Annotated in this window: 85 protein-coding genes and 5 pseudogenes (1 of these 90 cut by a window edge); 58 read left to right on the forward strand and 32 right to left on the reverse strand. The window is 41.7% G+C overall.

Annotation, left to right across the window (positions count from 1 at the left end):
- Nucleotides 1-121 precede the first annotated feature (121 nt).
- The 4 genes from C9J47_RS00745 to C9J47_RS00760 all read left to right on the forward strand — a co-directional run bounded on the left by C9J47_RS00745 (nt 122) and on the right by C9J47_RS00760 (nt 3,951).
- Entirely contained in the window at nt 122-859 is a 738-nt protein-coding gene (locus C9J47_RS00745) for an IS6 family transposase (RefSeq protein WP_107251801.1), read from the forward strand.
- Nucleotides 860-1,178: 319 nt separating this feature from the next.
- Nucleotides 1,179-2,366: a putative manganese transporter gene (locus C9J47_RS00750; protein WP_107251802.1), complete on the forward strand. Its 1,188-nt coding sequence runs from the start codon at nt 1,179-1,181 to the stop codon at nt 2,364-2,366.
- 503 nt (nt 2,367-2,869) lie between these two features.
- Complete coding sequence (locus tag C9J47_RS00755; protein WP_107251803.1) at nt 2,870-3,580, forward strand: helix-turn-helix transcriptional regulator; 711 nt, start codon at nt 2,870-2,872, stop codon at nt 3,578-3,580.
- A 203-nt stretch (nt 3,581-3,783) separates the two neighbouring features.
- Complete coding sequence (locus C9J47_RS00760; RefSeq protein ID WP_107251804.1) at nt 3,784-3,951, forward strand: addiction module component; 168 nt, start codon at nt 3,784-3,786, stop codon at nt 3,949-3,951.
- 102 nt (nt 3,952-4,053) lie between these two features.
- Here the strand turns inward: C9J47_RS00760 and pdxH are convergent, their stop codons facing one another.
- A complete protein-coding gene (gene pdxH, locus C9J47_RS00765) occupies nt 4,054-4,689 on the reverse strand; it encodes a pyridoxamine 5'-phosphate oxidase (protein WP_107251805.1) in 636 nt (211 codons plus the stop codon).
- 214 nt (nt 4,690-4,903) lie between these two features.
- Here pdxH and C9J47_RS00770 point away from each other — a divergent pair, with 214 nt between their 5' ends.
- The 3 genes from C9J47_RS00770 to C9J47_RS00780 all read left to right on the forward strand — a co-directional run bounded on the left by C9J47_RS00770 (nt 4,904) and on the right by C9J47_RS00780 (nt 10,420).
- On the forward strand, nt 4,904-6,724 hold the full coding sequence (locus C9J47_RS00770; protein WP_245903228.1) for a sensor histidine kinase: 1,821 nt from the start codon (nt 4,904-4,906) through the stop codon (nt 6,722-6,724).
- Nucleotides 6,721-8,073, forward strand: a complete 1,353-nt coding sequence (locus tag C9J47_RS00775; protein WP_107251806.1) for a sigma-54-dependent transcriptional regulator — start codon at nt 6,721-6,723, stop codon at nt 8,071-8,073. The genes C9J47_RS00770 and C9J47_RS00775 overlap by 4 nt, the downstream gene beginning before the upstream one ends.
- Before the next feature lie 352 nt (nt 8,074-8,425).
- Entirely contained in the window at nt 8,426-10,420 is a 1,995-nt protein-coding gene (locus C9J47_RS00780; protein ID WP_245903231.1) for a bifunctional diguanylate cyclase/phosphodiesterase, read from the forward strand.
- 65 nt (nt 10,421-10,485) lie between these two features.
- On the opposite strand, the gene C9J47_RS00785 is transcribed toward C9J47_RS00780, so the two are convergent.
- The 6 genes from C9J47_RS00785 to C9J47_RS00810 form a co-directional block, all read right to left on the reverse strand.
- Nucleotides 10,486-12,147: a flagellar assembly protein A gene (locus C9J47_RS00785; RefSeq protein ID WP_107251807.1), complete on the reverse strand. Its 1,662-nt coding sequence runs from the start codon at nt 12,145-12,147 to the stop codon at nt 10,486-10,488.
- A 430-nt stretch (nt 12,148-12,577) separates the two neighbouring features.
- Nucleotides 12,578-12,973, reverse strand: coding sequence for a hypothetical protein (locus tag C9J47_RS00790; RefSeq protein ID WP_107251808.1), 396 nt, complete (start codon nt 12,971-12,973; stop codon nt 12,578-12,580).
- 265 nt (nt 12,974-13,238) lie between these two features.
- Nucleotides 13,239-13,979 (reverse strand): phosphatase, encoded by a 741-nt coding sequence (locus C9J47_RS00795; RefSeq protein WP_107251809.1) that lies wholly within the window; start codon nt 13,977-13,979, stop codon nt 13,239-13,241.
- Nucleotides 13,980-13,991: 12 nt separating this feature from the next.
- Complete coding sequence (locus C9J47_RS00800; protein WP_107251810.1) at nt 13,992-16,112, reverse strand: tRNA(Met) cytidine acetyltransferase TmcA; 2,121 nt, start codon at nt 16,110-16,112, stop codon at nt 13,992-13,994.
- 142 nt (nt 16,113-16,254) lie between these two features.
- Nucleotides 16,255-17,229, reverse strand: a complete 975-nt coding sequence (locus tag C9J47_RS00805; protein ID WP_006228676.1) for a ParB/RepB/Spo0J family partition protein — start codon at nt 17,227-17,229, stop codon at nt 16,255-16,257.
- 8 nt (nt 17,230-17,237) lie between these two features.
- Nucleotides 17,238-18,452, reverse strand: a complete 1,215-nt coding sequence (locus C9J47_RS00810; RefSeq protein ID WP_006228677.1) for an AAA family ATPase — start codon at nt 18,450-18,452, stop codon at nt 17,238-17,240.
- A 1,316-nt stretch (nt 18,453-19,768) separates the two neighbouring features.
- Between C9J47_RS00810 and C9J47_RS00815 the strand changes: the two genes are divergently transcribed.
- Complete coding sequence (locus C9J47_RS00815; RefSeq protein WP_107251811.1) at nt 19,769-21,769, forward strand: replication initiator protein RctB domain-containing protein; 2,001 nt, start codon at nt 19,769-19,771, stop codon at nt 21,767-21,769.
- Between the two features lie 437 nt (nt 21,770-22,206).
- Nucleotides 22,207-24,471: a patatin-like phospholipase family protein gene (locus tag C9J47_RS00820; protein WP_107251812.1), complete on the forward strand. Its 2,265-nt coding sequence runs from the start codon at nt 22,207-22,209 to the stop codon at nt 24,469-24,471.
- 258 nt (nt 24,472-24,729) lie between these two features.
- On the opposite strand, the gene C9J47_RS00825 is transcribed toward C9J47_RS00820, so the two are convergent.
- The 3 genes from C9J47_RS00825 to dsrO are packed head-to-tail and all read right to left on the reverse strand — an operon-like array spanning nt 24,730 to nt 29,755.
- Nucleotides 24,730-27,819: a tetrathionate reductase subunit A gene (locus C9J47_RS00825; protein ID WP_107251813.1), complete on the reverse strand. Its 3,090-nt coding sequence runs from the start codon at nt 27,817-27,819 to the stop codon at nt 24,730-24,732.
- Nucleotides 27,820-27,830: 11 nt separating this feature from the next.
- Nucleotides 27,831-28,967, reverse strand: a complete 1,137-nt coding sequence (nrfD, locus tag C9J47_RS00830; protein WP_107251814.1) for an NrfD/PsrC family molybdoenzyme membrane anchor subunit — start codon at nt 28,965-28,967, stop codon at nt 27,831-27,833.
- Nucleotides 28,967-29,755, reverse strand: a complete 789-nt coding sequence (gene dsrO / locus C9J47_RS00835; RefSeq protein ID WP_107251815.1) for a sulfate reduction electron transfer complex DsrMKJOP subunit DsrO — start codon at nt 29,753-29,755, stop codon at nt 28,967-28,969. The genes nrfD and dsrO overlap by 1 nt, the downstream gene beginning before the upstream one ends.
- Before the next feature lie 221 nt (nt 29,756-29,976).
- On the opposite strand from dsrO, the gene C9J47_RS00845 reads away from it, so the two are divergent.
- The 3 genes from C9J47_RS00845 to C9J47_RS00855 all read left to right on the forward strand — a co-directional run bounded on the left by C9J47_RS00845 (nt 29,977) and on the right by C9J47_RS00855 (nt 33,341).
- Entirely contained in the window at nt 29,977-31,914 is a 1,938-nt protein-coding gene (locus C9J47_RS00845; RefSeq protein ID WP_245903233.1) for a sensor histidine kinase, read from the forward strand.
- Nucleotides 31,915-31,929: 15 nt separating this feature from the next.
- Nucleotides 31,930-32,520, forward strand: a complete 591-nt coding sequence (locus tag C9J47_RS00850) for a response regulator transcription factor (protein ID WP_107251818.1) — start codon at nt 31,930-31,932, stop codon at nt 32,518-32,520.
- Nucleotides 32,521-32,756: 236 nt separating this feature from the next.
- On the forward strand, nt 32,757-33,341 hold the full coding sequence (locus tag C9J47_RS00855) for a sugar O-acetyltransferase (protein WP_211321675.1): 585 nt from the start codon (nt 32,757-32,759) through the stop codon (nt 33,339-33,341).
- Between the two features lie 163 nt (nt 33,342-33,504).
- On the opposite strand, the gene C9J47_RS00860 is transcribed toward C9J47_RS00855, so the two are convergent.
- Both C9J47_RS00860 and C9J47_RS00865 read right to left on the reverse strand, forming a co-directional pair.
- The gene (locus tag C9J47_RS00860; RefSeq protein ID WP_107251820.1) at nt 33,505-34,041 is read right to left on the reverse strand and encodes a toxin-antitoxin system YwqK family antitoxin; all 537 of its coding nucleotides are present in this window, start codon (nt 34,039-34,041) and stop codon (nt 33,505-33,507) included.
- A gap of 427 nt (nt 34,042-34,468) precedes the next feature.
- Nucleotides 34,469-35,260 carry an AraC family transcriptional regulator gene (locus C9J47_RS00865; protein WP_107251821.1) on the reverse strand — a complete coding sequence of 264 codons (792 nt, stop codon included), beginning with the start codon at nt 35,258-35,260 and terminating at the stop codon, nt 34,469-34,471.
- Nucleotides 35,261-35,607: 347 nt separating this feature from the next.
- On the opposite strand from C9J47_RS00865, the gene C9J47_RS00870 reads away from it, so the two are divergent.
- Both C9J47_RS00870 and C9J47_RS26950 read left to right on the forward strand, forming a co-directional pair.
- A complete protein-coding gene (locus C9J47_RS00870) occupies nt 35,608-36,684 on the forward strand; it encodes a DUF3179 domain-containing (seleno)protein (RefSeq protein WP_107251822.1) in 1,077 nt (358 codons plus the stop codon).
- Nucleotides 36,681-36,848 carry a hypothetical protein gene (locus C9J47_RS26950; protein WP_170107405.1) on the forward strand — a complete coding sequence of 56 codons (168 nt, stop codon included), beginning with the start codon at nt 36,681-36,683 and terminating at the stop codon, nt 36,846-36,848. Before C9J47_RS00870 ends, C9J47_RS26950 begins: the two co-directional genes overlap by 4 nt.
- Nucleotides 36,849-37,048: 200 nt before the next feature.
- Here the strand turns inward: C9J47_RS26950 and C9J47_RS00875 are convergent, their stop codons facing one another.
- The gene (locus tag C9J47_RS00875) at nt 37,049-38,884 is read right to left on the reverse strand and encodes a leukocidin family pore-forming toxin (RefSeq protein ID WP_107252683.1); all 1,836 of its coding nucleotides are present in this window, start codon (nt 38,882-38,884) and stop codon (nt 37,049-37,051) included.
- 655 nt (nt 38,885-39,539) lie between these two features.
- On the opposite strand from C9J47_RS00875, the gene C9J47_RS00880 reads away from it, so the two are divergent.
- Together C9J47_RS00880 and C9J47_RS00885 are read left to right on the forward strand one after the other, a co-directional pair.
- Nucleotides 39,540-40,391 (forward strand): LysR family transcriptional regulator, encoded by an 852-nt coding sequence (locus C9J47_RS00880; protein ID WP_107251823.1) that lies wholly within the window; start codon nt 39,540-39,542, stop codon nt 40,389-40,391.
- An 87-nt stretch (nt 40,392-40,478) separates the two neighbouring features.
- Nucleotides 40,479-41,039 carry a 3'-5' exonuclease gene (locus tag C9J47_RS00885; RefSeq protein ID WP_107251824.1) on the forward strand — a complete coding sequence of 187 codons (561 nt, stop codon included), beginning with the start codon at nt 40,479-40,481 and terminating at the stop codon, nt 41,037-41,039.
- Between the two features lie 76 nt (nt 41,040-41,115).
- Here the strand turns inward: C9J47_RS00885 and C9J47_RS00890 are convergent, their stop codons facing one another.
- A complete protein-coding gene (locus C9J47_RS00890; protein ID WP_107251825.1) occupies nt 41,116-41,571 on the reverse strand; it encodes a hotdog fold domain-containing protein in 456 nt (151 codons plus the stop codon).
- Nucleotides 41,572-41,925: 354 nt separating this feature from the next.
- Between C9J47_RS00890 and C9J47_RS00895 the strand changes: the two genes are divergently transcribed.
- Nucleotides 41,926-42,813: a DMT family transporter gene (locus C9J47_RS00895; protein ID WP_107251826.1), complete on the forward strand. Its 888-nt coding sequence runs from the start codon at nt 41,926-41,928 to the stop codon at nt 42,811-42,813.
- 57 nt (nt 42,814-42,870) lie between these two features.
- Here the strand turns inward: C9J47_RS00895 and C9J47_RS00900 are convergent, their stop codons facing one another.
- Complete coding sequence (locus tag C9J47_RS00900) at nt 42,871-44,466, reverse strand: N-acyl-D-amino-acid deacylase family protein (protein WP_107251827.1); 1,596 nt, start codon at nt 44,464-44,466, stop codon at nt 42,871-42,873.
- A gap of 172 nt (nt 44,467-44,638) precedes the next feature.
- On the opposite strand from C9J47_RS00900, the pseudogene C9J47_RS27250 reads away from it, so the two are divergent.
- The 8 genes and pseudogenes from C9J47_RS27250 to C9J47_RS00945 all read left to right on the forward strand — a co-directional run.
- Nucleotides 44,639-45,227 (forward strand): annotated as a pseudogene (locus C9J47_RS27250) (transposase); the annotation flags it as partial.
- Nucleotides 45,207-45,287, forward strand: a pseudogene (locus C9J47_RS27550) (IS6 family transposase); the annotation flags it as partial. The pseudogenes C9J47_RS27250 and C9J47_RS27550, both read left to right, overlap by 21 nt.
- Before the next feature lie 130 nt (nt 45,288-45,417).
- Nucleotides 45,418-48,255, forward strand: coding sequence for an AMP-binding protein (locus C9J47_RS00920; RefSeq protein WP_107251830.1), 2,838 nt, complete (start codon nt 45,418-45,420; stop codon nt 48,253-48,255).
- Between the two features lie 121 nt (nt 48,256-48,376).
- Nucleotides 48,377-48,508, forward strand: a pseudogene (locus tag C9J47_RS27255) (IS6 family transposase); the annotation flags it as partial.
- A 527-nt stretch (nt 48,509-49,035) separates the two neighbouring features.
- Nucleotides 49,036-49,767 carry a two-component system response regulator TorR gene (torR, locus tag C9J47_RS00930; protein ID WP_107251831.1) on the forward strand — a complete coding sequence of 244 codons (732 nt, stop codon included), beginning with the start codon at nt 49,036-49,038 and terminating at the stop codon, nt 49,765-49,767.
- An 88-nt stretch (nt 49,768-49,855) separates the two neighbouring features.
- Nucleotides 49,856-52,879: a cache domain-containing protein gene (locus C9J47_RS00935; protein WP_245903235.1), complete on the forward strand. Its 3,024-nt coding sequence runs from the start codon at nt 49,856-49,858 to the stop codon at nt 52,877-52,879.
- A 371-nt stretch (nt 52,880-53,250) separates the two neighbouring features.
- Nucleotides 53,251-53,832 carry a PadR family transcriptional regulator gene (locus tag C9J47_RS00940; protein ID WP_107242600.1) on the forward strand — a complete coding sequence of 194 codons (582 nt, stop codon included), beginning with the start codon at nt 53,251-53,253 and terminating at the stop codon, nt 53,830-53,832.
- Nucleotides 53,833-54,000: 168 nt separating this feature from the next.
- Nucleotides 54,001-56,076, forward strand: coding sequence for a methyl-accepting chemotaxis protein (locus tag C9J47_RS00945; RefSeq protein ID WP_107251833.1), 2,076 nt, complete (start codon nt 54,001-54,003; stop codon nt 56,074-56,076).
- A gap of 105 nt (nt 56,077-56,181) precedes the next feature.
- Here the strand turns inward: C9J47_RS00945 and C9J47_RS00950 are convergent, their stop codons facing one another.
- Complete coding sequence (locus C9J47_RS00950) at nt 56,182-56,364, reverse strand: hypothetical protein (protein ID WP_107251834.1); 183 nt, start codon at nt 56,362-56,364, stop codon at nt 56,182-56,184.
- Between the two features lie 33 nt (nt 56,365-56,397).
- Nucleotides 56,398-56,556 (reverse strand): annotated as a pseudogene (locus C9J47_RS00955) (glutathionylspermidine synthase family protein); the annotation flags it as partial.
- 163 nt (nt 56,557-56,719) lie between these two features.
- Between C9J47_RS00955 and C9J47_RS26960 the strand changes: the two are divergent.
- Nucleotides 56,720-56,878 (forward strand): hypothetical protein, encoded by a 159-nt coding sequence (locus C9J47_RS26960; RefSeq protein ID WP_170107407.1) that lies wholly within the window; start codon nt 56,720-56,722, stop codon nt 56,876-56,878.
- 148 nt (nt 56,879-57,026) lie between these two features.
- On the opposite strand, the gene melA is transcribed toward C9J47_RS26960, so the two are convergent.
- From melA to C9J47_RS00975, 4 genes are read right to left on the reverse strand one after another with little or no spacing between them, the layout of a single operon-like run.
- A complete protein-coding gene (gene melA / locus C9J47_RS00960) occupies nt 57,027-58,409 on the reverse strand; it encodes an alpha-glucosidase/alpha-galactosidase (RefSeq protein WP_107251835.1) in 1,383 nt (460 codons plus the stop codon).
- 2 nt (nt 58,410-58,411) lie between these two features.
- The gene (locus tag C9J47_RS00965) at nt 58,412-59,404 is read right to left on the reverse strand and encodes an ABC transporter permease (protein WP_107251836.1); all 993 of its coding nucleotides are present in this window, start codon (nt 59,402-59,404) and stop codon (nt 58,412-58,414) included.
- Nucleotides 59,404-60,159 (reverse strand): ATP-binding cassette domain-containing protein, encoded by a 756-nt coding sequence (locus tag C9J47_RS00970; protein WP_107251837.1) that lies wholly within the window; start codon nt 60,157-60,159, stop codon nt 59,404-59,406. The genes C9J47_RS00965 and C9J47_RS00970 overlap by 1 nt, the downstream gene beginning before the upstream one ends.
- Nucleotides 60,159-61,172 (reverse strand): sugar ABC transporter substrate-binding protein, encoded by a 1,014-nt coding sequence (locus C9J47_RS00975; protein ID WP_107251838.1) that lies wholly within the window; start codon nt 61,170-61,172, stop codon nt 60,159-60,161. The genes C9J47_RS00970 and C9J47_RS00975 overlap by 1 nt, the downstream gene beginning before the upstream one ends.
- A gap of 573 nt (nt 61,173-61,745) precedes the next feature.
- Between C9J47_RS00975 and C9J47_RS00980 the strand changes: the two genes are divergently transcribed.
- Both C9J47_RS00980 and C9J47_RS00985 read left to right on the forward strand, forming a co-directional pair.
- Nucleotides 61,746-62,720, forward strand: coding sequence for an ornithine cyclodeaminase family protein (locus tag C9J47_RS00980; RefSeq protein ID WP_107251839.1), 975 nt, complete (start codon nt 61,746-61,748; stop codon nt 62,718-62,720).
- 47 nt (nt 62,721-62,767) lie between these two features.
- Complete coding sequence (locus tag C9J47_RS00985; RefSeq protein WP_107251840.1) at nt 62,768-63,892, forward strand: aminotransferase; 1,125 nt, start codon at nt 62,768-62,770, stop codon at nt 63,890-63,892.
- 42 nt (nt 63,893-63,934) lie between these two features.
- Here C9J47_RS00985 and C9J47_RS00990 read toward each other — a convergent pair whose 3' ends face one another.
- Together C9J47_RS00990 and C9J47_RS00995 are read right to left on the reverse strand one after the other, a co-directional pair.
- Nucleotides 63,935-64,582, reverse strand: a complete 648-nt coding sequence (locus C9J47_RS00990) for a helix-turn-helix transcriptional regulator (protein WP_107251841.1) — start codon at nt 64,580-64,582, stop codon at nt 63,935-63,937.
- A gap of 88 nt (nt 64,583-64,670) precedes the next feature.
- A complete protein-coding gene (locus tag C9J47_RS00995; RefSeq protein ID WP_107251842.1) occupies nt 64,671-65,645 on the reverse strand; it encodes a DHH family phosphoesterase in 975 nt (324 codons plus the stop codon).
- Nucleotides 65,646-65,967: 322 nt separating this feature from the next.
- Here C9J47_RS00995 and C9J47_RS01000 point away from each other — a divergent pair, with 322 nt between their 5' ends.
- The 8 genes from C9J47_RS01000 to C9J47_RS01035 all read left to right on the forward strand — a co-directional run bounded on the left by C9J47_RS01000 (nt 65,968) and on the right by C9J47_RS01035 (nt 75,002).
- Nucleotides 65,968-67,776, forward strand: coding sequence for a caspase family protein (locus C9J47_RS01000; protein WP_107251843.1), 1,809 nt, complete (start codon nt 65,968-65,970; stop codon nt 67,774-67,776).
- A gap of 67 nt (nt 67,777-67,843) precedes the next feature.
- Complete coding sequence (locus C9J47_RS01005; protein ID WP_107251844.1) at nt 67,844-68,485, forward strand: hypothetical protein; 642 nt, start codon at nt 67,844-67,846, stop codon at nt 68,483-68,485.
- On the forward strand, nt 68,485-69,456 hold the full coding sequence (locus C9J47_RS01010) for an LPP20 family lipoprotein (RefSeq protein ID WP_107251845.1): 972 nt from the start codon (nt 68,485-68,487) through the stop codon (nt 69,454-69,456). The genes C9J47_RS01005 and C9J47_RS01010 overlap by 1 nt, the downstream gene beginning before the upstream one ends.
- A 30-nt stretch (nt 69,457-69,486) precedes the next feature.
- Nucleotides 69,487-70,713: a murein transglycosylase domain-containing protein gene (locus tag C9J47_RS01015; protein WP_107251846.1), complete on the forward strand. Its 1,227-nt coding sequence runs from the start codon at nt 69,487-69,489 to the stop codon at nt 70,711-70,713.
- A gap of 9 nt (nt 70,714-70,722) precedes the next feature.
- Nucleotides 70,723-71,175, forward strand: coding sequence for a hypothetical protein (locus C9J47_RS01020; RefSeq protein WP_107251847.1), 453 nt, complete (start codon nt 70,723-70,725; stop codon nt 71,173-71,175).
- A 9-nt stretch (nt 71,176-71,184) separates the two neighbouring features.
- Nucleotides 71,185-71,961 carry an ETEC_3214 domain-containing protein gene (locus tag C9J47_RS01025; protein WP_107251848.1) on the forward strand — a complete coding sequence of 259 codons (777 nt, stop codon included), beginning with the start codon at nt 71,185-71,187 and terminating at the stop codon, nt 71,959-71,961.
- A 42-nt stretch (nt 71,962-72,003) separates the two neighbouring features.
- A complete protein-coding gene (locus tag C9J47_RS01030; RefSeq protein ID WP_107251849.1) occupies nt 72,004-73,497 on the forward strand; it encodes an ankyrin repeat domain-containing protein in 1,494 nt (497 codons plus the stop codon).
- Nucleotides 73,494-75,002, forward strand: coding sequence for an ankyrin repeat domain-containing protein (locus C9J47_RS01035; RefSeq protein WP_107251850.1), 1,509 nt, complete (start codon nt 73,494-73,496; stop codon nt 75,000-75,002). Before C9J47_RS01030 ends, C9J47_RS01035 begins: the two co-directional genes overlap by 4 nt.
- A 155-nt stretch (nt 75,003-75,157) precedes the next feature.
- On the opposite strand, the gene C9J47_RS01040 is transcribed toward C9J47_RS01035, so the two are convergent.
- Nucleotides 75,158-76,672, reverse strand: coding sequence for a hypothetical protein (locus tag C9J47_RS01040; RefSeq protein ID WP_107251851.1), 1,515 nt, complete (start codon nt 76,670-76,672; stop codon nt 75,158-75,160).
- A 328-nt stretch (nt 76,673-77,000) separates the two neighbouring features.
- Here C9J47_RS01040 and C9J47_RS01045 point away from each other — a divergent pair, with 328 nt between their 5' ends.
- Nucleotides 77,001-77,888, forward strand: a complete 888-nt coding sequence (locus C9J47_RS01045) for a radical SAM protein (protein ID WP_107251852.1) — start codon at nt 77,001-77,003, stop codon at nt 77,886-77,888.
- 61 nt (nt 77,889-77,949) lie between these two features.
- Here C9J47_RS01045 and C9J47_RS01050 read toward each other — a convergent pair.
- From C9J47_RS01050 to C9J47_RS01080, 7 genes and pseudogenes are all read right to left on the reverse strand, one after another.
- Nucleotides 77,950-78,048, reverse strand: a pseudogene (locus C9J47_RS01050) (catalase); the annotation flags it as partial.
- Nucleotides 78,049-78,154: 106 nt separating this feature from the next.
- Complete coding sequence (locus C9J47_RS01055; RefSeq protein ID WP_107251853.1) at nt 78,155-81,259, reverse strand: beta-galactosidase; 3,105 nt, start codon at nt 81,257-81,259, stop codon at nt 78,155-78,157.
- 471 nt (nt 81,260-81,730) lie between these two features.
- The gene (locus C9J47_RS01060; protein ID WP_107251854.1) at nt 81,731-81,940 is read right to left on the reverse strand and encodes a hypothetical protein; all 210 of its coding nucleotides are present in this window, start codon (nt 81,938-81,940) and stop codon (nt 81,731-81,733) included.
- Nucleotides 81,941-82,275: 335 nt separating this feature from the next.
- Nucleotides 82,276-82,488, reverse strand: a complete 213-nt coding sequence (gene cspE, locus C9J47_RS01065; RefSeq protein WP_107251855.1) for a transcription antiterminator/RNA stability regulator CspE — start codon at nt 82,486-82,488, stop codon at nt 82,276-82,278.
- Nucleotides 82,489-82,948: 460 nt separating this feature from the next.
- Nucleotides 82,949-83,245, reverse strand: coding sequence for a PAAR domain-containing protein (locus C9J47_RS01070; RefSeq protein WP_107242672.1), 297 nt, complete (start codon nt 83,243-83,245; stop codon nt 82,949-82,951).
- A complete protein-coding gene (locus C9J47_RS01075) occupies nt 83,246-83,818 on the reverse strand; it encodes a DUF6931 family protein (RefSeq protein WP_107251856.1) in 573 nt (190 codons plus the stop codon).
- The gene (locus C9J47_RS01080) at nt 83,818-85,809 is read right to left on the reverse strand and encodes a type VI secretion system Vgr family protein (RefSeq protein WP_107251857.1); all 1,992 of its coding nucleotides are present in this window, start codon (nt 85,807-85,809) and stop codon (nt 83,818-83,820) included. Before C9J47_RS01080 ends, C9J47_RS01075 begins: the two co-directional genes overlap by 1 nt.
- Before the next feature lie 684 nt (nt 85,810-86,493).
- Here C9J47_RS01080 and C9J47_RS01085 point away from each other — a divergent pair.
- The 21 genes from C9J47_RS01085 to C9J47_RS01185 all read left to right on the forward strand — a co-directional run bounded on the left by C9J47_RS01085 (nt 86,494) and on the right by C9J47_RS01185 (nt 113,656).
- Entirely contained in the window at nt 86,494-87,897 is a 1,404-nt protein-coding gene (locus tag C9J47_RS01085) for a type VI secretion system protein TssA (protein ID WP_107251858.1), read from the forward strand.
- Nucleotides 87,898-87,926: 29 nt separating this feature from the next.
- Nucleotides 87,927-88,460, forward strand: coding sequence for an Hcp family type VI secretion system effector (locus tag C9J47_RS01090; RefSeq protein ID WP_107242675.1), 534 nt, complete (start codon nt 87,927-87,929; stop codon nt 88,458-88,460).
- A 74-nt stretch (nt 88,461-88,534) separates the two neighbouring features.
- Complete coding sequence (gene tssB, locus C9J47_RS01095; RefSeq protein ID WP_107242676.1) at nt 88,535-89,044, forward strand: type VI secretion system contractile sheath small subunit; 510 nt, start codon at nt 88,535-88,537, stop codon at nt 89,042-89,044.
- The gene (tssC, locus tag C9J47_RS01100; RefSeq protein WP_107251859.1) at nt 89,044-90,522 is read left to right on the forward strand and encodes a type VI secretion system contractile sheath large subunit; all 1,479 of its coding nucleotides are present in this window, start codon (nt 89,044-89,046) and stop codon (nt 90,520-90,522) included. Before tssB ends, tssC begins: the two co-directional genes overlap by 1 nt.
- 48 nt (nt 90,523-90,570) lie before the next feature.
- Complete coding sequence (locus C9J47_RS01105; protein WP_107251860.1) at nt 90,571-91,932, forward strand: type VI secretion system contractile sheath domain-containing protein; 1,362 nt, start codon at nt 90,571-90,573, stop codon at nt 91,930-91,932.
- Complete coding sequence (gene tssE / locus C9J47_RS01110; protein ID WP_107251861.1) at nt 91,929-92,354, forward strand: type VI secretion system baseplate subunit TssE; 426 nt, start codon at nt 91,929-91,931, stop codon at nt 92,352-92,354. The genes C9J47_RS01105 and tssE overlap by 4 nt, the downstream gene beginning before the upstream one ends.
- Complete coding sequence (gene tssF, locus C9J47_RS01115; RefSeq protein ID WP_107251862.1) at nt 92,347-94,125, forward strand: type VI secretion system baseplate subunit TssF; 1,779 nt, start codon at nt 92,347-92,349, stop codon at nt 94,123-94,125. Before tssE ends, tssF begins: the two co-directional genes overlap by 8 nt.
- On the forward strand, nt 94,107-95,090 hold the full coding sequence (locus tag C9J47_RS01120) for a type VI secretion system baseplate subunit TssG (RefSeq protein ID WP_107251863.1): 984 nt from the start codon (nt 94,107-94,109) through the stop codon (nt 95,088-95,090). Before tssF ends, C9J47_RS01120 begins: the two co-directional genes overlap by 19 nt.
- A gap of 8 nt (nt 95,091-95,098) precedes the next feature.
- Nucleotides 95,099-97,711 carry a type VI secretion system ATPase TssH gene (gene tssH / locus C9J47_RS01125; RefSeq protein ID WP_107251864.1) on the forward strand — a complete coding sequence of 871 codons (2,613 nt, stop codon included), beginning with the start codon at nt 95,099-95,101 and terminating at the stop codon, nt 97,709-97,711.
- A 155-nt stretch (nt 97,712-97,866) separates the two neighbouring features.
- A complete protein-coding gene (locus tag C9J47_RS01130) occupies nt 97,867-99,021 on the forward strand; it encodes a D-alanine--D-alanine ligase family protein (protein ID WP_107251865.1) in 1,155 nt (384 codons plus the stop codon).
- An 8-nt stretch (nt 99,022-99,029) separates the two neighbouring features.
- Nucleotides 99,030-101,228, forward strand: coding sequence for an MFS transporter (locus C9J47_RS01135; RefSeq protein WP_107252684.1), 2,199 nt, complete (start codon nt 99,030-99,032; stop codon nt 101,226-101,228).
- Nucleotides 101,225-102,373 carry an ABC transporter substrate binding protein gene (locus C9J47_RS01140; protein WP_107251866.1) on the forward strand — a complete coding sequence of 383 codons (1,149 nt, stop codon included), beginning with the start codon at nt 101,225-101,227 and terminating at the stop codon, nt 102,371-102,373. Before C9J47_RS01135 ends, C9J47_RS01140 begins: the two co-directional genes overlap by 4 nt.
- Nucleotides 102,370-103,137, forward strand: coding sequence for a substrate-binding periplasmic protein (locus tag C9J47_RS01145; protein WP_107251867.1), 768 nt, complete (start codon nt 102,370-102,372; stop codon nt 103,135-103,137). Before C9J47_RS01140 ends, C9J47_RS01145 begins: the two co-directional genes overlap by 4 nt.
- 1 nt (nt 103,138) lies before the next feature.
- Nucleotides 103,139-104,119, forward strand: a complete 981-nt coding sequence (locus tag C9J47_RS01150; protein ID WP_107251868.1) for a type VI secretion system-associated FHA domain protein — start codon at nt 103,139-103,141, stop codon at nt 104,117-104,119.
- The gene (gene tssJ, locus C9J47_RS01155; protein ID WP_107251869.1) at nt 104,116-104,580 is read left to right on the forward strand and encodes a type VI secretion system lipoprotein TssJ; all 465 of its coding nucleotides are present in this window, start codon (nt 104,116-104,118) and stop codon (nt 104,578-104,580) included. The genes C9J47_RS01150 and tssJ overlap by 4 nt, the downstream gene beginning before the upstream one ends.
- Nucleotides 104,581-104,582: 2 nt before the next feature.
- Complete coding sequence (gene tssK / locus C9J47_RS01160; RefSeq protein WP_107251870.1) at nt 104,583-105,899, forward strand: type VI secretion system baseplate subunit TssK; 1,317 nt, start codon at nt 104,583-104,585, stop codon at nt 105,897-105,899.
- A gap of 7 nt (nt 105,900-105,906) precedes the next feature.
- A complete protein-coding gene (icmH, locus tag C9J47_RS01165; protein WP_107251871.1) occupies nt 105,907-107,049 on the forward strand; it encodes a type IVB secretion system protein IcmH/DotU in 1,143 nt (380 codons plus the stop codon).
- Between the two features lies 1 nt (nt 107,050).
- Nucleotides 107,051-110,506: a type VI secretion system membrane subunit TssM gene (gene tssM, locus C9J47_RS01170; RefSeq protein WP_107251872.1), complete on the forward strand. Its 3,456-nt coding sequence runs from the start codon at nt 107,051-107,053 to the stop codon at nt 110,504-110,506.
- A gap of 12 nt (nt 110,507-110,518) precedes the next feature.
- Nucleotides 110,519-111,142, forward strand: a complete 624-nt coding sequence (locus tag C9J47_RS01175; protein WP_107251873.1) for a protein kinase domain-containing protein — start codon at nt 110,519-110,521, stop codon at nt 111,140-111,142.
- A 52-nt stretch (nt 111,143-111,194) separates the two neighbouring features.
- Complete coding sequence (locus C9J47_RS01180; protein WP_107251874.1) at nt 111,195-112,529, forward strand: hypothetical protein; 1,335 nt, start codon at nt 111,195-111,197, stop codon at nt 112,527-112,529.
- Nucleotides 112,530-112,717: 188 nt separating this feature from the next.
- On the forward strand, nt 112,718-113,656 hold the full coding sequence (locus C9J47_RS01185; protein ID WP_107251875.1) for a hypothetical protein: 939 nt from the start codon (nt 112,718-112,720) through the stop codon (nt 113,654-113,656).
- Nucleotides 113,657-113,750: 94 nt separating this feature from the next.
- On the opposite strand, the gene C9J47_RS01190 is transcribed toward C9J47_RS01185, so the two are convergent.
- Nucleotides 113,751-115,343, reverse strand: partial view of a methyl-accepting chemotaxis protein gene (locus C9J47_RS01190; protein ID WP_107251876.1) — the 3' portion only. 444 nt of this gene lie beyond the right edge of the window; the window shows 1,593 of its 2,037 coding nt (coding positions 445-2,037); its start codon lies beyond the right edge, outside the window; the stop codon is at nt 113,751-113,753.

Consider the following 115,343-nt stretch of genomic DNA (forward strand, 5'->3'; position numbering starts at 1 on the left):
CTTCACGATAAGGCGAGTGTTGTACTTCACTGAGAGGGCTCTGTTGCAAATAATTGGGTCTGTTGCAAAAAATTCAGCCAAGGCTCAGAATTCCGTCTTTCCCATCTAACCTAGCGACTCAATGACCAACCACGAATTTAAATGGAAACACTTTGCCCCTGAGATCATCCTTTGGAGTCTTCGTTGGTATGGTTCGACCCCAATGAGCTACGCGAACCTCAGCGACATGCTGGCAGAGCGAGGGATTTCGGTGAATCGTTCGACCATTTATCGTTGGTTCATTGAATATTCCCCTAAATTACGTAAGAAGTTACGTCGCCATCAATTCATCCGGACTGACTCATCGTGGCAGCTTGATGAAACCTACGTCAAAGTGAAGGGGAAATGGCACTACCTTTACCGTGCCATCAATAAGCAAGGCGAAACGCTGGATTTCTATTTTTCCCACAAACGCAATAAAGAGGCTGTTTATCAGTTCCTTAAACGGTGCCTGAGATATTACGACGTAGATAATCAGCCTAAAACGTTAAACACCGACAAGCATTCCTCATACGCCAATGCGATTGCCCGTTTGAAGAAGGAAGGACGACTGCGAGCGGATGTCGAGCAGCGGCAAGTTAAGTGCCTCAATAATGGTATTGAGTCCGATCACGCCCCCATCAAGAAGCTCGTTGTAGCCACCGGCGGTTTCAAAATACGAAAGCGAGCCTGGTCAACCATCCAGGGATTCGAATCATTACGGATGTTGAACAAAGGCCAGTTTGATTTTTGGCTTCGTCATGATGAACGTAAAACTCTTGTGCGGGAGAGATCCGCCTTCATGAATCGTCTCTTCAATGTTGAGGTTGTTTACCAGTAATCATTGAGCCCATCACTGGGGTCGCTCTGCCTTACCTGATTAGTTGCAACAGACCCATCGATTTAATGTTAACTAAAAACAGGATGAAGACGCTGCAGCTCTAGAGACATTGAATTAACAGATTTGGTTTTCTGGCATAATCGATGGATTTATTAAGGGGGCTGAATCTAATATTGAGTTATGGCAGATGAAGTAGAACAAGGAAAGTTAATACAAAGATCAAACAACATACGAAATCTATTGATAATGGTTATCATTTGCATTTAAATATACCGATACTCTTCTTTTTCGCGATTGAACATTTCGGAGCTATTTATTTATGGCATCACAGATCAAGCAACCAAGCCAGCTACAAGAGCATACAATATGGCGCTTAACGAATAAACGCCTCATCCTTCCTATTGTCTTGCTTGCTCTACTCGTGGTGACGAATACCAGAGAGATCACTATTTCTGTTTTATCTGATGCTTTTTGGCAAGTCGCAACTTATGTTGCAGCAACCCTTGCTATCTACCATGCGATTTCATCACGATTAAGTAATACCAATAAGCTTACTGGGCTACTCAATAGAAGTGCTTATTTCCAGGTTTTATTTTCTGCCTCTATGGGGGCTTTACCAGGGTGCGGGGGGGCGATTGTTGTTATTACGCAATATGTAAAAGGTCGGCTCAGTTTTGGTTCCGTTGTTGCCGTACTCACCGCAACCATGGGAGATGCAGCCTTTTTATTGCTTGCAGCCCAACCTAAAACTGGCTTATTGGTTATCAGCATAGGATTTGTTGTAGGTTTGCTCTCTGGTTGGATTGTCGATGCTATTCACGGTGAGCATTTCATGCGACCTGCCATTAAAGACACACCTATCCCATCTTGTGCTAATAAAAAGGAAGCACATCAACCCCCACTAAAGTTACAAGGTCACTTTTGGAAATGGATGTTATTACCAGCCTCGGTTATTGCCATTATGGGGTCATTGCAAATTAACATTGATCACTTTTTTCATCTTGAAAACGGTACGATCAACGTTATTGGTGCAGCTGCGGCCATTGTTTCTATTATTTTGTGGGCGATAAGCCGAGACATTACAGATTATGAATCTGCGGTATCAGAAGATCCCAAAGAGCAAACCAATACACTTTTTCAACGAGTCGCTCAAGATACCAATTTTGTAACAAGCTGGGTAATTTGTGCTTTCTTATTATTTGAATTAACGATGTATTGGACCGGAATCAATTTAGCATCAGCATTTACAGAATGGTCTGCTTACATTCCCCTTATGGGGGTTGTTATTGGTTTACTGCCAGGCTGTGGTCCTCAAATATTAGTCACCAGCCTCTATATCAGTGGTGCAGTGCCACTGTCTGCACAGTTGGGCAATTCAATCAGCAATGACGGCGATGCTTTGTTTCCAGCAATTGTACTTGCACCTAAAGCAGCCCTGATGGCAACGATATATTCGTCGATCCCAGCAGTGATTGTTGCTTACGGCTATTACTACCTTTTCGAATAAGAAATCACTAAATATGAATTTTTCACGTATTTTGCATGGTAAGTTAATCAATTATCCGTCAATAAATACGTATATTCAGGCAATAAAATAGCAAAAATTAAAGATATAAACACGACAAACAAATATTAGCCGAGGTGTCAATAGGTGATTTCCCCCCTTCTTTGTTGGTCCTCTCTCGGTTATAGTTTCTTTCGTAGACAGGGAGCATACTTCACTGCTATCTGCCTGCAGTATCCAACTTTGGATACATGCCAATAGAGTTTACTTTTATATATACCCTCATATTTTAGATATGAACTTTATTGGATACCTCTTCTACACGTCGTACAGGATTGTGCTCTTCGGAGTCAAGCTCTTGTCTTTGCCGGTCTTATGACCGGCTTTTTTTTACCTTTATTTACGATTTTGTTTAATAAACACTCCGCTTCTGGTTGTAACATTTCTGCTATCTATTAGACTAACTCTCATTCTCAATTTAATCCTGATACTGCTAGGCTAAACGAGTGAAAGACAACATTGATCCATCCTTGCTCCATATTTTTAATCAACTTCCTGGTTGCTGGGGGTGTAAAGATGAAGATTCTGTCTTTGTTTACGCTAATTCAGAATACGGGAAAATAATAGGTGTTGATCATCATTTAGATTGTATTGGTCGCACTGATTTTGATATGCCAAGCCCAACCATTGAATGTGCTCCCTCATTCCAAGAGCAGGATGTGCAAGTAATGACTTCAGGCCAGCGCATGCGAGTGCTTGATATACACCCTTATTCAGACGGAAGTTGGCGTGCACACTTATTCACAAAAACACCGTGGAAGAATGAAGAGAATAAAACGGTTGGTACTATTTTTTCAGGTGTAGAACTAACAGATACCGCGATTCTAGAAGTCGGACATTGGATTTGCCGAGCCGCAGGTATTAGTAAAAATGATCAGGCTTCATTTAGCTTAGATTTACATAATCAAAAGGTAGCCATTAATACTCGTGAATCTGAAGTGCTTTTTTTATTACTTTACGGAAAAAAGCCTCAGTACATTGCAAAGGTACTTAATGTCTCAGTAAAAACAGTAGAAAACTATGTGTTGCGGTTACGTGAAAAATTTAACGCCAACTCCAAAGCAGAATTAATCGATTTAGCATTAGATTTAGGTTTTGGATCGCATATTCCAGAAAGCATGTTAAAACGCCAACTATCTGTAATACTTAAAGAATAATTAAAAAACACAGTTCTTTCATATAATCCATGAATCTAAGTTTACGGTAATGAGGCTATTCCTTTAAATAATCAATTTTCAGATCAAATTTGACTCAGCTTAATAAAGCTAAAATACGTCCCATGAACCGCCATACAAGATGGCAATAAAAGCTGAAACGATACAATAAGTGCATCAGACTATTGATTATCATTGGGAATAATATGAAACCGTTTACAATTACTTACGTTATACATCCGCATTTTAATATACCGTTTAAATTTAACATTTTAGCGAACTCTGAAATTGATTCGATCAAAAATGCGGAAGAAGCCTTAAATACACGTCACCCTGAAGGGGTTAGTATCGTGACCTCAAATGAGCAATATTGATTAATAATACTTTTGATAAATAGAAAGCTCAGTATATTCAGATCAAACAAATAGAAGCGTAGCTATTTCACTACACTTCTATTTGATAACATTTAGTTACATTTAAGGTGCTAGACGATCAATATTCCAATGTGATGATTCATGTGAATATATAAAACGATCGTGCAAACGGTTTTCTCCACCTTGCCAAAACTCAATCGAGTTAATTTTCACACGATACCCCCCCCAAAAAGTAGGTACAGGCACTTCACCTTGGGCAAATTTTTGTTTCAGTTCTAAATATTTGCCTTCTAACGCTTGTCGTGCAGAAATTCGATTACTTTGCTTACTTGCCCAAGCCGCTATTTGGCTTTCTTTAGGGCGAGAGGTGAAATATTTCATAACCTCTAACGAAGACAGTTTTTCGACCTCGCCTGTAATATGAACTTGGCGTTCAATAGCATGCCATGGAAAATGCAGACTTATCTTTGGATTATGGCTTAAATGAAGTGCTTTACGACTACCCAAGTTGGTATAAAAAATAAAGCCATCACGATCAAAATGTTTCAGTAAAACGATACGTTGAAAAGGTTGACCTGATTCATCGACAGTAGCAACAGTCATCGCCGTTGGATCAGCAATTTTGGCATCTATCGCCTGCTGCAACCACTTCTTAAATAAAGGTAGTGGTTCATCTGGTAAATCATTACGACGTAGTCCACCTCGCGTATACTCACGACGAATATCAGACAAATCCATTGTTATCTCCGTTTATTGGCTCAAGCCTATATGCAATGATAGAAATTGTGCGCTTTGCTAATACGAAAAACAAGTACCAGCCTAACCTTAGCTTCTTTTCTTCAATAATTTATCCCTGATATATACTATGATGTTAGATCTCTGCAAGCGACTTCTTGTTTTCCAGACCTAAAATTTGTTAGCGTTTCATTCTAAATAAAAGCTAGGTGCTAACGTGCAAAAGAAAAAATACCTCACTTTACTCATCATTATTGGGCTGCTGCTAAGTGGACTAATAGCCAATGTGACTTATCAGCAAGCAAAAACACACCTTTCCGATAAAATTATCAATGATGTAAACCAACTTGGCGAAAAGTTAGATGCCCAGCTATCGCGTTATAGTCAATTACCCGAGGTGCTATCTAACGACCCACGACTATTAGCGCCACTCATTACAGACAAAACATCGACGACTCCTATTGCACAGCAATATCAAACAACCAGCCTTCTATTAGAAACATGGGCTGAAAATATTAACGCCGATACCATTTATCTCATAAACCAAGCTGGCAATACAATTGCGGCAAGTAACTGGCAAAGTGACAAAAGCTTTGTTGCTCAGAACTACAGCTACCGGCCTTATTTCAAAGAGGCGATAGCTGGAAATCTTGGTCAATATTTTGCTCTAGGCATCAGCTCGCAAAAACGCGGTTATTATTTTTCAGCCCCCGTTTATGAGCAAGATAACATTATTGGCGTATTGGTGATCAAAGTCGATTTGTCTTTAATAGAAGATATTTGGCAATACGATCAGATTGAGTATGCTATTACCGATAAGCAAGGCGTCATATTTTATAGCTCTGAAGATAACTGGTTATATCGTTCACTGACTATTTTAGATGATCAACAACGAGAACAAGTTGTTGCTTCACGCCAGTATGGTAAAACAGAGCTCAGTGCACTCAGTGAATACCAAGATTTAGCAACCTTTGAGCGCCAAGAAATCAGCAGTATAAAAACACCAGATAATGGAAAAAAGAACGCCTATCTTATCGCGCACCACAGCATGGATAAAGCAGGTTGGAATATTTATGGATTTAGCCCAATCAGTACTGCCTATCTATATGTTATGCAAGCTATTGTCATATTTACTGCTTTTTACATGTTGCTATGTTTTGCCCTTATGTCTTGGTTACAAACCATACTGACTAAAAAAGAGTTAGCACAACTCAATGATAAATTAGAACAGTTAGTCGTAGAACGAACACATAACTTATTAGAAACCAACCAACAGCTACGCGATACCATTGAGCAATACGAGCGTAGCCAAGCAGAATTAAGACAAACTCAAAATGAATTAGTACAAGCCGCAAAATTAGCAATGCTCGGCGAGCTTTCTGCCAGTATAAACCACGAAATCAATCAGCCATTAGCAGCAATGCGCACCTATGCGGAAAATAGCCGCAAGCTTTTGGTAAAAGAGCGCTATGATTCTGTCGCTAACAACATCGATGAGATAATTAAGCTCAATATAATGGTGTCTGAAATCATTGCGCGATTTAAAATTTTTGCTCGTAAAACATCAATAGAAACCAATAGCTGTACTGTTGCTGCTGACTCTATACGCTCATCTGTCAGCTTATTACGAAATAAACTAATCAAAAGTGGGGTGATTTTACGCTTAGGCGAACTACCTGATCACTTACGCGTTAGCGCAGATGCCGTTCAATTAGAACAGGTGCTTATCAACCTATTGCATAATGCCATTCAGGCACTAGAACATACCTACTCACCTCAAATCGGCGTACAGTTAACTGACAAAGGTGACAATGTCGAAATTCGTGTATGGGATAACGGCCCGGGTCTCGATGAATCTCAGAAACAACGTATTTTTACCCCTTTCTTTACCACAAAAAAAGATGGATTAGGCTTGGGACTCACTATTTCGAAAAGGATCATCGATTCTTTTTCTGGCAGCCTGATCATTCAAGATCATAGTGAAGGTGGTGCAGAATTTATCATCAACCTGCCTTGCATTACTAAGGATGTACAATGAACAAACATGTTATTTTCATTGATGATGAGAAGCCAATTCGTGATGCACTAGGGCAAACATTAGAACTTGAAGATTACGACGTAAGCTTATTTTCAAGTGCAAAACCAGCATTAGATATTATCGATAATCATTATACAGGCGTGATCATATCAGATATCAATATGCCTGGTATCGATGGGTTAACCTTCTTAAAGCGCGCCTTAGCCATAGATCCGGAACTATCTATCATTCTTTTAACCGGCCATGGCGATATAACCATGGCCGTAGATGCCATGCGGATCGGTGCATATGATTTTCTAGAAAAACCTTTTTCAACGGAAACATTACTCGACGTAGTGAAACGAGCGGGCGATAAGCGCGAGCTTATTTTAGAAAATAGAGAACTGCGCCGTGAATTAGAGGCGCAAAGTGGTCCTGGCCCCCGGATCCTAGGCAGTAACCCACAAATAAAGCAGCTTCGCCGAATTCTAAGTCATATAAAAGATACCGCTGCCGATGTAATCATTCAAGGTGAAAATGGAACTGGAAAAGAGCTTGTAGCCCGCTTCCTACATGATCATAGTGCCCGACAAAATAAACCTTTTATCACAATAAACTGTAACGCTATACCGCAAACGATGATCGAAAGTGAATTATTTGGTTTTGAATCCAGCACATTTTCGAGTGGACAAAAAAAACGTTCAGGAAAGCTTGCGCATGCAAACGGAGGAACACTTTTCTTAAATGAAATTGAATCGATGCCTGCGCCTCTTCAAGAAAAACTGTTACGCGTTTTGGAAAATAGAAATGTTGAACCTTCAGCCATCAATCAAATGATGGATCTTGATATTCGCTTTGTTAGTGCAACTAAGAAAGACTTAAAAGTGATGAGTGAACGAGGTGAATTCAATCAAGACCTTTATTATCTCCTAAATGTTGTGAGTGTGAACCTTCCCCCTTTACGCGACAGAAAAGATGACCTATTGATCTTATTTCAAAATTTCACACGTACGGCATCAACACGCTATGGTATTGAGCACCCAGTCATTAGCCCAGAACAACAAACTAAACTGCTCGAATATGACTGGCCGGGAAATGTGCGTGAATTACGGAACCTTGCTGAACGCCTAGTTTTAATGGGAGACACGGTAAGCCTGAGTAATGAGGGGGAGATAAGTGATGAGCAATTTAATTTAACCCTGAGCGATCGCGTGAACCGGTTTGAATTCACATTACTTTGCGATGCGTTAAGACGCCATAATGGGTGTTTGAAAGAGGCGCAAGAAGAACTCGGCCTAGCAAGAAAAACGCTATACGACAAAATGAAGAAACACGGTATTGATAAATACGATTTTAAAGTAACGCATTAAATTATACTGCCGTTAGCCGTTACTTCACTCGCAATGGGTAATACTGTTCGCTCGGTAGTATTACCAATATCCTTAATGGCTCATTAAAGCCCTGTACCCAAGTTACCTCAAGAACCCTAAAATACCCCCATAAATTGCATGTAACTGCCTCTTCTTACATTTTGTATTCGACTCATATATCGAAAATGACGTCATTAGAAAAAACTGTGTGAATGATTGGAAGTAGATTTGCTAAATTATATTTATCTCGTACTTCCTTCAATTCAATCAGTTACTCTCAATTTTAGCATGAGAAAAACGATTCAAAACTAGGTCCGCTAAAAATAGTCTTAATCACGATGGTTGAAATAGCATGACTTTATACAAACAACTTACTTTAGGTGCAATCGCTTGTAGCTTTACGGTTTGCTTAGTTTTATTTATGGTTCTGTGTTTCTCAAATACTACAGTATTAAAGAACCAACAAGAAAACTATATAGAACAAATACTATCGTCAAATATCACAGTATTAACATCAATAATAAACCGTGATATTCCCCAAAAAGAAAAAACACAACTCGTTGAATCAGTCTTAAATAGCCTCCTAGATCAACCTATGATCAGTAGCGCGAGTTTCCAAGTAAATACAAATTCTTTTGATAAAAATTTAACGAATAGCAAACAATACAACACTAGTGCTAGCATGCCAGCGTGGTTCAAATTCACCTTTCCTATTAACTCATTAACGGTATCTAAGCAGCGAATAGACCCTTTCGTAACACTAACGATTGCCACCAACTCGGCATATTCTTACCAGCAACTGTGGTCAAAGACATTACACAGTGGATTCATAGCATTCGTGCTTTTTTTCATTAGCCTTTTCTTGACCATACCTTTACTTACTTATCGTTTACGCGCCTTAAAAAAAATTACGGCATATTCTGTTCGACTACAAAGCGGAAAACCTTACCAATCAATCTCATTACCACCGCAGCAAGATTTACGAACAATTGTCAAAATGATGAATCAGATGCACGCCCATCTAGAAGTTAACTTCAAAGAGCAAGCTCACGAAGCCGTCAAATTACGAGAGCGCGCGTACCGTGACGAAGTTTCAGGGCTTGGCAATCGTACTTTTTTTATTAACGAATTAAATTCTTGGCTTAAAAAATCACATAACGGTGGGTTGGCAATAATAAAGACGACCCTTATTGATGATAATTATCACAGCTTTGGTTATGAATCTGGCGACAACCTAGTTAAACAACTCGCATCTAAACTTAATGAATCCATTATTTATTCTGACTTAATTCTTGCTCGTTTATCCACGGATGAATTTGCTATTTTAGTACCTAATATTACCGTCGAAAAATTAAAATTAATGGGTGAAACAATATTAAGTGTTGTCGAAAAGGTACAATTTGATTCATCTATTCAAGACGAGCAATCAACCCGTGTTGGATTGCTACTAAACGATATACCCACCACAGCAGGAACTTTGCTCACTCAGCTCGACAATGCATTATCAAAAGCAGCACAGGATCCTCAGCAGCCAGCGGTGTTAGTTAAAGGGTCTCAAACTGAAACAGCACTGGGGAAACAGCAATGGAAATCTCTCTTGTTAGAATCCATTGCCAATAATTACTTTGTATTTCATTTTCAGCCCGTCATATTTAAAGAAGCAGATATTTACCATTTTGAAGTGTTAACATCGATAAAAAAGGGAAAAGAAGAATTCAGCGCTGGACAGTTTTTGGGGGCACTTGAAGATCTTGGGATTGGAAGCTTATTTGATCGACACGTTATACAAGACATTATTAAAAAATTAAATCACAACAGAAAGCTAGGTCCCCTTGCTGTAAACCTGACTTATAGCAGTATAAGTGATCCAACCTTCATCAGATGGCTAGGCAGCCTACTTCAAAATAACAAAGCACTTGCTGGGCGATTATATTTCGAAATACCAGAATCCAGTTTTATCAGACAACCCGATGCGACCGGTTTATTATGCTCAGCTATGCAGTTTAACGAGGTTGGGTTTGGCGTCGATAACTACGGACGTCATTTCAAATCACTAGATTACCTTAATGAATTCCGCCCTAATTACGTCAAAATAGATTTTGCTTATACGCATCAATTAAATGATCAAACGAAGTCGGATTTGTTAGCTTCTATTTCACGCACAGCTCACCGATTAAATATAAAAACAATTGCCACAAGAGTTGAGACAGAAACACAGCTAGAAAGGCTTTCCGAATTATTTGTTAATGGATTTCAAGGCTATATTATCGAAAAAAGAAATGAAGGATTGGTTAAAAAAGATATGATTGGTAGTTTATCAGCCCCTAATAGTATTAAGATGCTATAAGTAGACTTCAATTTACAGTGTAAAGCAAAAGAATCAAAAGCGAATTTACAGTGTAAACTAGACAACTAAAGTGGGATGATTTCTAGTTTATTAGCGGAGTACATAATACGACAGGGGCCGTGTTCTTCGTTAACATTCATTGTTAATCTTTCTAAACGGCAACTTACACCAGAAAATAAGTGATTAAGCGCAGCAATAGACACAGCACCACGCACCTCTTCATATTCACTTTGAAGGCTTCGGTAATGTTCTTTTAACAAGGACATTTTTTTTACGTGCTTATCCTTCGTCTCCATCACCTTCATTACAAGCTCAATTGGCCTTTTGGTACTCGGTATTTGCAGCAGTTTAAATTCAACCTCACGGATTTTATTCATTTGAATTTGTTCGTCTTCAAGCAACCTAAAAGTATCATTTAACTGATTACGCAAATCATAGTATTTACTAAAGGCTGAGATTTCTGTCGGTGTACCAGCCAAGGCACCAATATTAAGTGCTTTAACACTGTAAGCCGCCTCGGTAATCCCACCACTCAATGTTCCATGCCGTTTGAACTGATCGAGTACAATAACTTCACCTTGAGAACGGATATGGCAATGTAGTGCATGGAGTGATAACTCCACATTGCTTCCAGCATCAATATCAACATATTGGGCAAATTTGCTGGTTACCTTACCCTTTGCTTTAATATAACAGGCTAGATGCCCATCACTACTATGCTGCGGCTTCCCAATAACACCATTAATAACGACGACATCACCGCCAGCATTTAATTCAGCAAGTTCAACAAAGCCACTCACTGAAATATTACCCGTCGCTGTCACTTTCATTCCGGACGTAACATCGCCCTGTACAACAACACTACCATCAAAATTAATGTGTCCAGTTGTGGCATTCACACCTTTAACAATTAATGCATCATCAACTTGCATCCCGTTCTTTGTAATTAAAGGGATACCTGATTTCGTTGCAACTAGTAAATTTTCGTTGTTTTCACTAATAGCGGTACCATCACCGACCGTAAATTCCACTTCTTGCCCTGCAACACAATCGATATCGTTACCAATAACATTGAAACCCACGATACCGGCTGTTGCGGGAATACGGCGCATTATTGCTTGGCTTGTTGTTACACTCACCATCTCACCAAGATTTAGCATATCAACGGTACCATCAGCCTTATGCTGCGGCCGTAATACACGCTGACTAATATCCTCAACTAAAGGCTTAAATTGGCTATCAGTCCCATTTTCTGCAGGTTTACCAAAGGCCACGATCAAAGTCAGCTTCTCTCCAGAGACAAGTGACTGCCCTTTTGTTAGTAACTCTTGCAGCTGTACTTTGCGAATACCTTTAATAATATGATTATCTTTCAGTGCCGAAAGTAGCTCTTTCGCAGTCACCCGATTGCCACCGTAAGCACCAACTATGGTCATTGAAGCTGTCATTAGGTCTGGCGATGTTTTTACAATTAGCGTCGCAGAGCGTTTTTCTGCAATAATAATGGTTTTAGGTTCGACTGAAATATTCGATGCAGAGTCACTGTTGAGAACTTCAAGTGCAGAATCAATAGCATTTTCAAAGATAAAAAATTGATTCGCATTAATATTTGAAAGTGCAGCGTATACATCCCCTCTCGACACCTCCATTTCAGCATCATTCAACGGCTCTACACGTAAAGAGACAGTATGACCTTGCTGAGACAGCTGGAGAGGCTGTTGTGACATAGCGGGATCCTTCACTCTAAATTATATCCATTCATTTAAAAGCCATAAATCGTGATGTTCAGTCAAACTTCAACTATTACATATTAACCTAACCATCAGTATAACAGGAGTAGACGAGTCACAATTCGGGATGAGAGACAATGGAGAATATCATAGAAGGCTCTCTATCGTCGTAACTCAAGCCACTGTTCTGTAGGGAAGCTAAGAATATAAAATATAAACATTAATAATTGCAATATTAAGTAGAGGGGGCATCTGAAATAACTATATATAGGCGTATTAGATACAAATAAAAGGGTTTAAAATACCACTAAATAAATTGGCAAATGCATGTAAAGCAGAGATAAAAAGGGATGTGATGCGTATTAACAATGTTTATCACCCTGAGTATTCAGGGCGTCTTAGCAAACATTATAGCCGCATAATTAAATTAGAGCAGATCAGCAATCAGCAAACTCAGTTCTTGATCTGTTAATCTATCATTTTGATGGAATTCGTACGTATAAGAATCAGCACTATCACTAGCCATTTCTTGCATTGTAATATAGCCGTTCATTTGATGAATGCCTTGCAAACTCAGTTCGTAAGATCCCAATACATCTAACTCACGGTCAGTGATTATTATCATACTATTTCGGCATAGACGAACAATCGATACTTTAAGCCCCACATCATATGCATGTGAATTTGTGAACATCACATGTTTATATAAACGCGCAGCCACACCACCATTGCTTAATGTATAAGAAACGTTTGCTCTGGTTATCGAATGAATAGGGTCCGATAGTTGCTTAAGTACTTTACTTTGAATTTTGACTAAACTCATGACACTCTCCTAAATACAATGATTCCTTTTGTATCTCGAAATCCCTTGTAAGCATGAAGCATGATTTAAAAAAGGTTCTGTTTCTCGCAAAAAATAACGCGAGTCAAAACAACCCTCAAGATCTTAACTGTAGACGATAAATTGACGATAAAGTATTTTTTTGTAGTTAATACATTTGGTTGTATTAAAAATAAGAGAGGTTGATTTACAGTGTAAATAGATTCTCAAGGTGAAAAACAAAATTTACACTGTAAATAGAAACACGCTAGAGGTGAGCTAACTCTGAAATCGTACTTTTACCTCTCTCCTCAAGGAAGTTCAGAAAAGATCGAGGATGACGAGTTATAATACTCTCGGTTGGAAAGTTAACTTTTTTCAATAACGGTTCAACACTTTCAAAGTTACCCACATCAGCAGCGAAGTGAGCATCAGATCCAGTTGTAATTCGACCACCAATTTCTTTTATATACATTGCTATGTCTTCACAACGGATTTCGCTACCAACACGTGAACCACTTAATGATGAGTTATTTATTTCCATCACAACGTTGTGCTTAGCTGCTTCCTTAAAAACAGATTCAAAGTCAAAATCGTAATTGGGATTCCCAGGATGCCCAATCGCATCAACGCGGCCAGAACGAATAACATTTAGCAAAGCTTGGGTATGATCTGCTTTATTGGTGTATCTAAACACAGGCTCATGAAAACTCGCCATAACCCAATCTAATTGATTGATAATGCGTTCTTCTAAATCAATCTCTCCCTCAATATTTAAAATATTCGCTTCAACGCCACGTATAACAGCAACCCCATGAAGAATACGTGGAATAACTCGTTGGTTTGCGAAATGCCAAAAATGCGGAGCACCAGGCATCGTCGGGGCATGATCTGTCACACAGAACATTTCCAACCCTCTTTGCGAGGCAGCCGCGGCATTTTCCAATACAGTGCTATAAGCATGGCCGCTAGAAATTGTGTGCGTATGTGTATCAACAAGAAACTGCATAATGTCCTTTTCCTACAATGAAGATTGATAATGCTGGGTAATGTAAGAACGTAAAGCATGTTCTGCATGTTTTCGACTTGGTAATGAAAACTGCGCAACAACCGTATCCCAACTCTGTTTCTGAAGCACTTTAACCACCGCCAAAGCCGCAGTAGGATCATGGATAAAATCGTCTGAACTGACCCATTCAGATAACCAAGATTCAATACTCGCGATAGCTAAATCATACCCTAACCCTCCTTGACAATAACAACTTAATTGAAGGTCACGAAACGATAATGGCAGCGGCATGTACGTCGCAATATCTAACTGCGCAGAAGAATATTGAAAAAGGGAAATGAATAACTCATTCTCAAGCTCATTAAATTGTTCAACTCGTTGGCTTAAGAAGTTTGCTGAAAATAGCGAAACAGCACATTGCTGCCAAGATTGTGCCGCGTCAGATATTGGTTGAACTGTTAATAAAGAATGGGTACCACTAGAAGCATCTTTGGTTACGCCTAAACGAATAGGTAAGAAACCTGCTTTGCGCCAAAAAGACACCAACTCAGGGGCAGCGGCAAAACTGGTTCCGATATAATCTAACTGTTGTTGACCAGCCCACTCTTGAGTAAAATCCAATAATGATGAACCAATGCCTTGTTGTTGTAAAAAGGGATGCACAGCGATACGAAGTATACGTGCACAATGCTGAGTTGCCCCTTGTGGGATTCCGATATGAGCCGCTACAGATTGCGCTAATAAATGTCCCTTTACTCTCCGCTTGCCTAACATAATTTGCTGCGCTAAATCGGTGTCGAAACCACCTTCAAGAGAGACTAAACAACAACCAACAATGCTACTATCACCCTCGTCACTCTTCAACTCTGCCACTAATAACTGCATATTAGCGTCATCAAGCAGTTGGCTAATATCATTAGGCGAAGTTTGATAATGCGCGTTAATTAAAAGCCCAAACAACGAAGATAACAAAGCTTCATCAACAATAAGTTCTTTTGTTGGCACCGTGCGATACGTAATTTCTAAGCTCGCTCTTGTTGATAAGCGATGACTTGGGATAACATCAGTATCGAGTAATAAAGCGCGAAATACCCAATTCTCTAAGGGGTCGTTAATCGCCCAGCGAATAGGTTGAGTAATCGATAACTGACGCCATTGTGGTGTTTGCAGCTCAAGTTGTTGACGAAACTTGATAGCAAAACCTCGCCCAGTCCCTTCATAACCATGAATCGTACTGGCGAAAGCCACGCGGTTATACTGGCTCAACATCTGCGAAAGTAAAGGTGCTGGAATGGCAGCTGCTTCATCAACAATCAGGAAATCTATGTCGGGCAGTGTTGTCAGTAATGTATCTGGGGCGAAAAAAACCATGTCACTCGATTCGAACGATAGACTTTTTTGTTGATTATAATCGATACCTAATGCGTTTGCGGCTCTTGTAAATAAAGTATTCACATTCGCAAAACTTGGCGATGTCACCGCAATACGAATTCTACGTTCCGTCATTAAACTTGCTGCAGCGATACCTAACGCAGACGATTTCCCTCGGCCTCGATCAGCAGTTAAAACAAGAGGACGTTTTCTATGTCCAGTCACCACTTTTTTAATCGCTTCAACAGCTAACGTTTGCTCTTGAGTTAAACAATTGAAGCGTAAATCTTGGTAATCATTTCTAGCGAAATCAGAAGGAGGAAGATCTGGAAGGCAAGTCTCTGACTGCTGAATCAGCAAAACATCAGGTTGAGATAACAATCGAACTAAGCGCTGAATAAAAGGCAATTGTGTTTGCGTATCATCAAACCAGCCACTCGGAACTAATAGCAGTAATAAGCCCCCACCAATAACAGTGCCAGAAAGTGCGCCAAATGCATCAGCGTCAAAGCCGTTATGCGCATTAAATACTAAACAATGCGTTTCTTGTCCTAAGAGCTTTTTTGCTTTTTTAATCGATAATGAGTCGGCGTTTTCAGGCGCATTCTCCCCAGCCCAAAAATAGCTTGGATAACCAGAAGTAAAGGAATTAGCAAATTCAGTTCCCCACGCTAGGTCACCCGCTAATACCACTAAATGACGGCAATTAGCGTTCTTTGCTTGAGCTATTAATTGGGATGAAAAAGGTAATAAATCAGACATAGTGATACTCATAAAACAACAACCTACTGATCATAGCACCCGATGATATACCCAAGCTAGACCGCTATCTGATCTAGTTAAATACCAGATATAAAAAAGCCACGTCGACTGACGTGGCCTTTAAATAAAAAATCAAAAAAACTTATTTTAAATAATCGTTTAAATAAGCCAAAATATCTTCGACTTGGCGATCACTCATTTTTTTTAGTTTAAGCTGAAGCTTGTCACCATCTCGAGTAAAAGTCACTTTTCCTTTAACCAATTCTTGCGCTTTGGCCTTTTCAACTAAAAGCTTGGGCTGCAGTGAGTCCCCCATTTGCTCAAGTTGAATCGTGACTTCTCGCGTAATTCTAGTAATGCCCTGCGCATCAATTCGCTTCCACATCGCACTGTCAGCTGACGTTAATTGTTCAATTAACTGCTGCTGCTGTTGCCCTGCAAGGCCAAAGTAAATACGATGTAATTTAACAATTGTTGGTCGACCTAATTCACCAACACTTGGATATGCCATTAGCAATTCCATTGGTAAACTTGCCGCTTTCAATGCACCACTGACTAATGCTTCACTGCACTGACAATATTTGGCGAGCTCTTTTTGATCCGTAACTTTGCCACTATCAAGCAGGGCTTGCATCTCTTTGCCACGTTCAAATAATGACAAGGGTTTATGTGCATTTGCGACATCAGATAGAAATTTAGCATGTTCTGTATTAATGCCTTTTGCGACATAAATCAGAAAGTCTTTATCAGCTAAAATACATGACATACGACGACGGCTACCGTCGAGTACTTCAATTTTGCCATCTTCTAGCCAACGACCAACAGCAGGATACTGCTGACCACGATCTTTTAATGTGGTAAGAATGTCGGCTAGAGCATGCTCAGTTAAAAACGCTTGTTCACGTGCATTTTGTGAAAAAACCTGGGTTTTCGTTTTTACTTCTGCGGCATTAATTTTAATCAGCTCAAAAGCAACCGTTTCTTCACCTGCAATTGCAAGTTCAATAACAGCGGCTTTATCTTTTGCTGCTGTTTGTGCTTCTGTCACATTGGTTGCACGGCGTTTATCCGCTTTACCAAACAGACGAGCATTAAGATCTTTGGTTTTAATCGCCATCTGTTATGTTACTCCTGGTTTAAATTTGCCCAGTGACTATGCATCACTCGCTCTAATTCCAGACCAACACGCTGAATTGCATCTTGTGCTGTTGAAAGAGTTTTCTTACCCCCTTCAAACTCAGCAGCTGTTAGATCAAAAACAGTACTATACGTATCAGCACATGTTTCAAAAGCACGGCTACGAGGAACTGTCGCCATCATTACTTGCTCTTGTAGCAGGTAATTCATCTCGGTTAATACCGATACTTGCTTTTTATTATCATCTTCAAACATTGTTGGCATAAGTCGAATAAACTCAAGGCCATGCCATTCTTCCGGAAACATTTCATATACAGTCGGTAAATGCTGGAAAAAGTTAACGGTTGAAGCCCAATCAAGACGTTTAGCCGCACACGGAATAATCAGCGCATTTGATGCATACATCGCATTCCAAACAAGTGGATCAATGTGTGGGCCAGTATCAATCATGATGATATCGAATTCGTCAGCAATAGGATCGAGCATGCGCTCTTTTAACAAACGAACGATATCTAAGTCTTGATTTACCGCCAGATCTTGCCATGCATCCGCATTAAACATCGCATCTTCTGGGAAGGCTGCAATCGTCTTTAAGTTAGGATATTGAGTAGGCAAAACCACGTTATCCATCAAGAAATCTCTATCCATTTCTTGACCTTCTGGCACATTTCCAAGCATTACATCGACGGCAGAATAAATGGTATCTTGCTTGCCAACACTGATTAATGGGTTCAGAAATAGACGTAATGATCCCTGTGGATCGAGGTCAATTAAACAAATACGGTAACGCTTATCAAGGTCAAGTGCCAAACAAGCCGCAATATGAACGGCAGTCATTGATTTACCAGTACCGCCTTTTTGGTTTTGGACGTTAACAACCCAAGGCTTTCTTCCCGCACCTTCACGTTCATGAAAAGCAGGTTTTTTAGCTGCCTTCATTAACTTATGCGCTTCATCTAGCGTAATTGAATAATGATTAGCATTATTTTTTGTAAATTGATGCCCCGTCGCTTCCATACGAGAAATTGCATCATCAAGCTTTCTGCGCGTTAATCCAGAACGTGTTTCCATCAATGCTTTTGACATTGGAGGGAAGTGTTCATCACGGCGTTCTTCTAATACGATCTCAATTCGATCAGCTTGAACCTGTTTTGTTTGCTCAGCAATATTGAGCAAATTCTGTATCGTTTTTTCCCTATTCATTTTTATTATTCGCCATTACTGTTGACTGCAATCCATTGTACAGCAAAGCAAAACTAGAACAATAAAAAGCTGAACATATGGATGTGATGTTAATCTCAAGTAAAAAACTCCGTTAATGCAATAAAGCTAAATTTTAAGATAAATAATTGCTTGATGTTTACTGATAATCACACAGTAAACATCAAATATTAAAACTGTTACAGCGTCACCTTTTTACATTGTAAATCATTCTTGAAGAAGAAAAAGAGAATATAAAACTTGCTACCGGAAGCGTGATAAATTACGCCTAAACTACGGCTAGTGTAATTTCAATAATTTCAGCCTCATTTTAAATATGAAATCAGATAAAAACATACAACTTAGCTAATCTTGGTTCTAAACCGACGAAATACAGAAGGTAGGGGACTAAGTCAGTATTGCAGTACTTTAAGAAGACATACGATTGAATTGGCAATGACTTGATCATCGTTCTGGTTAAAAGCGCGCTATATCGAAACAATGATCAAGAGCGAGAAGATGAAATATACAATGTAAATTCAATAACTATGATACGAATAAGATCGGAAGTATGATCAAGGGCGATAAACAATAGCTATCAAACTTAGGGATCCCGCCGGAAGCATGTATCTCAGGTGATAATTTACGGTGAACGTAGGTTATAAAAGGGGTTTGTTGTTAACACAGACGCTAACAAAGCAAAAAAATTACGCTAAAATGGCAATAAATCGAAATTCAAACGCAAACAATAGCACTTGATCATTAATCCATAGTCGGACACATATAAAATCAGTAACATCTTACGGTTGGTGTAATTTCAATTTAAGCATAATAGAGCGCTAAAACCATTGAAAAGACACTACGAGTGATAAAAGTAGGTTGAAAAGCGTTTCCATGATCATCTTTCTGTGCCAAAAAATGGGGCTTTTCATCAAAAAAGTTTAAATTAGCCGAAAGCCTGTGGATAACCTTGGGGGTAAGCTGTAAATATATCTTGATCATCGTTACGAATCGCTAGTGATCATGGTTTCATGATTATAATGATCATACTTCCAGAACTTTAATGATCATGCTTTCAATGCTTTGTTGATCACTGTTCCATAAGATCCATGATCATACTTCCAAAGTGTTAACTTTTTAATTTGCTTATAATCAATGTGTTACGTGTAAATTTTCAACCTGATCATTAGATCAGTTAATCATATAGATCACTTTAAACATAAAGATCAGTATTTAAATCTTTAAATAAAAAGAACTTTCTTTCTGGATCTTTTTAGATTATTCTTTCGGAAAGATGATGCTTCTACGGCTAATGACAAATGAAACCGGCTCCAAATAACGATAAAAAAGTAATTGAGAAAATCCTGATCCTCGATCCGCGATCTCACAAAGATGGACATTTATTTTCAATTCCGCCGGCTTTGGTTGATTGGTTACCGCAGTATCAACATTTCAAGGGTGTGACCAAAAGCATCATTGAATTATTAAACTTGATCTCATTACGAGGCCTATCGACGAAAGACGGATTGGTTTCAACCACTGAACTTGTAGAAGCAACAGAAGGTCAATTAACGCGTGCAGCCATTCAACAAAGGCTCAGAGCTGCTGTAAATGTTGGTTTATTTAATCAAGAACCTGTTCGATTTGAACAAGGCCTTGCTGGTAAAACCATGCTTCATCATTTCATTAATCCAGCTTTACTGATATCTCAGCTTGGCACTGGCAGCTTGTTATCAGAACAAAGTAAAGAAAAAGATAAGCAAAAGCGCTCAAAAGCATTAGCGCAAAATCATGTTAATCGACGTTTGTTAAATGAATATGGGTTAGGTACTCCACCATCAATGCCTGATGAAGCGGATCAAATCGTTGTTTCACCCACCAGCTGGGCTGGGATCATTGATCAAGCGTTAGCCCCACCTCGTACTAAAAAAAGCTATCAAAAGTCAATGGTTGCGATCAGTGGTACCAAAGCAATCATTGAAACACGATCTTCAAAGTCGATCATGACTGTTGATGATCTGATGACGTTATTCGCGTTATTTACGCTAACGGTTCAATATCATGATCATCACTTATCTGATTATGAGATCCAATCTCGCACCTTGGGCAATAAAACGCCAGTCTATATTACCGATATTCTTGCCCTTCGTGGTAAAAAAGACAGTGGTCCAGCCCGTGATTCGATTCGTGAAAGTATTGATCGCATAGAATTTACAGACTTTCAACTGCATGAACTCACAGGCCGTTGGTTAAGTGACAACATGCCAGAAGGCTTTAAAAGTGATCGCTTCCGTTTTATTGCGCGAACAATCACAGCATCAGAAGAAGCACCACAAGAAGGCGATGATGGCGAGATCCGTATTAAGCCAAATCTTTATATTTTGGTGTGGGAACCGTCATTTTTCGATGAGTTGTTAACGCGTGATTATTTCTTCTTGTTTCCACCTGAAATCTTACGTCAGCATACTTTAGTCTTTCAGCTATACACCTTCTTCCGTAGTCGTATGTCACGTCGTGCCAATGATTCAATGATGCTCAGTGAGTTAAATCAGAAACTGGCACGTAATATTGAATGGCGCCGTTTCTCGTCTGATTTAATTCGTGAATTACGCAAACTTGCTGAAGGTACGGTGACTGCTGATGTCTTTGCGGTTAATTTGTTTGGTTATCACTTAACCATCAAACCTGAAGATGTGACTAAACGTTATTGTGATTATCAAATCGATATTAAGTGTGATGCTGATGAAGTGATCCGTTATTCTCGAGCTAAAACCACCAATGAAGGGAAGCGGAACATGGCACCAACAATGCCAAACCCGCTTCGTAACGAGATCATGCCTAAAAAGCAGCTTGATCAGTTATCCGAGATCATTGATGGTGAATTTGAACCTATTCAACGAAAAGAAGGCAGACCGAAGGGGCGTTTAGGGCGCCGCGTGAAGCTAAGAAAACACTTAGTTGAAATTAATGCTGATGAATTAACAATAGTTTTATCCAAATATACGTCATCAGAGGCGCTACAACGCAGTATAACGGCATTATCTGCAATGACTGGTCATTCAGCGACAACTGTCACAGAAGAGTGTCAGGCGTTCTTACAGAAGCTTGAGTGGTTATATGTGGGTACTGAAGTCGTTAGCTATGAAACACTGAGTAAGACGGTTGAGTTATACAATAATCAAGAAGGTGAACGACACTTATCCATTGAGCGTCTTATTTCTGGTCTTGCAGTACGCCGTAAGGTTTGTAAGCTTGTTCATGAAGGTCATGTCAATGAACAAGTATTGGCAGCATTAGATGATGTGGCTCGTGGCGTCTAAATGATAATAAAGTAATTATCATTAAGCTATTTACACTGTAAATATTTTGAACAATTTGCTTTAAAGCTACTCAGGAAAAATGTGTAAATATACCAATGGGAGACATCACTAAGATGTCTCCCATTTTTATTGGTTAGCCTTTCTCTTTTAATCATACAATCGCTAAACACATATTTTTTAACGTTTACTTTTAGCTGAATCCCCGTAAATTAGTAGTTGAATAGTAATACCAATCTAGACAAGTATTTGAGCATTCTTGCTAGTTAAAATTACTTATAGCATCGTTAGAAATTTCATCATTAGAGCCACTCGTTATTTCAATTTCTGCCTTGTTATTATCAATTTTTCCTGCGCAATTATTTGACCATTTACTTATCTAGAATGATATTGCACTTTTTACTGATGTATAAGGACGTATTTTGTTTAAGCAATATCGAATGCTAGGAAGTATTTTTTGCCTTATGGCGTTTAATCAAATGGCATTTGCCCAAGTGACCACTGATGTTGAGCCTAACCATGATAGGAAAAAAATAGGGTTAGTGCTCAGTGGTGGTGGCGCGAAAGGTGCTGCGCATATTGGGGTGATTGAAGTACTTGAGGCTAATCGAATTCCGGTCGATATTGTGACTGGTACTAGCATGGGCGCGTATGTTGGCGGCATGTATGCCATGGGATTAGATGCAACAGAAGTTAAAAACCGTACCTTTGGAGCCGATTGGGAGGGGGGATATAAAGAGCGAGTAGGGCGCAATGATTTAGTACTGCGCCGTAAACAACAAAATGATGATTACCAACTGCATACTGATCTCGGTATTTCCCTTGAGGGCGAGTTTAAATCCAAGCCGGGGGCATTTCAAGGGCAGGGTATGGCGGTGTTACTACGCTCATTAACCCACAATCTACCGACATTAAAAAGCTTTGATGATCTGGCTATTCCTTATCGTAGTGTTGCGACAGATATTGCTAAAGTTCAACCTGTTGTACTTGATTCTGGGCATCTTGCGACGACCATGCAAGCGTCTATGACAGTACCTGGTGCGTTAAAGCCTGTTATTTGGAATAACAAACAATTAGTTGATGGCGGGGTAGTGAATAACATGCCCGTGGATGTGGCTAAAAGCCTTGGCGCTGATGTTATTATTGCAGTTGATTTACGCGACCCTCTATTACCTGAAAGTGATCTTAATAGTGCGCTAAATATTATTTCTCAGCTAACCACTTTCATGACAAATTCAAATACAGATCATCAAATCAGCTTAATGAAAGAAGGTGATGTGTATTTACAGCCAGATGTGGCGTTTATGACCGCACCTGATTTCGATAAGATGGAATTAGCTTATCAAGCGGGTAAAAATGTTGCGCGAGCCTCTTTACCACAATTGCTGCCATATCAGTTATCTGAAGAAGATTACATTGCTTATATCAAAGCAAAACAAGATCGTCGTAGCCGTTTATCAAGTCGACCTGCATATTATATTGATAACATTGTGTTGGATAATCATACTTTGTTGTCGGATCAGGCATTGTTGGCCTTATTGGATCTTCCTGTTGATCGGGTTATTTCGACCGAAGAACTTGAGAAAGCGGTAGAGCGTTTGCATGCGCAAGATAACTTTTCTCGAATCACGTATTTTATTGATCAAAAAGGTGACGAGAACGTTCTGAATCTTGATGTGACAGAAAAGTCGTGGGGACCTGGCTACCTTAATTTTAAATTTTCATTTGAAGATGACTTTACCAATCGTTCCGATTTTTCGTTTGGCGCCCAGTACATTTATACCGATTTAACCGATCGTGGTGGTGAATGGAAACTGGAATGGGAAATAGGAAGCTGGAAAAAAGTAAATACTGAGTTTTACTTTCCTATTGATTACAAACAAGAGTATTTCACTGCTTTTGGTCTGGGATGGAATAACGAAATACGTAAATTTACCGCAGGGAACGACTCATTTTCAACGCTGGAACCAGGGCTGTTCAATTTCGAGACTCAATATGAGGATGTGAATACATTTGCTGAGATTGGCTGGAATATACGCCCGTGGAGCGCACTCAAGGTGGGTTATCAAGGGCAACGTGGTGATGTCACATTAATAGACAGTGATGGCACAAAAGAAAAATACACGGCTTACGGTCCTTATATTGCCGCGACTCACGATACGCTTGATAGTTATTACTTCCCATCAGCTGGTTTACTGGTTGATGCTCGATTCGGACATAGTCAAACCAGCAGTCAAGTCGGTAGTAACGAAGCAGATGATAAGACATTTTATTACGATATTAATCTGATGAAACCTTTCTCGTACGATAGGCATACAGTATCGGCTCTAGTGAAAACGGGTGGTTCAGATTCGAATGAATTACTGCCGATATATGTTCAAGACCTTGGTGGATTGTTCAATCTATCAGGATATCATCGCTACGAATTAAATGGCCGTTACCGTGCTTTTGGTGCGCTTATTTATCGTTACCGTTGGATCGATAATGACTTTGGCATCTTCTCTACCCCGATTTATCTTGGCGGATCATTAGAGCAAGGTGGTGTGTGGAATGATAAGTCAGACATTAGTTGGAATAGTGCGATTACTGCGGGCAGTGTTTACATCGGGATTGATTCTCCGATAGGGCCTGTTTATTTAGGCTATGGTCTAGCGGATGGCAAAGAGAGTTCGGTCTATTTCTCTTTGGGGGGCTCCTTCAAATAATGAAAGCGATTGATTAACAACGTGAATATTTTGACATTAGGCTGACATTTTACCGAAGAGAAAGGGCAAACTGGTTAGCGATATAACCTTTGTCCCTTTCAATAAGAGCTGCGGGATGTTGAATAGTCTGTCATGGATGGTAGATATTGAATGTTCTTCTCTGTTGAAATGTAAATTATGAGTTTTTGCGAGCCATGTATATGGCTCGCTTTTTTTTGCCAGGGTGTTATCGAATCAAAATAGTACCAAAGATACTTTTTAGATTTTTGCTATTTTAGCTGGAAGAGCCTGCCTTGCTGCTGCACCGACTACCCAATCAAGTAATACCCCTTTCCCCTCTCGTGTTGGATCGGTTAAGCCTATATCGTTAATATTTACGCCATCAGCGTTATATTTATTAATTGGCTGAACCTTATCACCAATGGTGTGCGATCTTGCTCCTAGCTCTTTGTGGCCAAAGCCATGCTCTATGCCGAGAGTGCCTTGTTGTACCCCTTCGACAATCATCGCAATGGCTACTGTCGAATTACTTGGGGTGGTAATCGTGAATTGATCCCCTGTATTTAACTCCCACTTCAGTGCATCTTGCGGGTGTATATACACTGGGTTTACCCCCTTAATCGAATTTAAACGCGGTGATAAATTTGAAACTGCACTGTGAATATTGGATTTGAAGTTCGTTAAAGTAAATGGCCATTCTTGTCCGGGATATTGTTCACGAAGGGGCGTGCCATCAGCCAGTTTTTGTGGATACCATGTTGGGCAACCAGAATAAAACTGGCCCGATAGCGTATTTCGTGACGTACCCAATTTTTCATTCCAAATTGCTAACGGCTTTTTCCACTGATACTTCATGAATTTACCGTTATAACTTTCAGAGGCATCTTCAAATCGCCCACCACGAGAAAGAATAAAGGCGACTTTACCCAGTTCTTCTTCTGTCAGAATCCGTTGCATGTCGGGCAATAAACGTTCTAATCCTGATAGGTATATATCTTCCGCACTGGCGGCGGGCACGCCTTTCGCTACATACGCTAAATTAGCCGCCGATCGTAGGTAAAAATCTTCCGCATTATGAATAGCGTGCCAATTACCTTGTGCATCTTTAATTGCATTGTCACCAAAGCCTCCTAAAGATAAACGCTTGGCAATATCGATGAAAAAGTTTTCTAAGTTAATGGCGCGCCCATCGGCCGTTTTTTCTGTAAGAGGCTTCACGATTGGCCAACGTGCTGTTACAGCTTTGGTCGGAACACCATGCCATGGGCTGGTCATTCCCCAGCTTTCATAGGTGACTGTATCTGGCACGATATAATCAGAAAGGGCGGTTGTTTCATTAATGAATGAATCGACAGAGATAATTAATGGCAGCTCTTTCGGATCTTTGAGCTTTTCACCAATAAGATCTTGTAAGCCTGGTACACCATATAAAGGGTTAGCCATATGATTGATCCACGCTTTTAAACGGTAAGGATAACCATCGATTGCGGCTGATAAATGTTCCGTTAATAACGGGGCAGAGATTGGATACCAAGGCGCACGAGTAGGGTAAGGCGATGTGCCTGCCGCGATTTTTCGTTTGTATTCGCTGGTTTTTTCGTAAGGGAATTTACTACGTGATAAAAACACGCCTTTAGGCCCGACTTTACCCGGGAAGGTGGTGAAATCATAACGCGCCCCGTTGGCGGATGTTGGGTAGCCACCAGCCTTGGCCATTACACCGCCTTTTAGATTGATATTACCGATCATCGCGTTCAGCATCAGAATGGTATAGGCGTTGTAGAAACCGTTGCTGTGCATATTGCCGCCATGGGTATCGACAACGGCTTTAGTGCCGTGTGATGTAAAGCGCTGAGCAATGCTTACTATCTGGTCTTCTGAGATCCCACATTGTTCGCTGTAGTATGCGATGTCGTATTTAAAGGCTTGTTCTTTTAAATGCTGAAAGGATGATTTTACCCGTACCCTGCCTTGTGTCGTTTCCATTTCTGTATCAACAAATAATTGAGCAGGTTTTTCTTGGGTATTGATACTCAGGGTATTGGTTTTTGCATCCATTATTAAATAAGCATCTGTTTCTGAACGCACTTCACCCTCATAAGGCATACCCATGTCGGAAGCACGCAAGAAAGAACCAAAGCGGGGATGACTTTCATCACTGATCACCAAGTGTGTCGCGTTACACCAGTGCGCCGTACCAGCTGCATGCATGGCTTGAGCGCTTGGTTGTGATAAAAAAGTGCGGTTGTAACGCTCGTTGGCAATGATCCACTGAATCATTCCCATCACAAGGGCGGAGTCGGTACCGGGTTTGATCGGTAGCCAGTTATTGTTTAACCCTGCGGCTAAACTTGATGATGCAGGCAGGGCGGGGGCAACCACGACATATTCAAAACTGCCATTGGTGCGGGCATTGGCGAGCTGCCTTGCTTGGCGTTTAAAGGGGTTGCCTGCTTGTGCTGGCGACATCCCAATAAACAATGCAAATTTAGTATTATCCAGATCGGGCTTTACGTGTGAGAACTTATCTAAGTCATTCATCAATGCGCCAGAACCGGCACGGAAGGCATAACCACAGTACGAACCGTGATGACCAAAATTACGCGTACCAAAGCTGTTAAAGGCAAAGCGTTTTAGAATATCATCCCGACCTTCATTGCCCGCATTGGTCACTAATAATTGATTGGCTTTAGGGCCGTATTCAGGGTTATTGGGGTCGACTGGGGTGGTTAAGTCGCGAATGGCTTTTAATCCATCAACATGGCCTTCATTAAAGAGATCGCCCCCTTCAGTCACTTCTGTGAGTAATTGCTCATAGCTAATCGGAACCCATTTCCCTTCACCACGCTTGCCAACGCGCTTTAATGGTTGGGTAATACGATATGGGCTGTTACGTATTTCCAACATGCCATTGCCACGCGCGCAGGCAGTCGAACGCCCGGCTAAACCGGCTTCACCTGTTAGTGATAGATACGCCTGTTTGACTGGGGTGTTAAAGGGAATTTGTTGATCATTTGATAACGGGTGATAGGGATTACCTGAGATCCGTAAAATTTCATCCGTTTTATTATCAACACGAACTCTTACACCACATAGCGTCCAACAACCAAAACACATCGAAGGAGCAACACGCTGATTAGGGTTTGAAATTAAATTACCGTTCTCATTAACTTTGTATTCAGGCTCCAGTGAATTACCAAAGTGAGCATCTTTAGTCGGTACACCTGATGTACCTGTTACCAAGCCTTCAGCCATATGCTGGGCTGTTGAAGAATACCCTGCAGCAAATGCAGATACACCACCGACAGCCAGACCAGATTTGATGAATTGACGACGTTTCTTATCCATAATATTGCCCTCTACAGTACGTGGTGCGCAGACGGCGCAACAGATGAAGATAAAAGAGTTCGGGAAGTTTTAGCTTGATGCACGACTTCGCTTAATACCGCGGCGAGTGCAATCCACAAACCTGCCATGGCGACAATGCCCAATAGCCCTGCTGGTCCCATTGGCAACTCATAAGGATAAGTGCCAGCATCGTAACGGGGGATGGTTTGTACATCCATAATGGTGACCCAGCGAAGATACCAACAACTGATTAACGTGATGGTACTGGTAATGACTAAGCCTATTTTTCTGGTGGAAAAACACTGTGCCGTAAAACGAATGGCAAGGGCAATACAGCAAATAAATAAAATAGTGAGCACGGTTAAACGAGTAACCCATTGCGGATCGTTAAGTAACGCTAAGCTATTACTGTTCACTACCCATAGAGGCAATAAAATCAAGGCTAAAACGGCACTTAATAATATGGTGCGCTTAAGCAGAATACTATCACCGTTAGTGAGGGCTGGTTTTGCTGTGAGGCTCGGCTCGGTTGTGAGCAGCAACATAATGCTGGTTAAGCTAATCGCTCCTAGAAAAGCGGTGACAAACCACAGTAATGGTGAAGCTAACTGATGCCATAACGGACGGCTTTGAACTACCGCAATTTCAGCGCCGGTATACAGCGCAATGGTTAAACCAGATAGTGCGGTCAATACGGTTAATGCGATAAAAGCGTTTGATGGTACCGTCCAATTTCCAAGGGTTAACTTACTGGCGAGTTTAACGATGCGGTAGGGGCTGTTTTCGAGTTGTTGAATATCAGGACGCAAATACAGCCATGCCACTATTACCGCTAAAGCAGAAAAAATCGGTAAGAATAATGATCCGTTCGACATCCACGACCATGAGGTTAAATGGGTAAAGAAGTGCCAAGCCCGTCCCGGTTGATGAAGATCGGCAGTTAACGCTAACGGACCGACAACCGCTGAAATAGCTAACACAAGTGCGAGGGCGGCACGTAATGCATGGCTCGTGTGGCGTTTAAATACACATGCGATACAAAATAAAATGGCGGCGGCGTAAGCTGATCCAATATAGAAAAAGTACTGTACTGCCCAGGGCAACCAAGCGATGTCCTGTGGAGGAACAAGAATTTCAGTGATGTTCATTACTTCTCTCCTTGGGGATCATAAATCGCCGCTTTACCGTCAATGTACGAGCTAAATTCAGTGTTCAAGCCGATATAGAACACATGCGGTTTAGTGTTCTCTTCTGGTTTCAATACTTTTATTTCGTCTTTATGTTCAACGAGCAGTCGGTTTATTTCGCTACTTGGGTTATTTAAATCCCCAATGATCCGCGCACCACCTACACACGTTTCCACACAAGCGGGCAGTAAACCTTGCTCTAAACGATGGGCGCAAAAGGTACATTTATCGGCTGTAAGGGTTTCTTCATTGATGAAGCGAGCATCGTAAGGACAAGCCTGTACACAATAGGCACAGGCGACACAGCGCTTGTTATCAACCATGACAATGCCGTCTTCACGTTGGTAAGTGGCCTGTACTGGGCAGACTTTGACGCAGGGTGGGTTATCACAATGGTTACACAGACGAGGCAGCATAAAAGACTTCACCTGTTTCGTGCCTGTACTACCATCATCAAGGGTAACTTCATATTGCTTTACGGTGGTGCGGAATTGGCCAATAGGCGCTTGGTTTTCAATACTACAGCCGACTGTACAAGCTTGGCAGCCGACACACCTACGCAAATCGACCACCATGGCATAGCGTTTTCCTTTCATGCCTTTGCGGTCAGGTTGATCGTTGTTTTTAAATTTATTGCCCACCACAATGTGGCCTGTTGAGGCGTTGCTTGCTTGTACGACAGGAATTAATGCGGCACCCGCGGTTATTGCGCCAATGCCTGATAACAATCGTCTTTTACTTGGATCCATACTGCATACCTTGCTCATTAGTAGAGAGACAAGGTGATTGTCGTAAATCGACGGTTCTTCGCCTATTGTGGTTTTCCACATACCCTATTTAGGATTGATCTAAGACAAGATAAAACAGTGTTATTCCTCACGCTTCGCATCATCCTTGGTGAGGTTAGTGTCATAATGAATCAAGAAAGAGCCCGTATCGGCAATTATGATCAAGTGGATAAATGAACAAAATGAAGTGTTGGATAGTGCCTAGCCTTAAAAGAGACTCACAAAAAAAGAAGCCCCAAAAGAAGCCCCAAAAGAAGCAAAGATCATGCGTTGCTGGTGGATATTGGCTTAACGTGATCGGCTATTCTGTGGTGACTCTTGCTGCTATCGCTTTTCCTCACACTATTTTCGCGAAAGATCTCCAGTCTGCCGATAGTGCCATTAATCAAAAAGTTGATGTCGGTATTTTAGCTACTAGAGGTAATTTAGAAGCTTTAAACCGTTGGCAGCCAACCATGGATTGGTTAGAACGTAAAATTCCCCGTACTGAATTTGTATTACACCCCTATACGCTTGAACAAATGACAGATGCGGTAAAAACTCAGACGGTCGATTTTGTGATCACCAACCCTGGGCAGTCTGTTCGATTAGGGCGTCAATATCCCCTTTCTTGGTTGGCAACGTTAAGAAGTCAGCAACAAGGTGGCACGACATTGGCAATAGGTTCTGCTTTGGTAGTGCGTAACGACTCCCCATATTTCACGCTTACTGATTTAGATAACCAGCCAGTGGCTGCGGTATCTGATAGTGCATTTGGCGGCTATTTAACCTTACGCCGAAATATGCAGCAACTGAGCTTAGATCCGAATCGTTTTTTCTCGACAGTTGATTTTATTGGTTTTCCACTCGATGCCATTTTGTACAAATTACGTGATAAACACGTAGAAGCGGCGGTACTACCTGTTTGCCAACTAGAAACAATGGGAAAGGAAGGGTTAATCGATTTTAGTCAGTACCGAGTTTTAGATAACCAAGCGCCAGTGGGTTTTGGCTGCCAAGTATCAACTGCGTTATACCCTAATTGGTCTTTTGCCAAAACAGGTAAAGCATCTGAAACCTTAGCCAAGAAAATTGCACGCGCATTGTTGGATCTTCCAGAGCGAGATCCTGCGGCAATCGCTGCGAATTCATTAGGTTGGTCGGCACCGATCAGTCAATTAAAAATTGATAAGTTGTATCAAGATCTTGATCTTCACCCGTTACAAAAGCCATGGTGGCAAGAAGCATTAACTTGGCTGAAGAGTAATCAGCAATGGGGTTGGACGTTTCTACTCTTTGTTGTTGTTCTCAATTTGTATCACTTTTTACTGGAGTACCGTTTTAGCCGCAATCAACGGCTATTAATTGCGACTCAAAATCGATTAAAAGAAAAGAATGCCATGCTAGAACATGCCCAAAGAGTGGCAATTGTCGGCGAGTTAGGCGGCAGTATTGCCCATGAAATCAACCAGCCGTTATCTGCTATTCGTAACTATAGCCAAGGTGGTTTAGTGCGAATAAACAAAGGATCATCAGCTGATGATCTTAAAGTGGTATTAGAAAAAATCCAACAACAAGTTATTAGGGCGGATGATATTGTTCAGCGGTTACGATCCTTGATAAAAAAACGGCCAATCAACAAGCAATACAGCAATGTGCAGGCATTGATCACCGATGCCGTCATGTTGCTAGATCATGACTTAATTAAGCATCAAATTACGTTATCGATGACAGAAAGCGGACAAGCTGTGCCTGTCTATCTTGACCCTATTGGCTTCCAGCAATTACTGTTGAACCTAGTCAAAAATGCGATGGATGCTTGTGTGCTGAATGATCAAAAGCAGAGCCTTCAGAAGCAGCATACTCAAGAAAAGTATCAAATAGTGATTGATACAGAATACCTACCAGTAGAAAAACAAATGAAGCTGGTGGTTACGGATAATGGTATTGGATTGGAAGCAGATGCTGCGTTATTGCAGAGTGCTTTCTTTACCACAAAAGAAGAGGGGTTAGGTTTGGGTTTAGCTATTTGCCGTGATGTGGTTGAAGATCATCACGGTACATTGGCGATGACCGCTAATAATCCTCATGGCTGTCGTATTGAAGTGCGTTTGCCTTATATCGCTAATACCGAAAATTAAAGAAGGAAACTACACGTGCCATTACCAGTCTTTGTTGTTGATGATGATGAATCAGTACGTGATTCATTAGCCTTCATGCTTGAGGGGTATGATTTTAGCGTTGAAAGTTACGCTGATGGTGTAACGTTTCTTGATCAAGCGAATATTGAACAAGCCGGTTGCGTGGTGTTAGACATTCGAATGCCAATCATGATGGGACAGCAAGTTCATCGGCTATTAAAAGATAAAAACAGCCCCCTCGTGGTTATTTTTTTGACTGGTCATGGTGATGTGCCTATGGCTGTTGAAGCACTTAAACATGGTGCGATTGATTTCTTCCAAAAGCCGGTTGATGGTGAAAAACTAGTGGCTGCGATTCATCATGCTGAAAAAAAATCCTTACACAATCAAAGCCAACTGTTATTACACAAAGCGTTTGAAACATTAACGACTCGCGAGCAAGACCTTTTACGTTTATTAGTCAAAGGTTATAAAAACCAACAAATATCCGATGAATTATGTATTGCTGTACGTACGGTTGAAGTGCACCGTTCTAGTTTGATGAAGAAACTCCATGCAAAAACTATCGCAGAATTAGTGATGTTCTATTCGCAAATTAAAACGTAATTTTAGCCAGTGTTTGTTGTGTTGCGTGGTGATACAAGTGTTAATTAAATCGAGGGGAAATTTGCGCTGAGTATATTAATACTGAAGACCATTTCTTTGGGTGATTCATCACTCCTACCAAGTGTGATCATGGCTGAAAAACTGATTTTACCTTTTATCTCGTGAATGACTTTTTATTAGTTACTCCATACAATTTCGCATAATATCGACTATAAAGATTGCTTAATGGAATGGTAATGACAGAAAAAGAAAAGATGTTATCTGGTTTAATATATCAAGCGTGGGATGAAGAGCTAACCGCCGAACGCCATAGCGCCAAAGGGTTATGTTTTAAGATCAATCAAACCTGTCCGACTCAGAAAGATGTTCGACAGGGTTTGATTAATGAGCTACTTGGCTATAACAGTGACGCATGGATTGAATCCCCCTTTAACTGTGATTATGGTTACAACATTAAAGTCGGTAGCGGTTTTTATATCAATCATGGTTGTACCATTCTTGATGCTGCACCTATTACGATTGGTGATAACTGTTTACTAGCCCCTGGCGTGGTTATTTCAACGGCAGGTCATCCGCTTGATCCTGTTGAAAGGGCGAGGGGGGATGAGTTTGCTCAAGCGATTACGATTGGTAATGATGTATGGTTTGGTGCCAATGTTACCGTGTGCCCCGGCGTGAGCATTGGCGATAATGTTGTTGTGGGGGCTGGTAGTGTCGTGGTGAAAGATCTGCCTTCAAACAGTGTCTGTGTCGGATCTCCCGCGAAGCCTATTCGTTACCTTCAAGAAGACGAAAGTAACCCTAGAGGTGAATGTAAATAACCCCAAGGAAACAGCCAACCTGATAAAGAGGTTGGCTATGATAGCTGACGTTATGGAAATGGAATTATTGAGCATTATCAGAGTGCTTCAATAAAGCCATGTTTAGGCTGCATCAACAGTCCAATACTGGCGTGATACTTCTTGACCATCTTTGAATGTAACTTCAAGGGGCCTTCTTACCGTTTTCGTACCAGCCAGTCATAACACCGTCACTGTTCTTACCATTGGTGAAGTTTGCCACTTCACGTTTCTGGCCGTTCACGTACCATTCAGTGGATACGCCATTTTCTTTGCCTTTTTTAAACGTCGCTTCTTCAGACTTCTGACCATTACGGTACCATTCTGTTGTTACGCCGTTTTTCATATCATTTTTGTAGGTCGTCTCAAACGATTTCTGACCATTCTCATACCACTTAGTCATCAAACCGTTTGTTTTGCCGTCAAGATAATGCGCTTCACCACGCTTTTCACCACTGGCATACCACTCAGTAGCCACACCGTTTTCTTTCCCATCTTTGAAGGTTACGTCAATGGCTTTTTGACCGTTTTCGTATTTTTGTACATATGTGCCAGAGAAAGGTTTCTCCTGATTTACTTGATAGGCAACACCGTTACGTGACTGAAGGTAATCAACGGTAGCAGCTTGTGATAGTCCCGCAAATGAAAGTAAAAACAGCGCTAGAGGAATCGTTTTTTTCATGTCATCACCAAAAGAAATAAATTCTATTTATAGAGAGTCAACGTTGCTTCAAATTACTCACAAGCAAGATGAAGTACCGTTTGTAAGACATAGCGATTTCAAGCAAGTTCACATCACAAAAACGAAGAGTATGATTACTATCAATAATAGAGCGTAATCTAACTGTTCCGCACAATCATGTTAAGACTAAAATTCCACCATATATATTGATTTGTTTGACTTTTATCCGATTGGTCGAATTCTATTTCCTGCATTTTTGAAAACTTATATTTCACCTAAAACTACATTGTTGAAGTATTTTTTGTACACGATGCTCTGCCAATATCTTTTTAATTTTACTCTTGATCATGCTTCCGTTAATGCCCTATTCGTTCAGCAAGAATAGAGTATCGGACAACGGTTACCTGCGAATCAATGTAACAGGGGATTATGCCTGATTAATGCCTAATCGCTGGCGATATTGTTCTGGCGTACAGTTGGCGTGTTTCTTAAATAGAGTAATAAAGGGTGACGCTTGGTGATAGCCGAGTGTTAAGGCTATTTCTTTTATGGATAACCCTTTACGCAGTAAATGTAATGAATAAACATACTTACGGCGTTGTCGCCATTCTGTAAAACTCATCCCGAGTTTATCTTGGCAGTGTCTTGCCAAGGTGCGTTCTGTTGTGTGAATGGTTTCTGCCCATTCTGCGAGCGTTTTATTATTGGTTGGATTTTTCTCTAGTTCTATCAGAATAGGTTTGAGTAACCTGTCGTCACTGGTTGGTAGGAATTGCTGATGTTCTTTAGCATTGATTACTTGATCCAATAATACGCGAACTAAACGATGGTCTTCGGGGGTTTTAGGAACAGCGACACGGCGCTCACGCAGGCTATTAATTATCGCACTGACGATTGGATCTACTTCTAATAGGCAGGCGTAGTTAGGTAATCGAATCGCAAGTGGCTGTATAATATTCATCGAGCAATAGTTCATGCTACGACGCATATGGCTTTCGTGTTCAATACCAGCTGGTACCCAAACCGCATACTCTGAAGGCGATAAAAAATGTTTACCTTCAGCGTGTAGCTCTAATATTCCGCCATTAATTAGTTGCAACTGCCCCCAAGAGTGCCTGTGTTTTTGCGTTGTCGTATTAGGCAGAAAAACTTCATGACCAAAAAAAATATCGCCAGGTGGATTATCATCATCAAACAATGGTCGATAAATTTTAGACATCAAACATCGCCTTATTAATAAAAGAGGTATATGGATTTCAACTAACATAATCCTCTTAAGCATTCATAGCAACTTAAAGGGGAATGAATAGATGATGGAAAATTTTTACTTGGGTTGGCTGCTGAAGTGAAGGTTAAAGAACATGATCTAATTAGTGTTGTGAAACATAACTACGGTTTATATATCAACCATTGATAGCCTTATGTATTCCGCTGCCACCCAGTGTTTTAATACAAACAACAAAGACGCCCACCACCTACCGTACTGAAAAATCGTAGTGAGCTACTCACTCTTCAGTGCCTGTTTAACACTAACGGGTTACAAGTAGGCACACTTAGGATATTTGTATGAAAACTATATTTAATTTGTATGCATTAACACTCGCGGTATTTGCTATTTCTTGTGTTGTCTTGATGACAGAACCTGGCCAAGTTATTGGTGTGCCAAGAGACTGGTTATTGGGCTACTTCCGCTATATGCCTTTATTTTGGGCCGGACAAATTGTTGCATTAATTATTCTTTGGATTGCGAACATTCGTGGAAAGTTCTGGAATTCACTATGGATGTGTTTAGCATCTATTGGTATCGGCGTGACTTTTTGGGCACAGTCTTATGCTATGCCTACCGCATTCCCGACAGAGCAATTAAACGCTAAATACTATTCTGTGGAGGATGCGAACATGTTCATCCCCGAGGAAGATTCGCGAGTATATGTAACCGAGATTAATGGTGAAATTCGTATCTTTCCTCGTTACCACCTTCAAGTGCCTCACGTAGCAGGTTGGGAATCGGAAGGAACAGGCTATGCAATTACTTACTGTGGTCTTTCTAATCTCCCCATGGTCGTTGAAACTGACTATGGTCTCGGTACTTCTGATTTGCAGGTATTAGGCCAAGCGCATAACAACCTTATTTTTAAAGATGTAAATAACGGTACGGCTATCCAACAGATTACCATGCAGTCTGAGTTTACCGATCACACGACCACGGTTCATCCCAATACTCAAATGGATTGGGAAAAAGCAAAAACAATGTACCCTGATGCGAAGGTATACATCTATGGTATGGAGCGTTTGATTGATAGCATTTTGTTAGGTCTATTCGAGAAACCGTTACAGGAGCAGCGTGACATTGATAATCCCAATTTCATGTTCGACACATTGAACCTTGCAGATTCACGTCTTAACCCTAAATTAGAGGTTATAGGATACGATAATGGTACCCAACAAATTGCTATCGCCCCTGACTTTGCACGTGCGAATGACGGCTTTGTCTTCGAACTAAATGATGATGTTCTGCAAATTTCTACCGATGGTGATGTCATAAGACTGGTCAACATAATGGGCGAACAAGTCGCGACTCATAACGGTGTACATTTTGGTATTTGGACCCAGTTCTTCCCTAATACAGAGGTACTCAAATGAAGTATTTAGCGATCGCTTTATTGTGCACATTAGTCGTGTCTATGACTGATATTCACCAACCTTACGAACGTTTAATGATTAGAACGGACCAGATGCAAGTAGATACCTTAGCACCTAGCAGTGGTGATTTATCATTATTTGTAAAACAGGAACATGATTCGTAAGTCATCTTGAGCAAGGACTAAACCTCAATGACTGATAGGTCTTCCTCTACTTATCAGTCATCACTTTTTTAAACGGGCTTTGAGTGGTTTGTCAGGAGGCATAGACAGGAATATACCTGTCTATGCCTATGATGGTAAAACTAGCAGACCGTTAGTTGCTGCTGTTAACCCCATTACTTATCGAGATTGGTAATGGGTAGTTAGTTCTTTTGTACTGATGATTGTTTAAATACATTAACGTATGAAGAGTACAGGTCAATACTAATACCACTGCTCTGGTCTGCAACAAGTTCCAGCTCACCAGTTACTTTATTGTGTCCTAAGTATTCCTTAGTAAACAAATTGTTAAGTTGATTAGTTCCTTCTTTCCATTGCCAACGTTGAGATAGATTTAAACCACAAGCTTGAAGTTGATTCAGGTTTTCACCGTCTAAACATAGCTTAGTATTTTGTGCGCTAACAAACTGTCCTAATTTGTTATAAATGAAAGCTTGCTGGAAATTATCTTCATCACACGTTTTGGTTACTAGGTTTTGTTGGTAATCACCCGCTATACATTTGTTATTAAAGCTTGCCAGCTGTAAGTTGACCGGACGACCACCAGTAAATACAGGATGATCCCAATCAACCACAAAGCTCACTTTCTTGCTGATACGTTTAACTTGGTTATCACTGTCTTTAGAGTAATAAGTGCGGACACCAAAGAAACCAGTCACACTTGAACGATATCTAAAGCCAGTAATATCAACAGCAGAATCTACGGATAAGGTTGTTGTCCCTGTTTCCGTTGGTGATGCTTTGTAGATCACTTCCATTTTAGGTGTAAAACTTGCGTAACCAATTGGATTAATACGACTTAGGTCTGCTGGTATCCTCAAACGAGCTGAAATACCGTGAGTTTTCACGTTTCTGATAGACTCAGCAGTTGGGTGTTGTTGCCTTGCCCATTTAAATGCAACATGTTTTGCACCTTTAGAACTTCGTTCAACCCGATAATCGCGTGTATCGAATGACAACCATTTAGATTCACTCCAACTCGCATTGGCATCTAACTTAGCTTTAGGGCCATCTTTGTTAACCTCAACACCACCGCTAATACCAAAATTAAATGTTGATACTTCTTTTTGGCTGTAATTTGCATTGAGGTTTGAGGTCGGTACTGTTCTTAATATATTCGCTTTATTATTAGAGGCGTCGAAATTAAACTCATAATTTCTTGCTATAGCTGTCGTAACAAATTCCGCTTCATTCCCACCTTCTGGCCATGGAATACCGCGAGTTACTAAATATCGAGGTGCAAGCTTATCGTTTAGCTGAATACCTGTCCCTTGAGTTGAATCATCGATACCAATTCGAACAATTTTGGCATCTGGCGTTGCAGAACCTTGAGTCCCGAATCGCAGAGATCGTTGAAGGTTTACTTTATAAATTAGAGATATATTGGCATTTCTACAACTACGATAACTTTGCTTCGGGCCATCAAATGTATTCCATGTCAGGTTGCACTCTTGGTCAGAGATTTGACGTCTGGCATTGAGGTAAAAAGCCACATTTGGAATAGTGTTATCTTGATTTGAAAGTAAAGGCGCACTGCGTTTTGTTCGTGATGATCGCTTGGGCTTAGCTTCTAACAGAGTGATATTTGGATCATCTACTCCGTCAAGCTGAGAAAACATCAACTCGCCTTTATATGGGCTAATGATGATCATATCACCAGATAAAAAGACCCCGATACTTTGACGTATTTTATCTTTTACACTATTTTTATCTTCTTCATTATCAATATGACTAAAGTCTATAAAATAGCGTTTTTCCTCATTCAAAACTTGCGTCTTTATCTCGGTTAATGAAGGTGGAATAGCATCATTCTCGAGCAAGTATTCAGCGTTAATGTAATTTACTGCGCTGACATCTTGCAGGCTACTTAGCATATTAATGGCAGAGCCTGCGGGCTCATTGATTTCTACTGCACTAGCCGTTGTAGTTGTCATTAACGCTAGTATAGCAAGCGTTATAATATTGGTTTTTCTTATCATAATTGTTTTCCTAGCTATATCGTTTAATGGAATGCTTAAATGCATTTCAGTTATTTTGAGATACAAAGCTTCATTCAAAATTCTATTAACAATAGAAACTAGAGTGTTAATAGAAGAATCTTGGTCAAAATCAAACATTCAATTCACCTAGCCGATGAATTGGAAAATTAATCTACCCCAAATATTTAAATTAAAGATATGAACAATGATTTCAGCCAGATAGACAAGCAAGTAGCCTGTTTGATTTAGCTAATATGTATGCCCTTGAGGAATATCTATAGTATGCAGTGTCTGCATAGCTATACAAATAATGCCTAAAAAAGAATATTTAGCAATATTTTGCATGTATCGGTGCAAAACTGCTTCCAATTAATACTAGAAATTAAAAACCTAAATCAGCTCTATTGAAAATAATGAGATTGAACACTCAAGAAATTATTTTACTTTATAAATTAGAGTTTATTTTAGATATCGCGGGCTTGTCGGTAAGGAATTTGAATATTTATTACTAGAACATAGGCTGGTGGAACAAATCTAATCGTTGAATCAAATAAGGACTAAACTAGTCAAAGTCACAAAAAATTTAATGCCAACTGTAATTAAATAAAATCAGATTGAAGTAATGACAGTTAGCCACGCAGAGATGTAGGTGAACATGGATCTAAATTTACTAACAACATTTTTGGCTGTCTATAAGCACATTTCAATTACTATTGCAGCAGAAGAGTTAGATGTATCACAGCCAGCGGTGAGTGCTGCGCTAAAAAGATTAGAAAGTGTAATAGGTAAACCTCTATTTGTTAGAGAGGGGCGAGGTATCTCACCGACTGGTGCTGCTGTAGCGTTGGCAAACAAAATTGAATCTCCGATAACGGTATTAGAAACGATTGGTCAACAACAAGAGTATCTTAATGTCTATTGTAGCGAAGTGGTATTGCATCTAGTTTGTCATGTAGAAAATATAAAGCTAAGTGAAACACCCTTGGAAGAAAAAGCTATCTTTGATGATCTCTTCACTCAAAAAGTCGATTTAGTTATCGATGTAATGTCTAGCAAGCAGCATTCACTTATTGTGGAAGAGTTTCATCAAGAAGAACCTACATGTTTAACAAGGTTAGATCACCCTAGAATTCAATCTCAAATTACGCTAGAAGAATATTTTGCAGAAGAGCATATAGCAGTAAAAATCACTCGAAACAATACAAATACCATTAATAATCTATCTGAAAAGCCCGTTGAGCCGCGTAAAGTGAAAATTGAAACTGGCTCATTATCCAGTATGTTAATCTTATCTTCCGAAAGCGATTATATAGCTTCTTCTCCTCGTTCAATTGCAGAAAAATTAGCTCCTAAGCTAAACCTTCGAATTCATAAATATCCTTTTGCGATAAAACCAGTGAAGTTATATATGATCTATCATAGGCGCTATGCAAATGATCCTTTTCACAAAACAAGGCGGGAAGCATTGAGAGCCGCTATTACTTACTCTAGTCGTTCTTTGGGCTGACTGTTTTTTTCTATTCACTCGCTTTGGCGAACAGCGCTCTAAATGGTATCCTTCCTGCCCAGTTTTAGCGTTGTGCTCGGAAAAGTAATGAATTTTAATCGAATTGTCTGTTTTGACCTCGAAATGTGTTGTTGGAATGATGGCCGGGATCCAAAAACCGGTGAAATCATTGAAATTGGGTTAGCGGAATTGGATTTAGATACTGGTGAGATCGTGCGACGAACTCAACATTATGTAAAACCTGAGCATGATGAAATCTCTGAGTTTTGTACCGAGTTAACTGGTATTAAACCGCAGGTTATTCATAAAAATGGTAAGCCTTTAGCTGAAATCTTACGCTCTATCGAGTCTAAATTTGGTGGTAAACATAAAATTTATGGGGCATGGGGACACGACGATCGTATTTTACATGCTGAGTGTGCAGCGAAAGGTTTAAAAGTCCCTTTTACTGAGTACATAAATTTAGCAATGATTTTTCGGTTACAGCGTCACGTGAAAAAGAAGCGTTGCGGTCAACGTGCTGCTATGGAAATCGCAGGTCTTGAGTGGGAAGGTCGACAGCATTCAGGTTATGTTGATGCGTATAACCTAGCTCGTTTAACAAGAACGCTTTTTTGCGATAGCGAAACTCAAGAAAAACATAAGTGATCATGCTTTGGTATGGGTTGTGTTGGTAATAACCCATACCAAATTTACCCCTTAAAGGAAGAAGATGATCAGGTAATTATGTAAAGCGTACGTTCATCGTAATTTCTGCTGAAAACACGATATTACCTTCAGTATCAGTCACACTTACAGGTACTAATTTATCCCCATCAGTATCCCAATCAATATTTCCCCCGTCAGCCACAGCAACTAAATCTGTTTTTGCTTTTTTAAGGTATTGAACAGACATGCCTGTTGGCAACCAGCGGCTCTTAACTGGCACAGAAACATCGGTCATCATTCCTGCCGCGAGCTCTGCCATATTACACATAGCAATAGCATGTACTGTTTTAATGTGATTTTGCACTCTTCTACGCTTCTTAATACTTACGCTTGAATAGCCAGGTTTTAGATCGGTGACTAAGGGTTTTATGGAAGAAAAATAAGGCGCCATACGGCAAACAATGAAAGTAAATAAATGTTGTCCGAATGGTAGCTTGGTTATTCGACGATAAGTTTTAAGATTTTTACGCATTGAAAATTCCTTTTCCAAATGGCACTCTGGTCTGACCACGCTACATTGTGTGTGGTCAGAAATCAACCATATGTCATGGTCATGCCTCACAGTTTTTACACTGTTTCTTATTAGGAAAGACTCAGTTATTAAATGAAATATTTATTTTTTGTATTTAAAATCAAAGCCTTATTTTGTTTATGTTCATTGTAATTCAATGGGATAAATCATTTTATGCCGCTGAAATAGTCAATGTCTGACAATAGAGTCTATATGTCTGATTGCAGATATTTATATCTTTAGTGACGTGTCAGAATGCACCTAAGAAAAAGATGTTATCCCGATAAAAAACGAACTTATACATAAAGGCAATCAATGTTCTACCTACTTCCCTTATTAACCGTTTCTATCTGGGCAGGGAATGCCATAGTAAACAAACTTTCTTTTAGCGTGATTGATCCAGGAGCGATCGCATTCTATCGATGGTTTTTTGCCATGCTGGTGCTGACTCCATTTTTAGCAAAATCTATTTGGCAGCATCGCAAAACGATTAAACCGTACTTACCAAAATTAGCATTTTTGTCGTTGTTAGGCATGGTGTTAAACCAGTCTTTGGGCTATTTTGCCGCCGCGACAACAACAGCGACAAATATGGCATTAATCATATCGCTAGTGCCGTTGATCAGTATGTTTTTAAGTGTGCCATTACTTAGTCAACGCTTATCGCCGCTTGCCATTGTTGGGGCAATATTGTCACTGGGTGGGCTGGTGTTGATGCTAAGCCACGGTAATCTTAATCAATTAGCTGCGCAAGGAATCACCCAAGGTGATGGTTTGTTATTGCTCGCCGCTTTTGTTTATGCACTTTATTGTGTTTTATTGAAACGCTGGCAGATGCCACTCACAAATTGGCAATCAGTGTATGTACAAGGTGTTCTCGCTGTCATCATGCTGTTTCCAATGTTTTTAAACAGTGAGCGCATGGCGATTACTGCAGAAGCATTTCCATTAGTGATGTATGCAGCAATGCTGGGTTCATTAATTGCCCCTTGGTGCTGGTTGTTAGGTATTCAGCGTTTAGGTGCAGATCGTACTGCAATGTTCATGAACTTGATGCCAGTAATTACTGCGCTTATCGCAAGCGTAGTATTGAATGAGCAGTTAGAGTCTTACCATTATATTGGTGGGGTGATGGTATTAAGTGGTGTCGCGTTAGCCCAAAAGAAAGTCAAAGCACGTCAACAAAAAATGGCGACGGCATAGCTGTAAAGTGAACTAAAAACGCGACAGTGAAAATAAAGCGGTAATAACGTGTTTTATCTAAATACCGTTATTACCGTTTTTTGCTAATAAAAGTTGACCTGAACGTGTGCTCAGATATTTTCCCTGAGCGACTTTTTGCTGACCGTTTACCCATAAATTGTGCAGACCGGTTGCATACCTCTCTGGTTGCTCTATCGTTGCATGATCACAGAAATCAGCGCCAAACATAGCAATATCGGCATAATAGCCTGGTGCTAATTTTCCCCGCTTGTGAAGTGAAAATGTCTCTGCACTTAACGCCGTCATTTTATGAATCGCCTGCTCAAGTGACAGTAATTTGCGTTGAGTGACAAATTGGTTAATGATCCGTGGGAACGTGCCACTGACTCTCGGGTGAAGCCTGCCTCCGAGTAGGGTGTCTGAGCCAACCATCCCCTGTGGGTGCTGAAGGATCTGCTCAACAAGTGCCTCATCCATAAAATAATCAATCATCCGGACATTACCCTGCTCACGGATGAGAAGATCTAACGCAAAATCGACGGGATGCTGATCAGTTTGTTGTGCACATTCAGCAATAGAGCTCCCTATCCATTTCTGAGCTTCTTGGCTTTCAACTTCGCAAATAAGAATATTTTCCCAACCGACTAACGCGGGTAGGTTATCCCAAGGTTCGCTTGCCTGAGATAAAATACGTTCAGAAAGCCAGTCATGGACTTGTCGTCTGACGGCGGAGGTATGTAACTTATTCATCAATTCATCCGGTGCGTAGGCGCGTATCAGGGCCGGAGGCAATATAGAAAATAGCGTTGTACTTCCGTAATGGTAAGGATATTGGTCGAAGGAGATCTGATAACGTTCGATCAATGATAGTAAGGATGGTAATTTTTTCGCATTACGCCGGCCAATTAGCTTCAGGTGGGAAACATGCAACTGGCAACCAGCTTGTTCAGATAATGCGATCATCTCTTGTAGTGCTTCAAGAATCTGATCACTTTCACTGCGCATGTGTACAACAATTGGTTTCTGATGTTTCGCTGCAACCTGAGCGACGGTTAATAGTTCATCGCGATCACTAAATAGAGCAGGATGATAGATCAGCCCCAGACTGACTCCTCTGGCTCCAGCGCCTAGGGCTTCATCTGTTAATTGAGCCAATTTTAGTCGCTGATTTTTGTTCATCGGTATGCTGCTGTTACCACAGATCTGATAACGCAGTAAGCCATGCGGTAAGAAGGCGGATACGTTAACTTCTAATCCCTGCTGCTCAAGGGCAGATGTATAACTGGGAAAATCGTCCCAGCCCCAATCGATCGTTGGATTACCTATGATTAGACGTTTTCTGTGTTCAGCTTGCAGTTCCTTTGGCAACGGTGATACACCAAGACCACAGAGGCCAACAAGTTCGGTGGTGATGCCTTGCATTGTTTTTGGCTTAAACCCTTGTGGTAAAAACGTTGCTAGATCGGTGTGGCTATGAACGTCAATAAATCCCGGAGTCACAAAAGCACCATCAGCATCGATGACGTGATCAACCGCTGTTGTGATGAAAGGGGAAATATCAGTAATGACTTGATTATTAATTAATATATCGCTTTTAAAAGCATTACTACCACGCCCATCAATTACCGTCGCATTTTTGATTAACTGACGCATTATTGTTACTCCATCATCAATAACATGCCAGTACGGCACTCGAGTAAACCCTAATTTTATTCGTTATTATGATAGATCGTTTTGTGTGACAAATGTATGGGCTGGCTTTGCTTTTATGGGTTTAATGAAATGATGATCATTAACTTACTGGGTATTGATCTTGCCAAGAATATGTTTCAACTGCATGGAGTCTTGTGGAGGTGCCAACTATTGGGCCCGCGTCTTCCTATGGTCAGGGCATGCAGTGAAACTCATTAGTCCTCAGTTCGTAAAGCCATTTGTTAAAACAAACAAAAATGATGCGAATGATGCCGAAGCCATCACCGAAGCAGCCAGTAGACCGTCAATGCATTTTGTTCCTATCAAGCAAGTTAAACAACAAGATATACAGTCTCTGCATCGGATTAGAAGCCGATTAGTTAAAAATAGAACAGCACTGATTAATGAGATTAGAGGACTCAATTTGGAGTATGGGATCGCGATTCCAACGGGAGCATCAAAGGTCAGAGCAGATCTGTCGTCAGAATGAAGCCTGCCAGCGCATGATGAAAATCCCCAGAGTGGGGGAATTAACAGCAACCGCAATGATTTCCGCTGTTCCAAATCCCCATGTTTTTAAGAATGCTCGGCACATGTTCGCATGGCTAGGTTTGGTACCCTGACAGCATTCTAGCGGAGGCAAGCAAACGTTGTTGGGTATCAGCAAGCGAGGTGATATCTATCTTCGAACATTGCTCATTCATGATGAACGTAAAATCCTTGTGCGGGAGAGATCCGCCTTTATGAATCGTTTATTCAATGTTGAAGTGATTTACTCGTAATTTTAAGTCAATGACTGACTAGATCCGCCTCATCAGATTATTTGCAACAGCCCCATACAAGTTGCTGAATTTAGCTATACTTTGAACATACTTGTAATAACAGTCAGCCACAGCTGTAAGGATACGTGCTATGCCGGTCGACTCCGAAAGTCCGCTAGGTCGTGAGCCAGAGCAAACAGCGCAATCAGTACTGAATGTTATTAAAGAACTAGTTAAAGAACTGCGGCAAGGGCAGGAACCCCCTGAGCCGATTCAGCTCGATTGTGATTTTGACCGTGATCTGGGGTTTGACAGCCTTGCCCGTGCCGAGTTGATCCAACGTATAGAACTGCATTTTAAGGTAAACCTGCCCGATCAAACGCTGGCAGTGATAGAAACACCACGGGATTTGTTACGGGAACTGCTAAACGCAGAGAGCCAGGGCACGGCTTTAGTCTCAGAACAAATAATCCGACAGATTAAGCTTGGGGTCGTTGAATCTGTCCCTGAGCATATGGAAACTCTTCAACAAGTTCTTGACTGGCATGTCAAGGCGCATCCGGACCGTCCGCATCTTTATGTTTATCAGAATGCTGATCAGCTAACCGAGATCAGCTATCGGGCATTGCGGGATGAAGCACTGCGGATTGCATCTGGGCTGGTGAAACAAGATGTTGAACCCGGTCAGTGTGTGGCCATTATGCTGCCAACCAGTAATGACTATTTCTACAGTTTTTTCGGGATACTGCTTGCCAGAGCCATTCCGGTTCCTATCTACCCACCTGCACGGCCTTCACAGATAGAAGATCACTTAATGCGTCATGCTCGTATTTTGCAAAATTCTCAAGTGCGTATACTGATCACTGTCCCGGAAGCCAAACCGCTTTCGCAATTGCTTCGGCTTCAGGTACCTTCTATTCAAGCGGTAGTCACGGTTGATGAGTTAAGGCAACTCCCCGGGCCACTCTCAACAGGGGAGGCTCAGAGCACGGATATCGCTTTTTTACAATATACCTCGGGTAGTACCGGAAATCCCAAAGGGGTAGCTCTGACGCATGCCAACCTGCTTGCTAATGTTCGGGCGATGGGCAAAGTGGTGGGTGCCGATTCGAGCGATGTTTTTGTCAGCTGGTTGCCGGTATACCACGACATGGGGTTGATCGGTACCTGGTTCGGCAGCCTTTATCATGCCATGCCCTTGGTGATCATGTCGCCCTTGCAGTTTTTGTCAAAACCTCAGCGTTGGTTGTGGGCGATACATCACCATCGCGGTACCTTGTCACCGGCTCCCAATTTTGCATATGAGTTATGTATCAACAAAATCGACGATGCCGAGCTTGAGGGATTAGATCTCAGCAGCTGGCGGCTGTCATGGAATGGGGCTGAACCGGTCAGCCCCAGTACGATACGTCGCTTTGCTGAGCGATTTGAAAAATATGGCTTTCGCCCTGAAACCATGTCACCGGTTTATGGATTAGCAGAATGCTCGGTTGGTTTGACTTTCCCGACCAGCGTGCGTCTTCCCCTGATTGATCGTATCAGACGAGAACCTATGGAGCGTTTGGGCCGGGCGATTCCGGCAGCAGCCGACGAAACGGATGTTATGCAGGTAGTGGGCTTAGGTCAGCCGCTGCCGGGGCACCAGATCCGTATTGTTGACGAATTTGGCCGAGAGCTACCGGAACGGGAAGAAGGAGGGCTGGAATTTAAAGGGCCTTCTGCTACCCAGGGGTATTATCGGGAACCGGAAAAGACGCAACAGCTGTTTCATGGGGAATGGCTGGATACCGGTGACCGCGCGTATCTGGTCGGTGGCGAGCTGTTTATCACCGGACGGAGAAAAGATATTATTATCCGCGCGGGTCGAAACATATATCCCCATGAGCTGGAAGAAGCCGTGTGCAATATTCCGGGGATCCGAAAAGGCTGCGTGGCGGTATTTGCCAGCCATGATAGCAAGTCCGGCACTGAACGGTTGATTGTACTGGCGGAAACACGTGAAACCGACAAAGCGGAACAACAGCGGCTTCAGCAGGAGGTGAACAATCTTTCTCTGGATCTGCTGGGTAGTCCCCCGGATGAAGTGGTGATCGCACCACCTCATGCCGTCCCTAAAACATCCAGTGGGAAAGTTCGCCACGCAGCATGTAAAGATCTCTATGAGCAAGACAAACTGGATGCCCGCCAACGTGCCGTGTGGTGGCAGACGCTTCGCTTGATGACGGCAGGAATAAAGCCTCAGTTGAGACGCTACTGGCGAATAGTTTCAGATTTTAGTTACGCCGCTTACATGTGGTTGGTTATGGCCGTCATTGCGTCATGTGTATGGTGCCTGGTTGCGGCTATCCCCAATAAACGCTGGTGCTGGTCGGTTACCCGACTTGGTGTTCGTTTACTGATCGGGTTTACCGGAACTAAGATAATGTTTAAAGGACAGGAGAACCTACCTGCCGATACCACCCCCTGCATCTTAGTTGCTAACCATTCCAGCTACCTTGATGGGATGATAATGGCGCTGGTAGCCCCGTCAAAATGTCATTTTGTTGCCAAGGCGGAGCTATTGAAAAATCCTTTCGCCCGCATTTTTCTATCCAAGTTGGATACGGAATTTGTTGAGCGTTTTGATATGCAAAAAGGAGTGATTGATGCCCGGCGGATAGCGGCTAATGCCAGGGGCAACCGCTCCCTGTTCTTTTTTCCCGAAGGAACGTTATATCGAATGCCCGGCCTTCACGAATTTCATATGGGAGCGTTTATTGCTGCGGTCGATGGTGGTCTGCCTGTTGTGCCAATCACCCTTTGTGGTACACGTTCAAAGCTGCGTGGTAATTCTTTGTTTCCCAGGCGGGGAGATATCAGCGTGACGATTGGTAAACCGCTGACTTCGCAAGGGACCGATTGGAATGCAGCCCTCGCTCTGAGGGATCAGGCCAGAACGGAAATTCTGAAACATTGTGGTGAACCGGATTTGGCACACATAGAAAAGTAAGATTAAAACCACGCTGAACAAAGTATTTAACGTAATGAGTGTAATGAGATATTTTTGAGGTTTTGTCGCAAGCTTACTCAATGCTTTATGATTGCAGAACTTTTTCCTACGTAGCGATCGCATGACCATCAAATTCACAGGCCGTCATTTTCCTTCCGAGATCATACTGCAGTCCGTTCGTTACTATCTTTCCTATAAACTGAGCTACCGTGAACTTGAAGAGGTATTGGCAGAGCGTGGCATCAATGTTGAGCTTTGGCATAACGGGCACATGCTAAGTTTAATTGAAATCCTTTCAATCAAGTATCTGAACAATATCGTCGAGCAAAGGCCACATTAGCTGGTATAGAACTGTGGTCGATGATTAAAAATGGGCAACTCGACAACCCTGAAGGCTTATCTATTTGGGAGCAGTTTTATGCTCTAGCAGCCTAATTGTATCTGAAAATCAGTGCGCGTGTAGTTAGACTAAACTTTGCGACAACCCCCCTAAAAGCCACTGAATTCTCGCTGAACATTGCATCTTGAAGTAGTTTGGGTATAGCGTACCAGGCCCTGATAACGACCATTTGGTATGCAATAAACAGAAGGTTCGGAGTTCACCAGAAATCGCCCTAAAACTGTCACAATCTCTCAATTCAGCGTGTAGGAATAGGAATAATTTGCCAAAGGTATATTATGTGTCAGCATAATAATAAACATACGCCGTACGGCACGCGAAAGGCAATTCATTCTGGGAAGATAATCCAGCGACAAAGCATGGCAGCATACTGAGAACCGATGACTTACAAAATTTTGATTGTAGAAGACGACCCTATTATTAGGATGAAGATTAAGGGGCACTTCGCCCAGGCTGGTCACACTGTTTTCGAGGCTGATAACGGTGTTGGGATGAAAGAGATCCTTAACCGCGAGAAAATTGATTTGATCCTGCTGGATATTAACTTACCAGGAGAAGACGGCATACAGCTCACCCGTGACGTGAGGAATACATCTGACATTGCTATCATCATGGTTACAGGCCGAACTGACCCCATCGACCGGATTTTAGGCCTTGAAATGGGCGCAGATGACTATGTAACCAAGCCTGTAGAACCACGAGAGCTGCTGGTACGTGCAAAAAACTTGCTATGGCGTATCCAACTTACCCGTGACGCTTTGGAACAGGCAGAGGTTGCCTGGTCGCAACTGGAAAAGGATGATAGTACATTCCGGTTCCTGGACTTTGAATTTGATGTTGCTCAGCGTCAGCTGTCAAAGGGTCACGATATGGTAAAGCTAACCAAAGCTGAATATGAGTTGCTGGTCGCTTTCATCACGCACCCCAACCGGGTTTTAGGTCGAGACAGGCTTCTAAACCTGATCTCTCATCGAGTTGATACACCGAGCGATCGTACCGTTGACGTTTTGATCCGCCGGCTGAGAAACAAGATGGAAGAAAGCATCAAAAACCCCAAGATTTTTATCACCATACACGGTGAAGGTTACCTCTTTGCGCCTGAGGTCGCTTAGCCCCGTGAATATAACAATAAGAGCCAAGCTTTCATTCATTATGTGCGCCTCATTGCTGACAATGAGTGGTTTTTTTATCACAAGCCTTATGAATACGGAAAAATCTGTTCTTGAGGCGGAACAAAGTAATGTGAGTGTTAAGGTTGCTAAGTTATTGAATGATAATTTAAAGGGCCAGGTTGATACCGTTACCCGCTCCCTTTCCTATTATTATGAGAATTCGAAGCTAGAAAATATCAAGGCAGAATTAGCGACTGATATCACTACGTTTAGAGATGCCATAGACAATATTTATAACAACAGTGACTCTGCGGCCGATGCCGAAACCAGCATTCACGCTTTTATCAATGAATACCGCTGGGACAATGGCCGGTATATCTTTGCCTATGATGCCGCCTCAATAGTGAACAAGGCTAACGGAGCCAACACCAGCATTATCGGCACCAGCGCTTATGACAAAAAAGACACCAATGGCAACTATTACGCACAAAATATTGTCAGTGCAACCAAAGCCAATGCGATTGGCTTTACCAGTTATCACTTCTTAAATCCGGTAACCCAAAAAGTCGAAGAAAAACTGACGGCATCGTTTTACTTCGAACCGCTAAACCTGATTGTTGCAACGGGTGAATACATCAGTACATTAAAGCGAGATGAACTAGAGGCAGCTCTTCATACCATCAGTTCATCTAAATACGGCCAAAATGGCTACTTTTGGGTACAGGACAAGAACGGTAAGATCCTGGCTCATCCCAAGGCCGACATTATCGGTACTGTCATTCCGTCAACAACATCAAGAATTGCCGACAGAATAAAAGGCCAATCCGAAGCCTTTGTTAAAATTGCTTACGAAAATCCGACCACCAAACAAACAGAGAACAAAATTGCCTATGCCAGGAATATTTTTCCTGAATGGGGCTGGACGATTGCTACTGGCACTTATGAGAGCGACATCACTAGCATTCAAGATGGGCTGACTCGCGCTACGGCAGAAATTTTTAATGACAAAGTGTACATGAACATTGCTACTGCCGCTGTACTGCTGATTATTGCTTTGCTGGTCGCAACCTGGTCGATCAATAAGATTGTTAGAGGCTTAGTGATCCTCAAAGAGCGCATTGATACTTTATCGACCGGCGAAGCCGATTTAACATCACGGATTGATATCACGTCACATGATGAGTTGGGCGATATTGGCAAGTCGGTAAACAACTTCATTATTTATCTGCAATCCATGACTCTGGAAATTTCGCAAGCCTCTGCTCATATTACTGACGGTATCAAGCACGCCTCCGAGACGACCGCAAATACCCACAAAGCCAATGACCAAGCACTGCTGTTAAATAATGATGTGCCTGAGGCTCCTGGCAGTATGACAGCGGTAATAAGAAAACTGGCGGCCGGTGATCTTTCTGTCGATATTCCGCGGGGGGAGAGTGACGAGATAGGTCATCTCGCGGATGCAATATCGGTATTTAAGAAAAATGCTTTAGCCTTGCGAGAACACCAGAATGAACTACAAAAACTGGTAGATGAACGTACGACGCAGCTTACAGAGGCCAATAACGCACTAAACAGTGAAGTCGCCAAGCATGCAAAAGCACGAGAACAAGCGGAACAGGCCAACAAAGCCAAATCGTCTTTCCTTGCCCACATGAGCCACGAGATCCGCACCCCCATGAACGGGATAATGGGGACGCTACACCTCCTTGATGATACAACCTTAGACAACGCACAAAAACACTACACTAAAACCATCATTTCATCAGGCGAAATTCTGATGGGGGTACTCAATAATGTCCTGGATTATTCTAAAATCGAAGCCGGGTGTTTCGATATTAATGAAACCAATTTCCGCACCGATTCGATTGTGGGCAATGTTGTCAATATGCTTAAAGCCAGAGCCAAAGAAAAGAACATCACACTAACCTATGCAGTTGCAAGCGATGTCCCAATTTTTTTGCATGGTGACGCCAACAAGATCATCCAAATTCTCACCAATTTAGTGGGTAACGCCATTAAATTTACCAACCTCGGAAGCGTTACAATCCGTGTGCAGCTCAAGGAGCAACTGCCGGAAGACCGTTTTTTGCTCAAGTTTGAAGTTTTAGATACTGGCAAAGGTATCCCTGAAAGAAAGCAGGCTGTTATCTTTGAGCCTTTTGAACAGGTAACTCAATCAGAAGGCGGTACCGGGTTAGGCTTGCCTATCAGCAAGGGGTTCGCCGAGATGCTTGGCGGGGACTTAATGGTGTACAGTGAGCCGGATATCGGTAGCCGGTTTATTCTTACTCTGCCGTTGAATGCCGGCGAGGAAGGCGAACTCATTTCCACAGATGTAACGGTTTCCCTCACTGTCCCGCCATTAAATATTTTGCTGGTAGAAGATAATGAAACGAATGTCCTAGTCGCTAAAGGATTCTTAGACAAGCTTGGTCACAAGGTTGTTGTAGCCATGTCTGGAGAAATGGCACAACGTGCGATGGAGGATCATGATGTCGACATCATCTTAATGGATATTAATCTACCGGATACTGACGGTGTTACGCTGACAGGTAAATTGAGAGAGAAAGCGAATCGCCATATACCCACTATTGCCTTCTCTGCCCATGTTTTCCGGCAAGAAATTGAATCATATCTTGAGGCCGGCCTCGATGGTTTCTTAGGTAAACCAGTACAGTTTAAGCGGATGCAGACTGTTATCGCTAATGTCTATAATGGCCAATCCAGCAAGTTCGATGCAGTTAGGAACATAGATCGGGACGTGGGTAAGGAACCTGCCGTCACTCTTTTTGACCCCTCGGTGCTGGAGAACGATCGGCAGATCCTCGGAGATGGACTAGTGCAGGATATGGTGGCTATGTTTTACGAACGTTCGGCGACTCTGACCCATGAAATAAAAATCCAGAGCTCAGCAAAAGCTCTTGAGTTGCCAGTTCACAGCCTTAAAAGCTCCGCTGGAGCCATTGGCTTAACCGCCCTGAGTAAAGCTTGTGAGGAGCTGGAAATAGCTTGTAAGCAAGGTGCTGATGAGCTGGCGTTAACGAAATTGTCAGCGGCCTTACTTGCTATCTATGCCCCTTCTATCGATAGACTGAAAGAAGAATTTTAAGGAAAAAACAAGGGTGAATGCTGTTTAATGGCATGCCCTTGTTTTATTGCCTCTTTTTTGCAAACTGCACTTACCGTTAACTTGTCCTAATTTTTCCGTATGATTAAGACACCTCTCATAATCAAACATCTCTTACGCCTCGACAAAACGAACTGATTCATAACTAAGTCATTGATATTTAGGCAGCAAAGCCGGCGCGCAATAGCGGGGAAAGGCAATCTGTTCATATTTTTACGCATTTCTTTAATACTTGTTCTCAAAAAAAATGCATGATTTGAATATCAACTGATTGCACGTAAGTTGTTGCATAAGCTGAAAGGAACTTCTGAGACAAGAAGTACTTCTGTTGTATTTTTCGAAGGATAGAAGATATGTCACTACCAAATGTAATTCTAACTGTGCTGAGCAATCGCGACGCAACCGGTTACGATATCACCAAAGAATTCTCGCGCAGCATCGGTTATTTCTGGAAAGCGAGCCACCAACAGGTGTATCGCGAATTGAATAAAATGGCCGACAACAACTTGGCGACCTCCCGACTTGAACCGCAAAATGGCAAACCGGATCGTAAGGTCTACTCCATTACCGAGCTCGGACGACAGGCTCTGTTTGAATGGTTCCAGGAACCTGCTCGCAATCCAAAGATCCGCGATGAGTTCTTGGCCAAATTACTGGTTTGTGGTGTTCATAATTCAGAACCATTGCAAGAACAGCTTGAGGCACTCATTCAAGAGTCTCATTCGCTAATGAACAACTATGATGAACTGGAAAAAATCCACTTCGCGAATTACAAAGAGATGGATCGCCAGTTTCGTCTTGACCGCCTGACCCTGCGCCGCGGCATGCATAACCGCCAGGCGTGGATTAACTGGGCAGAAGAAGTCCTCATTGAACTTAAAGCAATCGAAAGTTCGAAAAGCAGCTGCGCGGGAGAAGTCCGTCTTTGTGGATAGATTTGGTTGCTTCTTATAGCACGAGTGTTTAAAAGGTTGTTGATAATATGTTGAATAATAAAAATGTAGTTCGACAACCGTCATGAATATATTCTCTTTAGCGACGTAATATAAATCTAAAAATAATATTTTTTCAAATGTTGTGTGTAGAACAAAAGGTTCAGCCCTATGAATATAACAATAAAAGCCAAGCTGGCCGCATTGCTATGCGTTCCATTGCTTACCATGAGTGTTTTTTTTATCACAAGTCTTATTAATACTGAAAATTCGGTTCTTGAGGCGGAAAGTAGCAATGTCAGCGTGAAAGTAGCTAAGTTGTTGAATGATAACTTAAAGGGGCAGGTCGATACCGTTACCCGCTCCCTTTCTTATTATTATGAGAATTCGAAGCAAGAAAATATCAAGGCAGAGTTGGCGACTGATATCGCGACGTTTAGAGACACAATTGAAAGTATTTATAACAAAAGTGCTTCTGCGGCCGATGCAGAAACCAGTATTAACGCTTTTATTAACCAATATCGGTGGGACAATGGCCGTTATATCTTTGCGTATGATGCCGCAACGGTTATTAACAAGGCTAATGGCGCCAACGCCAGTATTATCGGCACCAGTGCTTATGATAAAAAAGACACCAATGGCAAATATTATGCTCAGGATATTGTCAGTTCCGCCAAAGCCAATAAAGTTGGTTTCACCAGTTATTATTTCTTGAATCCAAGAACCAAAGATACCGAAGAAAAATTGACGGCATCGGTTTACTTCGAACCGTTGAATCTGGTTATTGCAACGGGTGAGTACATCAGTACCCTAAGGCAAGATGAACTTGAGGCGGCCCTTAAGACCATCAGTTCATCTAAATACGGCCAAAATGGCTACTTTTGGGTGCAAGATAAGAACGGCAAGATCCTGGCTCACCCAAAGGCAGAAGTTATCGGTACTGTCATTCCGGCAACAACATTAAAAATTGCCAACAGCATCAAAGGCCAAACAGAAGCTTTTGTTAAAATCGCTTTCGAAAACCCGGCCACCCAACAGACAGAAAACAAATTTGTCTATGCCCGAAATATTTTCCCGGAGTGGGGCTGGACCATTGCCACGGGCACTTATGAGAGCGACGTCACTAACATTCAAGATGAGCTGACTAACGCGACGGCAGAAATTTTTGGTGACAAAGTGTCTATGAGCATTGCTATTGCCGCTGCACTGCTGGTGATTGCTCTGCTGGTCGCGGCCTGGTCGATCAATAAGATTGTTAAAGGCTTAGTAATGCTCAAAGAGCGCATTGATACTTTATCGACCGGCGAAGCTGATTTAACATCGCGGATTGATATTACGTCACATGATGAGTTGGGCGATATTGGCAAGTCGGTAAACAACTTCATTATTTACCTGCAATCCATGATCCTGGAAATTTCACAAGCCTCTGCTCATATTACTGACGGTATCAAGCAGCTTGATGTGCAGTCAGAGCAAAATAATCAGGCGTTAATTAAGCACGCGTCAGAGACGGATCAAGTCGTCGCGGCCATTACTGAAATGAGCGCAACGGCTGAAACCGTCGCACAGAATGCTACCGAGACAGCCGCTAACACCCAAAAAGCCAATGATGATGCGTTGTTGGCAAAAGACGATGTGCTTGAGGCGTCTGGCAGTATGATTGTTCTGGTGGATGAAGTGGATACGGCATCATCGAGCATTAATACCATGAACGAGAATACTCAGCAGATTGTCAGTGTGCTAGGTGTGATTGGTGAAATTGCCGATCAGACTAACTTGCTGGCGCTCAATGCCGCCATCGAAGCAGCACGCGCCGGAGAGCAAGGACGAGGCTTCGCGGTGGTTGCCGATGAAGTACGATCGCTTGCGGCGCGTACCCAGTCTAGCACCGCAGAAATCAATGAGATCTTAACGACATTGCGTCAGGATGCCTCTAGTGCTGTAGCTGCAATGGAAGTGACGAAAACAAGCTGCGAACGTACAGCTGAAAATGCTGAGCGGGTATCAAACAGCCTGGATGCGGTAACCGGATCCATTGTCGAAATCAATGATCTCAGCACCCAAATTGCAACCGCTTCTGAGGAGCAAAGTTCGGTAACCGAAGAAGTAAGCCGTAATATGAATAACATCCGCGAGATGGTTCAGGAGTTGACCCAAAACGGACAAGCTACGGTAGACAGTACTCAAAGCTTGGCAGCTGCCAACACCCAACTGAACACTCTGGTCAGTAAGTTTAAATTGCAATAGGCTTTTCAAACACAGTAATAAAGACAATTTAGCTTAAACAATCCGCTTATAAAGGCTTCTAAATCTAGAAGCCTTTTTTTATGCCGCTATTTTAAATTATTGTTATCAAGCGGAAGTAATTAACAATATACCAATTACGAGAGCATACACTGCAGGGTGATTCACGCCATCACTAACAGGTATTTCACCTAATTCATACGGGTTAATACTCTCTAAACACCTCACATTGATATCGAATTTCACTGCACCACAATGGCATTGTCCTGTATGAATAGGTTTGAGAACCATTTCTTTGTATCCCCTTATCTGTGTCTGTGTTGACTACAAAATAATGTGTGGCAAGTCGCGCGACATATCTCGAGTCACTTTTGATTTGTCTTCCCTGATCGAAATTCTCCCCGGTTTATCGTTAATTAACCAACTGCCAATGAGGGTATAATAATCACCAAATTTAGGTAAAGGATGGTATGCCTGATAAATCACCCCCAACACGCGAGGTTTGTTTATGCGATGAGAAAAGTAATAAAATAAATGGGTTATAAAGTTCAACGGAAAATAAAGATTATTGTGAATCTAATGTTGCATTTATGATTTTTATAACCTGTTATGTTTAAACAACGAGATCATAACAAGTGAGTACATTATGAAAGTTGTTGTTGAATTCCAAAAAAATGGTATTTATCGAGATCACTACTGGGAAGGATACTTTCACTCTGTCAAAGGTCAGCTGCGTGAAGTTACACCGTCTTATGCGGCACAGTTAATTAAAGAGTCGAAAGCAACGTTGTATGTGAAAGGCTGATAGAACTTATATCAATCTAGATAAGTACCTGATCATTATTACTGGATAAAATTGCTTATATACCCAAGCTACCTCAGTTCTCGCTGAAACGAGCATCTTGAGGTAACTTGAGTATGATCACTGTCACTATCTTTAATTGCACGTTTAGCTACTGTGAAATTGAAGGTACATTGGCAAACTGTGGCAACCATTGACGCTGTGCAGTAAACATTTCAGTAAACATCGCATCAATTTGCTCAAGGGTGCACACTGTCGCCGTTACCGGATCCAAAGCCAGAGCATACCGTGCAGCATCAAGATTACAAGTCAGCGCCGCTTCAACAATTAACTCTTGTACCGCGGTATTGGTTTTGATCAAACTAGCACATTGCATAGGTAACCGGCCCATTTTCTGCGGATGAATCCCTTGGCTATCAACCCAAATCGGAACCTCAACAACACAGTTTTCAGGTAGGTTATCGATCAACAAACCTGCAGACTGGCGATTCGGCACATTACCATTGATTCGTGTCCGTTCACCGCTGACCATCGCGTTAATCAGCTTCGGTGCATTCAGCATATTTGGCTCAATCGTAAACTTTTGTATCCCTGCTAACTGGGCGTCAATTTCAGCTTCACCAGCAGAATGGACTTTTTCTTCCAACGCCAATAAATCCCAGCGCTGAGGAAGGAAATGATTAATCATCTCTTCATTTTTACGGAAATAGGGTAGGTAATCGCTACAGTGCCAGTGGTTTTCGGTACACCAAAAACCAAAAAAATTCAGTACTTCACAGCGCACACCATCAGCAGCGTAGACCTTCGGATTATTAACCAATTCACGGATTTTAGGCTGCATATCCTTGCCATTCGCCATCATTTTGGTTATCCACGTCATGTGATTAATACCCGCGAATTCATAGTCAATATGCGAAGGTACATCGTGGTACATCAGTCGTTGCCAGCGTTCGGGGGTTGAAGGGTGCTCTACCCAGTCGCCTTCGCCTAAGTACCCGACAAGCTGAGCTGCGGTATAGCGCACGCCATAACACAAACCGATAGATTTAATCGGGCTGGAATCTTTTGCTGCCCAAGTTAATGGCGCGAGTGGGTTGGCATAATTGATAAACAACGCCTCGGGGCATACCTCTTCCATGTCTCGCAATATGGTCAACATGGGGGGGATATGGCGTAGAGCGCGGAAGATGCCACCTGGCCCCATGGTATCGCCAACTTCTTGTATTACACCGTACTTGGTCGGAATCTGCATATCCAGTCGCCACGGCTCTAAGCCTCCAACCTGAATGGCATTAATCACAAAGTCAGCACCAGTCAACGCCTGACGCCTATCTGTGGTCATACTGATCCGAGCACGAGTATTAGCCTGCTCAGCCATTTTACTAATCAGCTGGTGGCTTCTTTTAAGTACCTCGGGATCGATATCCATCAACACCAAGTCAATATCGTTCAATGCCGGATAAGAGAGTAAGGCTGAAGTAATCTGACGGGTGAACATCACACTACCCGCACCGATAATGGTTATTTGAGTCATATCTATACCTTATTAAAAAGTAACCGTCGCCATGATCCTATGTGCTGTTTTAACAGCATGCTATGGACCATTAACGAAACAAGAATGGTGACGCCGTAGATTAGGCGAGTCCAAAAACCCGCCAATCCGGCACTGATGATCCCGGCTTCTAAAATACCGATAATGCAGGCACCAAACAGTGTGCCCATCAAGGTGCCGCGCCCGCCGAGAACAGAGGTGCCACCAATGAATACCGAGGCAAAAACCAATAGCATGTAACCCTGCCCCTGATTAGGCCACCAGCTACTCATCTCAAGGCTGACAAATACTCCGACGAAGGCCGACATCGCGCCCATCAGCATAAATAACAACAAGCGAGTCTGTTCAACCGGCACTCCCATTACTTGTGCTGCTGTCGGGTTATCACCAATAAAATTGACGTTATCACCAAAAACATGGTGTGAAAGGAGCAGCCAGAGCAAGAAAATTACCAGCAAGGCCCATAACATCTGAGCAGGAATCACTTCGGCAATACGGCCAACCATCAGAGTGTGAATCCAACTGTCACGAATTTGCGGAATACTCAGGGCGAGACCGTCAGCCAAAACGGTTGTCAGGCCACCCAGAAAAAACTGGGTGCCGATGGTTGCAATGATCGAAGGAATACGAAAATAGACCACCAGTATTCCGTTCAAGATGCCACAAGCTAAACCTGCAGCAATCGCACATCCGAGGGCCAACAGAGTGGAGTTTGTCGCCTGAAAGATGGCAGAGAAAACGAAGCCTCCCAGCGCGACAACCGCGGGGAAACTCATGTCGATTTCACGCGCGACAATGAGCAACGTCAAAGCAAAAGCCAGCATAGCCGTGAAAGGAATTGTCGACATGAATGCGGTGTAAATACGGCCATGTAGGAAGGTTTCTGGGCTACACACCGTAAAGAGTGCCCATAAGGCAACAAGGATTAGTGCAGTCAATGATGGAACACGGTGACGAGTAATAATAAATGAATTCATCATGCTCCCTGTCTTACAGCATCTAACAGTGCCAACTGTAACGAAGACTGGGTCATTTCTGATTTTCGGTATTCAGCGACCATACTGCCGCGATCCATTACTACAAATCGGTCAGCAACCCGATAGGCGTCATTCATGTTATGGGTGATTAACAGGCATGCTCTGCCTTGCGATTTCAATGTTTCAATAAAGCACAACACTTTTTCGACCTCGCCCAACGATAACGCCGTGGTCGGCTCGTCTAATATCACCACCCGAGCATCAAATAACATGGCACGACCGATGGCCAATCCCTGACGCTCACCGCCTGATAGTAAACTCACGGGGGCATCGATATTGGCTCCGACCCCACGAAAGTCTAATTTCTTGAGGAGCAGAGCGGCCTGACGACGCTCTTCTTTGTGATCAATAAACCCCAGCCTGTTACGAAGATGCCGGCCAAGAAACAGATTACGCCAAACGCTCTGCTGTTCGCCGAGAGAACCAGACTGATAGACAGTTTCAATGCCTAATTGACGGGCATGTCGTACCGTATAGTGATGAGTCGGCACCTTCTCACCACTAATCATTAACTGACCACTTTCAATTTGCTCGGCACCAGCAATCAACTTGATGAGGGTTGATTTTCCGGCTCCGTTATCACCGAGCAAAGCACATACCTCACCACGATGAAGTGAAAAGTTAATATCTTTTAACGCGTGGACTTGGCCAAACCATTTGTTCAGCCCTGTCAACTCAAGCACTCGATCCGCCATTAACGAATGCCTTTTGCTGCCAAGGGCGCAATAAAATCGATATTATTCTGGCTGACAAATCCAGCGCCAGTATTGATATCTAGACCAGAAAAACCATAACGTTTGCTCAATACAACCTGTACCACAGACAGGTAACCCATCAGATATGGCTGACTATCGGCAACAAGCTGGACGTAATCTGTTTTAATTGCATCTGCAGTTGCTGGCGAAAGGCTAAAGCCTGCAACATACAGCTCTTGTGGGCGAATACCTGCATTACGCAAGAAGTTCCCCATTTGTGAGGTAAGCGCTCCATGATCCACCATAATCAGCTTTACATTCGGATTGCGTGCTAGGTAAGCCGTGATTACATTGGTTCCCAGAGAAGGGTCTTTATCTGTTTCTGGTGAGATTTGAAGAAAATCGACGGCTAAACCTGCTTCTTCAAGAGTGCTGATCAGCCCACGTGTTGAATCACTACGCTCGGCAATATCTTTGATCCCCCAGACCATAGCTTGGTCACCTGCCTTGAACTGACCGCGACGTAATGCTTCTTTGGCCAAGTGAATACCGCGTGCAGCGTTACTCACTCCGACATAGCCAAATCCTTTACTCTGTTCATTTGCCATCGTGGCTGGAAGGGCAGTATCAACTGACGTAACTTGAATGCCTTTGCTAAATGCTTCATTAACCAAATTTTCGTAGGCACTGTCACCAGGGTGGCCCATTACAACAATACCCGTCGGTTTGGCAGCCAATGCCAGCTTGAAATTTTCAATCATTTTTTGCGGTTGCCAATCTGAGTACATTACGCGTAGATCGACCCCTAAATCATCCGCCGCCTGTGTCGCTCCATTTTGAACAACTGTTGCGTATGGTCCTCCTACTGGTCCACCGACATCAAACCAAATTGACATGTCCTTTCCTGACGGAGAAGCCATTGCTGTTGAAGCGGATAACGAGAAAATAGCTGAAAATAGAACAGCCAATATAGCTTTTTTTGATTTGCCAGATAAAATTCCACAAATACTCATAATAACAATACTCCTGATTGGTATATGTACAGGTTGCACATGATACGCCTTGAGTATTAATGTTTGTTTAAAAGAATATTCTTTTTATGATTTCCGTCTCATTTAGTAGAAGTTATTGATAATATAGAATAAATATAAACATGGTAGGCTTACATAGCGGCAACATTTTGCGGTGAAACTACTTTGCAAGAGAGCTCTGAAGTTTTATTCGCGTAGCTAAATCATGCCGCATTAATTGTGTATAGAGCTTATGGCTTTGTATGATATTTACACTGTAAAGCAAATGAAAATTTAACCACGTCTCAGTATCTCTTCTTTCCCTAAAGCTAATCTAGCGATTCATGAACATCCCTCAATTACAATAGAAACATTTCATTCCTGAGCTCATTTTTTGGTGCCTTTGTTGGTATTGAGCCTGATCACGTCTTATCACTCTGGTTTGCAACAAAACACGTATTTATTCGATAAGTTACTAGAGGGGGATTAAATTAAAAAACACAATGTACTTCACAGTATATTTTATACTAAATAGTATTATTCTTATTGTGTTAATCAATCAGATGTGTGAAAAAGATGCTTATAGACCACTTTAATCATAGCCATGCCCCTTTCATTTTAGATGACAAAGCAGTGAGTGAGTTATTACCCAAACTAGATGTTCAATCGCTCATGAAAGAGTTGTTTATCGCGATCGAAAATCAAAAGGCGGTTCAGCCAAATCAAACACTCACCCCTTTTCCTGATGATAAAGGGGACTACATTACTTACTTGGGTACGTTAGCCGATGAAGGTGTATTTGGCGCTAAACTTTCGCCATATATAGTGACAGAAACTACGCCGATTATTACTGCATGGACGAATTTGATGTCGATGAAGACCGGGCAACCACTAATGTGGTGTGATTCTGGACAACTGACGGTAGAAAGAACGGCAGGAACAACAGCCCTCGCGATTGACTGCCTTGCACCTCAACAAAGCCAACAATTGGCTATGGTCGGGGCTGGTAATGTTGCATTAGCTCATCTTCGTCATGTGTTAGATCTGCGTAATTGGAAAACCATTCATGTTTTCGCGCCAGAATTAAGTGACGATTTAGAACGCCAAGCGAGCGTTTGTGCTATGGACTCAAGAATTGAAATATCAACTTCTGTTATGGATGCGACAAACCAAGCGGATGTCATCATGCTTTGCACCTCTTCAGCGACACCAGTGATTACCAAAGCGCATGTAAAGGCATCGGCACTGATCACTTCTATAAGTACCAATGCAGTGAACGCCCATGAAATTCCACCGGAAATGCTTAATGATATCGACGTTTATTGTGATTACAAAGAAACGACACCGGGCAGTGCGGGAGAAATGTGTTTAGCGGTCAAATTACACGATTGGGATACCAATAACATAGTCGGAGACCTTGCAGATCTTGTTTCTGGAAAGTGTGATATGCCTGATTATAAAAGACCTGTTTTCTTCCGTTCAATTGGGTTGGGGCTGGAGGATGTTGCGATCGCTTATGGCATTTGGCAACAAGCTCTTAAAGGTGAGTAACCTAAAATACCAGTTACTTTTAGACCATCATTAATAAAGGATATGCTATGAAAATCAAAGAGTTTGGTGTCGAAATCTGGATGAACGAATATGAAAATAGCTGTGTCTATAATTTAGCAGAAACGTGTGTGGAGTCATTGAAGGTCGAGCAGCTACTCGATATGTCGGGTAAGAAAGATTGTATCATCGACGAACTGTTACCCATGAAGCTGACATATGGTGCGATTGAAGGCTCTGATCGACTTCGTGATAATGTGACCACGCTTTATCATAACCAGAAGCGCAGCAATATATTGATCACCCATGGTGCAATTGGAGCGAATGCGCTGATTCATGAAACCTTAATTGAACCGGGTGATCGCGTCGTATCTGTACTTCCTACCTATCAGCAGCATTACTCGATCCCAGAAAGCTATGGCGCAGACGTGCAGGTGCTAAAGCTGAAAGAAGAAAACCAATTTTTACCCGATTTAGAACAGCTACAAAAACTCACGACGCAAAATACTCGCCTAATTACTATCAATAACCCTAATAACCCAACAGGGGCATTAATGGATGAAAGTTTATTAAAGCGAATTGTAGACATTGCTCGAGCTTGTGACGCATATATCTTGTGTGATGAGGTGTATCGAGGCACCGATGCTGAAGGTAATGGTTTTACGGCTTCGATAGCCGATCTATACGAGAAGGGGATCAGCACGGCAAGCATGTCGAAGTCGTTTTCCTTGGCTGGATTAAGACTTGGTTGGATTGCAGCCCCTGAAGAGCTGATTGAAAAAGTCTGCATTCACCGTGATTACAATACGATAAGCGTTGGCATGTTGAATGATCACTTTGCTTGTATTGCGTTAGAGTGTCGTGACGCTATCTTGCAAAGAAGTCGCGATATTTGTCAAACCAACCGAGCAGTGTTGGATGCTTGGGTCAAGAATGAACCACTTATTAGCTATGTAAAGCCAACATCGGGAACGATAGCGTTACTAAAATATGATTTGGACATGTCATCGCGCGACTTTTGCGTGAAGTTACTTGAATCAAAAGGGGTGATGTTTACGCCCGGAAGTGTATTAGAAATGGAAGGGTATGTACGGATAGGTTATGCCAACAACCCGCAAGTGCTAAAAGAAGGGTTGAAGAAGGTTTCTGAGTTTCTTGCTGAAATATCACACTAAGATATTGAAATTCATGCCCTTAGCTTCTAGAGGGCATGATTGTTATTTTTGACGTGCTTTTTTGATCTCACGTAAATAATTGAAGACTGTCGCACGTCCCATACTTAATACATTAGCAATATAATCCGCTGAACTTTTTCCTTTGAAAGCCCCTTCATCAAACAGTGCCTCAACTAACAACCGCTTCTCTTGTTGTGACAATGAATAGATAGTTTGATGTTTACTTGCGAGCCAAGCATGAATAAAGCTATTTACTTTATCTTGCCAGTCATCATGAAATAATTTTTCAGGTTGTGGGATGAGGTTTTTGATCGGCAACAATAGAGCTAATGCTTCTTGCGCGGCTTCTACTGGTGCTGTATTCATATTGATACATAACATGCCGATTGGAGTATTTTTTGCGTCTCTCAGCACCACACTCGTTGAGCATATCTTTTTGCCATCCCAATTTAGTTTTTCATAGGGACCAATTACCGTTTCCGCTTGATCGAAATTAACGTCTTCTAACGAGGACGGGTCACCTATTTTTCGTTTAGAGATATTATTGGCAATATAGACCACGCTCTGACTGTCCAGATCGTGAATAATGACTTCAACATAATCTGAAAACAGTAGGGTAATACCATCGGCAACGGCTGCATATTGTTGCAACAATATGTCTGCATTTTTAACGCTTTTACTTTGTTCCATCGTGATAACACTATTCAATATTTACTGACAGAATACTACCTAGCTAACGTTGTTTTGTATAGCTTCACTCCTCTATTTCCAGAGAGGCTTAACTCAGTATTAATTGGGGCCTAATTAGTTTATAAACATAATCAAACTCATCTGATAGCTGATACATTTCATTAATGATACCGCCTGCCATATGAGCATGCCCGCCACCAAAGCCAACCCCTGAATTATTGAGTGCACTTCGAACGATATTTGCTACGTTATTTTTAGAGCATTCAGAGCGTAAAGATAGAAACGTTTTCTCTCGACTTCTGGCACTCAAAACGACTAAGTCGATTTCATCTACACCTAATAAGAAATCACCTAATACTCCGAGCATATTCTTAGGGCACCCATCAGGTAATACCGCAAATGCACAGTTTTTTTCTCTTTTCATCGTGGCTAATAAAGCATCGAATAGCTTGAGTTCATGAAATTCAAGTTGATTCCTACATATTCGATTTACTAATTGCATATCAGCTTTAGATTGAAGCTGAAGTAATGCTCGTATATCTGCAGTGCTAACAGCTCTAGTAAAACTTGCTGTATCAAATGTCAATCCTACTAATAAAGCCGTTGCAATTTTCTTCGGGATATCAATAGAAAAGTGATTGAAGTACTCAACCATAATCGTTGCGGTTGAGCCATAGTCTGGCCTGATATCTGAATACCAAACAAACTCCGGAGCTTTTACTTGGTGGTGATCGATTACACCTACTTCTAAACCCGGTAAATCGGCAACGTTTTTTTCTCCAGTACAACCATCGACAACAATGATCTTATCGTTGGGTTTGAGTGACAGTTGGTGAGGTTTAACGGTGGGAATATCTAGCCAACCAATAAGATTACGCAAAGAAACTCTATCAATGTAGCCTTGGTAGGAGATAAAAGGAGAAAAGCCTTTTTTTCTTAAAAGGTAAGCGAGAGCATATGCCGAGGCAATTGCATCATGATCAGGAAAGTCATGAGCCTGAACGATAATACGCTCACACCCGCGTAAACGTTCTAGAAACGTTTCAAAGTTGGATAAAATAATAAATGCCTCTTACGTGTCATTTGGTTTTATTCGCTGGACTTAGCGAACCTTTCAACTCTTCCATTGTCTTGAATTAATATTCACGCCCAACTTAGATATTTTCAAATTTATCAATTCTCGAAAATTGGTCTCTCAGTATATAAATAGCTAATTCAGATAGGAATTAAACACAATGACATGAATTATTACAATGCTGCTCCACAGTTAACAATGATTATGTTGACAAGTATCTCATTATGAAAAATACATCTTGTGTGGGTCTAGCTGAATATATATGTTACACAATGCGTGTAACATCAATACCATATGGAATTTCAATCGAATGAATCGAAATCGCATCACTTCTTATTTTCTTTTATCTTTGGCCTCTGCCTTTAGTTATGCTAATCCAGCGACACAGTTTGAGTTCTCTAATACGAATCATGGAACTGTTTGTTCTTCTAATGCTGACGTATGGTTGCTTGGTGGTGAATTAAAAGTCGATGCGCCTATTTCATTAAATGGGAAGGCGATTACGAGAGAAAGTAAAAATATATCCTCTAATACTGTGGCAAGCCTTAATGGTACGCCGGAAATTAATGCTCAATATTTAATGACCAATTCTATCGGGTGTATGAAAACAGATGATCCGATCGCTTTAGTTGGTGCTATTGCTTCGCTCTATGAAAAGCAGCACACAATGTTAAGTAGTACAGATATCCCTACGTCAATCTTGGAACCAGAGTTACCAGTAGCACCAGCCATAATAAAAGATCAGTTTGAAACTAAAACTCAATTTGAAGCGCGTGTAGAAACGTTGCGTGAAGAACGCCAAAAACAAATAGCGAATATCCAACAGAAATATCGCCAAGATGTAGAGGCCAGAAATAATAAGATACGAGCTTTACAGGCTGATGCGAATTTAAGAAAAGACAATTTAGAGAATCAGAAATTACAGTTGGTCGCACGCGCGTTTCGAGATGTGATGGGCAAACCTATCGTTACAGCGACAAGCTACGATGCAGAAAACAATCAAATGCACCTTTTGTTTAAAGCATCAAACCAAGATTACCAACGAAATATTGTACTCAATGTACCATTAGAGCAAGCAAGAGAAGTCTATGCCAATATAGAACAACTCGACCTTTCTTTGATTTATACTTATAACAATGATCAGTTAGAACTCGTTAATATCACAGGTAAATACAATAAAAATCAATTTTCAGGTGATGTGGCTCAAAGCCAATATCAACCTGAAGCTTTAACCGTAAAGTTGAATGATAAAATAAGCGAAAGCGCACAACCTCAAATAGAAATGCAAAACCCAAACCTTATTGATGCATTTGAAGTTGACTCGCGACTATCGGTTACTGATAAAAGTGCAGCCGATGAACTTGAAGTACTATTAAGTAAAACAGTACCCGCTGAAGTAAATAAATCGTCTTGGTTTTTTAACCTTTCGATTGAAAATTATGCGAACTCAGACCAAATCGCCTATGCTCGCCAAAGTGGCGAAGTGATGTCTAAAGTTGCGACCCAGGTTCTTGGCGTGCCAGAACGCCACGTTTATGAACTTATAGACAGAGACGCGACCAGCGGAGCAATTAAAGATAAATTACGCCTTATGCTAGACAATGTAGCTGAAGGCGATACCGTTTACTTCTACTACAATGGCCATGGCATTCCTGCCATTCCAGACAATGACCCTTATATCCTTCCTCAAGATAAAATTCCTGATTACATTACCGATGATCCATTCTTCAAACTGGATAACGTGTATCGCACACTATCTAACAGTAAAGCAGGAAAGGTTGTGGTGATGGTCGATAGTTGCTTTAGCGGCGCTACCGATGGTGTTTCTGTCATTAAAGGCGTTGCAGCTTCACGCCTTGCACCGAAAAAAGTCAGTATTGATCCAGAACGTATGGTGGTATTAACCGCTGGGCGTGATAAAGAATATTCTAATATGTACCAAGAAAAAGGTCATCGTTTATTCAGCTACTTCCTCATGAAATCCATTATCGAAGGGAACCGAGATATTCATGCGCTTTATCAAAATGTTTATGACGAGGTAAAGTCAGCATCATTTGAAATGGGTGATCTTAAACGTCAGCATCCAACGATCAGTGGTAATCAAACTATCTCACTTTAGTATTTATTCGATTGATTTTATAACCAGATTTTATTTATAACCAAGCACCGATTAATAGGCTTATTACATGTTTAAAAAATCTATCATCGCAACCACTATGTTGCTGGCATCATCCACTGTATTTGCGGCTGATATTGACAATACAAATCTAGATATTTCATTTCAAGGCGCACACTTTCAAGGTGCCGGTAATCAAATATCCATGCTACGCGTACCCGTCACCAATAAAGAAACGGGTAAAACTCAGTTTTTCGATATGAGCGCTCAGTTTGCAGCAGATAAGAACGGTAATTTAATATTCAAGAAAATGAGTTCAGTAAAATCTGTTGCTTTTGCGAGTGCGAATCAGTTAGTTGCAGGGCATTATATCGATACCAGTGGTAGGAGTTGGTATGTGGACGGTCCTTCTGCTGGTGCCGATGGTAGATTAGTGTGGGTTATTCAAATGCCATATGTTAGTGGGACATCTTACAATGCTCAAGTTATGAGTGGTTCTTTTTCTGAAAATGAGCTTACTAAAGGTTTAAGCGGTAGTGATAAGTTAGCAAAAAAAGCTTCAGCACTTAATTATGGTGTTATAGGTGGTGATGACATTGCAAGTGCAGCTCAATCTGGAAAAATGATATCTCTAGTTCGTTATTCAAGTAAAGGTGTCCCTGACCGCAATTGGACATTACGTATGACCCCTGAGCCAGAAAAAGAAGACTAATGAGAAAGTTAGTTTTATTAAGCGTACTTATAAGCTCTTGGGCTATCGCCTCCCCATCTTGGTATGGAGAGGTACCTTCTAACACGACACTAAATTACGGTTTCGGTGAAGGTAGCTCATACCAGCAAGCTAAAGAAATGGCCTATCACGATTTAGCTAAATCGATAGAGAGTCGTGTTGTAGGAAAAGTCTCGTCAGGTAAAGAATATAAAGATGGAAAGCTAAGTAAAACTGCAAGCTCACAAAAAACATCGGTATCTGACATTGTGTTTCGCAACAACGTTACCGTGAATAAAAGTGAGCAAGTCGAGGGTGTGTTCTATTTGCAAGTTCAATACGATCCAGAGTCATTCGCGCAAAAGCTCGATAAATGGCTTAAGCAAGCAGAATGCAAACCATCACTTCACCCTTACTGGCAGCAAACCAACTTACTTCAAAACTGGGTATCACAATACAACTGCCTACCGAATGTAGAGATCGAACGGTTTGCGGGCGGCTGGCAACTCACCCATAACGCAGGGCACTTAGTATTGCCAGAGGCACAATATAGCCATCTGTTTTTTAATCAGTCAGCAGATTCTCTGTCTATCAAATCAACCCAAACTCGTCTTAAGCAAGGAGAGTATTATTTCATTAATCTAGAGACTGATTCATCAGGTTACTTGTCTCTGTTTCAGGTTTATGAAGATGGCAGTACTGGCGTGCTAATAGAAAATAAAAAGGTTGAATCAAATAGTAATATAGAGTTCCCAAACAGAAATGAATACGACGGTATTGAAGCTTTGCTAAGTGAGAACCAAGAAACGTATGACACAAATATAGCGCTTTTATGCCACCAAAAAATTGATACTTCTCGTTTTGAAAAACTAGATGAAACCCGCCTATCTACTGATACTCCCGGCTTTGGTCTCATTCTTAAATACCTACCTAATTGTACTTACACAATGGAACGCTTATCCATTAAGAAGTAACAGGGACGAAATAAACATTAGGGAAAAGTTATGAAAATAGGTCTTTGGCAACTTACGCCAATAGCATTGCTTTTATCATCAGCTCTAAGCTATGCAGAAACGTTAGAACAAGTTTGCGAACTACAAGTAGATTCGAACCAATGCCCAAGCGTCGAATACTTTTTAAATAAACCTTTTGATGCTAAAGATGAGTTCGATAAATACAAGCTTTGCAGCGAAGCAACATTTGATTTATACAAGGTTCAAAAAAGCTGCGAGTTCGACAAGTATCTTGCTCAAGCACAAATACAATTTGATCAGTATAAAAGTGAAGTTTCCAAAGTTTGGGATTCACCTACATTCAGTAGTAAACACAGCTGGGTCAGTTACACCCCTTCTTTAGAAATGAAACGTGAAGTTAACTTTGAAAAAAATGTTATCAAAGTAACGACCATTGAAGGTGAGACAACATCAATTGAAGAGTTGAAAGAAGCGATCATTCAAACTTCAACATTAACAATTGGTGATGCACAAAAAAATGACGTGTTTACCGCCGAATTATTAAAATCAACTGATGTAAAAGAGCTAAGTGGTGAACCGTTATTACCTTTATCTAATGATAAAAAAGAACAAGAAATAGAAATTAAGCAGGCAATTGCTCAAGTTACTATTACAGAATCAACCGATTCGAAAGGAAATAAGGTTATCGAAGCTGAGATTCCATTCCTACCGTCTTGGTTAAACCGTAAAGAAAAACGATTCTTCGAGTCTGTAACGACCTATGCCAATAAGTACGACTTAGAACCTGAATTTGTACTTTCAATCATCAAAACTGAAAGTGCATTTGACCCTCGAGCAACATCTCATATTCCTGCCTTTGGTTTAATGCAAATTGTACCTAGCTCGGCGGGGTTAGATGCCACCAGCTTTTTATATGGTGAGCAACAAATGCTTAATCGTGATTACTTATTCGATCCGGCAAAAAATATAGAAGTAGGTACTGCTTATATACACCTACTTAGGTCTCGTTACTTCAGAGGTATAGAGAACTCGGAAAACCTAAAATATTGTGTTACCGCTGCATACAATGGCGGTATGGCGCCTATCTATCGAATATTTGGTAACGGTAGTCGTAAGAAAGCAATAGCGAAGTTAAACCAGTTAAGCCCACAACAAGTTTACGACACTATTCAACGAAAGCATTCTGCTGCAGAAACTCGTAACTACCTCAAAAAAGTTCACAACACTGAGCTTAAATACGAACAGAACATGATCTAGGAAATGACAATGAAAAAGACAATTTTACTATCAGCAATGACCATGATTATCGCATTCAATGTAAGTGCTAATGAGTTTCCTGAGTGGCGAATGAACCCACAAGCTGAATTAGAAGACGGGCTTATCGCTGGCGTATCATGCGTGGAAAGCATGGGCGATATGACATTAGATATGGATGTGGCAGCTATGGAAGCCCGTGCGTCACTTGCGGCATCTCTGGAAGCTATGGTTCAAAAGGACTTAGAAACCAATCGTACCTCTGAGAAGAAAAAAATCGTTACCGCTGATCGTAAAGACAATGTTGTAACAACCACAATAACGGCAAAGTCGACGACCAAACAATTAACCAACCAGTTAATGAAATACACTTGGGTTTCAGAATCGGTATCAGTAGAAAAAGACCTCGATGAATACCTTTGCACTCGAGTTGTCGCGAAGCTGCCTGAATTTGTCGTGGAATAAGGAATAAACATGCAGAAAGAATTTATTCAAAAGCCGCAAGAAGGCGCGGCTGACGATCAGGATATTTTAGGGACTCTGAAACAAAAAGCACCAAATTCCCTTGTATCAATTGTTGTACTTATTATCGCGGTAAGCCAGTTTAACGATGCTATCGATATGGGCAGTAAAGGGTGGGACCTATTTATATCTAATTTCTCTGACCGCCCATCAAATGACCGACTTTCTAAAGTGTATGTAAGAGCATCGAGTGGAGTGCTCGACGAGACATTTGGATCACCTGTATATAAGAAGCAATCTGAAGGTGAAACCGAAATAAAGTACTACAAAGATGGTAAGTTTATTCTTTCTGCAATCACTTCCAATGGAACCGTAGATGCTTTTTTAGTATTTCCTCAACCAGGGTTTGAAGCCAATACCAAAGAGCATGCGGGTGGCGAAAGTTATTTAGATAATAATTTTTCAGGCACAACAAACCCAATGACTGCGATGTCTAATATTGCTCGTTCTGGTAACTATTACCTTGAAGAAGCTGAAGGTGGACGTTACGAGATGCTTTATAGCTCTGTTGGTGGGTACAGTGAATATCTTTCACCTCTTTCAAATATCCAATTACAGAAGCTCGCTAAGTTTAACGACCAGTTAATGATGGAAGAAGACACCACTCAATCTATTACTGCATTACGGGCACAAATAAAGCCTAATTTTTATGGGTATAGTACTGTCGATATTGCAGAGTTAGAGCCTGCTATTTTGACCCGATTAGAATATGAATTACTAACAAAATAAGCTTGTTCATTCTAGGCTTTTGAGTTTGTTCAAGGAAAGGGCATGAAATTTATTACACTCTCGGTAATACCTTTAGTTGTATTGTCTGCATCAACCTATGCCAGTGATAGTGCTGTATGCCAGTTCTTACCACCATCACCCATGCCGAGCTGGGTTAACAATGATACCCATGATGATGACTACTATTATGCAGTTGGAGGAGCCAGCGGCAAATCGGGGGAAAAATTTGTACCAATCAATGTATTTATCTCTAACGCTCGAGAAGACGCGATAGCGAATCTTTCAAGCTCAATTCGAAGCTCAATTAAGGTTTCGACTAAGCGTACGATTGAAAGTAAAAAAAGCACTAAAACTAAAGCTGAAATTCGTAAAGAAGTGAAATATAAATCTGAGTTGGTTAGCCAAACGGCACTGTCAGCCGTTATGGATGATGTCCGTTGGTTGGATAACAAAAATTGTCTGCTTTGGTATCGAGTAAAAGTTAGCAAAGCCGGCGCTGAATTTGCTGTTACATCTTATGTTAATGACGTTGAGCAACGCCTAACCAAACGTATTGATGAGCTTACTAAACGAGAAATTGAGCAAATTCTCTCCGACAATGGTTTTGCGCCAACGTCAGTTGATGCTACTCGAGCATTACTGAATAACCGTTTTGCAGTCTACCGCGGGCAACAATATAATATTGCAGAGCTATATCATCAAAGTGGTTTTGATTGGTTAGATGAAGAGCAAAGTGAGACATTTTCTATTAAGTGGGCCAATGTTCTTTTTTATGGCGGTACACCGAGTTTAAATGTACCGATGAGCGTCGTTGTTTCAGGTTCATCCCCCGAAAATATAACGCGTGCACTGAAACAATTAAAATCATTCGGAATAGACCTCAATAACGCTAAGGTTTCGATAGGAAAACAATCAGATAAATTGGTGCCATTTACGAACAAAGGCCAATACAGCGACGACTATTATACCCTGCTACCTGTCATGAATACCCAGACTCAAAATAAAAGTATTTCAACATTTGTGTCATTAAAGAAAAAATTAAAACGCCCATTCGTATATAACTTCAATACAGTGGAAGGTTTTGAATATTTTGGTTTAATGCATACCGTAGCAATGGAGCACAGAATCGACTTAATCAAGCCTTTAAGCGAACTTGGCATTTCTTTAAACCAATCTTCAGCGCATGGTTATACGCCGCTTGCTGTATCACTAGAACTAAGAGACATTGATTTTGCTTCTCAGTTGATTCAACTAGGGGCTAACATTAAGGCGAATGACTATATAGCATACAAAGTGGCCTATTTGAATTGGCATTTAAATAATTATGTGACTCCTGCGAGCACAGCGCAGTTACCCATTCCTCTACCGGAACTAAAACAAATTACTAATGCGCTTAAACCGAATAAAAAAATAAAATTCAGCATCGAGCAATTCATTCACAATATTGCACCGATTGAAGTCATTCAAACAACCCATTATTTAGATACCAATAAATACGAAAAGATCACTTTTGTTAATGGTGAGGTGGTAAAATGATAGTCAATTTCACAACAAAATTGACCTCAAAAGTCATTCCGATTCTGTTGATTTTGGCGACTCCTACTTCTGTAATTGCCGCCAATTGCCCCTTTGATGAAACCAAACCTCAACCGAACTGGGTGCTTAATATAGGTAACACCGATGATCATGTGGTCGGCATTGGCATCGAACAATATCAGCCTGATTTGCACGCTTCTATCTTTGATTTAAGAAAGTTATCAGAACAGAAAGCCAGAGAGGTGATGGCGACCCAACTAGAATCAGCTGTTTATAATGAATTGCTTGTCAATAAAGAATTAAAAAACAACAAGTTGGTGACCAAGGCGCGTTCTACCGTAGAGCAAGTGACGGAGCTTACGTTACCTGAGGTGTTGGCTTCAGGTCGTTGGTTAGATAAACAAACATGCATGTATTGGACTCGAGTGGAAGTCGGTAAAAATACCGTTGAAGAATACGTCGATGAGATTGGCTCAATGGAAGTGAACGTTGTTGCCGAACTTGACAATTCTCTTACCCAGTCCAACTTAGAGGTTCTCAATAGTAAGCAGTTCTACTTAAATTACGCAGGTTTTGCTAAAGCGGTGAATCAGCAAGCCACTCTTGATATTTCAGGTGAGCACAAAAATGTTCTCAGTTGGATGTTGAACGAGGGATTGAATATGCTGGAGCCAGCATTGGGTGAAGTTGGCTTCTATAGCAAGGGGTTATTCTTAACTCACAATCTCAGTCCGCTAGTTCAATATTTGTTAACAGAATCTCCGTCTATAGATAAAGTTGGCTACATACTCGATTCTATCGATCAGTCTGGTTTGGATCTCAATAGATTGGTAACAGGCGTACAAATGAATGCTTACGGAATGAATCAAATCAACTATGCTAACTCAGGCAGTTATTTTGGCTATTTTGGCCAAGGGGGTAGCATGTTTGGATACGGTACCCTCTCGTATGCACTAGGGAATTCAATTGCCTCAACTCAAGATAAAGGTAGATTGAATACGGTTAAAAAATACCAATCTAAAACTAATTTTGAAATAGGTCAGTGGACACTTCTTCATGTGGCAACACTGGCGCGCCGTTCTGATTGGGTTGAATTATTGCTTAATCGTGGTATGGATCCTAATACTCCAGATGTTACAGGTATGACACCTGCGCAATATGCCATTGCTATTGAAGATGAAAACGTGATTAAGATTTACCTTGAAAGCGGTAAGCGGTTAGATGGGATATATAGAACTGCAGTACAAACCGCTGTAGTAAAGAGCATTTATGATGCGACAACTCATAGAACAAGCATGTATCTTACGCTTAACTTAGATGAGTCAGACGTGTCTAAGTTGAAAGCTAAAATAATCAAAGTAAACAATGGTTCTATTACATCTGATAAAGTGTTTCTAAAACAAAACCTAGCATCTTTAAAGGTTTACTATTCAATGCTGGATGACAATGAAATAAGTGAAGAACGTAAGGAAAATAACTTACAGAGATTGGAAAGCTTATTGTAGCTGTAGCACTTTGCTCAACTGATGTTAATTCAGTTGGGTATTGGCTGCTTAAAAAGCAAAGGATCAGGGAACTAGCTAGTATGGTTAATATCATTACCTTGTACTCATCCACTGGCGTCCATGCCTGTGGATAGTAGAAGGTGCCGAGTGGGCTATTAAGGAATGACCAAGGTTGGTTTGGCTTCGAGAGAGAGGGCAAAGGTGATTTCCCAGTTCATGCCATCCATGTTTAAACGACCATTTGGCACGCCAAGAAGGCCAGGGCTACCAGTATCAGCTACCTCCCATTGTTGTTTTCTCGGATCACTGACATTACTGAAGTTATCGCCCTGATCGGCATCATCTAAGGTGTATATGTAACGGCGGCCATCAAACTCAGAGGCACCGTATACCCGTACACTATGCCCTCCCTGCCATTCGCCTTGGAAGTCATACCAACTGTAAATAATGGTGACGGCCCGCCCTAGTTGTAATTGCTCGAACATCCATTCCCATGTCGGTTCGATACCATCACGTACAGAAACCATACCGCCTAATAACATGGTTTCAGTATCGCAATCTGCACCATTATCGCCTAACTCTAGAGAGCCACTGCCTTGATGACGCACTGTTGTGATAGCTTGATCACCAGATTGTGTGAGGTAGCCCAATACTCCGCGGATCAACCCACACAGACTGGTATAACTTCCACTGTCTAGATCATGCACACCATTGCGTCGACCAAACGTATCGACATTGGCAACCAAACTATTTTCAGGTATGGGCTCCCAAAAAAGAACATCACCTGCTGCACCTATACGGCCAATACCGCGAATATGAAATTCAGGCAAGCGCCACACGAGTGGTAAGTTATCGTAGCGATCTTCGAGGTACTGTAAGGCGTTGGCATTTGCCATTGGTACACATTGGTTCCTTGCTGCATCTAGATTTTGATCACTGGCTTGAATGACTTGAATCGGAAATAAGAGATCATCAGGCAGTGTTGAGCTGGGTTCAATGGCCTGTGGAGGGAAACCTAAAGCCAATGAGCGGGGGGCTGATGAGCGGCGAGGGGTTGTTCGCATTCGACCGTCGACTTCGCCAGCACCTTCAGCATTGATGTGCGTTGGCAATACGCTAAAGCGGGATGAGGGAAAGCGTTGCGCCAACAGTGCTATATCAATAATAGTCGGTAACGGTTGAGGTGAAAATAAGACCGTTGCATTCACTCGTTTTTTTATTCCTCGACCTGTTTGCCCTGGTCTTAAATCAAAGTAAGACGCGACCACAGCAGATGAGGGATTTGATGGTGATCCAGTGTACCGATTATGCTGCCTATGCCGTTTGTGTTGTTCTGGTGCGGGCGGAATAAAAAGGTTATTGATAACCCAGCTGCCACCTTGTCGCCGATCATTAAGAAAAACATTGATGTAGCCTGTACCTAAGGGGTTTCCATATCGGTCGTAGAGTTGATCGGGTCTGACTTTAAATTGCCCCCAGTCGCTATTTTTAATCGTACCGACTTCGAGGTGAAAGGTGACCTGTTCAAATGTGATTGCGGGTGATGACGGTGTCAATAAGGTTAAGGGAAGTCGCTCGCGAGGGGGAGCGTGTTGGTATGAAGCATATGCGAATGATGTAAAAAAGAGTGAAATCAAGAAAGCCATGATTGCACCTTGAATGCATTTCATGATCGTCGCCTTTTATCAGACAATGTTACGCGCAGTGCTTTGTCGCTATAGTCTGCGTCTATTTAACATCTGGATTAGTATCGTATTTCAAATCAAATTGAAATTCTTTCGATGAATTGAAATATCAGCATGTGCAATACAGTCAGGACGCCTGATTTATTGCTTATTGGAAGTATAGTTAGCTGTGAAAATTTCAAATTACACTAATTAAGAAAGGGACGTATTTGGCTAGAAGCCAACAAACTCTCGCTGGAATGTGTATCTTGAGGTACCTTGGGTATATGGTTAATTTCACGGTGTTGTGATTTGTTAAAAGAGGTATATTTCTGTGATCCTGAATTACATTGAACCTGTGTTTCGTCCGCCATCTGAATGGAAGTCGTTGATCTTGCAAGTGACCAACGGATGCAGCCATAACCAGTGTAGCTTTTGTGATATGTATACTCAGTCGCAAAAGAAATTTCGCCCAAAGAAGCCTGACGACATAGAGCGTGAGTTACAGCAAGTAGCAGCATCTGGGGATCGCGTATATCGTGTCTTTTTGGCTGATGGAGATGCGATGACCTTGCCATTCGCACGTTTACAGCATATTTGTACCTTGATTAATCAATATTTACCCGATGTTCAGCGTATTTCGAGCTACTGCTTACCCCGTAACCTCACTAATAAAACCGCAGAGCAATTGGCGGAATTGCGCCAGCTAGGCTTGAGTTTATTGTATGTGGGGTGTGAAAGCGGTGATGATGAGGTACTGGCTAGGGTTCAAAAAGGCGAAACATTCGAGTCGTCATTAATTGCACTGAATAAAATCAAAGCGGCAGGCATGAAAAGCTCGGTTATGATCCTTAATGGGTTGGGTGGGCCACTTTTGAGCGAGCAGCATGCGATTGCTTCTGCTAGATTGATGAATGCTGCGCAGCCGGAATATTTATCGACCTTGGTGGTGTCTTTTCCATTAGGGGAAGCGCGCTTTGCCGCTGGTTTCAATGGGCAATTTCGTCAATTGACACAAGCGGAGTTGTTTCATGAAATGAAAGTATTATTGGAACACCTTGAGCTGGATAAAACCGTATTTCGTTCTGATCATGCTTCGAACTATTTAGTGTTGAAAGGCATACTTGGGCGCGATAAAGCCAAGCTATTAGATAAAGTAAATATGGCTATTTCTAACCCTGATGTGATGCCTCTTCGCGCTGAGTGGCAACGTGGATTGTAAATGGTAATGTGGGTATGGTTATACGATAGGTGGTGAGCATTTATCGTCTTCGGGTTTTTGGTTCGCCTTGATCATTGATCCACTTGTAAGCATGCACACCGAAGCTATCCATTTCGCGATAACTCGCGGGCGTACCTAAGTTAGAATAAAGCAGAGCTAGCATGTGTGCGCGCTTGGGTTATGGCTTCAATGAATGGGTATTTTATATTGGAATGAAAAAACCCCAAGCAGGCTTGGGGATTGATTGTATCTTCTGTGGATGATGCTTAGTTGTGGTGGGGCTTTAGCATAATGCAGAAACGGTATGCGTTATCCGTTAGTTGGAATTCCTTGTGTACGCTTGGGCTCCAAGAATCATCACCCCCAACTCCCATATGCTGGTGATCGATACGTAGATAAATCTTATCTTCTAGCGTCAATTCGTTGGTGTGCTTCGCTTCTGTCAGTTGTTGCTGGCTAAAGCGGCTCACACTGAACAAGAAGTCACCGGTAAATTCCACATTACCTACATTGAGCCATTGAGTTCCACAGCGTAGACCGCTGTCTGTCGGGAATATGTAGGGAGTATGCATCGCTTCGACACTTTGAGTATGTTGCCCAAATCTTGCTGCTGCTAAACGATCCGGATAGTTCTCAAAGGGCCCCAAACCTTGCCAAGTCACTGTCGCATTATCGCTTGGTAGCGGTAATGCCAGCTCTAGACCTATACGTGGCATTGGCGGTAAGTGATCCGCCAATTTTACATCCACGTCGATATGCATTTCACCTTGGTTATCCAGTGTGTAGGTCCAAACGGTAATCGCTTGAACGCCTCCTTTGTGGTGGTAAGCAAAAGTTGAGGTTACCTTTACGGCTTGGCTCAATGATTCACTTGTACAGCTAACGCATTCACGTTCCCAGCGACCAATACCAGCCGTATCCCAACGATATACCCACGCGTTGGGGTCGATATTATCGATTTCACTTACGCCAATATCGTTGTCGAGCGGTGCGCGGAAGAAGTTATCTTCTGGTGAGTGAAGTAGTTGAGGTTGGTCGTTAACCGTCCAACTTGTTAGTAAGCCACTTTCTCTGCTCCATTGCCATTGGTGTTTATTATCGACGCTAGATACCTGAATGTCGCAGCCTTGCCCACTTAATTGAGGCACGGGCAGAGTACTGATTTGTGGCAAGGTCAGGCTGCTTGTATTACTTAGTGTAAATTGTTCAGTGGCTGATACATGCCCTGCTTGTGCCCAAGGTGTTGCGCTGATCAAGCAAATATCTGTGTTGAGGTGATATTGAACGTCTGCTTTTGGTTGGAAAGACAAAGTAATATCGAGTGTTTGTTGGCTACCAGCATCAATTGCTAAAGTACACTGGCCGGATAAAATTTTAATACCGTTTTCTAGCAAGCTCCAATTGAGTTGCTCGTTGTCTGTGCTGCGGAATAAGTATTCATTGGTTACAGTTAAGCTGCATTGCTGTTTGTCTTGTTGCGTTAGCGCAACCGTGATCATGCGCTGGCAGAATTTAACTTCTTCTAGCGTTGGGTGCGGCGTTCGATCTGGGAAGATTAACCCGTTGATACAGAACTGACGATCGTTGATGGTGTCACCGAAGTCACCGAAGTCACCGCCGTATGCCCAGAAGTGTTTGCCGTCGTTATCCCATTGGCTTAACCCTTGATCTACCCAGTCCCAAATAAAACCACCTTGTAGGCGAGGGAATTCGCGGAACGCATCCCAGTATTCGTTAAAGCTACCAAGGCTGTTACCCATCGCGTGGGCGTATTCACACAGAATCAGAGGGCGTTGTTCATTCGGTAAAGAGATCCATTTCTTGATTGGCCACTTAGGCACGGCTTCATCTTCAATGGTTGTATTCACGCGCGCGTACATTGGGCAAATAATATCTGTTGCGGTTGTATTTGCGCCGCCACCTTCGTACTGAACAGGGCGTGATGGGTCGAATTGCTTTGACCAAGCGTACATTGCGTTGTGGCTGCTACCGTGACCAGATTCATTACCCAAAGACCAAATGATGATCGATGGGTGGTTTTTGTCGCGCATTACCATTTGTGCATAACGGCTTATGTATGCGTGTGCCCACTGCGGGTCGGCAGACAGGCGGTTCATCGGTATCATGCCATGGGTTTCGATATTCGCTTCGTCACAAACATACAAACCGTATTGGTCACACAGCTCGTACCAACGAGGATGGTTAGGGTAGTGCGCGGTACGTACTGCGTTGAAGTTGTACTGCTTCATCAAGCAAATATCGCGGATCATATCTTCTTCGGTCATTACATGACCCAGCTCTGGGTGATGCTCGTGGCGGTTTACACCGCGAATAAGCAGCGGCTTACCGTTGAGTTGTAGCTGACCATCTTTGACTTCCACTTTACGAAAACCAACTTGATACGCTTCACTCTCTAAATGGTTACCCTCTGCATCGAGCAGCGATACCACTACACGATAAAGGTTGGGTGTTTCTGCCGTCCATTGCTGTGGTTCATGAACATGAATAGTTTGGAATACGACATCATCGTAACTGCCGCGTTCATCGATACGACGGTTGTGTGGGCGAGCAATAGAAGGTTCTGTAACTGCTTGCTCACCGTCGAAAATTTGCACATGAACTTGGCTAGTTTCTGGCGCAGAAATGTGGGTAACGATCGATAGGCTACCGTCACGGTAACAGGCGTCAAGACCGGGCGTTATAAATACATCTTCAATGCACTGTTTTGGCTTTGACAGCAAAGTTACATCGCGAAAAATACCGCTTAGCCACCACATGTCTTGGTCTTCTAGATAGCTACCGTCGCTCCAACGGATCACCATCACGGCCAACGTGTTTTCACCAGCAGTTAAGTCTTTGGATAGGTCAAACTCTGCTGGCAAGCGGCTGTCTTGGCTATAACCTATCCAGTTACCGTTACACCATAGATGGAAAGCCGAATTCACACCGTCAAAAATAATGCGTTGAGTATTTTCTAGATCGACTTCTGTCAGAGTTAGACAAGTACGGTAACAACCCGTTGGGTTATCTGCAGGTACATAAGGAGGGTTAACTTCAAACGGATATTTAACATTGGCATAAATCGGCTTATCGTAGCCTTGAAGTTGCCAGTTGGAAGGAACCGTAATATTCCCCCACGTAGAATCATTGAATTGCACGTCAATGAACTCGTCTTCCACTTGTTCTGGCGCGTCAAAAAGTTTGAATTTCCATTGACCGTTCAGTGACTGACGCTGAGCGTGAATACTATCACGGGCATGGTTAATATCACGGTAACTTGCAAGCGGACTGTGAGCCTTAAGGCTGTGAATATTCACAGATTGAGGGTTTTCCCAGTCGCGTCGTTGGATAATGTCTGAAACTGCCATTATGGTTTTCCTACTTTTTATTTATGTTTTTTATCATTGAGCCCTAACTCTGTACTGAGTGTAAATAACCACTGGAAACGTTTCCATGGTGAGGTCTGCGTTTTTATCCGAACAAGAGTTTCATTGCTATTTTATGTGAAATAGATCTCTTTAAACTCGAGTTTTGTGTGGGAAATAACAAATTTGGATAAGGATGTTGTTGGCAGCGTTTACTTTTTAGCAGAGTTTGTTACACAATAAATGACATGCGCACGGATGTTTGTTTTGAATGTTATACCAACCTGCATAACATGTCGCGACTATTGCTGCAGATAGGTGAATAACATGCTTATCATGTAGATTAGATTTGAAATCTATGTCAGTGTCTGCATTCATGCAGTAAAGATAACGAGGAGATAACTATTAAATAGGTTTATTTTTTATAATCGTTATTATGAATATTCAATTAATAATTATGCCAATTATCTACTGGTATTAGAAGGAAATAGAAAAGTTACCAATAATTTGATTATTGCTATTAGTGATACTTCCTTCACATGTTTCTTCACAATATGAAAGTTTAAGATTAATATCATCTACATTGCCTTTCATTAAAATGTGGCGCAATAAAATATCACCATTTAATTGGTGGATTAATGCTTTCCAAGAGATTCCACCGTTTAAAATATTAAAGTTTACTATCATTTATTCACCTTTATTTTTGTTGTGCTATTTTCTTCACGAGATTGTTGATACCAAAATCTTTTGCGACCGATTGAACGAGACATAAGCATCCTTAGCTTTATTATCTGCATGGCAAATCACAATAAGTACAAATTTAAATGTGATCTTAAGCCATTGATATTTAATGTTAATGGTATTAATTATAATATAACGAAATGAATAAGAAACGTAACGACATATACCAAAAGCAGATGTTTGAAATGTTAATCTTTTCTAAACTACGATATAAGTTATTGATTAATAATGTTTAAAATTGACGTAAATGATGATTAAACCATTTACGTCGACTTTCGAAATTAAAGCGCTACTACGTTAGCTGCTTGAGGGCCTTTTTGGCCCTGTTCTACTTCTAAAGATACTTTTTGGCCTTCAGCTAGTGTTTTAAAACCTTCTGAAGCGATTGCACGGAAGTGAACAAATACGTCAGCGCCGCCGTTGTCTTGAGCAATGAAACCAAAACCTTTATCTTCGTTAAACCATTTTACTAGACCAGTTGTTGTATTAGACATGTAGTGTCCCTTAATATTTAAATTCATAAATTATCACGATAGTGTGATGTGCTGAGAGCTTGAATTATTGAATGTTACGATGAAGCTAAGGGAAACGCTGAGGATAACAACACTAACGAAGAAATACTGAGGTTTTACTTTTACTTGAGGTCTCATTAATAACTCTGAACAACAGAGCGAGATGGATAATATCTTAATGTCGAATATTGTAAAGGTTTATTTTAGAATATTAAAATTGAAACTAACATTCTTACATTAACCAAGCTTACCTCAAGGTGCCCACTTCAACAAAGTCGTAGAGAACACTTTGCCCCTGAAATCATTTTTTAGTTTTTTTGTTGGTATGGTTCATCTCACATCCAATGAGTTGCGTTGTTATCACGTATCCGAACAGAAGCTCGATGAAACATTGGATTTCTATTTCTTACACAAAGATTCTTGTGTGATGTTACCGAGTTTATTAACCGCCGATTAACACTGTTGGCATACCCATAATTATAGTGCCGCCATGCGCAGTTAAATCGCCCATACGAGCGGCTGGTTTGTTGTTAACAAGAACCGTAGCGCTTCCTTTTACGACGCTATCAGGTGGACCAACGCAGATGCATATTTGCCCCACGGTAGCTGCCGGTAAATTACCAATCAGCACTGTTGTTGGTAGAGGTAAAAGAGGGCCACCAACGTGTGGAATCGGCACGATGGCAGGGGTTTGCATTGGACACATATGCATATCAGTTGCTCTTGCTGCTGGTAACATTTAAGCCTCCAAAACCTTACCATTACCACCTTTAGCAATGTCTATACCAATATCGATAAATGTTTTATAACGCTCTTTTGCTTCTTCGCCATCAGGGAGAACCGCCGTCAGGTTAATGCAGCCCGCGACAGCTTGTGCGTATAAATACTCAGGAGGCGGAACAATAGGATCGCTAGGGCTAGTCATACTTCCACCACTCCAAAATGCGGCTTGCGCAGCCCAGCCAGCACCCGAATCTAACCCTGATATTTCAGCCATCTTCTCTGCGAATCGACGATTGGTTTCATCGGGAGTATGTACCCATGATTTGGCTGATTGGATGGCATTTTCTTCCGCCTCATTCCAATCGTGACGACTTAAAGCGCAACAGCTTGCCCACCAAATAGATTCACGAACAGGCAGCGCATGAGCAAGGTAGGTTACCGCTTCAGAAAATAATTCATCGTCAAGAGCCGCATATATGAGGTCGTAAGGTAAATGATGTTCTTCAGCGAGTGGTAATAGGGGCGCACTTGCCTCAAAAAGCACTAAAATTTGCTTTGCATCAGTATAAGGTATTTTTAATAGTTTCATCAGTTAACTTTGGCTATTGCCCCTTGTATTTGTACCATTGCACCAGCTTTTACTTGTGTCATGGCACTGCCATTCAAAGTAACGAGAGTGCCCTTAACATCTGTTTTGCCTTTACCCTCAATGCTGACCATTGCTGCTTTTATTTCAGTTTTTCCTTTACCATTTATTGAAATTTGAGGGGCATCTAATTTGATCCCGCTTGCGGATATTTCAATTTTACTCGCACCAACTTTTAGCTCGATTTTACTTTTTCCGGTAATGGAAATTTTACTGCCATCGACAATGACGGATGATTTTGCTTTCAGCTCAGAATTAGCACCAGATTCAAGTTGAAGATCTTTGTCACTTTTAGCGGACAAATTCTCTTTGCTGTTCATAAGCAACTGCTTTTCTGTCGTGATGCTAATGTTTTCTTTTGCGATGAGTTCGGCAGATTTTTCGATAGTTGATGTAACTTTGCCTTTCACGGTTGTCGTTAAGTCATTGTTTGTATCAATCAATAGATCTTTTTCCGCATGAAGGTAAATATGTTCTTTGTCTTTTTGATCTTCAAACCGTAGCTCGTTACCTTGCTTGCTGTTGCCTTTTGGCGTTGTTCGAGTTTTGATACCACTTTGAGATGCCGATGAATAGGCGGGAGTATTGGTTTTATTATAAATTGAACCCATAATTACCGGACGGTTTGGATTTCCATCTATATATTGGATGAGAACTTCGTCGCCAACACGAGGTAGAAAATGGACTCCAAACCCTTTACTTGCAACGCCTTGAGAAACCGGTATCCAGCATGAGGTGTTCTCATCATTTTTGCCGACTAAATCCCAATGGAATTGCACCTTAATACGGCCAAGTTTATCTCTATAAATTTCTTCGTTTTTTGGTCCTGTAACGGTTGCGGTATGTATTTGTTGTGCAATTGGGTAATGGATATACGCTGGTCTGTAGGGTGTTTTGACATCACAGCATTGAAAATGATTTTCGTAACAAACATTTCGCCCAGATTCGTCAGTGGTAATATAGTGGGTAATCTGAGTGATCAGGTATTCTTGGTTTAGGCTAGGCACTGGGTGCTTATCTAGTTTGAATTTTGCACCACAAGATAAATCACTAATGGTCGATGTGGCGGAAGCAACAACCTTACGCCCGTCTATCGCTTCCATTTGGCGTTTTACAGCATTGCGAATGTCACTTTTGTCTTCAAAGCCTTGTCCATAATGATAGCTAGAAAGAGCAGCAGGAGATTCGTTGCGTGCACTTTTGCGTATTCCAGTATCAAATACTTCAGCTAATTCTTGATTGTGATCGGCTAAAGTCAGTTTTGCGGTGCCGACTTTGGTTTTTACTTTCCAGTTAGAAAGTTGATAGTTTGATGATTGACTGCCATCTCGAAAATATAACTTCTCGTTGTCTATAGATTTAAACGTTTGATTTGAATCACCTATGACAATCGTCGGCTTATTACCTGAACTATCGAGGTGATAATGCCACCCTTCTTCCGCAAGTAATCGTTGGACAAAACACAAATCACTTTCATCCAACTGAATACAATAATCATGTTTTTTACCTGCACCAGAAACTGAAAACTTAAAGAAACTACTAAAGCTTGAATCACCAAATAGTGAGTTTAAGATTTGTTTGGTTGTCATATTTTGGAACACTTGCCGATTCATACGAAAGTGCAATAGGCTGAGAGGATCTTGGGCTTCTATTTCATAAAAATATAACGATTTCTCAATATTGTAGCCAGAGAGTTCGATGCTGGTGGCTAAACCTACGAATACACGGGTGCTACTCTCTTGCTTATAAGAAATAGTGATGTTTTTTCCCAATATACTTGAGTCGATTTCATCATTCGCCGCTACAGATAATGTCATTTGAGAGCCTTGCGAAAGGCTATTTTTAGATTCAAATTTTGAAACGACATAAATTTGACTATTTGACAGTTTAACCTGAAGCGGACGAGCGTTATAAGACAATTCATCATTGATCATAATTGTCATTAATCCTTATAAATCCCAAGTGAAATTAAACACTATTTAATTGCTATGATTTGGCTGTGTATCCAGAGGTTTTGTTGCTAGTAAATCATCAAGTAATTTCAACCACAATGCAATATAACCTCTATTTAATTTGAATGATATTTATATTAACATTCTCTAATTAACACGTGTGGTATGAAGGGGTTTTAATTAACCACAAAAGCTGAGTAATCGCTCTAAAATAACATTCATGATACAACGCAACTTATTTTTATGAGACTATGTTTATAAAAATTATACAATAATATTTACTTACAAACTGGTTGGATGAGAACTTCTTTAAAAGTCTGTTTTTATTTATTTCAATGTAAAACAATGGCTTACTGTATTTATTGTAAGGTTGTATTGTGATTTCTCTTCAATCTTCTAAGTTTCTAGTTAGAAAGTGTATAAATAATCGGGCATTATGTATGCTGTTTGGTTATAATCCACATCAATGATTTTGAGTTGAAGTTTATTTATAGAATAAAAATATTTTCATGTGATTTATAAAATCTAATGTCGTTAGATTTATTATGCAATCAATTTTATCGCGATTGAATGGGCACTTCAATATTTAAGTGTCAACTTTCTGGTGCGTTTTTTATATGAAAGTGAACTTATAAAACTAAAAAATTAAATCAAATTTGGATTGAAATGCTGCTTTCTTTAAAAAATGTTTCACTGCTAATCGAGCCTATATCTGAAAACTTGCCGTGTGGGGAATATTTAAAAAATAATAAAAATTCCTTCCGTCCATTACGTAACGAATTTAATGTTGCGCAAACGTCGCTACGTAAATTAAGCCAAAACCCGAGTCTCGAAGATCTTGATGGACTGACAGAAGAAAATCACCAAAATTGGCTTATGTTGTCAGAGTCTTTGTTTGGATGTTTTTCGAATGTTAGTCGAGATATTGAACTCATAGGTTGGTTTTTCACATCACAAATATTACTCGACTCATCATTAAATGGTGCTGCAAATACGCTGAATTGGCTTGCTGATTTGGTTGAGCATCAATGGACATCGCTAAATCCGGTTGTTGCGACAGAAAAATTAAAAAGTGATACCGAAGCAGGGCAAGTTGCAGAGCAAACACAAGCGAAAGTTAAAGCATTTTTTCAAATGGTTGGTGACAGCGAACAAAGTAGTCTGGTTTATGCCCCATTACTTTTACAGCCTTTGGTTGGTGGCGTTACATTTTTTGAATATCAGAGTTCAGAGCAAAAAGGTCTAATTAGCCAATTAAAACAGCAAGTATCATCTAATGTTGCGCATGAGCGTGCTGCTGTACTTCAAAAGCTTGAAAATATTCATCGATGCTTAACTGAATTAGAACGTTTAAGAAAAACGACCTTATCCCATACTCAATCCTCTGGCGTAAGTGCTCCCAATTTTGGTTTTCTGAAAAGTTTATTCACTAAATATGATTGCGCTTTGCAGCAATTGACCAATATGAAATATGAGCCGAAAAAGAGCGCGATAGCTCAAGAGAACCAAGATACCAATGTAAATAATGAGGTTACTCAGCTAGAGGCGCAACCTTCGGTGCATGCGAGTGATCAGGAGGGGCTAATGAATTCTGAGCAAAACGCATTAATTTTAAGTTCAAGTAATCTTGCTGAAACAGCTTCAAACAACCGCATGAATCGTGATTTAGCGTTTCATTTACTGCGCGAAGTCTCGGACTATTTTCGTCAAAGCGAACCTCATAGCCCTGTCTCCTTTTTACTCGAAAAGGCGATCCGTTGGGGATACTTACCGCTACCTGAATTGCTGCAAGAAATGATGGAAGAGCAAGATGGGACCAGTTTGAATAAAATTTTTAATGCCGCAGGGTTGAACCATCTTGATCAGGTTTTGCTGCCGGATGTAGAGGTACCCAATGTCGACATTAAAAAACCTTCAGCTTTTACAGCCTCTTCACCAAACGTGACTCCTGTAAAAATGGAACCTGTAAAAACTGAAAACTTCGTATCAGAGGCTTCCACTGCTGATACTCAATTACCAAGAAAGAATGAAGTCCGAGCACAATCTAATACAACAGCACTAGATTGGTAAAGGGCTCTCACTAATAAGGAAGAATGATCATGGCAAGTATATACATGCGCGTTGAAGGCCTAGATGTAAAAGGTGGCGCGACAATTACTGATGTTAAAGCTTTAGAAGGGAAAGATGAGGGTTGGTTTGCAATCTCTTCATATTCTTGGGGAGCGGTACGTAATGTAGCTATGGATATCGGTAATAGTAACAACGCCGATTCAGGCATGGTTGCGATGAGTGAAGTTAACGTTTCTAAGCAAGTTGACGGTGCATCAGAAGATCTACTTTCTTACCTATTTAACCCTGGTAAAGAAGGGAAAACAGTCGAAATTGCATTTACCAAGCCTCAGCATGATGGTCAAGGTGCAGAAGTATATTTCCAAATTAAACTAACGAAAGCGCGCTTAGTCTCTTACAACGTAAGTGGCTCTGATGGTTCTCAACCGTACGAAAGTTTAGCTCTTTCTTACATCGAAATTTCTCAAAAACATAATTATGAGAAAGACGGCGGTGACATGGTTTCTGGTGGGATTGTGACTTACAACCTACCTATTGGCAAAATGACGTCTGGCGCGAAGTAATAATTATTACTAGGTGTCTTACCTTAGGTAGGGCACTTAATTACGATCATAAAATGATCTATTAGGACCTATCTATGGCATTAAATTCACAGCACAAACGTGTGAGCAAAAACCGTGTCAGCATCACTTATGATGTTGAAACAAATGGCGCAGTAGAAACCAAAGAGTTGCCTTTTGTCGTCGGTGTTATTGGTGACTTTTCAGGGCATAAGCCTGAAGCGGACAAAGTGGAATTGGAAGAACGTGAATTTACTGGCGTTGATAAAGATAACTTCGATACGGTAATGGAACAGATTCATCCAACGCTTTCTTATAAAGTCGATAACAAGCTAGCGAATGATGACAGTCAATTTGAAGTCAGCATGAGCTTCCGCTCAATGAAAGACTTCCATCCTGAGAAATTGGTTGAGCAAATTGATCCACTAAAACAGTTGGTTGAAACACGTAATCAGTTGAAAGTGCTTTTAAGCAAAGCTGACCGTTCTCGTGATTTAGAAAAACTATTGAAAGAAGTGCTGCAAAGTACGGACGCAATTCAAGGTTTAGCTGAAGAGTTAGGGCTCAACAACGAGGGAGCAGAATAATGTCTACTGAACAACAAACTCTCGAACAAGCGAATGTTGAGACTGAAACAGCGAGCTTTTTGGATCGAGCCATAACAGCAACAGCACAAACACCTGTAGATACAACCAAAGAATTGCTGGGTATTTTAACCTCTCAAGCTCTTGAAGGTACGGTAACGTGGGATAACAATCTAACGTTAACGATTGAAAAGGCCATCAGCGCTATTGATAGCAAGATCTCGCAACAGCTGTCGATCGTAATGAAAAATAGCGACTTCCAAAAATTGGAAGGAACATGGCTTGGTCTACAAAAATTAGTAAAAAATAGCGAACTTGGTCCTGATTTAAAGATCAAATTGGCTGATTACACAAAAGATGAACTGCTTGAGCAATTCGAAGATGCACCAGCAATCGATCGTAGCCGTTTCTTTACCATGGTTTACCAAGAAGAATTTGGTACTGCTGGTGGTCAACCGTACGGTGCTTTAATTGGTGACTACGAATTTGGTTACGGTGATGAAGACGTTGCATTGATGCGTTATATGGGCGAAGTGGCTTCGGCTTCACATTCACCATTTATTGCGGCTGCAAACGCAAGCATGTTTGATTTCAGCTCATTTGCAAGATTTGCAGATGGCAAGCCTGTCGCAGCTGGTTTTGATTCTCCAGCTTATGCGAGTTGGAACGCTTTCCGTGAAAGTGACGATTCTCGCTACGTGGCATTAACACTGCCAAAGACAATGGCTCGCCAACCCTATGGTGCGGCCACAGTACCCGTTAAGTCATTCGAATTCGAAGAGCTAAATACGCGCGATAATGGTCAACAAATTGTAGAGGATGATTCAGATTTTGTATGGAGCAATGCTGCTTATGAATTCGGTCTTCTAATGACTCAAGCGTACACACAGTACGGTTGGTGTACTGCAATTCGTGGAACAGAGAATGGCGGTAAAGTTCAGAACTTACCTAATTTTACTCATTACTCAAATGCTGGTGATTTAATTCAGCAGTGTCCTACTGAAGTGAACCTAACGGATGAACGTGAAAAAGAGCTAAGTGACCTTGGTTTCCTTCCTCTAGTTCATTATAAAAATACCAATTTCGCGGTATTTATGGGCGCACAGACGACACATAAACCGAAGACATATGTTGATCCTGATGCGACTGCTAATGCGGCAATTTCAGCACGTCTTCCTTACACGATGGCGAGTAGCCGTATTGCTCAATACCTAAAAGTAATGGGCCGTGATCGTATTGGTTCAAACCTAGATCCAAGCGATGTAGAGAAAGATCTCAACACATGGATTCATCAATACGTGAACCCAAATGCAATCGGTAATGATGCGAAAGCACATCACCCGCTTGTAGAAGCAAAAGTGACAGTTGAAGAGCAAGCAGGGCGACCTGGTGCATATTCAGCGGTTGCATACCTTCGTCCTTGGTTACAAATGGAAGAGTTATCGACCTCGCTACGCATGGTTGCAAACATTCCGGGTTAACCCGATTCGGAGATGAAAATCTCCGGATAGCTTTGAATTGGACAGTCGATGAAAACTCATAATAAAACAACAGTGTCCCCCCTTCTATCTGCTGATTTACCGTGGCAGAAGCTATTAAAGCTTGCTCAAGGCGAGGCGACTGTTCAATTCAAAGCTTTATTAATTCAAGTAATAGCAAGCTTAGATGACTTAATTAGCCAACAACTCAATGAGGTGATGATTCATCCACATTTTAAGCAACTGGAATCAAGTTGGTTAGGGTTGCAGACGTTGACACATCTGCCTGTATCGAATCGCCGCATAAAGATCCGCCTTCTCGATTTTAGCTGGAAAATGGTCTCTAACGATCTCAATTACTCCTTCGATATAAAACAGACGGCACTGTTTAAGAAGTTGTATTCCAATGAGTTTGATACCGCAGGCGGAACGCCATATGGAATGGTGGTAGTCGATCACCGCGTTACATCTGATTATGGCGACGACGGTGAGTATGATGATCTTTACACATTACAGCTGTTAGCTGAGTTGGCCGAACGCTCGTTATGCCCGGTGGTATTAGGTGTTGATGAAGATTTTTTTGGTGATGATATCAATCGCCAATTACACGATAGCTCACGTGCTAAGCGTATTTTAGACAGCCGTGATTTTATTTCATGGCAACTATTACGTGATAACCCAGCATCACGTTTTTTGCATCTTGCTCTGCCTGAATATTTGCAACGCGAACCTTATCATCATTGTGTGGCTGGTTTTATTTATAACCAGCCAAACACTAGGCAGCATTCGTTGTGGGGCAATAGTGCGTACTTGTTAGCGATGAATGTTATTCGTGAATTTGATCGAATTAGTTGGTTTGGTTTTTTACGTTCATATAACGAAACGGGTTTATATGGTGCGATTGCTCAAATGGATCAGCCCTTGTGCGGCAAGGTTGATATCTATGCCGAAGACGATGGTTTTTGGGCTGAACAAGGTTTTGTCCCTTTGTCGAGCTTGTATCTCACCGAACAAAAAGGATTCTTTAGCAATCAGTCTGTTTGGAAAGCTAAAAATGATACGGAGCGAATGCTTGGTATGTTGCAAACCAATTTAATGGCATGCCGATTCGGTCACTATATAAAAGCTCAAATTCGTGATCAGGTTGGGCGTTACGACAGTGCAGAAGATTGTAAGCGAAGTTTAGAGCGTTGGTTGCAGAATTACATCAGCGAAGTTGACTATGGTGAAGACTCTATTATGGCGCGATTTCCGCTAAAAGCCTGTGAAGTTCGTATTGAGCAAGATCCACGAGACAACACAAGGTACCAATGTCAGATCATGCTTCAGCCTCAATACCAGTATGAAATGATGGACGCGCAAGTCGTACTTAAAGCGTCAGTATCGAGCCAAGAAGTTGGAGAGTCGGCATGAGCCTGATGGCAAAACTTGATGGTAGCTGGCAGGACGATATTGATGGGCTGCGAGATGCCATTATAGAAAATGTATGTGCACTGATTTCTAGTCGAGCTCCGATTTGGTCTTCTGTTGAAGGCGAAGCAAATCTAGTAGAAGGTTCGATCGTGCATATAGGTCTAAGCAATACCACTCGTTCACAAAGCAAATCAAATAGTGATGTGTTGGTTGCTGATATCGCTGAACTGATCCGTTTATATGAACCACGGTTGGCTCAGGTCGATATTGAACTTAATGAACAATCAGTAGGAAGTAATCAACTGCAATTTCGAATTTCCGCGATTATGCACTCACAGCAAGGTGATGAAGCCATTGTTCTGGACTCTTTGCTAGATTTTAGTCGAAATAAACTTGATGTAAGGAAGTCGAACCTTGTCTGATTCATTGCTGCAATACTTTGAACAAGAGTTGAGTTTTATTCGTGGCGAAGCAACTCAGTTTGCAGATCGTCACCCTAGTTCTGCTCGCGCTTTAGGTATTACAAAGGATGGTGTTGACGATCCACAAATAACGCGCTTAATCGAAAGTGTGGCTCTGTTAAATGGTCGTTTACAAAAGCGATTAGATGAGTCGTTCCCTGAATTAACAGATAGTTTAATTCGCTTGCTCTTTCCACACTATTTACGCCCAGTTCCATCATACAGTGTGCTCAATTTTGATGTGACTAGCGACGCCAGCGCAACACATAGTATTCCGGCAGGCACAGAATTCGAAATTGGTGATACTAGTAATAAAGCACTGTTTCGTACCACCAAAGATGTTGATTTATTTCCAGTCGAAATTGAAACCGTAAAGGTCGCATTCGCACCATTTGAAACGGTAAAGCCAGCAGGGGCCGAACAAGCAAAGGCTTTGATTGAAATCACTATTTCAGCAGTCGATGAAGGCATTGATATTTCTTTACTGGCGATGGAAAGCCTTAACTTGAATCTAAAAGGTGAAAGCAGTTTTGCTCTAAAACTGTATGACTTATTGGTTCATGGTACTTCTCAAGTTTGTATTCGAACCCAAAAGAGTACTCATATTCTGGGTAAGCAATCAATCCAACCTATTGGCTTTGATGTGGATGACACGATATTGCCTTATCAGGCTGCCAGCTTCGGTGGTTTTAAATTATTGACTGAATTTTTTGTATTTTCAGACCGGTTCAATGGTTTTACCGTGCAGCTTAATCAGGCATTAAAGGAGTGTGTGAGTAACCGTTTTACCCTGCAAATTTACGTTGATGAATTAAGTGTCGATGTTGCACGAAGCCTATCTACGGAGCACTTTTCTCTGTTTTCAACCCCGATCGTTAACTTGCATCACATGGTAGCAGATCCTGTTGAAATAGATTTTTTACAAAAAGACTATCCGATAGTTCTTGATGCGACACAAGTTCAAGACTTAGAGCTTTTTTCAATAGATGAAGTTATCGACGTTACAACGTCTGATCTCGTCACTATCCCGCAAATATACGGCGAAAAATACAGTGGTTCACAAAGCGGTTTACGCTGGCAGTTAGTGCAAAAGTTACATGAAAGCGGCGAGCTAGAAAGTGCATTGAAGGTTGCCGATCTTGAACATAGCAGCCTAAAAAATGAAAAACAGACTTGGCTAGTTAATGCGACAGTGACCAACGGCAGCAGAGTGGGCTCTTTGCCGATAAATAGTTCAGTCGAGTGTATGGAATCGATCACGATCCCAGCTGAGATGAGCTTGCTTCGTCGCCCTTCGTTGCCCATTCGCAGTAAGGATAGCAGTACTAATGTGTGGTCATTATTGTGCCATCTTCACTTTAATTATCACGCCATTCTGGGCAGTGACGATCCAAAATCGACCTTAAAAAATGTATTTGAACTGTATAACCACAACCACAGTTCACAAAACCAGCTCTATATCGAATCTTTAGTTGCAATAGATCAAGAGCAAGTGGTGGCGCCGATCCGAGTTTCAGGTCGAACGTGTTTTGCTTATGGAACAAAAATTACAGTGACACTCGATCCGACCAATGTTAACGGCGGAATTACCATGTTTAGCCATCTACTTGATCACTTTTTTGCTTTCTTTGCGGGCTTTAACAGCTTTACTCAAGTGGATATCAAATTTGAAGGCCAAGATGCGCTGTATATCGCCTTCCCGAGGAGAACCGGATGCAAGAGTCTCCTCTAGTGCGTTTTGATGCGATGCAAAATCGTTCGGATCTTGAGCGGGTATGGCAATGGTTCAAGCACAAGGCGGATCATTTAGGTGTTCGTCCTAATGTTAGGTTCAGTGTTGAGCAGCTACCAGCTCATTATCATAGCCAAGTTACGCAAGTATATGCGGATCGCGCTAATCATTATGTGGTGAAGACTTCTCTACCTGGTCTTTCTGGTAGCCAAGCCAGCATGCCTCGTTCTATGTATCAACAGGCGCTAGTAACCAAATTTGATTTAGGTAATGAAGCGGCGGTTGAGTTTTTTGACACATTCAATAATCGCTATTTTCGCCTCTATTGCCAAGCGCAGTTGAAGCACGACTTAACCAGTCAAATGGAAGAAGAAACGTTTGCTTGGAATCGTCATCAACACTCGCTGACGTCCATGTTGGCGAGCTTATGTGGTGTGGCTGAGAATAGTGAGTTTTTACCGCAACAGCATCTTGTTCAGTACACCGGATTGCTTGGGTTGAAGCTCACTTGTCCTATCTCGATGAAGGCACTGCTAGAAGACTATTTTGAAGCGGAGTTTCAAATTGATCATAGCGAACTTGAGTATCAGCCGTTGACACCATGTTCGTTAAGTAAGTTAGGGAAGTCTGGTCAGAATACACGACTGGGGATGGGAGCGTTGTTGGGGAAAACGACGCCAATGTTAGGTCAAAAACTGAGTATAAAAATTCGCCCGAAAGATTATCGCCACTATTTGGCTATCCGCCAAGATAGGAAAATGATCAAAGCTATTGATCATTTAGTGCGCAGTTACATGGGTATCAACATCAAATACAACTTATACATGAGCGTAAATAGCCAGTATTTACCCCGAGTAAAGCTTACGAGCATTGCGGAGAAAGGGGTAAGGATAGGGCAGTCGGCTTGGATGAATAGCCGAGAAAACAAAAAGCGATATGTAGATATGCCACTCACGATCAGTTAGGACAAATAATGATAAATATTGAATTACAAAGTCTGGTAAAGCGACTTGCACCAAACGTGAAGGCATCGTTAGAGTCTGCTGCTGGCGATTGTGTAAAACAAGGGCATTATGCAATTGAATTAGAACATTGGTTCATTCAATTGTTACAACAGCCATCTCAAGGTTGGTCTGCTGCAGTAGATAAAGCTGCGATAGCGAAAGAGCGCCTAATTGAGCAGTTACAAGACAGCTTATCTACATTAGGTCGTGGTAATGATGCATCACCCGCTCTATCGCCACAGTTAGTCGAAATGATTAAAGACGCGTGGATGATCGCCTCGCTCAATCACGCTCAATTAATGGTAAATGAATATCACCTACTGTTGGTTCTCAAGCAACGCATTGGACAAGGTGCTTATAGTGGGCCATTAAGCCAATGGCTAAAAGTACTATCGTCTGAGTGGCTAAAAACTCAAGCGAAGGTCGCTACAACCCCCAGTAACCTTGAGTCGACGTCGGCCCAAAGCATGGAGCCATCACTTAACGCCGCAGGCACGCCAGCGCTGGATAAGTACTCGCAAAATTTAACCGAGGCAGCTCGAAATGGTCAGCTAGATCCTATTTCTGGCCGTGGTGACGAAATTCGCAAGTCTATCGATATCTTGTGTCGTCGTCGTCAAAATAGCCCGATTTTAGTTGGCGATCCAGGGGTTGGAAAAACGGCTATCGTGGAAGGGCTAGCGCAACAAATTGTCGACGGCAACGTGCCGCCTGCGTTGCAAAATGTAGAGCTAAGAAGCCTTGATCTGTCACTTTTACAAGCCGGCGCAAGCATAAAGGGTGAGTTTGAAAACCGCTTGAAAGACGTTATCAATGAAATTAAGCAATCAACAACGCCAATCATCATGTTTATTGATGAAGCTCATACCCTCATTGGAGCTGGTGGCGCAGCCGGACAAAATGATGCTGCGAACATTCTAAAACCAGCTCTTGCGCGTGGTGAATTTCGTTCACTTGCTGCTACAACTTGGGCTGAATATAAGCAATATTTTGAATCTGATGCTGCGTTGACTCGCCGTTTTCAAGTCGTTGCCATTAATGAACCTAGCGAAAATAACGCAGTACATATGTTACGTGGCGTTAAAAAGAGCTTAGAAAAACATCACAATGTGAAGGTGATGCAAGAAGCCATTGATGCCGCGGTATCTCTCTCTGTTCGTTATCTGCCGGAAAGAAAGCTCCCTGATAAAGCCATTAGTCTGTTAGACACTGCGTGTTCACGGATTGGTTTAAGCCAAAGTGCAACCCCAAGCCTACTGGATGCGATTGAAGAGCAAATTCAATACACCAGAAATGAGATCGAGACCTTACTTCATGAAGCGGCTTTATGGTCGATTGAAGATGGTCGCATTGATATTGCGCAGACCCATTTAGTAGAACTAGAGCAGCGTCGAGAAGGGTTAGCTGGTCGCTGGGATCAAGAGAAGCAGTTAGTTGAGCATATCATTGAGCTGCAAAATGAACTTGATGGGCTGTACGTTGAAGGAAACGACATCGCTTTGCACCCGAGTAAAGCCCTTTTAGCCGAAAAAATGGCGGAACTACGTAACATTCAAGGCGAGCAGCCATTGGTGTTACCACAAGTATCGCAACAAACAATTGCTGAAGTGATTGCACTTTGGACCGGTGTTCCTGTTGGTAACATGCTGGCTGAAGAAGTGGATTGCCTCATGCACCTTGAAAGCCACATTGGTGAACGTGTGATTGGTCAAGTCACGCCTATTGCCGAAATATCTCAAGCGATTCGTATGTCTCGTGCTGGCTTAACCGATCCTCGTAAACCTGTTGGCGTATTCCTGATGTGCGGGCCGAGTGGAGTGGGTAAAACTGAAACCGCTTTGGCGTTAACCGACATTCTATATGGTGGTGAACGCAATATTACCACCATCAACATGACTGAATTTAAAGAAGAACACAAAGTTTCGATGCTGCTAGGTTCTCCTGCAGGTTACGTTGGCTATGGCAAAGGCGGCGTATTAACAGAAGCCGTGCGTAAAAATCCTTACTCAGTTCTGCTGCTTGATGAAATGGAAAAAGCACATCCAGGTGTTCACGATATTTTCTATCAAATTTTCGATAAGGGTTCTATCTCTGATAGCGAAGGTCGAAATGTTGATTTTCGTAACACCATTATCATCATGACATCGAACGCAGCAGACAGTGCAGTCGTTAACGCTTGTGTAAATGAAAGACCTGCAGTTCCTGAACTCACGCAAGCAATCTTCCCTGAATTACAGCGTTTCTTTAAACCGGCGTTCTTAGGTCGCGCGACGATTGTTCCTTATTTTCCTCTTGATGATGAAGAGATGGCGAAAATCGCGCAATTATCACTTCGACGAATAGAGAAGCGTGTGACTGCTCATTACAACGCGACGTTTACTTACGAACCACAAGTCATTGATTTATTAATCTCGATGAATCAATCACCGGAAACTGGTGCTCGTGCGATTGAACAGTTGATCAATCGACAGCTTATGCCTGAACTCGCAAATCAGTGCATTGTAAAAATGAGCCAAGGTGAACTTATCAATTCAGTCAATATCAGTATCGAGAATCATCAGTTCCAAATAGATATTGAGTAAATACAGTCACTCTAGCAATGAGTGATACGAGATGGATGGGGCCGTAAGTGGTCTGCCATTTATAACGATTATAAAGATAACTTTTTTTGCTATTCGACTATTCACTTGCTTTAGCAATTTTGGTCTTTGAATGGCGCTTGTTGTAGGTAAATAAAATGCAAAACGAAGTATTTTCACTCACTCAGTTAGAGTGGATCCGCAATAACCTTAAGATTGCAGTGATTCACGGTGGTGATAAGTCGCAAACACAAAGCTATATTTTTGAGAATTTGAGCCCTCGTTCGACGAAGACTTATGCACCTGTAGCCCATGATATCGCCAATGCGTTACGTGAATCTGGCTTTGATTCAGTCGAAGTATTAGCGGAAGACATTCACTTAGCTAAGCTACTAGAAAGTAAAAAAATCGATTTAGTGATCACTAATAGTGGTGGACTGCAAGGTTTTGATGCTATGTGCCACTTACCGTCAACATTAGAAATGTTAGGTGTACCTTATGTCGGTCATTCGCCAATGACTGCCGGCATTCTAGATAATAAACACCTGTTTAAACATGAAATTAAAGCGGCAGGCCTGCCAACAGCACCATTTATTACTATCGGCATTGATGAAGATTTTGACAGCGAAAGTAACCAGCAAGCACTTGATGATATTGCGAGTAGTTTCCCGCGTGGATTTGTGGTTAAACCCGTTTCTGGCCGTGCTTCAATACACGTTTATCCTGTATTCGATCGCGCAGATCTTAAAGCAGTCGTAAGCAAGGTGCAAAACGCGACTAATAACATCGTGATGATCGAACCATTCCTGCCTGGTAGAGAGTTTGTGGTTGCTGTTGCTGGGGAATATATCTTTAAAAATGGCGAATTAACTCAATCGACAACCCCATTAGCCTTCTCAATTACAGAGCGCATATTAGAAGCTGACGAACCTATTTTTACTTCTATGGATGTAAAACCCATTACTCAAGATCGCTTAGTGGCGGTCAATGAGCCCGTTTTACGCGCACAGTTAGCGGAAATTGGACAAAAAATTTATCGTCAATTGGGATTACAAACATTAGTACGCGTCGATTTACGTATGGACGAAGTCGGCAATTTGTATGTTCTAGAAACCAACCCTAAACCTGATCTTAAACGACCTGAAGGCAGTAAGGTTAGCTTAGTCTGTCATGATTTGGCGCGCGAAGGGATGAATTACTCTGATCTTATTCAATCATTGGTTTTCAATCGTTTGTCATTTTTAAAGTCGAAACGTCCAATGGCGCTCAAACACTGTTTTAACCTACAGTTTGATCAAATGGCTGGCGTTTAAACGTGAGTTTGCAGACTGTAAGACAACATAGCCGATTGATTTTAGGGGCTTTATTGGTTCTCGTTTCGTTATCGCTTATTTTTGTGGTTGGTTATGCGCAAGCATTGAAAGGTTACCAACAACAAAGCCGCGACGCCGTATTGGCACAAACAGAAGCAGCGCGAATTGGTTTAGAACAAATCTTAAGTTCTGGCGTCCCCCTACAAGATATTGCTGGGTTAGAGAAAGTACTGTCGCCGATTGTCGATGCGGATCGTTCCGTGGTAGATATTCGCGTTATCTCTGGTCAGCAAGAGCTCTATCGTTATACCACCGATGATTTTGAGGCCAGTCGAATATCGATACCACTGCGTAATAAGTTTACTCAGGTGGGCTCGCTAGAGGTTTTACTCAGTGACGTGGAAGTGACAAAAGCCATCAACGAAAGTTTTGCTCCGATGGCATGGTTAATTGCTATTTCAGTCGCATTATTTGTCTTTATGGTTCTGCAAAGCCAACAAGCAAAAATCTATTTTACAGCGTTTGGTGTCGTTTTCATCGCGATGTCGTTCAGCGTCATTTTGATGGTAGGGGCTTTATATAAATCAGGCTTAGAAAATAAAGCCAATTCAATGGCTAGTATTGTTACTCATCGTTTATCCCCTGTGCTTAATCTCGGTATCGATCCTGAACGAGTGAGCGGCATGGACGAGATGTTGGCAAGTTTCCGCCAGGCGAATGATGAAGTCTCCAGTATTACTGTCGAGCACCAATCTCTGGTTATTGCTCGTAGCGCCACTGAAGGTGAAATGATGGGAGCTGAGAGCGTAGCTCAATTCCCTATTTCAGATTCGATGGGTAATCAAGTAACGATCTCATTTCATCCTAAGGTGTTGTTGTCTCAGCTGATTAATATTCTGAAGAACTTTGCGATTCTTTTTGCTGGGTGTGCGTTTATCTGTTTTGCTTTTATCCGACTACTCAGCCGTTCAGATAATGACAGTCAGGCGGAAGTGGTATTGGCACAAGTGAAGCCATTACTGTTAGTGACGGTATTAATGGAGTCGTTAATGGCTCCAGTATTACCTCAATATCTGGCGGATGTAGCGCTAGCAAATGGCTTAGATGCGGGTTGGACTTCTTATTTCTTTACTCTGTACTTTGTGGGCTTTGCTTGCTCTCTACTACCAGTGTCGAGATTGGTGGAGCAATTTGATATTCGCCGCGTATTAGCGAGTGGCATCGTGCTATCTAGCTTTGGCTGCTTGTTGTTAATGTACGAGGAGTACTTAGCGCTTATTTTGCTTGCTCGCTTTATTTCAGGCGTCGGTCAGGCAACGATTTTTGTGGCGATTCAAGCGTATATTTTACGATTTAGCGATAAAACCAATAAAACTCAAGCCGCCGGAATCATTGTGTTTTGTTTTAATGCGGGCTTTATTTCTGGAGCAGGTATTGGCGCTTTGTTAGCGGATGCGCTTGGTATCAACGGAATCTTCTTATTGTCGGCATTGGTCGGTGGTTTGATGTTTGTGTTTAGCATGGTGTTACCTTCGATGGTTCCTAATAAGCAGGTGAGTGGAAGTCTACGTGACTCTCTTCAGTCGATGTTAAGTGGGTGTGCTGCTTTACTTCGTGTCCCTTCGTTTATACGCACCATGGTGTTGGTCGGTATTCCAACCAAGATGATGCTGACTGGCGTAGTGTTTTTTGCTGTGCCTATTTTACTTAGCGAAAAAGGCGTGACGAAAGAGAGCATTGGCCAAGTATTAATGGCTTATGCTTTCGCTGTTTTGTTTGTTAGTGGCAAAGTTGCCCCGATGATTGACCGCATTGGTTCAACTAAATGGGCGTTGTGTCTTGGTAATCTTATTGCGTCTATCTCTCTGGCTATGCTTAGCACCGTCTTCTTAGTACAAGATAGTGCTTACGCAGTGCTAATCGCGACAGGATCAATGCTGGTTATGGGGTTAGCTCACGGTTTTGTAAACGCCCCCGTCGTCACCCATGTTGTGAATACCACCAGTGATAATGATGCCAACATGGTTGCGACCACGTATCGATTTTTAGAAAGACTCGGTCATGTATTAGGCGCAATAGTGGTCGGGCAACTTTTGATGCTTGTCGGTAACAGTGCAACATTTTGGGTGCTAAGTGTTTTTTTCTTAGTGGCGAGTGGTTCGCTTTGGTTATTTGACCGACCAAGCAAGCAAGGAGCCAGCGCATGAGAATTCGCCTTCTAATGTCGATGTTAAGTGTGCTTGTGTTGCCGTTGATATCTTTCCCTGTATCGGCTGATATTCCCGACTGGTTAGGTGCTGATTTAGAGGTGTCGACCCAACTCGCGTGGGAAGCGACAACTAACGAGCAATATGTCGATTTTATTCCGCGTAATAAATATCCGAAAGTGTGGGTATTGGTTTCACGTAAAGCCAATTCGTATGACACGGCATTAGCCACCATGCTCAATGTCTTTAGACGAGAGCTTGGTAATGCGACCTTTCGAGTATTCCTGCTTCCTGCAACAGATGATGCCATTATTCGATGGACAAAATTGGCGGAAAGTAAGGCCGATTTGATTTATACCGTTGGTTCTAAAGCAACCGTACAACTGCATGACTTGTACGCGGGTCAGCGACTACCGGTGGTATCAGTCAATGCAAAAGATCCGGTTTTACTTGGGTTAACAAATAATTACCTTAGCAGTAATAACAACTTTGCGTTTACGTCATTGAACCTTCCTGCGGACATTACACTGAATTTTCTATTTAAATTTAAGCCTGAATTAAGCCAAATTGGTGTGTTGTACGCGAAGAAAAATACCAGTGCTTATCTCACGCAATATTTACCGTTAAAGAAAGAAGCACAAAAACGAGGAATTGAAGTCGTCGCCTTCGAAGTCGATGAAAGCCAAGCGGATTCTTCATTAAAAATGGTAATGCAATCCCAAGTGAAGCAGATGCAGCTCTTAGATCCAAACCAATCAATCCTGTGGCTAACAGGCAGCTCAAGCCTTTTGGACCGAATTGACGAAATAAATCAATTGGCCGAAGGCATACCGCTTCTGACTGTCGTACCTGATGCGGTGAACAACACAGAGCAAAGTGCATTGATGTCTGTTGGCGTCAGCTTTGAGAATAACGCGCATCAAGCGGCTCTCTATGGGGTAAGAATTTTACGCGATGGCGTCTTGCCGCGAGATCTGCCTGTGGGCGTATTATCGCCCCCTGATATCTCGATTAACTTTAAGCAAGCTGAAGCAATTAAAGCGCAGATCCCATTCGTGTTAATCGAAATGGCAAGCGATCTTTATGCCCCAGATGGCAATGCTATTCGCGCTGCGGGTATGACAATGCGGGGAGAAACTCAATGATTGGTTTGCATACTCTAGTTCGATGTTCACTACCTGTTTATTTAGCCAAATGGCTGAACCGTAACATTGTCATCATTTTTGCCTTGTTAGGATTGTTCAGTTATTCACAACAGGCTTTCGCTTATGGAAAACCAGAACGTTTACTGCTCGCTACGCAGGAATGGTTCCCTTATCAATATCAAGAAAATGGTGTGATGAAAGGACCAGGAATAGACAAAATTAAGTGCGTAATGCGTGCGATGAAACAGCCTTATCAAATAACAATGACAAGTTGGGATAGAGCTCAGCTATTGACAGAGGTGGGTGCTCAACATGGGTTCTTCTTAGCGTCTCATAATGTTAAGCGAGACGAATATGCCATTTACTCAGACCAAATTGAACAACAAAATTGGAGCTGGTTTTCTTTATCTGATGCTACCGATGTTGATAGTGCGATGTTTAAAAGCCAAGTTGAAGTCGTTGCTCTATTTGGGTCAAACAAATGGTTTTGGCTGCAGAAAAATGGTTATCGCGCATCGATGAAACCACGCAGTGCCAAAGCGATGATTGAGCTGATGTTAAAAGGGGAAGTTGGCGCTATTTTAGGCAATGACGCAGTGATAGAAGAGACCATTAAACAGATGGGAATTAGCTATCGAGCGATCTCAAAAACACGGGTGAAATCGCAACCGTTAGGCGCATATTTTTCAAAGTCATTTGTAAAAGAATATCCACAATTTGTTGATGAATTTAACCGTGCTACACAACAGTGTAAGGGGAACTAACATGCCATTATCAATAAGAATTATCAGCTCTCCAGACGGTGAAAGTATTGCAGAATGGAACAAAGCATTTCCTGAAGAAGGCGGCGATATTGGCCGCGCTTACGGAGTAACAATGCAGCTTGGTGATGCAAGGCGTGAAGTATCAAGCAAACACGCAGTGATCAACAAAACACATCGAGGCTATCAGGTAGCAGACAAGAGCACCAACGGCTTGTTTATCAATGGATCAAGTAACGCGCTCGGCAAGGGTAACCAATCTGTGCTTAACGATGGTGATGTACTTGATGTTGGGCGTTACCGATTATTAGTGTCGTGCTTTATTCCCGATCAAGCTCGCGCCCAAGAATTTAATGAGCTTACTCAGGGTAATGGTGCCTTTGGTGATGACCCATTTAGTAGTGGTAATGATCTCGATATGGGTCAACGTTTCGAGCCTCATGCATCCCAAGCGACTGCATATATTTCGACAACACGCGAAAAGCCAGTTGAAGTGGAAATGCGACATTCTGATGTGGTTGAAGATGACCCGTTTCAAGTTGCTACTACACATAAAAAAACACAACGAAATGATTTTAATATGAATTTCAGTGCGTTGGATGATGATCCATTAGCCGAGTCTGACTTTCAGTCGACTTTTCTTGTCAGTTCAAAAAATGATATTTCACCGCCGATTTCATCTTCTTCACAAGATCGTTCTGTGACTCAATTCCGTTCGAGTGAAGATCGAATGCAGCAACAGATGGATAAAGCATTAGAGATGGCTCTTAATCGTCTGTTGACGGATATTTCACCACAAGGGCTTGAGTCTATGTTTGATGACTTAATGGCGCCGCGCTTTTGGCAAAGTAAACCTAAGTATTGGGATATGTATAAGCGCTATTTTAGTCGTCAGATGGACAATCGTGATTGGCAAATCAAGTTTCATGCGTACTTTCAAGATGCGATGCGCTTGCAAAGAAACCTGGAAGGAGAAAATCAATGAACCGACTGATTATTGTCGTGATGATTACATTGCTCTCAGGTTGTAGTTTTTGGGGACAAGAAGATATTACCCCTCAGCTGTTTTTGAAGATTAAAGCGGCATCCAATATCAATCCGAATGTTGAAGGTAAACCCTCACCGATAGAAATTCGAGTCTATCAATTGAGTGACAGCCAAGCGTTTGAACAAGCTGAATTTATTCAATTATATAACGATGCGCAAGGCGTACTTAAAGCAGAAGTTCTGTTAACTCGTGAACTGGCAAGCCTTCTGCCTAGTGAAGAGCGAAATGAGACTTTGCCCTTAGCTTCTGAGACTAAATACATCGGCTTTATTGCTGGGTTTGCCGACTATCGTGAAGCAAAAAACAAAGCCATTTATCAACCCATGGTATTGGGTTCATCTGCAATCAATATCGTGCTAGATGGCATCAACCTGTCTATATCGGGTGAAGAGGAATAATTATGGATAAGAACAAAGTGGTTTGGAGTGAAGGCATGTTTCTTTCACCACAGCATTTTCAGCAGCAAGAACGATACATCGAGAACTTTACTCGTGAATATGCGGGTCAAATGACGGCGCAATGTTTTGGTCTTACTCAGTTAGAGCTGGATCGTTCAATATTGAACATTGGTAAAGTGTCTGTTCGTAAAGCGAAGGGCATTTTTCCTGATGGCACACCATTCGAAATTAAACGTGGGCTGGTTTTAGATGTGCCGAAAAACACCGCTCATAAAAAAGTCTATCTGGCTCTTCCTCTTTCCATGCCTGGTGTTGTTGATGTTGGTGAAGGACAGCGTTTAAGAAACGCGCCTCTTGAGCATCGCGTATTTGATAGTAGTCGAGAACATAGTGAACCGGTACAACTAGAGTTAGCCGAACTTAATATTGAACTCAAATTGGAAGGGCAAGAGCTGCAAGATTATACCCTGATCGCAGTGGCAGATATTAGTGAGCATAAGTCTGAAGGTGCGGTGATATTGAATCAAGCATTTGTGCCTCAGTGCTTGCATTTTGGGCAGTCTAATTACTTAAAAGATTGCGTAGCAGATGTATTTTCTCAGGTGCAATACCGCGCACGTACAATTTCAACAAGGTTACAGAAAGAACATAGCAGTAAGAGCTACCAAGCTCTAATGCGTGATTACCTATGGTTACAAGCATTGGGTGCTTGGATGCCCAAATTGCAGCAATGGAATGAAGATCCAACGTTGCTGACTAAGTATTTGTATTTGGAATGCACCTCAATGGCAGGCCAGCTGCAAGGGCTTGAAGGTAAGATGCCAAAAACGTTTATGCCTTGGGATCAAAATGACCTGTATGGCGTATTTTCAGCGGTCTTTTCTGAGTTGTTCGTGCTGTTGCGTGAAGTTCAAATCGATAACGTAACCACCCTCAAATGGGACACTCAGCTATTTACGAGCCGTCGGCTACTGCGCACGATTGTTCAAGATCGAAGCCTATACAACGAGGGGCGCTTTATTCTGGTGGCAACGTCAATTATTGGCGCTTCTCGTTTGAGTGAAGAGTTTCCTCAGGCAACGAAGCTTGCGGGCAATAGCGATATTGCAGGCTTGGTACGTAATGCACTTTCTGGCGTCTCTTTACGTAATTTGCCTTACGCTCCAGCGGAACTGAAATCGAAGAACGATGCCGCCTATTTTGAGCTCGATACTAAGTCTGAACTTTGGCAATCGCTAGTGAAAAAAGATGAACCGATCGCCTTGCATATCGACGAAAGAATTGACGATATTCAAGTCGAGTTTCATGTGATTAGGTAGGCATTCGATGACTGGATTATTTAACGAAGAACCAACGATAGTTGTGCAGCGTAAAGCGGCTGAAACTGTCCATAATACAAGTGAACTCAGTACGCTGACGGCTGAACTATCCGGTACCGAGCGATTAATTGAGAACTTTGCCGTATACGAAAGCTCATTACTCAATGCTGCGACAGAGCTGTTAGGTATGTTGGTTACTTTGCCTCGTCAAACGAGCCCAAGAGATGTCGAACGCTTTAGGCAACGTGTGCTTGATGCCATCGTGGCTTTTCGTCAGCGTGGTCTTTATCTTGACTATCACCCGAGCATTATCGAGAAAAGCTGCTTTGTATTATGCGCAGCTTTTGATGAAGCCATTCTTTATACCTCTTGGGGTGAACAAGCGCGTTGGGAAAACCACTCTTTATTGAGTAAAGTTTTTTCGCAACGTAATGGTGGAGAAGCATTTTTTGTGTTGCTTGATAAAGCGAGCCAACAACCCGCCAAACTAGTGGGTTTTCTTGAGCTGCAATATGTGCTTTTGATGCTTAATTTTAAGGGCCGCTATCGTCATGAAGATGAAAATCAGCTGCACGAAATCAAGTCGAACGTGTATGGCATCATTCGTCATTACCGCGCTGAAAACACATTACTGATCCCTAAAACACCAGAATTGATCCTTGGCAAACAGCCATGGCGAATGCTCAGTTTCGGCAAGATGATGGGTTTAGTTTTTCTTTGTTTAGGTATGTGTTATGGCGCATCTGAGTATTGGTATTCAAACCGAAGTCAGCCTATTTTGCATCAATTTAGCGCTATCGATATGTCTGGTGTCAGCCTGAAAAGTGAAAATCATGATCTCGTTTACATCAGTACCGATGCCGATATCGATCAAGTTGAACTGAATCCGATCAGTAATGAAACACCGAAACCCAAAGTGGCAGTTATCCAATGGGAAGTGGTCTTAGCCGTTTTCACTCGTTCATCCGATGCCGTGCGAATGTCGGCTGAATTGCAGCAAGCGGGTTATGAAGCGTTTACCCGCGAAACTGAGCACGGCATCGAGCTATTTTTACGCGCTGGTGACAACTTGACGGTGATCCGTAAATTGAAAAATGAGCTTAATGTTCGTTTTGGTTTGAACGCCACGATTAGAAGAGCGCAGAAGTAATATGATTAAGACATTCCTCACCACATTATTGGTGATTACCCTTTTAGCTGGGATCACATGTGTATGGCTGTTATTACCAACAGCACAGTGGTTGTGGCTACAGGTTAGCATCACTGTGGTTAGCGTGATTGTGTTGTCCGTTCTAGCGGTATATCTGTATAAATGGAGACAAAAACAACGCGATAATCAAGATGTGCATGAACAACATATTTTGCTTAAGCAAGATACTAAAGTTATTCAGCAGCTGTTTAAATTAGCGACAAAAAAAATCCGTGGTCATGGAACGAATAAGCTCGACAGCCTTTATAGCTTGCCTTGGTATATCGTTTTAGGTGGTGAAAAAGAAGCCAAAAGCGCGCTATTGCAACAAAACGGATTAGAACCTGTTCTAGATAAACACCTTCAAGATAGTGATAGTGAACAGTATTTAAAATTTTGGAGCAACGATCATGCGGTCGTTATCGAAATTGGTCATCGTATTTTTGATAGTGAAGGCGTTGATGAAACGTTGTGGAACATTGTCGCGCAGCAACTATTAAAATATCGCCCTAGACAAGGTTTGAATGGTATTGCCGCGGTGATCGGTTGTGATCGTTTATTACAAGGTGATCGTAAAGAGCGTCAAAAAATTAGTTCAAACTATCAAGAAGCGACGCTCTCTATGAGCGGTTTATTGGGCCTCACATTACCAGTGTATTGCCTGTTCTCTAAAGCCGATACCATCGCTGATTTTGTCGAATTTTTTGAAAGCTTTTCTGGGTGTGATGTTGAGAATCCATTCGGGGTGACATTCCCTTGCGATACATCAAAACGCTTCGATAAGTACAAATTTGAAGAACTACGTAAAGGGTTATTGAAATCTTTGGCGACTCAACAGTTCGAGCTTTTGAGAAATATAAGCAGTGAAAAGTCGGGTTCTGTTATTGCTTTACCATATCAGTTACGCATCTTTTTTGATCGTGTTGAAGAATTATTAACTGATATTGGTCGAGAAAACCGAGTGCGTGAAGCGGTATGGATCCGAGGCTCTTACTTACTCTCGTCTGGTCAAAAGGGAAATGAATTCGATTTATTGACTCAAACCGTTGCAGAACGTGCTGAGTTCAATTCCTTGCTAACCCGAGAGCAAACTCCAGGACGCCGCAGTTACTTTACATCACGTTTATTTAGCCATGTCATTTTGCCTGAAAAGGGCATTGTAGGGGTGAATGAATGGCGTCATGCTGGCTATCTTGTAGCGCGCAGCGCCACACTGTTATTAGTGCTTTCTGCGGTTTCTATGGTCGGCTTAGTCCTGAAAGACAATTGGAATCAAGACGAGCAGTGGCGTGCAGATGCAATGACGCAATTACGCTTGTATGTAAGTGATATTCAACGGCTTGAAAGTAACTATTCTTGGTCGGACATGATTGCCATTCTTAATGAATTACGCGTAGTGGCTGATGCAGGGATCACGCCTAAAGCTTGGTACCAGCAAGTCAGTATTAAGCAAGGCGATACTGCCGAACGTATTTATACAACTTATCAAGAGCAGCTTAATCTTATCTTGTTACCCAAACTTGAAGAGCTAATTAGTAGTGAGCTATATGTCTACGTTAGCTTGGGTAACCCGAGTAAAATCTTTGAAATACTTCGTTATTACCAAATGCTTTTTGATAAGCAATATCTCGATGTGGATGAGATACAAACATATTTGCTCGATAATCTAAAAGATCAAGGTGACGTTTCATCAACTGACATCAATACACTATCAGTGCTTATTGAAGACTTATTTAATAGCAACTACAGCGGAAGTATTGCGCCTAACAAAGAGCTGATTGCGGTTGCGACGAATAATCTTGATGGCTTATCTCCTGAACGATTGATTTATGCACGCATTAAAAGCCTGCCTGAATACCGCAAACAAGTGGATATTCGCCGCCAGTTAGGTGAAAAATTTGACTCAATGTTTGAATTTTCTGATGGCTTTCATGGTTATTTAGTGCCAGAAATTTTCACAAAGCAAGGTTATAGCCAAATTGATCTTACCGCCAAATCGGAATTACTTCGTAGACAACTGAGTGACTTTAAAGCGATTCAAGGCGATTCGTCGGGAACGTCAATTACCGAAATAACAGATTTAAGTAAACAGATACAAAGGCTGTATTTTTCTGATTATGTCTATCACTGGAAAGATCTCCTGAATAACATCCATATTAAGAAATTAGGCTCAAGTTCTGATTTCGCGTATGCATTAAAAAATGCGCGTGAGCCAGCAACCAGCCCTATTTTAGACGTACTTGGTGCCTTGGTTGTGAATACGACCTTGGCGGTAGAAGAGCAGCCCGATACTAAAGGTAATAAACGTATTGCTTCTCAGCTTGGCTTAAAGAAAGTCGCTAAAGGGCTGAAAAAGGCTGACAGAATCAACCGAGCGGTAGGTGACAAGCTACTAAGGTTACAACCTTCATATGCCGTCAATGAAGCTTTTATCAACTATGCAAATTACGTTAATGGTACAGGAAAGAAAGGGGGCCCAATCCCTATTGATGCACTGATTAAAGAGTTTGATGCACTCAATCTTTATTTTGATAGTGCACTCAGTAGTTCCAATCCTGGAAAAGTTTTTCATGCTTATTCTCTTGCGCATGCAGAAGGGAGCCAAGACGCAATCGAATTGTTTAAACGTCAGGGAAGTCAATCTCCTAGCCAGGTAGCTAAGTGGACTAAAAGCATTGCAGAACAATCTTGGAAGCAGGTTGTTTCTGGGAGTATCGGCTACTTGAATAAGCAGTGGAATGAGCAAGTTTATCAATTTTACGCTGCGGCAGTTGAAGGACGTTTTCCGTTTTCAGTTCAAGGTCGAGGAGAAGTCGATCTCAATGATTTTGTGCAGTTCTTTAAACCTCAAGGTCGAATTGATCAGTATGTCGATACATTACTCAAACCTTTTGTGTATTGGGATAACGGAACTCTAAAACTCAATGAAGTGGATGGGGTAACGCTGCCAATTAGTGCAATAACAAGAAAGCAATTACGCCAGGCCCGCCAACTGCGTAAAACTTTTTTTGGCCCAACAGGTCAGGAGTTAGCACTTAAATTTGCCTTCCGCCCAAGCTCTATGAGTACTTCAGTAACGGCGTATCAAATTCGCGAGTCAGAGAGCGTATTTAGTTATCGCCATGGACCAAGAGTGTGGACTGATCTTACTTGGCCTTCTACTGCGGTGGATGGATATCTAACAACCAATTTCTATCAAGGCGAGAACCGAGTAGCAACGCGATCTTATACCGGCCAATGGGCGCTTTTTAGAGCCTTATTTGATGGTAATTCGAGTAAAACTGCGACTCGCCTTATACGTAAATGGAATTACAAGTTGAACGATAACAGCATCGTGATTGATTACACCTTACGTGACTCAAATGAAACATTGGATAAGTCTTTGTTTACTTCGTTTTCTTTACCTTCAAAACTGTAAAAGGTGAAAGGAATGGTGTCATCAACTAGCAAAAATGCGAGTACTCATTTTGTTGTTAATGAGTTGGTTAATTGGGATGAAGTTGGGAAATCTTATGCCATAGAAAAAGACTTTCAACGTGAGCAATCAGCTCTTATGGATTGTAAGGGTCCTTATATTCAGGAGTTAGTGCGTGTAGATAACGGTAACAAATATTTGTTTTGCACATATTACAGAAATGCCATTCCTTTGAATAAATTTGGAATAGAGCAAGTCAGCCAATTTTTGGATGTGTTGCCTGCAATTATTAGAGCAATTGACCATTGCCATCGCAGTGGCTGGGTTCATGGCGATATAAAGCCATCAAACATTTTGTTTATACCTGAAACCGGCTCTATTCGACTAATTGATTTTGGTGCGAGCTTTCCTTTAGGAACAAATAGGCAAGGATTAGATTGCTGGCAGGTGTCAAAGGGGTATTCACCTGAAAATAAACTAAAAGGGTTAGGTGAAGTTACTGTTAGTGATGATTGGTACGCTTTATCAAAAATGATCGAGCAGACCATAAGTTTTATTTCGGACAAAAAAATACGGAGTCGAGCCATTTCCATTAAGTGCTCACTAACACATTGGTTCAATAAAACATTAATTCAATAATAAATAGTTGAATGAACCGAATACTACATAATGATAATAAATAGGAGGCACTATGCCTGTTTCGATTGCTGATATTAACGAGAGATGGGATACATCTCAGATGGACATACAACAGCGAGAGCTTTTTTATTCTCGAGTCAATATTATTAATTATTTAGCTGAATTAGAAGTGTCACCTGCAAGTGGTGTAAGCACGGGAGTTGTTGGCAACCTCTTGTCCGATACGACAGCTCTAGAAGATATAACAATGCTAGCAAAAAAGGGCTGTACGACTATTCTAAACCATGCTGACGATAAGTTTACTTTAACTAAAACGGCGTCAAGTGTTGCGGCAGTCATTAAAAACAGTAAGGTTGGTAAAGCCGCCAGTGCTGTTTCACATGCTTTTTCGGAAGTAAAAGAGAAACTGAAAGCTCTTATTTCAAAGGGTATTGGGAAAATTATTGCACTACTGAAAAAGGTTTACGCACATTCTTCTTGGGTATTATCTTTTCTTTCTGATTTGTCTGGTTGGCTTGTTGAATCAATTACCGAATCAGTATCCAAAGAATTAAAAAAACTTATTCCAGGTGTTGGTTATATCCAAGGTGCAGCTGATTTGTATGCCGGTGTAAAAAAGGCAATTGATGGTGTGGTTGATTCGGTATCCATTCATCGCTCAGGTAAAGGTGTTGCATTACTTGATGGCCACCCAAATGAGATTGCTTATTGGCTTGAAAATCATATGGTATCAAAGGCGTTATCGGGCACTATTGATTCTCTTATTGCGGTAACAAAGCTTACCGTTGAAGCTGCCGGAGATGCAGCTGGCGGGTTTGGTAGTATTTTTGGTTATGTAAGTGGTGCCATTACTCGCTTAATTAAATTTATCGAATATTTTATTCAACGAGTAAACCTGTATCGAGTGTTGAAAAAAGCGAAAGATGAGCAGTCAAAATTACTTTCTCAGAATTCGATTACAGGAGACAAAGTCCGATTTAATCGTTGGTTTAGTTCGACGTTAAAGCGGAGTCCTGTGGTTGGAGCGTTGGTATTGCATTCCGGTTCTGCGGCGTCTTCATATAACTTTTTGAAGTTGATGGATCATAAAGGTCAGTTAATCTCGGATGTAAGTTGTATTAAAGGTATGAAACATATCGAAAATATGAAGAAGTTATCTGGTAAGTATATTCGTAGTTACAGTGGTGAATACAGCCTGACCTTTTCGTCTGGTTGTGGGTGGCAAAACGAATTGCTTAAACAGCAGCTAGAAGCGCCAGATGCCTATCAGATTACTACCGATGTAGAAGCACCAAAGTGGCATGCATTGCAGCGTAGCAATGCAATACGTAGACATAAGTCGCCGTTAAAACGCCAAGCTGCTTTTCGACGTAAAGCGTCGATTTAACTTAGTTGTTATTAAAAGGGTCATCGCAATGTTGCGTTGGCCCTAATTTTATTTGAATACGATGCTTATTCATCACGTCTCAGAGGCTCACAATAACGGAATTTCAACCTATTTAGTCAGCCAAAATTTAGTGTGCGAGTATAAATACAAACTAACGTAATATAAAAATTATAGCGTGAGAGAAGTAAATGAAAATTAGCCTAAACGTAGCAAAATTAAAATCAATCGTTGCTGGGGCTGCATCAGCCACTACTTTTGCAAAAATAGCCCAAGAATTGATTAGTTTAGCTGAGAGTCGAGATTTTAAAATCAGTTATTGTGAGGCTCCAAACCCGAATGCAATGCCGCTGTATGATGCTGTATCTAAAAAGTTAATCGGAGCGCATGTAACATATCGAAAAAATGATATGCCAAACTTCATTCACGAAATGACTCACGCGAGTGTATTGAAATCATATCAATGTGATTTGATTAATTACTATTGTGGTACAACAAATACGGTACCGTTGGAATACGGCTCAACGAAAATTGATGGTTCTTATGACAACACGGTTTCAGCGCTAGGAGTCAGCTTAATCAGCCGCCGTAAGGCTTGGTATAGAAGTGATTGCGAAAGAACATTACAAGGGAACTTGCAAGGTTTGATGAGAGTGGCGGAAAGCGGTAATTATGTTCAGTCGCCAGAACCTTATATGTCGGTAGATGAGAAAAAACGACTAAAAGAGCTCAAAGGAAATGGCGATATTCGATTGTTGGACTTTTTAGAAGATATGAACGAACGTGGTTTAGTCGTAAAGTCTAATAAGTTTTTAAAAGCATCAGAAATCAACAAAACACAAATAGATATGGAATTAACAAGGCGAAAAAACTGGATAAAAGATCGTATCAATTACGGTTTAAACGGGATGAGTGGCTTGGGTGATGTTCATTTTGAATACGATACTGTTGTGAACCAAATGCTGACTCAAATGCATTTGTGGGGTTATGATTCTCGCTATGAACTGTTCAGGGCAATAGACCAAGTGGCTTTAGAGGCTTATGAGCGTCGTTTAAGTGCTCTTGAAATCCAGAAGCTAGGAGGAATCACACGCCCAGTGATTGCTATACCTCGCAATATTACTTTTTAAGCACGGCTATAACGTAATGTATTAATTCGTTAGTTCTAAAAAAAGAGGCCCAAAGGCCTCCTGAAATTTGATAAAAGTTACATGTTCAGCGTAATTAATGGAAGTAGTTCACCTGTTGTTTCAAGTCGCCCGACAAACCTTGCAATGTGGCTGCGCTGTTTGATGTTTTAGCGACAACATCACGACTCTGCTGATTGAGATTACTTATCTCCGTCGCGTTTGCTGCAATTTCTTGTGACACATGCGCTTGTTCTTCAGAGGTCGCAGCAATCACTTCTGATTGCGCCGCAATGGCCGTCACTTGCATTGTGATACTTTCCAGCGCTAATCCCGCTTGAGTGGCTTGCTCTGTCACTCGTTGACCTTTCGTTTGACTCTCTGACATCATGGTCACAGCACTGTTGGTACACAAACGTAACTGATCAATGATGGCAACAACCTCTTTCACTGATTCTTGCGTACGGTGCGCCAACGTACGCACTTCATCAGCAACCACCGCGAACCCACGTCCTTGTTCACCAGCACGCGCAGCTTCAATAGCTGCATTCAATGCCAACAAGTTCGTTTGTCCTGCTATCTCATCAATCATACGTGTCACGGCCTGAATGTTGTCACTTTCAAGGCTAACTTTATCGATCGCTTCTGCTGACTGACGCAACTGTTCATTGAGGTTCGCAATTTCGACGCTGACCTGCCCCACCAACTCAGAACCCGAGACACTATCTTCATTGGCTGATCGTACACTGGATGCTATTTCTTCTACTTGCTGCGCCACAGATTGCGCCGACGATGCCATTTCTTCGATGGCAGTGACCACTTGTTCCACTTGATCCTGTTGCTTTTCAGACTGCGACAAACAGGCACTGGCATCACTTGATACGCTATCAGCTTGCGTTTGAACTGCATCACTGGTGGTGCGAATTTGACTAACAAGCTCATTAAGATTGTGTGCCATATGACGCACACCATAAGTTAGGCGCTCAATTTCATTGTGAGACTGCGCTTCTCCGCCCGACATAGACAGACTAACTTCGCCTTCCCCCAGACGATCCATATAACCAGAAAGCTCCGTCAGTGGGCGGGTCATTTTATTGAGTAAAATACTCAAACAAACAAATGTTACTGTGCCGACCACCACAGAAATCATGATGATCAAATTCAACAGATCTTGGCTAGCTTTGGTTACTTCACTGACAAATGTGCCACCCAGCAGCTTCCAGTTCCAGCCTGGTACTTCGGTATACACCACATATTTTTCGCCAATCACACCTTGATATTCAAAGGGGTAAAATAACACCCCACTTGTCTGTTCAAAGATCTGACCAAACGGTTTATCACCATTGTAATCGCTAATAGCTATAATCGACTTATTACCCACTGGCTGAGTAGGGTGGTAAAGGTATACCCCAAGTCGGTTAGGATCATTATCTGTTACAAATGTATACCCAGTGTCACCCCAAGAGATATTGCCTAGATTTGCAAAAATAGCTTTCGTTGCGGCTTCAATCGGTAATCCAATGAAAGAGATACCTTGAACCTGACCATGAGTATCTTTGATCGGGGAATAATATGTTAAGTAAGCATGCCCAAACAGCGTAACTTTTGCGTAGTACGGTTTACCACTTCTCAAAGCGGCATAGCCAGGGTGGTTTTTCCCTAATAAAGTGCCTACCGCACGCTCTCCACT

It is taken from the genome of Photobacterium indicum (assembly GCF_003026215.1).
GTDB classification, from domain to species: domain Bacteria; phylum Pseudomonadota; class Gammaproteobacteria; order Enterobacterales; family Vibrionaceae; genus Photobacterium; species Photobacterium indicum.

What these genes read in the sequence shown, in the direction of transcription:
- C9J47_RS00745 (WP_107251801.1), top strand. Translation starts at nt 122, where the DNA reads ATGACCAACCACGAATTTAAATGGAAACACTTTGCCCCTGAGATCATC.
- C9J47_RS00750 (WP_107251802.1), top strand. Translation starts at nt 1,179, where the DNA reads ATGGCATCACAGATCAAGCAACCAAGCCAGCTACAAGAGCATACAATA.
- C9J47_RS00760 (WP_107251804.1), top strand. Translation starts at nt 3,784, where the DNA reads ATGAAACCGTTTACAATTACTTACGTTATACATCCGCATTTTAATATA.
- pdxH (WP_107251805.1), bottom strand. Translation starts at nt 4,689, where the DNA reads ATGGATTTGTCTGATATTCGTCGTGAGTATACGCGAGGTGGACTACGT.
- C9J47_RS00775 (WP_107251806.1), top strand. Translation starts at nt 6,721, where the DNA reads ATGAACAAACATGTTATTTTCATTGATGATGAGAAGCCAATTCGTGAT.
- C9J47_RS00780 (WP_245903231.1), top strand. Translation starts at nt 8,426, where the DNA reads ATGACTTTATACAAACAACTTACTTTAGGTGCAATCGCTTGTAGCTTT.
- C9J47_RS00785 (WP_107251807.1), bottom strand. Translation starts at nt 12,147, where the DNA reads ATGTCACAACAGCCTCTCCAGCTGTCTCAGCAAGGTCATACTGTCTCT.
- C9J47_RS00790 (WP_107251808.1), bottom strand. Translation starts at nt 12,973, where the DNA reads ATGAGTTTAGTCAAAATTCAAAGTAAAGTACTTAAGCAACTATCGGAC.
- C9J47_RS00795 (WP_107251809.1), bottom strand. Translation starts at nt 13,979, where the DNA reads ATGCAGTTTCTTGTTGATACACATACGCACACAATTTCTAGCGGCCAT.
- C9J47_RS00800 (WP_107251810.1), bottom strand. Translation starts at nt 16,112, where the DNA reads ATGTCTGATTTATTACCTTTTTCATCCCAATTAATAGCTCAAGCAAAG.
- C9J47_RS00805 (WP_006228676.1), bottom strand. Translation starts at nt 17,229, where the DNA reads ATGGCGATTAAAACCAAAGATCTTAATGCTCGTCTGTTTGGTAAAGCG.
- C9J47_RS00810 (WP_006228677.1), bottom strand. Translation starts at nt 18,452, where the DNA reads ATGAATAGGGAAAAAACGATACAGAATTTGCTCAATATTGCTGAGCAA.
- C9J47_RS00815 (WP_107251811.1), top strand. Translation starts at nt 19,769, where the DNA reads ATGAAACCGGCTCCAAATAACGATAAAAAAGTAATTGAGAAAATCCTG.
- C9J47_RS00820 (WP_107251812.1), top strand. Translation starts at nt 22,207, where the DNA reads ATGCTAGGAAGTATTTTTTGCCTTATGGCGTTTAATCAAATGGCATTT.
- C9J47_RS00825 (WP_107251813.1), bottom strand. Translation starts at nt 27,819, where the DNA reads ATGGATAAGAAACGTCGTCAATTCATCAAATCTGGTCTGGCTGTCGGT.
- nrfD (WP_107251814.1), bottom strand. Translation starts at nt 28,967, where the DNA reads ATGAACATCACTGAAATTCTTGTTCCTCCACAGGACATCGCTTGGTTG.
- dsrO (WP_107251815.1), bottom strand. Translation starts at nt 29,755, where the DNA reads ATGGATCCAAGTAAAAGACGATTGTTATCAGGCATTGGCGCAATAACC.
- C9J47_RS00845 (WP_245903233.1), top strand. Translation starts at nt 29,977, where the DNA reads ATGAAGTGTTGGATAGTGCCTAGCCTTAAAAGAGACTCACAAAAAAAG.
- C9J47_RS00855 (WP_211321675.1), top strand. Translation starts at nt 32,757, where the DNA reads ATGACAGAAAAAGAAAAGATGTTATCTGGTTTAATATATCAAGCGTGG.
- C9J47_RS00860 (WP_107251820.1), bottom strand. Translation starts at nt 34,041, where the DNA reads ATGAAAAAAACGATTCCTCTAGCGCTGTTTTTACTTTCATTTGCGGGA.
- C9J47_RS00865 (WP_107251821.1), bottom strand. Translation starts at nt 35,260, where the DNA reads ATGTCTAAAATTTATCGACCATTGTTTGATGATGATAATCCACCTGGC.
- C9J47_RS00870 (WP_107251822.1), top strand. Translation starts at nt 35,608, where the DNA reads ATGAAAACTATATTTAATTTGTATGCATTAACACTCGCGGTATTTGCT.
- C9J47_RS26950 (WP_170107405.1), top strand. Translation starts at nt 36,681, where the DNA reads ATGAAGTATTTAGCGATCGCTTTATTGTGCACATTAGTCGTGTCTATG.
- C9J47_RS00875 (WP_107252683.1), bottom strand. Translation starts at nt 38,884, where the DNA reads ATGATAAGAAAAACCAATATTATAACGCTTGCTATACTAGCGTTAATG.
- C9J47_RS00880 (WP_107251823.1), top strand. Translation starts at nt 39,540, where the DNA reads ATGGATCTAAATTTACTAACAACATTTTTGGCTGTCTATAAGCACATT.
- C9J47_RS00885 (WP_107251824.1), top strand. Translation starts at nt 40,479, where the DNA reads ATGAATTTTAATCGAATTGTCTGTTTTGACCTCGAAATGTGTTGTTGG.
- C9J47_RS00890 (WP_107251825.1), bottom strand. Translation starts at nt 41,571, where the DNA reads ATGCGTAAAAATCTTAAAACTTATCGTCGAATAACCAAGCTACCATTC.
- C9J47_RS00895 (WP_107251826.1), top strand. Translation starts at nt 41,926, where the DNA reads ATGTTCTACCTACTTCCCTTATTAACCGTTTCTATCTGGGCAGGGAAT.
- C9J47_RS00900 (WP_107251827.1), bottom strand. Translation starts at nt 44,466, where the DNA reads ATGCGTCAGTTAATCAAAAATGCGACGGTAATTGATGGGCGTGGTAGT.
- C9J47_RS00920 (WP_107251830.1), top strand. Translation starts at nt 45,418, where the DNA reads ATGCCGGTCGACTCCGAAAGTCCGCTAGGTCGTGAGCCAGAGCAAACA.
- torR (WP_107251831.1), top strand. Translation starts at nt 49,036, where the DNA reads ATGACTTACAAAATTTTGATTGTAGAAGACGACCCTATTATTAGGATG.
- C9J47_RS00935 (WP_245903235.1), top strand. Translation starts at nt 49,856, where the DNA reads ATGAATACGGAAAAATCTGTTCTTGAGGCGGAACAAAGTAATGTGAGT.
- C9J47_RS00940 (WP_107242600.1), top strand. Translation starts at nt 53,251, where the DNA reads ATGTCACTACCAAATGTAATTCTAACTGTGCTGAGCAATCGCGACGCA.
- C9J47_RS00945 (WP_107251833.1), top strand. Translation starts at nt 54,001, where the DNA reads ATGAATATAACAATAAAAGCCAAGCTGGCCGCATTGCTATGCGTTCCA.
- C9J47_RS00950 (WP_107251834.1), bottom strand. Translation starts at nt 56,364, where the DNA reads ATGGTTCTCAAACCTATTCATACAGGACAATGCCATTGTGGTGCAGTG.
- C9J47_RS26960 (WP_170107407.1), top strand. Translation starts at nt 56,720, where the DNA reads ATGAAAGTTGTTGTTGAATTCCAAAAAAATGGTATTTATCGAGATCAC.
- melA (WP_107251835.1), bottom strand. Translation starts at nt 58,409, where the DNA reads ATGACTCAAATAACCATTATCGGTGCGGGTAGTGTGATGTTCACCCGT.
- C9J47_RS00965 (WP_107251836.1), bottom strand. Translation starts at nt 59,404, where the DNA reads ATGAATTCATTTATTATTACTCGTCACCGTGTTCCATCATTGACTGCA.
- C9J47_RS00970 (WP_107251837.1), bottom strand. Translation starts at nt 60,159, where the DNA reads ATGGCGGATCGAGTGCTTGAGTTGACAGGGCTGAACAAATGGTTTGGC.
- C9J47_RS00975 (WP_107251838.1), bottom strand. Translation starts at nt 61,172, where the DNA reads ATGAGTATTTGTGGAATTTTATCTGGCAAATCAAAAAAAGCTATATTG.
- C9J47_RS00980 (WP_107251839.1), top strand. Translation starts at nt 61,746, where the DNA reads ATGCTTATAGACCACTTTAATCATAGCCATGCCCCTTTCATTTTAGAT.
- C9J47_RS00985 (WP_107251840.1), top strand. Translation starts at nt 62,768, where the DNA reads ATGAAAATCAAAGAGTTTGGTGTCGAAATCTGGATGAACGAATATGAA.
- C9J47_RS00990 (WP_107251841.1), bottom strand. Translation starts at nt 64,582, where the DNA reads ATGGAACAAAGTAAAAGCGTTAAAAATGCAGACATATTGTTGCAACAA.
- C9J47_RS01000 (WP_107251843.1), top strand. Translation starts at nt 65,968, where the DNA reads ATGAATCGAAATCGCATCACTTCTTATTTTCTTTTATCTTTGGCCTCT.
- C9J47_RS01005 (WP_107251844.1), top strand. Translation starts at nt 67,844, where the DNA reads ATGTTTAAAAAATCTATCATCGCAACCACTATGTTGCTGGCATCATCC.
- C9J47_RS01010 (WP_107251845.1), top strand. Translation starts at nt 68,485, where the DNA reads ATGAGAAAGTTAGTTTTATTAAGCGTACTTATAAGCTCTTGGGCTATC.
- C9J47_RS01015 (WP_107251846.1), top strand. Translation starts at nt 69,487, where the DNA reads ATGAAAATAGGTCTTTGGCAACTTACGCCAATAGCATTGCTTTTATCA.
- C9J47_RS01020 (WP_107251847.1), top strand. Translation starts at nt 70,723, where the DNA reads ATGAAAAAGACAATTTTACTATCAGCAATGACCATGATTATCGCATTC.
- C9J47_RS01025 (WP_107251848.1), top strand. Translation starts at nt 71,185, where the DNA reads ATGCAGAAAGAATTTATTCAAAAGCCGCAAGAAGGCGCGGCTGACGAT.
- C9J47_RS01030 (WP_107251849.1), top strand. Translation starts at nt 72,004, where the DNA reads ATGAAATTTATTACACTCTCGGTAATACCTTTAGTTGTATTGTCTGCA.
- C9J47_RS01035 (WP_107251850.1), top strand. Translation starts at nt 73,494, where the DNA reads ATGATAGTCAATTTCACAACAAAATTGACCTCAAAAGTCATTCCGATT.
- C9J47_RS01040 (WP_107251851.1), bottom strand. Translation starts at nt 76,672, where the DNA reads ATGAAATGCATTCAAGGTGCAATCATGGCTTTCTTGATTTCACTCTTT.
- C9J47_RS01060 (WP_107251854.1), bottom strand. Translation starts at nt 81,940, where the DNA reads ATGATAGTAAACTTTAATATTTTAAACGGTGGAATCTCTTGGAAAGCA.
- cspE (WP_107251855.1), bottom strand. Translation starts at nt 82,488, where the DNA reads ATGTCTAATACAACAACTGGTCTAGTAAAATGGTTTAACGAAGATAAA.
- C9J47_RS01070 (WP_107242672.1), bottom strand. Translation starts at nt 83,245, where the DNA reads ATGTTACCAGCAGCAAGAGCAACTGATATGCATATGTGTCCAATGCAA.
- C9J47_RS01075 (WP_107251856.1), bottom strand. Translation starts at nt 83,818, where the DNA reads ATGAAACTATTAAAAATACCTTATACTGATGCAAAGCAAATTTTAGTG.
- C9J47_RS01080 (WP_107251857.1), bottom strand. Translation starts at nt 85,809, where the DNA reads ATGATCAATGATGAATTGTCTTATAACGCTCGTCCGCTTCAGGTTAAA.
- C9J47_RS01085 (WP_107251858.1), top strand. Translation starts at nt 86,494, where the DNA reads ATGCTGCTTTCTTTAAAAAATGTTTCACTGCTAATCGAGCCTATATCT.
- C9J47_RS01090 (WP_107242675.1), top strand. Translation starts at nt 87,927, where the DNA reads ATGGCAAGTATATACATGCGCGTTGAAGGCCTAGATGTAAAAGGTGGC.
- tssB (WP_107242676.1), top strand. Translation starts at nt 88,535, where the DNA reads ATGGCATTAAATTCACAGCACAAACGTGTGAGCAAAAACCGTGTCAGC.
- tssC (WP_107251859.1), top strand. Translation starts at nt 89,044, where the DNA reads ATGTCTACTGAACAACAAACTCTCGAACAAGCGAATGTTGAGACTGAA.
- C9J47_RS01105 (WP_107251860.1), top strand. Translation starts at nt 90,571, where the DNA reads ATGAAAACTCATAATAAAACAACAGTGTCCCCCCTTCTATCTGCTGAT.
- tssE (WP_107251861.1), top strand. Translation starts at nt 91,929, where the DNA reads ATGAGCCTGATGGCAAAACTTGATGGTAGCTGGCAGGACGATATTGAT.
- C9J47_RS01120 (WP_107251863.1), top strand. Translation starts at nt 94,107, where the DNA reads ATGCAAGAGTCTCCTCTAGTGCGTTTTGATGCGATGCAAAATCGTTCG.
- tssH (WP_107251864.1), top strand. Translation starts at nt 95,099, where the DNA reads ATGATAAATATTGAATTACAAAGTCTGGTAAAGCGACTTGCACCAAAC.
- C9J47_RS01130 (WP_107251865.1), top strand. Translation starts at nt 97,867, where the DNA reads ATGCAAAACGAAGTATTTTCACTCACTCAGTTAGAGTGGATCCGCAAT.
- C9J47_RS01140 (WP_107251866.1), top strand. Translation starts at nt 101,225, where the DNA reads ATGAGAATTCGCCTTCTAATGTCGATGTTAAGTGTGCTTGTGTTGCCG.
- C9J47_RS01145 (WP_107251867.1), top strand. Translation starts at nt 102,370, where the DNA reads ATGATTGGTTTGCATACTCTAGTTCGATGTTCACTACCTGTTTATTTA.
- C9J47_RS01150 (WP_107251868.1), top strand. Translation starts at nt 103,139, where the DNA reads ATGCCATTATCAATAAGAATTATCAGCTCTCCAGACGGTGAAAGTATT.
- tssJ (WP_107251869.1), top strand. Translation starts at nt 104,116, where the DNA reads ATGAACCGACTGATTATTGTCGTGATGATTACATTGCTCTCAGGTTGT.
- tssK (WP_107251870.1), top strand. Translation starts at nt 104,583, where the DNA reads ATGGATAAGAACAAAGTGGTTTGGAGTGAAGGCATGTTTCTTTCACCA.
- icmH (WP_107251871.1), top strand. Translation starts at nt 105,907, where the DNA reads ATGACTGGATTATTTAACGAAGAACCAACGATAGTTGTGCAGCGTAAA.
- tssM (WP_107251872.1), top strand. Translation starts at nt 107,051, where the DNA reads ATGATTAAGACATTCCTCACCACATTATTGGTGATTACCCTTTTAGCT.
- C9J47_RS01175 (WP_107251873.1), top strand. Translation starts at nt 110,519, where the DNA reads ATGGTGTCATCAACTAGCAAAAATGCGAGTACTCATTTTGTTGTTAAT.
- C9J47_RS01180 (WP_107251874.1), top strand. Translation starts at nt 111,195, where the DNA reads ATGCCTGTTTCGATTGCTGATATTAACGAGAGATGGGATACATCTCAG.
- C9J47_RS01185 (WP_107251875.1), top strand. Translation starts at nt 112,718, where the DNA reads ATGAAAATTAGCCTAAACGTAGCAAAATTAAAATCAATCGTTGCTGGG.